The sequence below is a fragment of the Mycobacterium sp. DL99 genome, from assembly GCF_004762045.1.
Lineage (GTDB): Bacteria > Actinomycetota > Actinomycetes > Mycobacteriales > Mycobacteriaceae > Mycobacterium.
In genome coordinates this window covers 483489-598831 of the sequence record NZ_SJOM01000007.1, presented here as the reverse complement: position 1 = coordinate 598831, position 115343 = coordinate 483489, and the positions used below count along the sequence as shown (strand labels likewise).

Genomic DNA, 115343 nt, shown 5'->3' with positions numbered 1-115343 from the left:
GGCCGGAAGAAGTCGTCGAAATCGGCGACCTGATCCCGCAGTTCGGCCATGGTGGCTTCCATGTCGTGCGTGGCACCGACCGCGCTGTGGGTCGCGTCGGACAGTTGCACGCTCAGATCGTGCAGGTGCTCCATGATCGCGATCATCGAGCTGAGGTGGTCGGTCATCTTCAACGTGTCGTCCAGGCGGGCCCTGATGAACTGCAGGTTCTCCCGCATGGCCACGCCCTGGGCGCTGACCTGGAACGGAACCGAGCCGTGTTCCATCGGCGGTCCGAGCGGACGGGTGATGCTCTGCACCCGCGCGATGCCCGGCACCCGGAAGATGTTCTTGGCGATGCGGTCCAGCACCAGCATGTCGCGCGCGTTGCGCATGTCGTGGTCCACCTCGACCATGAGCATGTCGGGATTCATTCTGGCCGAAGAGAAATGCTTCTCGGCCGCGGCGTGCCCGATATTGGACGGCACATCGGCCGGAACGTAGTGACGGTTGTCGTAGTTGGTCCGATAGCCCGGCAGGGCCAGCACCCCGATGAGCGCGATGGACGTGGCGGCAACCAGGATCGGCAACGGCCAGCGCACGATAGCCGTGCCCAGCCGGCGCCAGCCGCGGGTCTTGGTCGCCCGCTTGGGGTCCAACCAGCCGAACCGGACACATACCGCCAGCACCGCTGGGGCGAAGGTCAGTGCCATCACCAGGATCACCAGCATGCCCAGCGCACACGGGATGGCCAGCGTGTTGAAGTAATTCAACCGGGTGAAGTGCAGGCACAGCATCGCGCCCGAGATGGTCAGCCCGGATCCGACGATGACGTGGGTGACGCCGGAAATCGTGGTGTAGTACGCGGTTTCACGCTCTTCGCCGGCGTTTCTGGCCTCGTGGTAGCGGCCGACCAGGAAGATCCAGTAGTCGGTGCCCGCCGCGATGGCCAGCGCGGTGAGAATGCTGACGACGAATGTCGACAAGCCGAAGGCATGCACGGACCCGAGCACCGCGATCAGCCCGCGCGCCATGCTCATCTCGGCGAGAACCACCGACAGCGCGATCAGCGTGGCACCGAACGAGCGGTAGACCACCAGCAGCATGATCGCGATGACGGCGAGCGTCACGGCGGTCATCTTCACCATGCTCGCGTCGCCGGCCTCGTTGGTGTCGGCGACCAGGGCGGCCTGCCCGGTGACGTAGGCCCGGATGCCCGGCGGCGCTTCGGTGTGCTCGACGATCTCGCGGACCGCGTCGACGGATTCGACGCCCTGGGTGGAGCCCTGGTTGCCCGCCAGGTTCACCTGGACGTAGGCGGCCCTGCCGTCCTCGCTCTGCGAACCGGCCGAGGTGATGCGATCACCCCAGAAATCCTGCACATGCTGGACGTGCTCGGTGTCGCGTTCCAGGTTGGCCACCAGCTCGCCGTAGAAGCGGCGAGCGTCGTCGCCGAGCGGTTCGTCGCCTTCCAGCACCACCATCAGGGCGCTGTCCGAGTTGAACTCGCCGAACTTCTCGCCGATGTGCTTCATCGCGATCACCGACGGTGCGTCCTGCGGGGACAGCGAGACGGCGTTGTTCTTGCCGACGATCTCCAACGGTGGCACCAGCACGCTCACCGCGATGGTGGCCGCCAGCCAGAACAGGATGATCGGCACCGACAGGGTGCGGACCAGCCGGGGATACAGGGGCGGCCGGGCGCCCTCGACGTTACGGTGGCCGCTCATGCCGCCTTCACCAAACAGCTTGTGGTGGCGGTGTGTCCGTCGGCGGACCGCTCGTCGCGGACTTCGCCGTTGACGGTGATGCGGCAGCCCAGCGCCCCGCTGTCGCCCTGCGCGATGACGTTGGCGAACACGCTGGGCACGGTGGTGGTCAGGGTCAGCGTCCAGGGCAGGGCGCTGAACTGAGCCTCCTGCGCTTGCGCGTGTTCGTCGATGTAACTGACCATCCCGGAGGTGCCGGCCGGTCCGTACACCTCGTAGGTCACGTACTTGGGCACGGTCGAGACAATGTTCTCGACCCGGGCGTCACCGCCAGCCAGTCGCTGCGTGCCGAACACCCCGTGAAACCGGTTGATGATGAACGCGCCGGCGCCGACCACCACGACGATCACCAGCACAATCCACATCCGCGCCAGTGCGCTCATCACTGTCTTCATCGCCTGTATCCAGACGCATTCCGCGTTACCGCACCCAACATGGGCCCTGACCTTACAGTCATAAGCAAACAGCTGTAAAGTTGAGGCAATCGGCCGGTAACCCAGGCGTTCGCCGAGACATTGGAATCGTGTAATCCGCTGAGCAGCAATAGTTTTGAGCGGCAATCAGACAAGGACCTCGCCGAAAACGCCCGAGGCACAAAGATGCGACGGGAGCAAGGCCGGTCCACATATAGTGGGCGCACGGGAAACCGACCCGGGCGTTAACCTAACACGTGTTAGCATAAGGGCATGGTTCCAGCCCCTCGTCGACGCAATATGCGTGGTCAGGGCGCCCTCCTTCGCGACGAGATCCTTTCCGCGGCCATCCGCGTCATCGATGCCGCCCAGAATGAGGCCGAGGTATCGCTGCGCAGCATCGCCCGCGAGGCCGGTATCGCGGCCCCCTCGGTCTACGCGCACTTCGAAGACCGTGACAGCGTGCTCGATGCGGTGGCCGAAGCGAGTTGGACGCAGGTGTCCGAGGAGATCGCGGAACACCGCACCGACAGCAAGCCCCCGCGCGAGCGGCTGTTTCTCGGCTGCCAGACCTACGTGTCCTTCGCCGAGCGCCACCCGCTGCGCTATGCGCTGATGAGCCAGATCACCGACACCTCGCCGGCCGCCCGGCAGGCATTGGCGATCGTCACCCGGGGCCTGCTGGCCTGCCGTGGCGACGACCCGCAGGCGCCCCCGACGCCCGAATCCGATCGGATCGCCGCGGCCCTCTCGGTCGCCGTGCACGGTGTGGCGATGCTGCACCGCACCGATACCCCACACCTGTGGCTGAGCTCGTTCAGCACCGACGAGATCCTCCGGAGCCTGATCGACTCGGCCATCCTGCAACTCGACCAGGCCGCCGCATCCCCCGGGCCGCGTCGTCCATCGACTTCAAGGCGCGGCTCACGTACTTCTTGACGGAGCCCTCGGCCAGGCACTGCGTCGCAGCGATCTGGGCGGGAATTTGTCCACTTTCGTGCACTGTCGGCGCCGTCGGCGCGAAGCTAGCTTTCTGACAAGCACACTTCGCGCCAAGGAGGCCCTGTGTCCCGACTCCGGTTCGGCTTCTTCATCGCCCCGTTTCATCGCGCGGGCATCAATCCGACATTGGCCCTCCATCGGGACCTGGAGTTCATCGAGCACCTCGACGCGCTCGGGTACGACGAGGTCTGGATCGGTGAGCATCACTCCGCCGGCAGCGAGATCATCAGCTCGCCGGAGGTGTTCATCGCCGCGGCGGCCGCCCGGGCCAAACGGATCAAGTTCGGCACCGGCGTGATCTCGCTGTCGTATCACAATCCACTGTGGGCGGCCGACCGGCTGATGCTGCTCGACCACCTCACCCACGGCCGCATCATCGGCGGCGTCGGGCCCGGTTCCCTGCCCACCGACTCGGCCATGATCGGGCTCAACCCGACCGACACGCGCGAATTGTTGGAGACCAACCTCGACATCCTGGTGCGTCTGCTCGCCGGGGAAACGGTCAGCGCCAAGACACCCACACACGAACTGTTCGACGCGAAGCTGCAACTGGCCCCGTGCTCAGAGGGCGGCATCCCGTTGTCGGTCGCCGCCGTGGCCTCCCCGACCGGTGCCCGATTGGCCGGCAAGCATGGCATCGGCCTGCTGTCGGTCGGCGCCACGCTGAGCGAGGCCGGTTTCGATGCGCTGAGCCATCACTGGAACATCGCCGCGGAGCGTGCCGCGGCGTTCGGCACCACGATCGATCGCCGCAATTGGTCACTGGTCGGCCCATTCCACGTCGCCGAGACTGACGCGCAGGCCCGCGCCGAGGTCCGCTACGGCATCGAGGCGTGGTTCAACTACTTCCAGAAGATTGCGGCATTCCCGCAGATGACCATGCCGGGCGGCCACATCGACGAGATGATCGACATGATCAACGATCGCGGCGCCGGCGTGATCGGAACTCCGGAGCGGGCGCGGGCCCAGGTGCAGCGACTGTGGGACCAGTCCGGCGGGTTCGGATCCATGCTGCAGATGGCCGCGGACTGGGCCAATCCTGCCGCCACCCGACGCTCGGCGGAGTTGTTCGCCGAGGAAGTCATGCCGCATTTCCAGGGGCAGGCCCAGCCGACCCTGGACGCCGCGGCGCGCGCCGGGCAAGTGCGCGACGAGCTGGCCCAGACACAGATCGACGCGATCACCCACATGGCGCAGAAGTACGAGGCCGAAAAGGCGGATACCTAAGCGGATTGGATGATCTGAGCCAATGTCGATGCCGCGCGAAAGAGCGAAAGGGTGCGTTCAGTGATCGACTTCAACCGCTTATCGAGCGCCTCGAGCGAGCGATTCACATCGTCGAGGTCCCGGATCGCCGCGACCGCCCGTCGAACATCGGGGATGCGGTAACCGGCAGCCCGAAGAGCTGCCGTGATGCGTGCCTCGCGGATGGCCTCAAGCTGATAGCGCCTGGTCGATCCGGTCCGGTTGGTGATCCGCTCTGGCTTCACCAGCCCCTCCTTCTCCCAGAACCGGAGAGTGGAGGCACGAACGCCGAGCGCCCGCGACAATTCGGTGATGGTCATCGCGTCGGCTTCCACCGGGGGAGCTTCGGTCTTGGCCTCGCCTTGGATGGCCTCCAGCGCTTGACGCGCGACGAGGGCCTGCTCGCGCTCCCTGTTGAGCCCGATGTGCAACGAGCACACCAGGATTGCCGCCTCCCCAGTCGGCAAGGCGCGGATTGCGTGCATGGTCCGGCGGGCCTCGACCGGCCCCACGGCGTAGGCCAGATCGCGATACGCACGTAGGTCACGAATCTCGGTTGTCGAGAACTGCCGGTACCCGTTGTCTGCGCGTACCGCCGATGAGATGACGCCGAGACGCTCCAGGTCACGAATCTGCTGGACCGAGTACCCGGTCGCCGCCGCTACCGCCGAGACGGTCAGCATGATGCACCAAACCCTCCATACGGACTTCAACCGCACACTTCAACCATGAGTATGGACGAGCTACTAGAGATGATCCGACGCTTCGACGGCGTCTTTGAACTGGCACCGACAGCGGGCAGCCCGTTCCCGCAGATTGCCTGGGGCGACCACTTCTTCTACTTCGCACCCAATGGTCAAGTGCCGCAGCGAGAACAGCCCTACGCCACCATCGTCACGAAGAACTATCCCGACGATACTTCGTGTGACCTCGACCAGCCTGGCCGATCGCGGCTGAACATCCACGTCGGACGGAGCGCCTTCATCGAAGTCGTCGGCGCAGATCCCCGGGTCGAGTCGACGGCCGTCGACTTCACCGCCGTCGACACCGTCCTCCCCCATCCTGTCTATCGCGCACAAGGCTGGATCTCGATCATCAACCCGGGAGCACACACTCAGGCGTTGGCGGTCAATCTGCTCGGCAGGGCGCACGACGCGGCGCGCCGGCGAGCAACCCGCCGGGCGTCCAGACCTTCCCAGCACGCCCCATGATTACTACATTCGGTAGTAGTCGACCCCTAGGGGGCAGGATGCGGTGGCGCGGAGTAAGCCATGTCGAGTTCGCGGTCTCGGACTACGACAAATCGATCGCGTTCTACGACGCGATGCTCGGACGGCTCGGGTACCACAGCTTCTCGTCGCTGAATATGGAGTACCAGTCGATCTATTACACGACGCGATTCATCAACCCGCACAGCTACATTGGCATCCAACCGGCCCGCACCGGGGAGAAACTCACCCACCCCGACCAGGCCGTCGGGATCAACCACATCGCACTGTGGGCCCGAAACCGCAAGGAAGTAGACCGCTTTCATCGCGGTTTCCTGCTCGCCAGGGATATCCCGGTCACCGATGAACCCAAGGACTACCCCCAGTACTGGCCCGGCTACTACGCGGTGTTCTTCGACGACCCGATCAACGGAATCCACTGGGAACTGGCCTGGGTGCCGAAAATTCCGACGCCACGGCAGATCTGGTCGTTCTATCGAACGATGCGGGCCTTCGGCAAGCAGCGCCCGGACCTGGCGAACTCGGTGCCCGGCATCACCCGGCAGGCGATGCGGCCCCTGCAGCGATGATCCAGTTGCCGAACTCGGCGGCCAGGTGCCAGCGGTGCGCGGCGACCATATGGGAGGGGAACAGCCCGGGAAACTCGACCGCCAGGAGCGCCTCCATCGCGCCGTCGCGGTCCCGGAACTGGTGGCGGACCCCTCCGATGACCAGCCCGTCGTCGAGGACCGCCAGACCGGCGATCTGCACCGGGTACTCAGGTTTCACCGGCACCGAAACCGAACCGGCCGCGGCATAGTCGACGAGGAACCAGGTCGGGGTCGGCGATCCCCCGGTGGTCTCGACGACTTCCTGCCGCCCGTCCGGCAGCCCCCGCAGCAGGTAGTGGTCCGGGCAGGCCCGGACCATGGCCTCCTCGTCGTTCGTCGCGGTGAGGCCGTCGAACCACGCACCGAACTGCACGGCGGACACCCCGTCGACGACGAGTCTGGTTGTGCTGTAGGCCTTTCTGCCGCGACTGCCGGCCACCGCGATCCGGGCTACCCGTTCGGACATCGCAAGCTCGTGGCGCAGCATCGCGTAGATACCCGCATGCCCGAGTCCTAACTTCAGCGCGCACAGCACTTCCCGCTGCGCATCCAGGCCCGCACCAGTTACCGTGTCGAGGTCGACGCCAGGAAGAATCTCGGCGACCGCCCGGCGACCCAGCCGTGAATCCAGCTTGGCCAGAACCGCCTTGGCACGCCGCGCTTCCCAGCGTTGAACATCGGAGCGGCTGACTTCACGCCCGTCGATGAAGGTCCGAATCACGACATCACCTGTCATCGGTTTCCACCCACTTCGCTGGCAATCGGTTCGCGCGGCAGAATGCCGGCGAGCACGAGATCGACGAGACGTGTGCACAGACTGTCGTCGATCGGCTCGCGCGTGACGAGGGTCCGAAAGCTCAATGGAGCGACAAGGGCCTCCAAGACCAATCGAGGGTCAGTGCCGGCCGGCAGTTCCCCCCGGTCGATCGCGCGATCGATGATCGTGCGGGCCAACTCCAGTCGCCCGGTCCAGAACTCCTGCCGCACTGCGGCCCAACGCGATTCCTCACCGCTGAAGGCCAACGCTTGCGCCAGCGCCCGTCCGACCGGGCTGGTGAGGTAAACGGCGATACCGCTCAGCAATCCATGCAGGTCAGTGCCTATCGACCCGGTATCGGGCACCGGGATGACCCGTTCGCTATAGCCCAGCAGAGTCTCGGCGATCAGACTCTCGCGACTGCCCCACCGCCGGAAGATCGAGGTTTCGTGAACCCCGGATCGTGCCGCGACATCGCTGACCGTGAAGTCGGCGATGCCCTTCTCGGCCATCACCTCCAACGTCGCCTCGGCCACAGCCTGGCGGACGCGCTCGGAACGGCCGCCTGGCCGCCGTCGAACTTCGTCAGCCATGATCCCACCCTAACGCTAGTTCAACATGCGTTAAGTATGGTCGCCACGGCGAGTTAACGCAAGCCCTACTAGCATTAGTACGGGTTCCGCCAAGACTAGGCCAGAGCCACCCCGAGCTCCTGGGCGAACACCTTGATCATGTGCTGAACCGCAATTTCGTTGCGGCCGATGATCATATGGTCGTGCTGACCGTGACGGACTCCTTCACCGCACTGCGGGAGCATCGCGAAGTCCTCGTCGCGCACCGCGGCGTGGACCCCTTCGTAGACGGCGTCATAGGTCGCCCGCATGTCGTCATTCGTCGCCGGGATACGACCCATCCAGCTGTGTCGCACCGTGCAGCGGGTCGGTTCGCCCTCCGGCAACATGTCGATGATCTCCACGCCGACGGGGCTGTTCGCGAGAATCAGGTTCGGGTAGACCCAGTAGATGACGCCCATGTTGGCCGACGGGTCGAATGAGGCACTCGGATCGTCGGCGAGATTCTTGATCCAGTTGAACGGGAACCCGATGCGGTGGTGCCTGCCGAACTCGTCGTAGATCGCGGTGTTCGGCAGGGCGTTCTGCCCAATCAAACTCTCGCCGTGGACGAACGGGAAGTGGTAGCCCTCCGCGAACGCCTCGAGCGCTCCCTTCCACGACACCTCCGAGGAGAACTCGCGGTCGGCATGGTAGCCGTACGCTTCGTAATTCCATTGCGCCAGTTCAGGTCCGAGCGCTCCCAGGTGGTCGTCGAGATCAATCGTGGCGTCCGCGGTCAGGACCGCCCAGACGAAGCCGTAACGCTCCTCCGACGGCAGTTCCACCAGGCCATAATCCGCCGGGTCCATCGTGTCGAAGCCAGCCTTGCCCGGGACCATGAACAGCTCACCGGTGTTGCGGTAGGTCCACGCGTGATACGGGCAGACGAAGCGTGACGCATTGCCGGACCCGCAGGCCGGCATCGCCCCGCGGTGACGGCAGTAGTTCAGGAACACGTGGCTGGCACCCGCGCGGTCGCGGGTGACCAACAGCGAGTCCCCGAGCACCGAGCGGACGACGAAATCGTTCTTCTGCGCGATCTGGGCCGACGGCACGATTGCCAGTGGAACCCTGCGCAAGATCTGGGATTCCTCGATCTCGGTGATCTTCGGATCCCGGTAGTAGTGCAACGGCACCTTCAGCACCCGGTCGGCCATATCCGTCGTCCCCTCGACGGCATGCCGCAGGGCGCGGCGGGTCAGTTCCTCATCGGTGCTGCTCACTGGGCTGACGGTCATAATCTGACCATACAATGACTATCGACTGTATTGTCAAGATCGGATCGGCGTTCATGCGACGATCAACGGATGCGCAGGCACGGCTGGTCAGGAGACATTCCCGCCGATGACGACGAAGCCGTCCGCCGCATCATCGGCGCGGCCCGGGAGGCGATCGACGCGCGCGGCACCGTGAGCGTGTCCGAGGTGGCGCAAGCCCTGGGAGTGACCCGCCAGACGGTTTACCGGTACTTCCCCACACTGGAGAGCCTCATGGTTGCCACCGCCGTCTCCTCGGTGGACGGCTTCCTCGATCGACTCGCCGCACAACTGGGTTCGATCACCGACCCCGGCGAAGCCGTCGTCGAGGGCATCGCCTACACCGCCGAACAAATTCCGCACGACCGCTACCTCAGCCTGGTCTTGCAGCCGGGCAAGGCCAGCGCCTTCACCGCCGGCGTGACGTCGGAGCTCGCCATCGAGTTCGGCAAATCGATCCTGCAGCGTTTCGATATCGACTGGGCTGCAGTCGGATTCGACGGCGAGGTATTTGATCAGCTGGTCGAGTTCATGCTGCGGACGCTGCAGTCGTTCATCGTCGACCCCGGCGGGCCATCACGCCACGACAGCGGCTTACGCGCCTACCTGCGGGACTGGGTGGCCCCGGCCGTTGCCGCTCACGCGCTTTAGAGCGTCGCGACGCCCTCGATGCAGGTGGTGGTGGCACCGCCGACCCAGACCGACCCATCGGAATCGGAGCGCACGCTGATCTCGCCGGCCCGGCCGAGCCGCGCCCCCTGAGCGACCCGGTATTCCGCCGGAGCCGCGCCGGTACTCGTAAGCCACTGCCCCACCGAGGCATTCATGCTGCCGCACACCGGATCTTCGGGAACGCCAACGCCCGGGGCGAACGTGCGCATTTCGTAGTCGTGCGCTGATCCCGCCGGATATGCGCCGATGACACCGACCATGGCGGCGGGAATCCGGGCCAAGTCAGGTTCCAGCTCGAGCACTCGTTGCGCACTGTCCAGCACGAGCACGGCCCAGCCGGGACCGTTGTCCGCCCACTGGTGTGCGAGGACGTCGGCACGTGCCAGCCCGAAGGCGTCGACGATCTGATCCAGATACTCGTCGTCGAGAGGGCCGGACCGCAGGGTCGGTGGCGCCTGGAAGTACAGCTCGGCGTCACGTTGCCGCACCTCGACGAGTCCGGCACCACATTCCTGCACGACACGTCCCGCACGCCGGGGTTGCCCGCCATGCCCCAGCCAGGCGTGTGCGGAACCGAGCGTGGGGTGCCCGGCGAACGGCAGTTCACTGCCCGGCGTGAAGATGCGCAGACGGTAGTCGGCCTCGGGGTTCGTCGGGGGCAGCACGAAGGTCGTCTCCGACAGATTGGTCCAGCGTGCAAGCCGCTGCATCGCAACGTCATCGAGGCCTTCGCTATCGAGCACGACCGCGACCGGGTTACCGAGGTACGGGATTCGCGAGAACACATCGACCTGGGCGAATGCACGATGACGCGGCATAGTCCTCCCACCTCTGAAGAGCGCAGCAACCTACGCCAGTATCCGCCGAGTTCCCGCGGGACGCTCGTAGCGCTGGCGTACGCTCACCCACGTGGTCGACCTCTCGTATGTCATCGCCGGATCCGAAGCCACCGGCGGCGCCGGTTTGCAAGCTGACCTGCGCACTTTTCAGGAGTTCGGTACCTACGGCGTAGGCACCGTGACGTGCATCGTGTCGTTCGACCCCAAAGCGAACTGGGGCCACCGGTTCGTGCCGGTCGACCCGCACGTCATCGCAGATCAGATCGAGGCGGCGACGTCGGCATACGACCTCGACGTCGTCAAGATCGGCATGCTCGGCACTCCCGCAACCATCGACGTCGTCGCAGAGGCCCTGGCCCGCCAATCCTGGCGGCACATCGTCGTCGACCCCGTCCTGATCTGCAAAGGCCAGGAGCCCGGCGCCGCGCTCGACACCGACACCGCACTGCGCCGTCAGATCCTGCCGCTGGCGACCGTCGTCACCCCGAACCTGTTCGAGGCCCGCACCCTCGCCGGGATGGACGCCATCTCCTCGATCGATGACCTCGTCGAGGCGGCCCGACGCATCGCCGACCTGGGCCCGACCAACGTTGTCGTGAAGGGCGGGGTCGAGTTCCCCGGTGACGACGCGGTCGACGTCCTCTTCGACGGCAACGACGCTGAGATCCTGCGCGCGCCGAAGGTCGGACAGGCCCGGGTCGCCGGCGCGGGATGCACTCTGGCCGCAGCGATCACCGCCGCACTGGCCAAGGGGGCGAGCGCCCCGGAGGCGGTGCGCCTGGCCAAGGACTTCACCACCGCCGGCATCATCGATCGGATTGGCGGAAATGCACCGTTCGACACCGTGTGGCAGGGCGCCGGACACTCCCTCGCGCGCAGCTGAGGTTTACCAGCCGGCCTCATCCAGCGATCCCAGCGGGCGTAGTCACGGAGATTGCCGTCTCCCGAAGGTCGCGATCGGCGACCGGAAGCTCAGCTCAGGCGGACGGAAACCGGAAGACGAGCGCGTCGAGGAGGCGCCTCACCTCGTTGAGTCGCATACGCACCGCAGTCTGATGACGCTGCGCTCCCGGGCGGCCGACCCTGACCCGGTCGTCGATCCGGGCCAATTGCGATTGAAGGTCGGCCATTTCAGCCTCGAGAAGCACGATGAATGCCTGTGCCTGACGAACATCGGCGCGGGCCCGCGGAGCTATGTTCACCGCCGGAGCAGGCACGGCCACCGGCCGGAGCCAGAGTGGATCAACAGGGTCTGCCGTCATCGTCCTACGGTGGCAGCGCCGCTCGGCGATCCAGTTTCCCGGCCGTATCCGTCCGGTAAGGAGCTGTTCACACCGGTGTCCACCGGTGTGTGAACTCGCGCCCTATTGGCTGCGTAGTGCAGGCCCAGGGCTTACCGGACAGGGCGCTGGCGACGTCCGCGATGACGCGTCAACAGGGGTCGCCGGGTGGGGTGTAGTAGGGCACGCCTTCGACCGTGTAGCAGGGGATTTCTCCGGGAACGTAGGGTACGTGCGCTGCTGCGATCGCCGCGCCGGTTGCGACGTCACCGGCGATGTTGGTGCAGCCACCTGCGGCGAAATGTCGTCCGCTGGCGCCGGCACAGACGTCAGCGCCGGCAGTGGGCGCCACGGCGATCGGCGCGAGACCGATCGCTGTGGTGGCGATGAGGGTGAGAGTGTGTTTCTTCATCGGATACTCCGTGTTCTGGTAGTCAAAGCCACCCGGCGCCAGCGGATCTCGTTATCTCACAGGCGTATACAAATGCGATTCGAAACGGTGATGACTGCGGACAGCGGTCCCGCCCGGCCGCATGCCGCGTGAACCGGTTCCTAGACCTTCTCCGGTTTGGGTGCTTGCCAGGTGCCGTTGAGGGCGGCTTCTTCGGGCCAGTACAGACGTTCGACGACCTGGAACGCACCTTCCGATGAGGGTAGCCAGTTGGATTCCTTGTCCGGGCCGGGCGATTGGTTCTGGATGTAGATGGTGTAGCCGCCGTCAGGGTCGGCTTTAAGGCTGGGCAGCATCGGCGAGTTGATGAGGTACCGATTGATCGGGTTGGCCACCAGCAGGCTTTGCGGCATCCGGTACATGGTCAGCGACCAGAACGCCTTGACGGGTGGCAGCTGTCCGGGCGCGAACCGGTAGGTGTAGTTGTTGGCACCGTCCAGCGGTGCACCGGTGGAGTCCGTGGCGAAGATCGGATACATCGCTTCGGCTTTGGTGTTGCCGTAGATTCCGATTACCGCGCCGGCCATCCGGTACAGGTAGTTGTCACCGAGTATCTCCCGGGTGCCGAACAGATCACCGGAGGTGACTTTGCCGTCGGCGACCTTGGCCTGCAGCCCGTCGAATTCCTTCCAGGCATCGGTGATAGCCCCCTGGAACGCGTCGCGCTGCTGCGGGCTCAGCTTCTCGGCGTTGAAATCACCGTCGGAGCCGATCCCGATGGAGGCGAACTTGGCGCGCAGGTCTTTTTCCGAATCCAGGACGGGCACGTACTTCAGGACAAAGTTGAGTTCTTCGAAGAACTTCGGGGAACCCTTCTGCTCGTCGATACTCAGCGGCGCGACGAAGTCGACTTTCGGCGCGGCGGCCGGGGGCTGCTGCTTGAGGAATCCCGACAGCGGCTGCACGGTGTAGCCGGCCTGGATGGCCTTGACATTGTTGATGTCGTCAGGGCCGAACAACTGCGTCCGGTACACCGCCAACACGAAATCACTGTCGGCGTGCAGCACCTCATCGACACCGGCGGGCTTCTCACCGGTCCATCCGGGACCCGCGAGCAGGAACTTGCCGCCACCGTTGCCGGTGGTCCGGCTGCCCGCATAGGCGAAGTTGTAGGTGTAGGCGTCGATGAACTGGATCGAGAAATAGCGGTCCTTCTCGATCGGCGGGACCGTCAACACCAACGGTTCGGCACGCAGGTCCGCGCCCAGCATCGAATACGGCGTATCGGAATTAGGGGTCTGCACCGTGGTGTCGGCCGGCGTGTATACCCGGCTATCGGAGTGGGTCTCATTCCAGCCACCGACATACTGCGGGCTGGTGTGATTGACGAAATACGAGTGCTGAATCCGGTAGTTGTCGACCATCGGATACCCGTAGATGTAGGCCTGCTTCGCGATCTCACGGATCTGCTCCAAACTCACCTCGCCACGGTCGTCGGATCCGTCATCGCCACTGCATCCCGCCATTGCCGCCGAAACCGCCACCACGGCAAGCACACTCGACCACCGCCGCCACGAACCAGAGAGCTTCAACTCGGACCCCTTCACCTGGACCGCTCGGCGCGCCGCGCCGGGGTCGCCGAATCACACCGGCCCGTCCCCATATCACCGTCGGCGGTGAACCGGGCCCCGATGATCTTTGCTGTAAAAGGTCACCGCCGTCTTGACATATCTGGACATCTTCTTGACCGTTATGGACATGCTGTTGATCCGGGGCTCGTGCCTGACCGGCTTTTCGCCGCTGGTGACCGCCCATGGCGGCGACCCTGAAGCCATACTCGAACTGGCCAACATCGATCCCGACGACGTTGGCCAGCGTGACCGGTTCATCCCGCTGCGCAACGCCATTGCTGCCATGGAGGATGCCGCCGTGGTCCTCAATGTGGCTGACATCGGTCGCCAGCTCGCGCTGCGCCAGAGCATCGACATCCTCGGCCCAGTCGGCGTCGCGGCCCGCACCGCGTCCACCGTCGCCGACGCCTTCGCCATCGTCGACACCTACATGGACACCTACAGTCCCGGCATCAAAACGCGCATCAGTGCCCATCCCGATCCTGCGCTGGGCCGGTTCGAATTCGACTTCCTGCTCAATCCGCCACCCCCGCAGGCGCAGGCCATCGAACTGGCCCTCGGTGTCACGCTACGGGTGCTGCATCTGTATCTGGGCACCACCTACCGGCCCGTGGCCGTACACCTGCCCCATCCCGCGCTGAGCACAACAAGTGACTATCGCCGCTACTTCGGCTGCCCACCACAGTTCAACCAGCCGATCGCCGGATTCAGCGTGCGCGCAACTGATCTGCAACGACCGCTCAGCCACGACGTCCTCGCCCACCAACTCGCCCTCAACTACCTGTCCACCACCAAGGGCCAGCACACGCGCGGCCTGGCCGACACCCTGCGCAGCGTCATCCGCCAATTGCTGCCCACCGGAAATCTCACCGCCGAGGTGGCCGCGCGCCAATTCGGCCTGCACCCCAAAACACTGCGCCGCCGGTTGGCCGACGAAGGCACCACCTTCGCCGAGCTGCTCGATCAGGCCCGCCGCGACATCGCCCACCGGCTACTGCTCAACACCGATCTGAGCCTGAACCAGATCTGTCGCCACCTCGGCTACGCCGAGCAAAGCGTGCTCACCCGATCCTGCAAACGCTGGTTCAACAGCACTCCCACCGCCTACCGCCACGCCCGCACAGGCCCCGCGACCGACACCTGACACTCGATGGCCATGACCAAGTGTCGCAGGCTGACATACGCTGGGCGGGGTGGATGTGTACGAAGCGGTGGCGTCACGGCGCTCAGTGCGGGCTTTTGCGGATCGCCCGGTGGATTGGGACGTCTTGTCACGGGTGCTGACGGCAGCCTCGCGGGCTCCGTCAGGAGGCAATCTTCAGCCATGGCACATCTACGTTCTCGGCGGTGAGCGCCTGGCTCACCTCAAGGAACGGATCGCGTTACGGGTAGCGGCAGGAGACCGCGGAGATCCGTTGGAGGTCGCGACGTATCCGACACCGCTGAACAATCCGTACCAGGAGCGCCTCAAGGAATTCGGACAACGGCGTTACGGCGCTCTGGGTATCAGCCACGACGACCACGCGGCGCGAGCCCGAGTCCGCGCCGGCAACTGGGACTGCTTCGGCGCCTCCACCGCGCTGTTCTGCTACCTGGACCGCGACATGCTGCCGCCGCAATGGGGCGATGCCGGCATGTACCTGCAGACGGTGATGCTCTTGCTGCGGTCGGAAGGGCTGCACAGCTGCCCGCAGATCGCCTGGGCGGAATACCACCGCACCGTTGACGAGGTCATTGCACCGTCGTCACAACGAATCTTGTACTGCGGTATGTCAATTGGATACCCAGACCCGACACCGCCGCAACCGTCCATACCGCGTGCACCGTTATCGGAGACGGTTACCTTTCTCCGGTGAGTTCTGCGCCGCGATGCATTTCATAGCTGCTGCGGGCGCCACCGGGAAACTCGACGAACTCGACGGCGGTGCCGTCGGGGTCGTTGACGAAGAACATCCGGACCCGGTCGATGGGGAACGGCTCTTGAACGGGCTGGAAGCCCGCGTCGATCACGGCGCGATACGTCGCGTCGAGGTCGGTGACCGACAACGCGATGTTCTGGTTGCCCACGATGCCTCGTTTCCCCGATCCAGGCGGGGTCGACGTCCCGAAGCTGACAAGTTCGAGCATGACTCCGCCCACCACTCCCCCGACAACTCGTCCCTCCTGCTGGCGGGACGCGTGCAGGACCGCGTCGAACGGCTCACCGGAAATCAACTGGTCGAACACCACATCCATGCCCAGCAGGCCACGGTAGAAGTCCAGGGCCCGATCCATGTCGGTCACGCCGACAACCAGATGGCAGAAACGTAGATCACTCAGCATAGGGTTCCTCGACTTCCTCGTCAGCGCTTGATCATATGAGTTAGCGTGCCAAATCTGGCCGACTTCGAAAGGCAACCCCATGTCCACCTACAGCCATCCGCTCTCGCTGGACGGCCACGTCACGATCGTCACCGGGGCCGCCCGTGGTGTCGGCAAAGGCATCGCCACTGCCCTGCTCTCCCGCGGGGCGCGGGTGCTCGTGACCGACATCCTCGATGACGTACTGGCAAACACCACAGCGGAATTCGTCGAAGCCGGATTCGACGTCGCATCCATGGTGGCCGACCTCCGAGACGGCGACAGCGCCCAGCGAATCGTCGACGCCGCGCTCGACGCATTCGGAACGGTGGACGGATTGGTCAACAACGCCGTGGCCAGCGCCGGACCGATACCGTTCGTCGACATCCCGGCAGAGGAGTACGAGCGGGTCCACGACACCGGGCCACGCGCAACGTTCCGGCTGATGCAGGCGATTCACCCGGTGATGGTCAAAGGCGGTGGCGGATCCATCGTCAACCTCGGCTCGGCCGCCGGAACAGTCGGCACGCACTCTTTCGGCGCCTACGCCGGCGCCAAGGAAGCGATTCGCGGCATGTCCAAGGTCGCCGCCCTGGAATGGGGAGTCGACCGGATTCGGGTCAACGTGGTCTGCCCACTCGCCGAAACCGACGGCCTGAAAGTGTTGCGCGACATGGCGCCCAAGCAGTACGAGGCGGTCGTCAGGAGCACCTCACTCAAGCGAATCGGCGATCCCACCAACGACATCGGTGCCGTCGTCGCCTTCCTGATCGGCGACGACTCCGCCTACCTCACCGGGCAGACGCTTCTCGTCGACGGCGGGGCTGGTTCGTTCCGCTAGCAGCAATCGCCGCCAAACCGTCGGTCACCCTTGTAGGTTCGATTTTGCCGATGAAAGCACGAGCCAATAAGGAGGAAGACCAATGACGAATCATCCAGGGAGCTCGTTCTCCCGCCGCACGTTCATCCGCGGTGCCGCCTTGACGGTGCCCGTCGTCGGCGCTGCCGTAGTTGCGCCAGTTGCCTTGGCGGCACCACAGGAATGCGGTGATCCGTCCGGCAAGGTCGGCAATTGCGCGGCTCAACTGCCGCAGGAGTTCACCTCGACAAGTTTCAGCACGACGGCTATAGCAGGCGGCACAAACTACTCAATCCTGTTCAGCACGAACATCAGACGGGGTCCACTCATCCCGTCCGGCACCACCGGTTATCGCATCAGCAGCGTCAGCGTGTCCGGCACGAAGTTCGACGGCGCCCCGTTCTATCTGACACCGGGGATCGGTGAGGTCGGCCCGCGGCTGCTCAACGCCTTGTCCGCGTCGTCGTTGGGGTTCGCCCTCGACGTGCCATGGGACGCCAACCAGCTGGTGCGTTCATTCCTCTACACCTATGACGTCGAGTTTCTCACCGGCCTGACGGTGAATCAGACCTGCCGGTACACGACGACGATGACGCTGCGCGACAACGGGATGACGCTTGGCGGCGTCGGATCGGTCAACTTCTCCACACCGATGCTCGCCGAGTGCGAAACGGCGCCCCCGCCTCCGCCGCCCCAGTAGGGCGCCGTTCCAGCCACATCGAGTGCCACCGGTCCTCTGCCTGTATCGGTCGTTATCGGCGGCTGCCTGGAAGTTCGGGCGCCCGGGGGGCCGGCGTGCGAATAGCCGATGCGGCGCCTGGGAACAGCATGCGCCGGCGGGTATCAACGAAACGGCTCAGCTCGGTGAGCGAGCGTCGCTGGAGGTCGGCCCGCAACCCGCTGTCGGCCACAGTCTCCGCGAGCTGCAACGACATCAACTGCCTGAGGGAAGTGACAATCGGGTCACCGCGGTTGATGACCAGGACGTGCCCGTCAACACCAATGAAGCCACCGCCGTCAACCCACGGAATACCCCGGCTTCCACCCACCGGGATCTCGCCCTCCAAGTCGCGTCCGGCATGGCCAGAAAACGACAACGTGGCCTTCCGTGCCGCAGGGTCGATTGCATCGACGCGGATCTGGACGTAGGGCAGGTCCCGAGTATCCGGCCACGGTGACCAAACGTCACCAGCGACCAGCCCATACGTCCCGCGATGTGATGGCTGTAGGACTGAGTGGTTGTCAACGAAGCTGTGCACGAGCACAACTGGTTCGGGTTCTGCCGAATCCCATCCGGTGCGGTCGCGGTACTCGATGATGAAGTCATCGACTTCCAACGCCAAGTAGCCGGGAAGTTCTCGTGCATGCAGCGGCCGCAGCTCGACATGCGTCGATGTGTAGGCGTCGGTACCAATCGACATGACACGCGATCGGTCCAGCCACCCGCGGCCCCGCATGTTCGCGGCATTCAAGCCGGGCCCCCACGCGCCATAGGGGCCGACCGTGTTGATGTGGCAAGAACCCCACGTGGACATGACATCCCAGTCGTCGAGATAGTCCGCGTCGGGCTGATCGGCTCGGCGTGAATGGTCGAGACCGTAGACATGTCCCATCTCCTGCCCCAACAGGGCCGGGTGAACGTTGGTCGAGTCGCACACGGCCGCCCAACCATTCTGTTGCCCGTAAAGGTCTGTCGCCGTGTTCATCACGATCACCGCGCCGGTGAAATCGGCCGTCGAGTAACCCGCATCGTCGGCAGCCTGGCGGGCCGCTTCCACGAGTCCCGTACGGTTTATCTTCCCCTGCGGGGCCGTGGGAACGTTGCCGACATAATCGGCCTGCTCGTACGGGAGCGAGATCCAGGCTGACACTTTGGAACCGGTGAGATCTAGGGTGCCGTGCGACATCCGATCGAAGAACTCCACCATGTTGTGCGTGCCTGCACCGGCCGCAGTGAACATGTTCTCGAAGTACGTGTCCGATAGTGGTTCGGCGTCAGCGCCCTTCCACTTGCATCTCAGAATCAGCCACGGTGTCGATACAGCCATCGCCAGCCTCCTTGGCGTCCATGTGTGGGACCGTCCCAAGCAGGAGCCTGCGCCCATCTGGGCCGGTGATCACGAGTAGCCCACTACCTGTAAACGCTCGTAGCGAGACAGCACCGATGGCACTTTCGAGCCACCGTGAAGGCATAATTCACACACGGCAGCGCCCGTGCGCCGGACAGGAGAGCATGGCCGGCGCCGGTTGGAGAACCGCAGCCCGTCGGCTACCCGTGCGCCTTGCGGACCAGGTCGATGGCGTACTGGTTGACGAAGGTGCCTGCGGAGGCCTCTCCCGTGCCGCAGGCACCGTCGGACTCGCCGGGCCGCTTGACCCACAGGAACGCGTCGACGTTTCCGTTTCCGGTTGCCGTGGTCGGCGCAGCGCCGAGGGCCCGGCCGCTGGGGTTGCACCAGTACATCTCGCCATCGGCCGGTCCGGCGCCGTTGCGTGACGTGTCGATGACGTAGGGCTTACCGCCCGTCTGGCCCGAAATGGCGTCGCCGTAACCGACTTCCTCTTCGGTGGTGAAGAAGTTGGCGGTGTTGAGGCTGAAACCGCGCGCCTTGGCCACACCGACCCGGTTCAGCCGGTTCGCCATTTCACCGGCGGCCGTCCACCGGGAGTGGCCCGCGTCGACGTACAGCGCGGTGCCCGGATTGCGGGTCAGCGTGTCGACGGCATAGCTCATCAGGTTGTAGCGCTCCTCGCGCTGATCACCTGACAGACAGTCGGCCATGGCGAGCGCATCGGGTTCGAGGATGACCGCGGCCGGCCCGCCGCCGATGGCGGCGGCGACACCGTCGATCCAGCCCTTGTAGGCAGCGGCCGACCCGAATCCACCCGCGGCATAGCTTCCGCAGTCGCGATGCGGGATGCCGTACAGCGCCAGGATCGGCATGGTGCCGGCGGCCTGGGCCGCGGCGATGTACTTCGCGTCCACTGCGGGGCTGGAGACGTTGTCCATCCAGTACGCCGTGGGCGTGTTGGCGATCGCCTGCAGCTCGGGGCTCGGGTCGCCCTGCGCGGCGCGCGCGGCCTTCGACGAGGGATTGACGTAGAAATTCTGCCCCTCTAGCGGGTTGGAATCACTGACCAGGCGCACCGTCGGCGCCGGGTCTGCGGCAAGACCCGCGCCGACCACGGAGGCAACTGTCAAAACGGGGGCGATCCAACGCGCGACTGCACCAGCAGCAGAGGACATCACCTCAGGGAAAGTAATGGCGCGACGCGATATGCGCCAGTCGCTGGCTGCCGAGGTGGCGTGTCAGGCCTGGGCCCGGCCGGCCTCGAATGTGTCGAGCGCCTGGGTATAGAAGCGCATACGCTCGCGCAACTCGTCGGGGTTGATGTCGAACTCCTCGGGCAGGTAGCGATGTTTGCCTTTCCCGTCGCGCGGTTGGGCGCGGTGATGTTCGTCGAGCATTCCGGCGATGTCCGGCGGCTCCATCTGTGCTGCGGCGTAGATCCGGCGCACCGTCGCCTCGGGGTCGGACACCAGGTCGCGGTACTTGATATCGAGCCAGGTGGCGGTCGGTTCTGCCGAGGCTCGGACGGCGACGGCGCGCCGCAGCCACAGCTCGGTCTGCTCGGTTTGAAACCGGCCCACGTCGGCCCCGTCGACGTGGTCACTGTAGGTGGATCGGTACGTCGCGAACAGGCTCGCGCCGGACGCGACAGTCTCCACGATGTCGCGGTGCAGTTGCACGACGCAGGCGCCCGGATACGTCGCGATCACATGGCGGAGCTCCGCGGTGTGTGCCGGCGCCTTGAGGACCCAGCGGCGTCCGTCGCCGGCGTCGAGGATCTGCAGAATCCGGCGGTGCTGGTCGTATTCGGGCCCGAAGTCCTGACCGGCGAGCCAGGTCGCGTAGTTGTCCAGGCGGGTGGTTGCGGTGAACCCCCAGTTGCGCAGGGAGGTGCCCATGCCGAGCACGCACTCCTCGGGCAGGTGCGGCCCCGAGTCGTGCACGGCCGCCATTGCCGGGTTGAGGACGTGCAACAGGTACTGGCCGGCGGCGGCCGCCTCGAGGCGACGGTCGCGTTCGTCCGGGTCGAGGTCACCGGGTAGCCGCCAGGGAGCGCCGAGTTCGGCGGGGAGCGGCGCGCGCAACCGCGGGTCACGGTCGAGCAGCCGGAACAGGAACGTCGTCCCCGTGCGCCAGCCCCCGGTGATGACGATCGGCGGCAGCAATGGCCGGTGCCCGGCCGCGGGGTGCTCCTGTAGATAGCGGGTGATCGCGACCCGGGCGGCCAGCCGGCCGGCTGCCGTTCGCTGCGCGGTGAGCGCGCCGAGCGCATTGAGCCGGCCGTCCCCCTCGGCGGACTCGAGGTACTGCTGCAGGCCCGGACGCCACTGGTCGGGATCGCCGAGCACGCCGGCGCCTGCACCACGGGTGCCGCGGTCGATGACGATGTCGACGGCGTCGGTACCGAGCCGGTACCGGTCAGGGTGGACAGCCCGATCCTCTTCGGCCGCGGCATACGCCTTGCGTGCTTCCTGCGTGCGGGTGGGTGCGATCCAGCCGGTCATGAGCGCCCTGCCAGGTCGGCGAGGCGCACGACGCGTGTCGAGGGCACGACCGGCTGCTGCTCGGGCTGCAGGAACCGCATGACGACGATCCCGAACGATCGGCCCTCACTGTCGATCCAATCGCCGGCCGCCGGGCCGGGATCGGTGGCCGAGACCACGAATCGGTAGCGCCCGCCGTCGAGGTTCGCCGTAGCGCCGGTGTAGGACACCCGCCGATGGCGGTAGTCCAGTGAGTTGAGAAATCTACTGTACGCCAATATGTTCCAGTACCGACACGGCACCAGCTCACCTTCGATGAGCAGCGCTTCACCGGGGTCCAGCTGCCAGCCGCCGCGCACATAGTGGATGGCCGGTTCGGTGAACACCGCGCCACCGGTCATCTCGGTCCAGTGCCGCAACTGGTTCGGTGCCGTGCGATCGGCTGCCGCAGCGGCGTTCCAGATGCGGGGCAGGTGCAGTATCGCCGCCGACGCCTTGGACAGGTGCTTTCCGAACCGAGCCGGGTCGGTGGGTGCCGGGATCGGGGGCGACTCGACCGGCTCGATTGCACACCACCCGGGCTGCTCGGTCTGCACGTCATCGTGAAAGTGCCGTACCCAGACCACGGTGGCACGCTCGGGCAGGGCCAGACAGTCGCCGGACGTCGGTCGATCTCCGCCGACCGTCACCTCGTAGGCCCCGTCGGCGTCGAAAGTGATTGCATCACTGTCGATACGGGCGGTTGCCTGGGCACCGCTCCCGCCGGCGCCGTAAACAGTGATCGATACGTACGCCGCGTCTCCTCGATTCCCGCGGATCCGGTATCGGCCGTCGGAGCGAATATCGGCGACCCAGTACCGGAAGTCGGGATTGTCCATCAGAAACTTCTGGCGCCACCCGTTGAACGCGACGAACTCGGGTTTGTCGCGATCGACTTCGAAGCGCCCCAACTGATTTGACAGCGCCCGCAGCAGCGCGCGGAATCCATCCGCGCGCTCGGACCCCGGGAGGTTCGCCGTGTCGATCGCGAGTTGCTCACCCGCGGTTCGCAATCCGTCGACGAATGCACTCCAGGCCGCCACTTCGGCCCGGGGTTCGTCTGCGAGACCTTCGTCGGGCGCGGTCACGATGCATCCCCCCTCCAATTCCGGAAGCACATGCTTCCGGAATTGGATGCTGCCCGCTATGCTCGCGACATGTCAAGGCCGTACCGCGGCCAGGCCGCCGATGCACGGTCGTCGGATCGCCGCGCCCGACTGCTGCAGGCAGGCGTCGATCTGGTCGGTACCCACGGGGTAGCGGCGATGACCATGCGGGCCGTGTGCCGTGAAGCCGAGCTCAGCCAGAGGTTCTTCTACGAAAGCTTCACCGACACCGACGATCTGCTGCGCGAGGTCTACCGCAGCACGTTCGAGCGAGCACGTCACGTCATTCGGTCCGCCGGCGACCCGGATGCCGATCTGCACGCGCGCACTCGCGCGGGGGTGAGGGCGGCAGCGCGACTCGTCAAGGACGATCCCCGCCTCTGCCGAATCCTGTTGGTGGAGCCCATCGCCGACCTGAGGCTGCGGCAGTTTGTGCGCGACACCATCGGCACGATGACGCTGGGCACACTGACCGCGCCCATTGCCGGGGCCGACGCCGCATCGGCACCGGTCAAGATGCAGTACGCCACCGTATTCGGCGCCATCATCTCGCTGTTCATCGAATGGACCGAGGGCAACCTCGGTGCCGACCAGGAGGCATTCGTCGATCATGTGACGACGATGCTGCTGTCGTCACCGCTGGTGACCGACCATCAGAGCTACCCGACTGCCGCTCAGACATGGTTGAGACCATGAAGCTGAGCCACATCGGAACCCGCACCGACGACCGAAGCGGCGGTACGACGGGGTGGCTCGGCGCATCCGGATGTCAGTCGACGCTGGCGTAAAATGGCTCGAGTCCCGTCAGCAGATCATCGATCAACGCAGCAACAGCGTCCATCTCCTTCAGGTGGATCACCTTCTGCGTGGTCGTCGGCTTGTCGAGCTTGTAGGTGAGTTCGGTGTATGGATGCTTCGACATCCCCATGTAGACGCAGTACGGCAGAGCTTGTTCCCGGGTGTAGGTGACGTCAACGAAGAGCTTCCCTCGCGTCGCCGAGAAGATCAGTTCCACGTCGCGGTGCTCAGCCTCTGCTTCGGTCAGATTGTTGACCACGACTGTCCAACTGGAGAGCCGGAGAGGGATCAGGTCCTTGCCGAGCGGATTGAGGAACCGGGGAAGCATGCCGAAGATCGCCTCGATGTCGTGGCCGGTTGCGATCGTTGTGTGGACGCTTCTTGTCTCGTCGTACGTCCATCTGCCTGACGCTCTCGACAGCAGAATCTGCTCGAGTGAATAGCCGATGGCCGCGTTCTCGTATGAGATGGAGACCGTCACGCCGGTGATGCCGTTCACCGCGGCGAACAGTACGGTGTCATCGAACGGCACGTCCTGTGCGTTGTAGCGCTCGTCGATGAACGCATTGGAGTCGACACTCCATCCGCCGTCGACCTGGATCCCTCTTGTCGTGCTGGTCTTCGTCACCGAGTTCCTTTGAGTCCGTCCTGCTGCCGCGAGCGTCGCGGCACGCGGTGATCCCCACGGCCTGCATTGACGAGCAAACGCCCGATGAGCAGACCACAGTGGCGGGGACACCCAGTTGCGCGGGGTGGTGCCCAAGGGCACACCCCTCAAGTCCTCACAGTGACGGCACGGGTTCCAGTTCGACGGCGTGTTCGGCGGCTCGGCGTCCCGAGAACACGCAGTCGGCTATCGACAATCCACTGACGTACGAGTTCGCACAGATTCCGATCGCCGTGCGCCCCGCCGCATAGAGACCCGGAATTGCCTGGCCTTCAGGCGTTTTCACCGCTCCGGTGACCTCGTCGACAATCAGGCCGCCGAGGGTGAACATGGGGCACGGGTTGATCAGACTGCGCTTGATGGATATCGCGATCAGAGAGAACGGTCCCTGCTCGACGGGCTGCACGAATTCGGCGGGCTTTCCCATCGGGTCCGGCAACCCGCCTTCGGCCGCGGCATTGTGTGCCTCGACGGTAGCCCGCAGGCCCGCCGGATCGACACCGGCCTTGGCTGCCACTTCCTCCAGCGTGTCCCCGACGACCCGGTCCATGCGCAGCATGGCTTCCATCTGCAGACGCTGAAACCAGATGGCCTGCTTGGGAAGTTGCGCGCGCGCCTCGTCGAGCAGACGCCGATCGGCCAGAATCCAGCCGCGGCCGCCGTGGTCTTGAATCATGGCGTGCCCGACGGCCGCGCCGTAGCGGGTCTCGTCGATGAATCGTTGTCCGGCTTGATCGACGACGAGGGCGCCCAGGAACGCGCTCGGTGGGGTGATGAATCGCCAGGCCGATACGTTGTCGAGGCGATCGACGGCGGCACCGACATCGGCGGCGAGAGTGATTCCGCTGCCGTCGTCGGCGCTGGTGCCGAGCTGAAGGCCGTCGCGGTACTCCGGTGCATGCTCGGCGATCCATTCGCGATTGGCGATGTAACCGCCCGCGCTGAGGATGACCGCCTGGCGCACATGAATATCGACGGTGCGGGCATACCTGCGCTCCAGACGGTTCAGGAGCTTTTCCATCGCGGCCCGCAGTGGCGGGTAGTAGATGCCCGGTTTGATCGCGAGCTCGGCGTATGCGCGATAGCGGCGCTGAACCCAGGCCGGCGCATCGGCGAGCGTGCTGGCCCGCACGCCGACCACCCGGCCGTCCGAGTTGGTCAACAGCGCGACTGCGCGGGTGTGGAACTGCGTGCGTACCCCGAGGGCCTCGGCTGATTCGGCCAGGGGTTGATAGATCTTCTTGCCCGAGGCTCCCGGTCCTTTGGCCCGGTGACCACGTTGCGCGGGCGGCGTGACCGCCCGGAATCGCCCGGAGTTCTCGCTGCCCGAGTAGTACAGGTAGTACTTGTTGTTCGGGTAGGACGTCTTGTACGGGCACACCGACGCTTCGAACGGCACGCCATGTTCGGTGAGCCAGTCGATCATCGCCGGGCTGGTGTCGACGAAACGGCGAAGTGTTTCGGGACGCACGGCATCGCCGATCTCGGCCTGCAGGTATGCGTACATCGCATCGGCGTTGTCGTCGACACCGGCCTGCCGCTGCACCCAGGTACCACCACCGGCGTAGATGATCCCGCCGGACACCTGAGTGGCGCCGCCGCCGTTGAAGCGGTCGATGGCCAGCACATCGGCGCCTCTCGACCGTGCTTCCAGGGCGGCACAGACCCCAGCCGCTCCATATCCGACCACGAGGACATCGACTGTGCGTGCGTCTGGCATGGCTCTCCCTGAAAGTGATCGACGACCGCTCTTAAACTCCTAGTTTGTACTCAAAGTACAAACTACGCGCAAGGACGCTCGTAGACTGCGCTCGTGGCCGAACAGACCGGGCGGACAGTGCCCCCCGCCGTGGCCGAGAAGCTGTACACCGCGACGGACCTCATTGCCGCCCGCGGGCTGGAGAAAACGAAGATCGAGGACATCGCCAAAGCATCAGGCGTCCCGAAGGCAACGCTGTACTACTACTTCAAAGGCAAGGACGACATCCTGGCCTTCCTCTTCCGGGATTCGCTCGATGCACTCGCCCGCGACGTCGCCTCGGCGGCCGACGCCCCCGGGCCGGGCCGAGACCGATTGGCCACCGTGATCCAGGTCCAGGTTGCGCACACCATGCACCGACCGGGCACCGCCCAGGCACTGGTCGGTGATCTGGGCCGCGCAATCCGACTGCCCGAACTCGCGTCGGCCGTTCAAGAGGCTTTCTACGAACCCATCGCCCGAGTGCTCGAGGCCGGGGCCGCCGATGGCTCACTGCGGAACGTCGCCGACCCGCAGGGCACCGCGATCAGCATCTTCGGCGCCATCATGATGACCGCGATGCTGCACAACGTCATCAACTCCGAGAAGACGCAGGACGAAGTCGCCGACGAGGTCATGCATCTCATCGAGAACGGGCTCGCGCCGTCACGCTGATCGGTTCAGACATGATGGAGCCCATGAGCCACACGCGAACCCAGTCTGCAAACCGGCCGGCAGCCACATCGATGGCCATCGCAATGGTGCTGGGTCTGCTGGCAGCGGCTCTGGTGTGGGGTCCGGGTGCCGGGCGGGCGTACGCGGCGGAAGCGTCACCGGCCGGGGACGCGCTGTCCATCGGCGACCCTGCCGCGCCGGGCCAGATCGACCTCTATCTGGATCCGCTGTGCCCCTACAGCGGGAAGATGGTGCGCGAGCAGGGCACAGAGATCGGCCGGCGCATCGAAGCCGGCAAGCTCCACATCAATCTGCGGCTCGTCAATTTTCTCGAAAAGTACTCGGCCAGCGGCACTTACGACAGCCGGGCGATCTACGCGGCCTTCATCGTCGCCGATCACTCGCAATCGAGCGACGTCACCTGGAAGTTCATCGAGCAGATCTTCGCCGCCGATCAGCAGCCGAAGGAGAAAGGCCAGACCGATCTGAGCAACGATCAGCTCGCCGGCCTGGCCGACCGCGCCGGCGCGCCGCCGTCGGCTCAGGACATGATCAAGCTGGGCCTTCCCATCCCCTTCGACGGACATGCCATCGCCGCCAACAACCTGCCGCTCCTACGGGAGCTCCCCGACTCCGGAGTGCCGATGGTGGTCATCGATGGCGAATCGGTCGACGGAAACTCTGATTGGCTCGACCGCCTGCCGCGCTGACTATCGAGGGGTTCCGATCGGCGGCAGCGAGCCGACGGCCTCGAGCTGATCGTGCTGGGCAGCGAGGGTATCGGCGAGGAACGTCCGGGCGATGAGCAGCAGTTCGGCGATCTTCGGATGCGCGAGGGTGTAGTACACCGCGTTGCCGACGCGATGCCCGCTGACCACATGATGGCGTTTGAGGACCGCGAGATGCTGGGACAGCAGAGTCGGTTCGATATCGGTGGCAGCCAGGATCGTGCTGACCGGGGTTGGCTCCTCGTTCATGGACAGGATCTCCAGCACCCGGATCCGCGCCGGGTGCGCCAACGCCTTGAACAGGTTGGCCTTGATCTCGTACAACGGCCGCTCGGGGCCATCCAGGACGCTGTCGACCACCACTGCCCCAATGATTGATGGATTGATGAAATTCGCAATCCATCATAGCGACCGTTACCCTTCAGCAATGCCCACCGGCCAAGCCCCACGCACCAAACCGGGCCCGCTGCAGTACATCGGGTACTGCTACGGCAAGCGGCTACCCGACTCGATGCGCGACTGGGTGGCCAACGACCTGGCAGGCCCCGGAGCCACGATCCGGATGATGGTTCGCGTCGCGATCCCCGCTGTCCTCGTCCTGGCGCCGATCTGGTTCATCCCCATGTCGCTCTACCTGCACGCCAGCATGACGGTGCCCATCTTCATCCCGTTCGTGTACTTCTCCCACGCACTGAACAAGGTGTGGCGACGTCACATGCTCGTCAAACACGGCCTGAACCCGGCCCTCATCGACCAGCTGTCACGCAAGAAGAATGCGCACATACATCAGGCCTATGCCGAACGCTACGGACCGCGCACGGGCCCGAGCAGCAGCGGCGATATCTGACCGCGCACCGCTGCAACCATCACGTCGCTGATCGGTCAGGGCTGGAGGGTGCACAACGTGAGGGCGAAGGCCGGCGCCGCGGCGGTCCCGATGACGATGAGCAACATCGTCAGCGACTGCGGGTGCCACCACATCGAACGCCGGGGCTGCATGAGACGGGCAAGACGGTCGGTCACCGCGGTACCGGCCGCGGCCAGCACGCCGTCGGGGAGGCGGAGCCGGGTGCTCAACGTGACGAGCCCGGCCACCAGCGGCCCACGCCCGTGCCTGCGGGTGGCCGCATCGTCGGCGCACATCTCCAGTAATGCCGGTACAGCCCGCGCCGCCGCCCGCATCAGCGGAAGCCGCGGCAGCGCCGCCGCGAGCGTGTTGAGCGTCGCGATGATGTGGTGATGGCGTCCACGGAGGTGTGCCCGCTCGTGGGCCAGAACCGCGGCCAAGGCCGGCGGATCCAGTAAGTCCAGGGCGGCGGTCGTGACGACAATGGCGCGCTGCCGGCCGCCGGATACGCAGTATGCCGTCGGTTGATCAGCTGTGATGGCGACGACGCCATCGTGGTCGGTAGGCGAGCCGATGATCCGGACCGCTTCCGCGTGTCGGCCATTGGCGCGCCGCACCCGGTACAACGCGACGATCACCCGACGCGTGGTGTTGGTCGCCACCGCGGCAGTGACCGCAAGCAGGGCGACGACCAATACCGTCGCCACGGTGGGCGGTAACGTCACCGCGCTGGCGATCCCCAATGTTTCGACGCAGAACGTCGGTGCGCTGCGAGTGATCAGGCTGTGGGCGGCACCCGCGATCAGGATCACCAACGCCGCCACCCAGGCGAATGACGCGGTTGCGACGACCACCAGCCAGCCCGCTACCGAGAGCCGGGGATGAATGTTGGTCGAGATCGGGCCGGTGAACAGCACCGGCGCCAGCCAGCTCAAAGCCATGGCGTAGCCGAGGAGAAAGGTGACAGCGTTCATCGTGGCTGCCCCTCGGTGAACCGCTTGAGCGCCTGCCGGAGCTTTGTCGAGTCGTCGTCGACGATCTGCTCGAGGAAGAAGTTGAGGATCAGCTCGCTGTCACCGCCGGATTCGAACACGGTGCGCATGAGCTGCGCGGAGTGTTCCTCGCGGCTCATCACCGGCCGATAGCTGTAGGCCAGACCGACCTTCTCCCGCTGCAGCCATCCCTTTCGAAACAGGTTGTCCATCGTCGACATGACCGTGGTGTAGGCGATCTGACGCTTGGCGACGAGCTCATCGTGCACGCTGCGCACTGTGGAGGCCTCCGCACGCGACCAGAGCACTTCCATCACCACAGCTTCGAGATCGCCAAATCCCTTTATTCCCATACCCATTACCGCCCGCCAAGATGCGCCGTCAGCATTTCCCGGCCTCGCACGCCAAACCTATGTAGCGCGATAGTAGCCGCTCGCCTCATTTCGCTACGCTCCCGATCTCGCCGCCACGGGAATCGGCGCCCGCAGCGGAAGATTCTGTGACAGGGGTTCCCGAACGGGCACGCCGCCGCCACAACCGAATTGACCGCCACAGGATGAGGACCACCACCACGCCCAGGATCAGCCAGGGATCGCTGACGCCCGATGACAGTCGACCCAGCCAAACCTGCAGGTCATACTGTGCGTCGACGGACATCAAGCCGCCGAGATTCGCGGTGCCGTCGGTGAACAGGAACACCCCACCGAGAACGATGAATACCGCCCCGGTGAGCAGCGAGGTGGTGTGGGTCTCCAGCGGGCCCAGACGTACCGGTCGCCCCCGCAGCCAGGTCCGCTTCGACAGGTTGAAGCGGTCCCACAACCAGGCGAGCAGGAACAGCGGCGCGGCCATCCCGAGGGCGTAAACGGCCATCAGCAGGGCCCCGTAGGCCGGGTCGGCGCCCATCGCCGACATGGTCAGGACCGCGCCGAGCAGTGGGCCCGCGCAGAAGCCGGCCAGTCCGTAGACAGCGCCCAACGCGAGCACCGAGGCGGTGCCGGAGATGTTGATCCGTGCCGTCATCCGTTGCATGGAGGACAGGCTGAATCCCTTGCCCAGCAACGTAATAAGACCGAACCCGATCAACACCAGCCCACCGGCCGTGGTCATTTCACTGCGATAACGCGTGACGACGCTGCCCAGCGCCCCAACGCCGGCGCCCAATGGCACCAGCACCACGCAGAGCCCCACCCAGAACGCGAAGGTGCGGCCGATCAACAGGTGCGCCCGATCGAAGGCGTAGGCGAAGAACGACGGTAGGAGCAGAGCCGAACAGGGACTGAGCAGGGAGGCCAACCCGCCCAGGAAGGCTCCGAGCAGTCCGACGCCACTCACCGGCCGGCCAACGCCCCGTCGATGGCGCGCACGAAGTCCTCGGTGGGCTGCGCACCGAGCATCGGCACGTCGTTGATCAGGAATGCCGGAGTGCTGGGGACGCCGATCCCGGTGCCCTGCGCCAGATCGGCATTGATGGCGGCGTCGAAGGTGTCTCCGCGCATCGCGGTGGCGAATCTGTCGATATCGGGGACACCGGCCTGCCTGGCGAAGCCGATCAATACCTCGTCGGTCAGGTCTGCCTTCGACCGCTCCGGCGCGGCCGCGTAGACGGCCCTGTTGAACTCCCAGAACTTGCCTTGCTCAGCCGCTGCGCGTCCGGCCCGTGCTGCTGACATCGACTGCGGGCCGAAGATCGCGAAGTCACGCCACTCGATGCGGAGCTTGCCCGCATCGACGTAGCGCTTGACGAGTTCCGGCTCGATGTTGCGGCTGAACTTGGCGCAGAACGGGCATCGATAGTCGGAGAACACCACCAATGCCACGGGCGCGTCGGGAGAACCCAACGCGAGCGGGTCCCCCGCCTGGCGACGCTCCACCGGAGGGCGGCCCCCGTCGGCGCCGCCGGACGATTCGGCACCGGTTGTCAGGGACGTCGCCGACGGCCCTGCGGCGGGCGCGGCGGAGACCGCGTCATTGTCGGGACGTATCAGCAGGTAGGCGATCAGGGCAGCCGCGATGACAACAAGCCCCCCGATGAAGATCAGGTCCTTGTTGACGCTTTCTCGCCGTCCGGTCACTGCGCACCTCCATGCTAACCTCGCCTACGTAGCTACGCCGTAGCTACGTATTCCGTTCTAGCACACCGCGTCGCCGGGACGCAGGGACAGATGGGAGACGCCGGGATGTCGGTGGGTTCACCCCAAAAGCGGCCAGTACCAATCCTGTCGGCATTCGCGCTGATCCTGGTCGCCACCATCGGCGTGGCTTTCTGGCGGGCCGATGCCCCATTCGGCTACGGCCCCGCCTACACAATGGCCACCTCCAGCGGCCCCGCCGGGGCGCTGTCCCAGCAGACGCCGATGTTCACAAAACTGACGCCCGGCGAGCCTCAGGTGAGCTTCACCACAACGTCGGGCGCCACGCTGGTCGACGGTGGGACATACGGTGTCGGCACGGTCGTCGTGGCCAACTTCGACGGACCGGTTGCCGACCGCGGGGCCGCAGAGAAGCAGCTCTCGGTCAAGACCGTTCCGCCTGTTGAAGGTTCCTGGTATTGGATGAACAACCAGCGTGCCCACTGGCGGCCGCAGAGCTACTACAGCCCGGGCACCGAGGTCGTCGCGATCGCGAACGGCCAGGGCATTGACGGCGCCCCCGGCCAAGGAGGCAGTCGAGTTTCGTTCCGCATCGGAGAATCTCACGTATCCATCGCCGACGACGCCACCAAGCAGATCCGCGTCTACCGCAATGATGAGCTGGTCCGCACGATCCCGACCTCGATGGGCATGGGCGGATCCGAGACCGTTGCCGGCAAGACAATTTCGTTCTGGACCCAGCCGGGCGTCTATACCGTGATGGACAAGGCCAACTCCGTCGTCATGGACTCCTCCACCTACGGGCTGCCCGTCGATTCACGGCTGGGCTACAAGGTGACCGTCAACAACGCGGTTCGACTCACCAACAACGGGATCTATGTCCACCAACTCGACGGCACGGTCTGGGCGCAGGGCAAGACCAACACGTCGCACGGATGCCTGAATGTCAACGCCGACAACGGGCGGTGGTTCTACGAATTCTCACAACCCGGAGATGTGTTCGAAGTGCGCAACACCGGCGGCGAGCCTCTGCCCGTTTGGCAGAACGGCGACTGGGGCGTGCCGTGGGACAAATGGCTCGGCGGCAGCGCTCTACGGTGACGGCCCGTCGGGTCCGCGACCCCTCCGGACCCGATATTCCGCCTGTGACCTGGGCCACTGCTGATCTCACCGCCCGACCATGGCGTTTTGTGAGATCGGCCAATCGCTACCATCGAAGCGCTACTCATCCGAGGGACCAGCCCACACGACCCACAGGACGATTGATTTGAACTCGCCAGAACTCGCCCACTGGAATGCCCAAGAAGCACTCGCGGAGGCGATGATCCCGATCATCGGCACCCTGCACCGGGCGAAGGGCGTGACGGTTCTGCTGCACAGCCGGTCGCTGGTGAACAAATCCGTCATCAGCATCCTGCGGACGCACCGCTTCGCACGACAGGTGGGCGGCGACGAGCTGTCGGTCGAAGAGACTTTCCCCTTCCTGCAGGCGCTGGCCGACCTGGACCTGGGCCCGTCGAAGATCGACCTCGGCCTGCTGGTCATGGCCTATCGCGCCAGCGATGCCGGACTGTCCGTGCCCGAGTTCACCGCGCAGGTGCTCAGCGACGTGACCGGTGAAAACAAGATCGAACCGCAAGGGCCGCGGGACGTGGTGCTCTACGGGTTCGGCCGTATCGGCCGGCTCGTCGCACGCCTGCTCATCGAGAAAGCCGGATCCGGCAACGGCCTGAACCTGCGGGCCGTCGTGATCCGCAGCAACGGGGAGGGCGACCTGGCCAAGCGGGCGTCATTGCTGCGCCGCGACTCGGTCCACGGCCAGTTCAACGGCTCGATCAAGGTCGACACCGAGAACAACTGCCTCATCGCCAACGGCAATGTCATCAAGTTCATCCACAGCGATGACCCGTCGAACGTCGATTACACCGAGTACGGCATCGACAACGCGATCCTGATCGACAACACCGGCAAATGGCGTGACCGCGACGGCCTGTCCAAGCACCTGCGCCCCGGGATCGCGAAGGTCTTGCTGACCGCCCCCGGCAAGGGCGACGTGCCGAACATCGTGCACGGGGTCAACCACCGAACGCTCGATCTTGAGCAGCAGATCTTCTCGTGTGCTTCCTGCACCACCAACGCGATCGTTCCGCCGCTCAAGGCGATGGACGACGAGTACGGCATCGCGCGCTGCCACGTGGAGACGGTGCACTCGTTCACCAACGACCAGAATCTGCTGGACAACTACCACAACGCCGACCGTCGCGGCCGGTCCGCGCCGTTCAACCTGGTGCTCACCGAAACCGGTGCCGCCTCCGCGGTCGCGAAGGCGATGCCGGACCTGAAGGCCAAGATCAGCGGGAGCTCGATCCGCGTTCCCACGCCGGATGTCTCGGTGGCGATCCTGAACTTGCAACTGCACCGTGCGACCACCAAGGAAGAGGCCCTGGAGTACCTGCGCCAGGCGTCGCTGTCGGGTCCGTTGAGCCGCAACCTCGACTACACCGCGGCGACCGACGCCGTGTCCAGCGACTTCATCGGCTCACGCGCGGCGTGCATCATCGATGCGAACGCCACGATCGTCGACGACGACAACGTGATCCTCTATGTCTGGTACGACAACGAATTCGGCTACTCGTCTCAGGTCGTGCGCACGGTGCAGTACCTGTCCGGTATCGAATACCAGACGTATCCGCAGATGCGGGCGGGCGCGGAGCAGACGGCCGTGGGCACTCCGTAACAGGCGACGATATCTCGGGATCTCGGTGAAAGCGGTGGTCCGGCAGTGGCATCGGGTGGGCATCCACCCGATGCGTGAAAGGTCTCGATAGGAATCGGACTTACCGCCCGCGCGGTCATTTCATCAACGTGCCGAGAAAACTGGAGCGTCTTCTACAAATGGGGACGCGACCAGTTACAGATCAGGCTCGCCTGCCGATCAACGCCAAGAGCTCAAGAGCTTGAGAGGGGCGGCAGCGATATAGACCGCGATGAGAGCCGAGAATGCCAGCCCTAAGAACGCTGCCGTCATCGCTATGTACATGGCAGTTGCCAGCCGCTCTAAAACACCACTCATGAAGCAACCTCTACAGACGTACTGACACTCTGGCGGTGCGGTCCCGTGATCGGTCATCGCGCACAACGCAGACCTTAGGCCGCTCGCCGGTCGGGTCTGGGTGACGCAATGTAACGGATCCGGTGAACTCGTTGACACTCTGCCAACAGGTCGGATCTGCAATGCCCGCTTCGGTTCATCAGTCTCGGCGTAATCGTCATGTCAGCTCAGCGGCATCGGCATGTCGGAGGTGATGCGATCTCGCTTAGCGTCCAATGCCATGTTCAACGACGGCAGCCAGGGACTCTCGGCACAGGTTTCGACCAGCGGTTTCAATCGCCGACGCTTCCTCGGCGGCGGTGCGGCCGCAGCCGCGGCAGCCGTAGTGGGTCCGGCGCTGCTGGCTGCGTGCGGGTCGGACGCGGGCCCAGGGTCCACACCGGCCACCGTTCCCGCAGATGACGGCACCACGGCTACCGGTGTTCTGCGGGTGTCCAATTGGCCGCTCTACATCGCCGAGGGCTTCGTCGCGGGATTCCAGAAGGCCTCCGGCCTGACCGTCGATTACCGCGAGGACTACAACGACGACGAGGAATGGTTCTCCAAATTCCGCGAACCGCTGTCGCGGCGCCAGTCCATCGGCTGCGATCTGGTGATCCCTTCGGAGACCATCGCCGCGCGCCTGCACCGACTCGGATGGCTCAACGACATCCGGGAGTCGCGCTGGTCCAACAAGAAGAATCTGCAGCCCGGTCTGCTCAACGCGAGTATCGACCCCGGCCGTAAGTTCACCGCGCCGTACATGTCCGGCATGGTCGGGATCGCCTACAACCGGGCCGCGACCGGCCGGGACATCACCAAGATCGACGACTTGTGGGATCCCACATTCAAGGGCAAGGTCAGCATGTTGTCCGATGTCCAGGACGGATTGGGAATGGTCATGCTGTCCCAGGGCAACTCCCCCGAGAATCCCAGTAGTGAATCCGTTCAGAAGGCCGCCGATGTCGTTCGTGAACAGACAGAAAAGGGACAAATCCGGCGGTTCACCGGGAACGACTACGCCAGCGATCTTGCCGCTGGCAACATCGCTGTCGCACAAGCCTATTCGGGCGATATCGTGCAGTTGCAGAAGGACAACCCCGACTTGAAGTTCGTCATCCCGGATTCGGGCGGGACGCTGACCCTGCAGAGCATGGTGATCCCGTATACCGCGGAGAACCAGAAGGCGGCCGAGGCGTGGATCGACTACGTGTACGACAGGCCCAACTACGCGAAACTCGTTGTCTTCACCCGCTATATCCCGGTTCTCACGGACATGACCGACGACCTCAACAAGCTTGACCCCAGCGCCGCCGCCAACCCGCTGATCAACCCGCCGCAATCGACGCTCGACCGCGTGAAGCAGTGGCCCGCGCTCAGCGACGAGCAGACCAAGGAGTTCGCGAGCGCTTACGCGGCGATCACCGGGGGCTGAGATTCAGGGGATGAAGATCGCCTGGATCTGCAGGCCGTGCACCGCGTCCGCATGGGCGACGACCTCGTCGACGCTGCCCCGGTCATGCATGGCGCTGTAGGTCAGCCAGATCGGGACCGGTCCTGTGTCAGGTAATCGCTGTGCCAATGCGTCGACGAGGGACAGCGTGGCGACCTTGGTCGAGAATCCCAACACCAGGCATGCGGTGGCATGGATCTGTTCGAAGGAGGGAAGACCGTTGACCAGACGGCCATCGTCCAGATCCGACATTTCGACTCTGATCGGCACCAGGTGAGGCCGACCGGTCGGCGGGTCAGCAGGCAGTGGACGGCTGGGAATCAGGTCTTGGCGGTGTGAACGGACGGCATCGAACAAATCCATCCGCGAGCCGATGTTCTTCAGCAGCAGCGGCGTGACGCTCAACCGCGGGCGTTCCGCCGGCGAGGCGACCTGCCGTCGGTGGTCGTGGACGAGCGCCGCCGCCGCTCCAGCGGGCACGTCACCGATATCGCTGTCCCGCAGGATCTCTGGCGTACAGCGCCTTCGGTATTCCATCGGAGACTGGTGGAACCAGTCCACAAATGTCCGGGTGAAGTACTTCACGTCGGAGAAGCCACAGGCCGCGGCGATCTCCAGCATGGTGTCGTCAGTGGTGAGCAGTAGCAACTCGGCTCGCGACACCCGCAGAAATCCGAGCAGATCACTGAAGCTGACCGCCGCGACGTCCTTGACCAGATGCGACACATAGGATTTCGAGTAGTGCAGTGCCGCGGCTGTCAGTTCCAGGACATCGCGCCGGTCCAGATGCTCACGTACGAAACCGAGAATGGTGAGGAACTTTTCACGCTGCCCCGCCCGGGGAGCAGCCTCACGGTTGTAGTAATTCTCCAATGAGTAACCGGTGCACAGCAGACGCACCAATTCTTCGCACACCGCGTCTGTCCGCCCCGCGCCGAGATCCGCGGATTCCATTCCGCCGCTGATGAGGTCGAGCAGCATGCCCCGCATCAACGCCTCTTGACGGCGGTAGCGCGGGAGGTCGAACGACTCGCAGGCGAAGATGATCTGTTGGACAAAGGGATCCACGGACTGGAACTGCTCGAGGTCGATGTGGACGAGTGCGGTGACATTGTCGGCGGATCCGCTGAGGAGATGCGGATCGCCTGCATTGATGACCGCAAAGTCGCCGGGTTCCAGTTCGAACGTCTCGCAGCTGACCTGGACGCGTAGCCCGCCCTGCAGCGCGTAGGCGATTTCGACCACACCGGGGTGCCGGTGCAGGCTGGTACGCCGGATCGAATGCACGCCGGTGCGCACCGCTGTGCCTGCAGCGAAGTTGACGACCGACTCGAACATCACCGTGCCGCCCACGCGGGGCGCCTCCATTGCCCCGGCCAGGTGCCGGGCTTCTCCGGTCAGGACGACCGGAGCGCCCAGCGTAACGCCCGGACAAACCGCTACCAAACGAACTGACCGTTTTCCACCGTCAGCTTGCCGTCACAGAAGGTCAGGTAGATGTTCGAGGCGTCGTAGATGACCATGGGGTCCTCAGTCGGGTCGCGCCGCAGCACCAGCAGATCCGCGAGCTTGCCCGGCTCGACGGTGCCGAGCACGTGCGACATTCCAACGGCCTCCGACCCGGTCTGCGTTGCCGCGGTGATGGCCTCGCTGGTCGTCAGCCCGTGTTGGACCAGGGCACGGAATTCGAGCGCGCTGTATTCGCCGTACTTGGTCAGAGGCTCGTAGACGGTGTCGGAACCCAGCGCGATCTTGACTCCGGCGGCCTTGGCGGTCTGGAAACTCTCGACCGCGCGCTTGCTGTACTCCTCGCCGAACTCCTCGTCGTGGTGGTGGTAGTGGTCGCGGTAGAGAAACGCGTCGGGGCGAACCTTGGGCTCGGCGGCCTCGCCGACCGGGATGAAGTCGCGATACCAGTTCACGATCAACTGCAGCGTGGGCACCAGAATCGTGCCCTGCCTGGCCATCTGGCGGGCGAGTTTTTCATCGATGTCCTCGCCGTGCTCGATGGTGTCGCAGCCGGCGTCGACCGCCATCTGGATCGCCTCGCGGTTCTCGGCGTGGCACAGCACGATCGTGCCCTTCTGGCGGTGTGCCTCCTCAACGGCTGCCCGCATCTCATCCAGGGAGTAGTGCACGTCGGCGTTGCGGTCGTGCGGCCAGTTGTCCCCACCGCTCGCCCAGATCTTGATCGCGTCGGCGCCTTCGCGGAGCAGGAAGCGCACGGCCTTGACTATCTCGTCGTGGCCGTCGGCGACCAGGCCCCACACACCGTTCTCCCGCACGTACTCGGGGGTGAACTGAAACAGGTCGGCGTGGCCGCCGGTGCGGGTCAGACCCGGCCCGCAGGCGATGACCTTGGGGCCCGGGATCTGCTGCTCGAAGAACAACCTCTTGAGGTACAGCCCGTTCCAGGAGATGTCGCGGACGGTGGTGAATCCGCGCTTGAGCAGCTGCTGCGCCTCGTAAACCGAGCGCACCGCCCGCATCAACTTCGGCTCGGCGATCACCCCGAGTTCTTGATCGTCGATCTGCGCGCGGCCCCCGGACAGGTGGACGTGGGCATCGATCAAGCCCGGCATGACGTAGTGGCCGTCGAGGTCCAGTTCGGTGATCTCGTCGCAGCGCCGATACTCCGTCATCGGGACGATCGAGTGGATACGTCTGTCCCGGACGACCACGGCCTGATCCGGAACGGGATCTCCGCCGCGTCCGTCGACGACGGTCACGGACAGCAGAGCAAAGTTGTTCTCGACATTCACGATGTAATGGCCTCCGGTAGTGATGTGCGGTTGTCTTCGGGGTCTTCACCGGTGGCGTCCTCCAGACGGAGCGTGACCGGAGGATTCCGAAACCCCTTGGTGGTGAAGGCGATATATACGATTCCCAGGGCCAGCCAGCTCAACCCGAGCAGCTTGGCCGAGGAGTCGACATTGAGCCAGAGCAGCAGGCTCACGACGACACCGATGCCCGGCAGGATCAGGAAGCGCAGCAGGTCCGCACCATGCCGCCGCCGATTGCGGACGAAGTAGTGATTGATCACCGAGTAGTTGACGAGGACGAATCCGGTAAGGGCACCGAAGCTCATCAAAGATGCTGCGCCAGTGAGATTGTCTGCGTAGAACACGGCACTCAGCGCGATCAGCGAGGTCAGCACGATGTTGTTGACGGGCGTGCGGAAGCGTGGGTTGAGCGAACCGAAGAAACGCCTCGGCAGCGCGCCGTCACGGCCCATCCCGTAGAGGATGCGCGACGCGGCAGCCAACCCGGCCATGGCGCAGATGAGGCTGGCGAGGTTGTCGGTCACCAGGAAGACGGTGGACAACGCGTTTCCGCCGACCCTGGTCAGGAGTTCGAAGATCCCGGCGTCCGGGTTCGAGATCTCGGTGTTGGCGCTCGGCCAGGCGATCTGGGTGAAGTACGAGATGATGGCGAACCCGATGCCCGCGGCGATCGGGACGATCATGATGGCTCTAGGCACCGTCTTGGCCGGCTCGACGGTCTCTTCCGCCATGGTGGACACGGCATCGAATCCGAGGAACGACACCGCGAGAATGGATGCCGCCAGCAGCACATTGCCCGAGTCGAAGGTCTGCGGGTTGAACAGCGCGGTGGACGAGAACAGCGTCCCGCTGCCGCCGCCGCGCGCCACATAGAAACCGATCAGGCCGATCAGCGCCACCGAGAACAGCACCTGGGCGGCGATGATCACGGTGTTGATCCGCCCGGTGGCCTTGACCCCGACGATGTTCGTCCACGCTCCGAGGGTGGCGGCTGCGACAACCCAGACCGCGACCGGCACGGCGGGCACGAACTCGTTCAGGTAGATGCCGACGAGCAGGTAGCAGATCATCGGCAGCAGCAGATAATCCACCAGCATCACCCAGCCGGTGAAGAACCCGAGCCACGGGTTGACTGCTTTCTGCACGTAGGTATACGCCGAACCGGCCACCGGGAACGCCTTGACCATGTTGGCGTAGCTGTAGGCGGTGAAACACATGACGACAGTGGTGATTACGTATGCCAGCGCCATCATTCCGCCGGTCAGGCTGGTGATGATGCCGTAGTAGTTGAAGACCACCGTGGGCGCCAGATAGGCCAGTCCGAAGACCACCAGATACCGCAGAGTGAGCACTCGCTTGAGCGTTACGTCGTGCCCCTGCTGGTCTTCGATCGCCATGTCACCTCCGCGTCGGCGTACCCGTTTCCCCGAGTTCAGGCTGGAAATCTATGGGACTTCCCTACCGTCGGGACATGGCTACGACGCTGGATCGACATGACGATTGCGCTCGCTGCCCGTCGCGGGCGCGTCGCCTTCGACATGCCAACGACGCCCCGGCGGTAGGCCCGCCAGGGCGTCGTCAACCAGTTACCCAGTCCGGTTTACGGCTCCCGATTCTCAGCTGCTTCGGCACCGACCCGTTCACCGACCGGCACGGTGATCCGGTCCCGGCACTTCGCATACACGGCGGCCCCCAGGATGCCGAGGCTCACCAGTGAGATGACCATGCTCCAGTTGACGAACCACGGCTGCCCGGGCTGCGTGCGCGGCCACAGCACGTTGACGACCTCGAAGGCCAGCCATGCCGCCGCCGCGTAGGTCACCGGGGCACCCCAGCGTCCCAGGGTGAAGACGCCGGGAACCCAGCGCCCGGCGAGCCGGGTCAGGGCGGCGGCGAAGACGGGCACGGCGAAGGCGATGTAGGGGCCCATCACGGAGAAGTTGACCAGGACGTTGTACAGATCCGAGCCGGCGAACAGCAGGAAGGTGCCGGCGACCACCGCCGTCAGGCCGATCGCAAAGATCGGCATCCGCTCGGGGCCGGCGAGCTTCGACAGCACCGCGGCCCCCGGGAGGGCGCGGTCGCGGGCCATCCCGTAGACGGCCCGGGAGACCGCCGACTGGACCGCCAGACAGGCGGACATGAAGCCGATGACGAACATCAGCAGCAGCGGCTTGGCGATCGAGGAACCGAGCTGCGCCGTCAGCGTCGCCGACACCGGGTCACCGCTCTGCTCGGTGAGCACCGCCGACATGTCCGGGATCGCGAGGATGACCGCGACCGCGGAGTACATCACGATGACGCCGACCAGCAGCAGCGCGAAGACAATCGCCTTCGGGACATTGCGCTCCGGATTCTCCACCTCCTCGGCGATCGAACCCGCGGACTCGAAGCCCAGGAACGCCCATCCCACGAAGGCGACCGCGACGAGCATCGTGCTCAGCATGCTGCCGTGATCTCCCGGGAGGCCCTCGAAGAGAACCGAGACCGGGTTGACGCGGTGGAAGAGCAACAGCACGGTGCCCAGCACGACAGAGCCGACGATCTCGCAGACGATGCTCGCGACGATCATGACCTTGAGGACCTGCCGGCCGATCATGTTGGCCGCCGTCGTGAAGCTGATGACGCCGATCGCCACCGCGCTGAGCACCCACCGGTCGGGCGAGCTGACACCGAACACCTCGAGAATGAACCCCGCTGCGGCGTAGGCCATTGTGGAGAGTGTCAGGGTCAGACCCCAGATGTAGGCCCACGCTGCCGTCCAGCCCCAGGTCGTACCTTTGGCGTGACGTGCCCACTGGTAGACACTGCCCGCGTAGGGGAACCGTGACGCCAACTCACCGAACACCAGCGCGACGAGCAACTGGCCGCACAGCACGATCGGGAAGGCCCAGAAGAATCGGGGGCCGGCGGCGAACAGGCCGAGCGCGAAGATCGCGTACAGGGCCACGATCGGCGAGATGTCGGCGAACGCCAGTGACAGCGCAGCCCGGAAGCTGAAGCCACGGTTGAGGACATCGTGACCGTTCGTGCCGGTCGGGGTGCCCGCACTGTCGGCAATACGCTCCGGGCTGCCAAGTACCACTATTTCCTCCTTGAGGCTGAAGTGGCCCAATCTTGACGAGCGCCAAGACTCCCCAAAAGCCGCATTGAGGCACATCCTGAATCCGCAATTTTGTGCGAATGTCTAACATCCCGCCGAGATGGTGGCCAGACGCCTTGGTAGGGCTGCCGCAGCCGGAGGCCACATTCAGGCGACCTAGATAGTTTGCGAAACGAACGGTTTAGGCGCTCGATCAGCCGCACGGAGCAGATTAGCGGAGACTACCTATACAACCTTTGCTGACAACTGGAGTGCATCCCTGATCCGAGAGTCATGATGGGGCCGAATGATGCGCATCGAACCCTTTAGCAAGGGCGAACGATCCCTTTAGCAACACAATAGAGGCACCCCGTAGCCGGCGCATGAGTGGCCAGGCCACCCTCAAATAATCATTAACGGAGTCGGCACAGCGACAGTGCCCGACCGCGACTGGCGAACCAGCCGCCCGAAACCAACCAGCCGACTCCGCACCCGCCCAGAACGGCGGCAACAAGCAGACCCGCAACCCGGCCAGGTGGCGGTCCCCGGTCCCGCAACCGACCTCGAAGCCGGGCCGACCGGAGCAACACGCGGTCCGACACGACGACGACACTCCGGTACCTCCCCGAAACACACGGCGATACCCGACCGACAAAATCAGCTCTACCTGCAGATTCAGTTAAGCCTCCACGCCCCAACCGGATGTTCGCACGCGGATTGCTGAATCGTCGACGTCGCACCCGACACGCTGACGGCAACGCCCGACAGAGAGGCGCCACGTGCAATTCATGCAAATTCTCACGCCTGCCGCCCTGGCACATATTTCGTCGCGCATCCGCACGAAGCCCCAGATTCAGCTATTCCGAGTTCCTGGCCGCGACACCGGCTCACGGAGCCAGTGCCAACCGCCGGCAAAGTTCCAACAATTGTTTGCCGAAAGATGGCGATACGCCCCGATTGCACATCTGCCGCTACAGATGGTGGGCAAATACGCAGCAAAGGCGAAGAAAGCCGAGAAAACCAAATTCAAAGAATTGGTCGGCTACTTATCTGGCTCTCAGGTACGGTTTGCTCGTCCAAGATCCACACCACCCAAGGGGAAGCCATGGAAGTTGCTGCACGGTCATATCTCACCGCCGGAATCGCGGCGGTCGGAGCGACAGCATTGATTGCTAGTCCGATCGCCCCCACGCCGCCGGACATCACAGTCCGGGCAGACGACCTGTCGGCGGTGTTTTCCGATTACACGCCGACGGCGCTGAGCTCGGCGCTGCTGGGGCTGCCGAGCGCGGCCGCCATCCGTGACGCGATCGGAAACCTCACCCTTGGTGGGCTCGGGGCATTCAACATCGGCTTGGCCGGCGCGGCTGACGTCGCCGGCATCGGCGCGACGGCGTTCTCGGACATTGCGTCATCGATGGCCCTGACGGGACAGACGATGAACACCGCGTTGGTGGCGGGATTCCTCGCCGCGATCGGTTTCGAGATCCCAGCCGGTCAGAATGCCTCGGCAGCGGCGACCACACTGGTCAGCACGGCGGACATCCGCGACGCCATCGGGAACCTGACACTCGGCTTCCTGACGGCGGTCAACGCCGGCCTCGGTGGGCTGGCCGATGTGGCCGACATCGGCGCGGTGGCGTTCTCGGACATCGCCGCCTCCCTGGCGCTGACCGGACAGACCGTCGCGACTGCGCTGACCGCAGGGTTCCTCGCCGCCATCGGTTTCGAGATGCCGGCCGAGGGAGGTGCGGCCACCGCAGCGGCGGCGAGAACCATGGTCAGCACCAACGATCTCCGCGACGCCGTGGGCAACCTGACCATGGGCTTCCTGACGGCGGTCAACGCCACCCTGGGCGGGCTGGCCGATGTGGCCGACATTGGCGCCGTGGCGTTCTCGGACGCCGTGACGTCCCTGGCCGTCACCGGGCAGACGGCCGCGACCGCGCTGACGAATGGGTTCCTGGCCGCCATCGGCTTCCAGCTCCCGCACTCGGCGACAACGGCCGCAGCGGCAATGGTCAGCCCCGGCGGTATCCGTGATGCCGTCGGCAACCTGACGCTGGGTTTCCTCGGCGCCTTCAACGCGGGCCTTGGCGGGCTGGCCGACGTGGCCGACATTGGCGCCGTGGCATTCTCGGACATCGCCGCCTCCCTGGCCCTGACCGGACAGACCGCCGCCACCGCGCTGACTGCCGGGTTCCTGGCCGCCATCGGCTTCCAGGTCCCGACCGAAGAGCAGACCAGCCGACTGGCGGCCGCAGCGATGGTCAGCCCGAGCGGCATCCGCGACGCCGTCGGCAACCTGACGCTGGGTGGTCTGGCGGCGTTCAACGCCGGCCTGGCCGGGCTGGCCGACGTGGCCGACATTGGCGCCGTGGCATTCTCGGACATCGCCGCCTCCCTGGCCCTGACCGGACAGACCGCCGCCACCGCACTGACTGCCGGGTTCCTGAACGCGATCGGCTTCCAACCGCCGGTGTCGCAAGCCACTGCGACAGCCGCAGCCTTGGTCGGCCCGGGCAGCATCCGCGACGCGGTGGGCAACCTCACGCTGGGTGGTCTGGCGGCGTTCAATGCCAGCCTGGCCGGGCTCGCCGACGTCGCCGACATTGGCGCCGTGGCATTCTCGGACATCGCCGCCTCCCTGGCCCTGACCGGACAAACCGCCGCCACCGCACTCACCGCCGGATTCCTGACCGCCATCGGCTTCCAGGTCCCCCAACCGAAAGCACCAGAATCGGTTGGGCCGGCATCACTTCCGCAGGCCAAGACGTTGGTGAATGTTTCGGTGCCGAAGGCTGAGGTCGCCAAGGACGATGTCGTCGATGTCAAGCAGGTAGCCACCGAAGTCGCGGTGGAGAGCACCGGAGCCGTCAAGGAGGTGACTGTCAAGGATGTGGATGGCGCCGTCAAGGTCGTGAACGAAGGGGCCGTCAAGGTCACCGATGGGGGCACCGAGACCACAACGGTCACGGTGAAAGATGACACCGTCAAGGAAGTCAAGGAAACCGAGAGCGGCGGTGCCGGCCAAGCCACCGGGTCGGACACCGGCAGTGGCAGTGGCAGTGGCAGTGGCAGTGGCAGTGGCAGTGGCAGTGGCAGTGGCAGTGGCAGTGGCAGTGGTTCGACCGATAGCGGCACCGAGGCCGGGGGTGCTACGGGCGGCGACAACGACACGCCTGCACCCACGAAGCGGGCTGAGCGCAAGCAACTCCGCAACCAGCAGAGCCAGGACCGCAAGACGACCCGCCAGGAACAGAAGGCCGACCGGGCGGATAACCAGCAATCCACCCGGGCCGAGCGCACCACCGAGCGCAAGGCCCAGGCTGCCGAGCGCAAACAGCAGCGGCAGGCCGACAAGCAGGAAAGGAAGACGCAACGCCAGCAGCACAACGGCTCCGGCAACGGCGGCTCCAATAGCGGTAGCTCCGAATAGGAGATAGACGTACCGGGTAACTCCCCCTAACGCACCCGGTACCGGCCCCGTTTCCAGTGGCGCCCCAACGCAGCCACAGGAGACGGGGCCATTCCGTGCTTCGGACGAAATCTGCACGGCACGAACGAATGTGGTCCGACCGTACACATCAACGGAGAGCCACACAGGCCTGCCCGCTAGGCCGCTTCGTGCCCGGTCTTGTCCGGCTTGCTGGTGTTAGTGCCGCCGCTCTTTTGGCTAGGACTGTCGGACTTGGTGGATTTGTCCTGTCCGACGCTGCTGCCAGGCTCGCTGGCGCCTCCCGATCTAGTACCGGTTGCGCTGTGGTCCTTCTGACCGGTTTGGTCGCGCTTGACGGTCGTGGCAGGTTTGGCGGTGACGTCCGATTTGGTTGTGTCGTCGGTCTTGGTGCTGGTTGTACTGCGGCCCTTCTCGTCAGTTTTGTCGTCCTTGACGGTGCTGCCGGGCTTGGCGCCGTCCGGCTTGGTTGCGCTGTCGGACTTGGCAATGCGGGGCTTGGTGGTGGCGTCCGGCTTGGCGCTGTCGTCCTTCTTGGCGTCCTCGGCGCCGTCCAGCTTGGCTGACGCCGGCTTGGTGGGCGCGGCATCGACGTTGCCTCCAGCGGTGCCCGCGTCGGTACGCACTGACGCTGCCGTGGATGGCTCATCCTTGGGGGCGGCGGATGCCGAGGGGGCCGTGACAGACACCGCCGTCGCCGTTGCGGTTGCTTCCAGTTCCGCGTCCGTGCCCGGCAGCACATCCGCCGGGACCGGCTGCAGGAGGGGCTTTTCCGGTTTCGGCGTCGTCTCGGCCTTGACCGAGGGGGCATCGGCCGTAGTGGTGCTCGGCTCGGCTACGGACTTGGGTTCCTTCGCGGCTTTGAACTCGGCGGTCTTCAGTTCGCTCGTCTTGGGCTCGCCGGTTTTCAGCTCGCTCGTGTTGGGTTCGCTCGTCTTGGGTTCGGCCGGTGCGGACTTCTCGGGCTCCTGCGGTCGCTTGATGCCCAAATCGTTGAGCGCGTCGTTGACGCCCTTCTGGATCGCGGTATCGAGGTCGGCCGCGAGTTTCTTGAGGTCGATGTGGCGAAACAGTTTGGCGCTGGTAGGCACGCCCATGTTCTCGGGCGTGCGGTCGTAACCGAGTTCGATCAAGGTGCGCAGCACCGGCTCGATCAGATGGATCAGTGCAGGGTGAACGCCAAGATCGCGCAGAGGCTGCAAGATCGGGAGGTTCTGGGTGCGCACCCGGTAGTAGGTCGTATTCCCTTGGGTGTACGACTCGTAGGTGCTCGGATCGTCGAGATTGACCTGGTCCGGCCCGTAGTAGGGATGCAGCTGGAAGTACCCCATGAAGGCGTTGATGTCGGCCAGCAGGTTCAGCGGGTATTCGGGGAAGTCAGCAATCAGGTCGTACTCTCGGGCCACGTCGATCGTCTTGTATTCGTCGTCGGGGGTCGCGCCGTCGAACATGACGTCGAGGATGGGGACGTACAGACCCGGGAACCGCGCCAGAATTCCGCCGTTGGGCCGGTTCGGATTGGCGAGCAACAGAAATGACAGATCGTCCGGCGACGGCAGACCGGTGGCGCCCTGTGAACGTAGATAGTCAAGATGCCGCTTCTCGCGGGTAGCAATGGTCCCGCTCTGGGAGTAGCCGACCACCACCTTCTTCCCCGGTGTGGTCCGGATGTCGTTGTCCAGGCTGAGCACGCCCAGAGCCACCGACTCACCAAACGTCATGTCGTTTGGACCCGTTGCCGGCCAAAAGTGCTCAGGTGTCTGCACCCACTTGAAGTCCGGGTCGGGCAGATGCAGATAGGCGTCATTCACGGCGTTGCTGAACGACTGGCTGGGAGTTTTCATCCCGGTACCACCCATGATCAGCGCGGTGGTCGCGGTCAGCTGGATCAGCGTCGTTGCGGCCGATGCCACTGTGAGGACAACAGTCCCCAGCACGGCGACAAGGGCAATGAGAAGCCCGCGGATTGTGCGCATGTTCGACCCTTCTAGTGCCGGTGTGAACCGTCCGGGGGCTCGATTCCCCGATTTCTGGCCGAAGTCTGCACAAATATAAACACTGCTGTCTATAGTTCGGGAAGAAGTGGTGCTTTCGCCCTGCGGGACGGGAGATATTCAGGGCCGCAACGTTGTTCGAACGAATCAAGTACCGCGATCCACTACTGAAAAACGAAGTGGGGCAGCAATGAAGCGCAGCCACGTGTTGGAGTCGGCGCCGTCAGCCCGTGCGCTGGAGGTGATCGGGTCGCGTTGGACGATCCTGATCGTGCGGGATTTGTTGGCCGGTCCCCGCAGATTCACCGATCTTCAGTCGGCACTGCCTGGCATCGCCCCGAGCATGCTCACCGACAGACTCCGAAACCTTCGGGAATGCGGGGTAATCCGGCAGGTCAGACTTCCGGCGCCGTCCGCCGCGTCGGTGTATGAACTGACGGATCTGGGCCAGGCCTTGCGGCCCGTCGTCGATGAACTCGATGGCTGGGGAATGCTCATGTTAGGGCTCAAACCCGGCAACCGGTTTCGTCTGGCCTGGTTGCTGCAATGCCTGGAAGCGTCCTTTAGGCCGGCGCTGGCGCGGCATCTGTGCGAGACGTACGAGTACCGCATTGGCGAGGATGTGTTCCATATCCGAATTGACGACGGGACCGCCCGCGCGGGCCACGGGCCGGCCCACGATCCTGCCTTCAGCATGGAATCCGATGTCGGCACTTTCCTGGCGCTGGGGGCGTCGGTGACCGTAGTGGAAGAGGCAGTGGCACGCGACCTGGCCCGGCTGACCGGTGACATGCGGGCCGCCGAGCGTGCGGTCGCGCTCCTTGGGCCCAACTTCGATGCAGTGGGCGGCGACTGCGGAATTCTGGGTGCCGTCAGGTCGACCTTCAATAGCGTTGCTGCGCAAGGTATTTACGAGACCTATGAGTTCCGCGTGGGCGAGCAGACGTTCCATGCGCGGGTGTCGGACGGCGCTATCGAGATGCATCTGGGCCTTGCCGAGGACGCTGCGGTGATCCTGGCGACTGACCTGTATTCGCTGCTGGCGCTGGGGGCTGGCCTGCAGCCGGCGCCGCGTGCCGCGGCCGAGGGCTCGGTAATTTTCAGCGGCGACCGCGATGCGCTGAGCCGGATGGCCGCCGTGTTCGGCCTTCCGACGTCGAACTAGCCGGCCAGTTCGGGCAGTACCGTCAAGATCGGTCCCGCGAGATCCATGATCGGGTCGTAGAGGGCGAGAATGGCTGACGGTCCATCCGTCATCAGGCGCGAGGAGACGAGCGCCACGATCGCTCCGACAAATCCCTCGCACACCGCCCGCTGCCGTTCTGTCGATGCGCCGAAGTTCGAGGCAATCAGCTCCGCGATCGCGCGATTGGTGGCGAACCGGCGCGCAGTCAGTACCGGCCCCACGGCATGCGATTCGATCAGAAAGAACCTTGACAACTCGGGGTCGCGCGCCAGCGCGTGCAGATAGGACTTGATCGCACGGCCCACGAGCTCCATGGGTTCCCCCGCTGCGCTGAACTCGTCACCGACCCCGCGGGATACTTCCGTGGCGACATGGTCGTAGGCAGCGATGAAGCACGCCTCCTTGTTGTCGAACATTTCATAGAAGGTGAGTCGGGAAACTTTGGCCCGCTTCAGGATGTCGGCAACTGATGTTGCAGCGTAACCCTTTTCGGCGGCAATCTCGGTGGCAGCCACGAGCAAGCGGCCGCGTTGCGATGTGACCACCTCGTCGCGGGAGAGTTTGTGGAGCCCGCGCGGCAGCGGTTCGTGCTCACGCTGTGGAGTTCGGCGCTTCACGCATTGATGGTATCGCCGGCAGCCATCCCAGCCGCACTCGCCACAGGATCCGAACTCCGAGATCCGGTACTCCTCGCCAAGGCTTCACAACCGCGGGATCATCGATCGGGTAGGCCCAAATACACCGACCGACGCCGTGTGGCAGGGTGCACCCGGCGGCGAGGAAGCGGAGGTCAATTACGGTGCAGGAAAGCGATGAAGGGTCAGACCGGTCGGTGACGATCGTGAGCGCGTGCCTGAGTGGAATCCCTTGCCGATATGACGGGCGAGCGCGGCCCGACAAAGACGTAATCGATGCCGTTTCCGCTGGCGAAGCGCTGCCGCTCTGCGCCGAAGTGCTCGGCGGACTTCCCACACCTCGGCCTGCAGCGGAGATCGTCGGCGGCGACGGCCATGACGTGCTCGACGGGCGTGCGCGAGTGGTCTCTGTGCACGGGGACGACCTCACCGACGCTTTCATCGCCGGGGCCAAGGCAGTTGCCGACACCGCCATCGAAAAGGGTGCGCGTCGCGCCATCCTGCAAGCACGCAGCCCGTCATGCGGTTGCGGATCGATCTACGACGGAACGCATTCCGGTGCCCTCCACCCTGGCGATGGCGTCGTTGCGGCCGAACTACGCCGCCGCGGCATACACGTTGAAGAACGGTCGGGTGACAGCACCGTCGAGACCCCGGTGGTTCCGCCGCCGCTCAACAGCTCCAACTGCGATTCCTGATCATCACCCGATGCATCACAGCCTCGCCAGGAAACGCTTCACATCAAGGCTCAGCGTTCTCACAGCCACCCACTGCCAGCCTGAGGTATACCGATTGCCGCTCCACATGAGCGGCCGAAACCTCCGTGAAAGGTATTGATGGACGTGACTGCCCGACGAGAAGCGGTAAACCTGATCATCGGTGCGTTGATGCTGGTAGCAGCGGCGGTGACGGTCGCAGAGGCCCAAGAACGGGCACCACACGCACCGGCGGCATCGGTCGGCGAGCACCAGAATCCCGCCGACACTGTCGAGGTAGTGCTGCCCGGCAACTGATGGGCGGCACGGTGACCTGTGACAGGCTGACCAGGTGAGAGTGCTGTTGATCGAAGACGAGCCAAGCCTGGCCGAAACGATCACCGCCGGCTTGCGCGCCGAAGGGTTCGTCGTGGTTGCCGTCGCCGACGGTGTCGAGGGCTTGTGGCAGGCCACCCACGAGCAGTTCGACGTGATTGTGCTCGACATCATGCTGCCCGGCCTCAACGGTTACGAGGTGCTGCGCAAGATGCGCGCGGAGCACACCTGGACCCCCGTGCTGATGCTGACCGCCAAGGACGGCGATTACGACCAGACCGATGCCTTCGACCTGGGCGCCGATGACTATCTGACCAAACCCTTCTCGTTCATCGTGCTCACCGCCCGCCTACGAGCCCTGATCCGCCGGGGCGCCCCGCAACGCCCGGTGGTGCTGACCGCCGGGGAGATCTCACTCGATCCAGCACGCCGTGTCGTGCACCGGGCCGGCGAGCCGGTGTCGCTGACCCCGCGAGAATTCGCTCTGCTGGCATATCTGTTGCGCCACAAGGACACTGTGCTCACCAAAACCGATATCCTGCACAACGTGTGGGACAGCCACTACGACGGCCCCGACAACGTGGTGGAGGTGTATATCGGCTATCTGCGGCGCAAGATCGGCGCGGACACGATCACCACCCTGCGTGGAGCCGGCTACCGGCTGGAATCCGGCGACTTCGCCAACGGCAACTGAACCGTCACTACCGTTCCCCCGACGGCCTCGCTGTCACTGATGATCACGCTGCCATCGTGCGCTGCCACAATCTCGGCGACGATCGCCAGTCCCAGACCGGTGCCGCCGCCGCGGCGGGACCGGTCGGAATCCAATCGGACGAATCGCTCAAAGACCTTGTCGCGCTGGTTGACCGGGATACCCGGACCATCATCGATCACCTGCACCACCGCGTTGTCCCCTTCGGCACGAACTACGACCGTCACTTCGGTGGCGGCGTGGCGTGCGGCATTGTCGGCCAGGTTGCGCAGCACCCGCACAAAGCCGTCGGGATCGACGCTGGCCTTCACCGCCGACAGCTGAGCCGTAATCCGCAGTGTGGTTTCGCGTTTGAGTCGCGCAACCTCGGCGGCGGCCAGATCGTCGAGGTCAACCTCGACGCGGCGTAGCGGTAGCCCATGCTCGTCGGCGCGGGCCAGCAGCAGCAGGTTCTCGACCAACGACTGCATCCGGCGCGCCTCGGGCAGCAGCGCTGTGGTGAGCAAGGTTCTGTCCAAGGCATCGGGATGGGTGACCCCGATCTCCAAGGCGGACACCACCGTGGCCAAGGGGCTGCGCAATTCGTGGGAGGCGTCCCCGACAAATCTGCGTTGTGCGGCATTGCCGGCCTCGATGCGGGACAGCATTTCATTCATCGTCACCGCCAACGCCGAAATCTCATCCGATCTGCCCGAGACCGGCACCCGCTCAGCGAGATCGGACGCACTGATCTCGGACACCCGCGACCGGATCGCCTCCACCGACCGCAGCGACCGGCGCACCAACAGGTAGGTGACGATCGCGGCGACCGCAGCGACGATCGGGGCGGTGATCGCAAGCATCCGCACGACGGTGGACATCATCAATTCGATCGGCTCGATGCCCCCGCCCACCAACACCGTGTACGGGCCACCTTCGCGGGAGGTGGCCGTGACAGTGCTGACTCGCACATCGTCATCATCAGTCGCCAAGATCCCGACGCGGGAATCATTGCTCTGCAAGGGAATCAACGGTGTCTTAGGCGCCGCATCCGACCGGCGCACCACAGTTCCGGTAGTGTCGACGATCTGCACGGCCACGATCCGGTGATCGGTGTCCATCAGCACCGACTCCACTTCATCAGGCGGTTCTTTTCGCAGCACATCGGCTACCGACTGCGCGCGTGCGACGGCGGCGTTATCGACATCGGCGCACATCAAGCGGTAGAGCAATACCGCCGAGACCGACCCCACGACCACCAGACCGGCCAACACCACGATCGCGGCCACCGCCCCCGACCGCACTGCGATTCCACCGAACCAACCGCGCCATCGGCTCAGCATCGCCAGCAGCGCCCGACGATCAGTCGCCTTCGACCCTGTATCCATAGCCTCACCAATTGCCAGAGTAGATTGCCCGCCGTCGTTGCCCGACTGGCAGCAACGGCCCAGGCCGGAGCGCTCAGCTCAAGGATGCCAGTAGGGCGTCAAGCGAATGCGTCTCAGTCGCGGGATCGGGTTGGGCCGCTCGCAGAGCGGTGAGAACACCGTCGATCTGGCCGTCCAGTGCCGTCCAGGTGTCAGCGTCCATCGGCTGCAGCGCGCCTTGACGTTCGTCCCAGGCGGTTTCGAGGTCCTTGATCCGTACGGTCGCGCCGGTCTGATCGCCACCCTGCAGCTTCGTCAGCGTGTCCTGAGCGATGGTGCGAAATGTTGCGATGTCCGCCGTCGGGAAATGCGCAGTGGCCTGTCCGGGCGACAGTACCGTGACCGACGTGGAGACGTTCGCTTCCTCTTCGTCGGCAGCGGCCGTTTGGTGCGGCTGCCCGGCCGCCCAGACGAGAAGCGCCCCGGTGACCGCAGCCACCACCCCGAAGTAGCCGAGCATCGCGTGCTCACGGGCCGGACGTGTGACGGTCGGGGGCTTCGATCCTGTCGGCGCAGTCGCCGCGATGACATCGACCCTGCTGCGCGTCAGATACAGGACGGTCGCGGCGATTGCTGCCAGAAAAACCACGCTGGTTACCGCAGTACCCAGACCGAGGCCGTGTTCGGTTGCCGGAGTGGCGAACCAGTCGCCCAAATTGGCGCCCAGTGGCCGGGTCAGAATGTAGGCGAGCCAGAAGGACAGCACGTTGTTTGCACCGCACCGCCAACCGACGACGACGGCACCGATCAAGGCGGCAGGCAACAGTACCGAGATGCCAGGTCCCCAGCCGGTCAGCTGCAGTACCCAATCGCCGACCGCCGTGCCCAGCGCGAAGGTAACGAGGACCGCGAGCCAATAGAACAATTCGCGAGGCGTGGTGACAATGCTGTGGATCGACAGGGTCCGTTCCCGCGCGAACCACACCGCGAAGACTATGGCGAGCGCGCCTGCGAAGACACTTGTACTCACCGCGAGTGGCACTGCGAAGGTGTCGGTGAGGATGTCGGTGTACAGCGTGCCAGTGACGCTGAGAACCACGACCGTCAACCAATAGACAAAGGGCACATACCGTTCGAGCCGCAGCTGCCACATCAGGACAGCGGCAAGCACCACCGTGAAGATCAGCGCAGTGGCGATCAATCCGACGCCCAGCGACATATTGATCCAGTCGGCGAAGCTCTCGCCAACGGTGGTGCAGAGAATCTTGATCACCCAGAACCACACGGTGATTTCGGGGACCTTACTCACCATTACACGGGTGACCCTGCCGGTCCCATTTCTCGTCGTCTCCGTCACGACCGGCAACGTACCGACCGCTAGCTGAACGCTCGCTGAGGAGCAAAATGTCAAGAGTTGAGGATCGAACTCGCGGGATGGTGTCGACTTCAGCGGGACGTGATGGGCGACCCGCCTGATCGGGCACGATCACGCGCTGACTACTCATGCTGTGGGGCGCCGCGTTGCTCAGCCATCGCCAACAACGTCAAATGGAGTGCAGACAAGGCTGTGTGCAACTCGTCCTTCACGACCGCGTCGCTGACATTCCGCTCGGCGGCTATGTGCCCGGTCATCCGACCCCTGTAGTACGCCTCTCGAATCACCGCACGATGCGACGGGGACATCTGCTTCATGGCTTCGCTGACGAGGGTGCGATCGAACGCCGTTCCCATCCGGTCGGCTCGGGACGCATCGTTGCGCCTCTGTTGGCCACTCTCACCGCCGGTGGTCATGACGGCCTACGGCCTTCACGGTGTTGCGCCAAGCGGTGTCGCCGGCTCGGGTCCGGTGTCCGAATGACGGCCGGCGTGCAGACCGATCAACACATCCTCGTCACCGGCCGTGGCCTGAATCTCCAGCAGATAGTTGAGGATGAAATGGTGCGATGTCGCCAGGTGCTCCTGGGTTAGCCGGGCGGCCAAGGCGGCGTCACCCTTCTCGACTGCGGCGAGAATTTCCAGGTGTTCGGATGTCAGGTGTTCGGTCTTACCCAGGACCTCAAGGTGGACGTACATATAGCGATCACCGAGACGTCTCAACTGCTCGACAAGCTCAATCATCCGCGGACGGCCCGCACGTCGATAGACCGCGGCGTGAAACTCGGTATTGGCAGCCAGCCACGTCCGCGTATCCGAGTGCTCTTCCATGATCTTCAGCTGCTTGCGCATCGTGAGTAACTCGGCGCGACCGACATTCGAGACGGCGAGGTGAGTGGCAAGCGGCTCGATCGCCTCCCGCAACTCGTAGATCTCCTGCAGTTCGGCGACCGACAGCCCGGTCACCACCGCACTCGCGTTTGACGACGGCTGCACGAGCCCCTCGCCAGCGAGGGTTTGGAGCGCATCACGCACCGGAATGCGGCTTACCCCGAACTGTTCGGCGATGCTCTGCTGGGAAAGTCTCGTGCCCGGGCAGATGTCACCCTGCAGAATCTCCGACCGCAGCCGTGCAGCCACCCGTCCGGCGGCGTTCTGGTATGCCATCTTCCCTCCTTGTATACAGATCAGATTCCACATATACACCGCCGCCCTGGGTACGGGCTGAACCGCGCCTGACCGGCGGCACGCGAGGAGCATTCATCCCCATCGAGAATGACAACCCACAGCGAGTCGCTCGTTTTCTAGAACTCCGCTGGCAATAGCACTTCCTGACCTGCCGGTTCAGCGGGCTCCATATGATCTGGCAGCGGATTTCTCCATTTGAAACCTGCAAAACTGAAACCGTACGGTTGCCCAACAGCTCACTCAGTCCAGTGATCTAACGCAGAGGATCCCGGTTGCGGGTATAGGTCGTTGTCGTCTTCCGGCGAGCACCCATGGCGGCCGTTGTGGTGCGATAGCTGCGCTACCCCGTCTGGCGATAGGGCCTCTCGGTGATCGAGCTGGTGCTGCGCGCGGGCGGCCTGGAGGCTGACTTCGTTGCTCCGTCGGCGGTGTGGGGAGTGGCCAAGCCGAATCCGGAGTTTTTCGTCCGTCTGATCTCGGAAGCGGGCGTTCCCGCCGAGAGCATCTTGTACGTGGGCGATCGCCTCGATAACGATGTGCTGCCCGCACGCGCGGCCGGGATGCGGACGGTGTTCGTTCGACGCGGTCCGTGGGGCTATCTCCATGCCCTCAAAGATGAAGCGTCACTTGCTGATCTGCGCGTGGACTCGTTGCAGGAGCTGACCGCGCTATTGAAACCCGGGGGCGGTACACATAAATGATCCGTCTGCCCCGTCAGGCACTACGGCGGTCGATCACAAACCGGCGGATACTGGCATTGACCTCGTCAGGAAGCTCCGCTGGTAGGGCATGCGAGGTGTCGGGCCACAGCTGATAGTGCCAGTCAGGCGCCACCGCGAGCATTCGTCGGAGCCCTTTTGTCGAATCGTGAACTGTGTTGCCTGCCAAGAGAACTTGCACCGGCAGACTGACTGAACGCAGGACACGGCCACTCACGAACAGCGGCGGTGGCGTGCCCAGGGGTGGCGCGAAGGCGGCGAATCCAGCGAGAAACAACCTGGCGAGCTGGTCGACAAAGCTGCCAGGCTCGGGATCACCCGTCACCCACGCCGCAGCGCGTTCCGCTCGCGCCGACCGCGGCCGTGAAATCGCGATCACGAGGCTCATCCAGAACCTTGCCGAGATACGGGCCACGGTGCTGGCCGGGTCAACCAATGTCATCGTCGCCAACCGATGGGGGAAGCGTGCAGCTGTATGGGTAGCGAGCCAGCCCCCGTATGAGTGCCCGACCAAATGCACATCCTGTAGACCTAGTCCACCAAGAACCGCGTCTATGCAGCGTGCGCAGTCAGCCGGGGTACGCATCGATCTCGACTGCGCACTCGCACCAGGCTGACCCGGCATGTCGATCGCGTAAACGGTGAAATCGCTTGTCAAATCAGCTACTTGGTTCGCCCACATAGCCGAAGTCAGAAAGAAGCCGTGCAATAGCACGATCGGCACCCCACCGGCCCGGCCATGTTGATAGACCCGGACGGCACCGAACTCCGTTGGAACATCGTGTATGACATCCGCCGACGGACTCAAAGTCCGCAGCTCCTCATACAACTCCAGATAGCGTAGTCGGGCATCTGCGCTCCTGAATCCACAGTCAGCCCGGCCCAACAACGCAGCCCCTCCCGCCAACTGCGGCGACGCCGCTACAGATATCCCCGGCCCGCATGTGGAAATCCAACCCCAAATCTCACGTAGGCAACAGTCCCACACGCGCCTCACCCGTCACGTACAGCTGTGATCGAGCTACGAAGAGTATCTGAGGACTGATGCGACGAAATCTGCTTTGGCGGCCGAGTAGGCCTCGCGATCATCGGAATATTCGGATGCGAGAGCCCGTTTCAGCGCGGCGTACTCCGCGACCAGGAAAGGGTTTGCGCGTAGCGCGTCGCGAAAGATGAGCTGCTGGTGCCAGCGCGGACAGTCGGGCGTCATGACGTGCAGGTGGGCACTGCGCCTCCCCTCGACGACTTTGACGAAGAAACCTCGCCAGGGGCGCCGGTCTACGTCGGGATCCACGTAATGCCAGCCATGCGGTTGCAGCACTGCGACCAGCGGATCCGGATCCGCGAGGTCAGCTACAAGCGCTTGCAAGTCAATGATTGGTTTGGCAGCGAGACCGGGTATCGACGTGGAACCGACATGCTCAACACGGCCGATCAGCCATGGCGCCAATAGCGCTACCAGTTGGTCGCGTTCCTGCTCTCCCCGCAGTGCCCAAGCAGGATCGGCATCGGCGAGACAGACCGGTTCGCTAGCCCAAGCCGGCGGACCGTTCGCAGTGGCCGACAAATCCTTCTCCTCTGATCGGGGGGGCACCGCTCGAAACAGGCACCGACTCCCATACGGCACCCCAATACTTGCTTACCCGTTCTCGCGGGTTCCCCGTGATTACTGGTGCCACGATGAACAACATGGACCGCGAACTACTCGCCACCGATGTGAACCACGCCTGCCGACTCCAAGGACAGTTTCAGCTTCGCTCGGGCCAACTCTCTCACGAGTACTTCGACAAATACTTGTTCGAGTCAGACCCGCAATTACTACGACGCGTGTGCGAAGCCATGGTTCCACTTATTCCCGCCGACACCGACCTGCTCGGTGGCCTGGAACTCGGCGGAGTCCCACTGGCCACCGTCATGAGCCAACTAACCGGAATACCAACACTATTCGTCCGAAAGACCGCCAAGACCTACGGCACCTGCAAGCGCGCCGAAGGTGCCGACATCACCGGAAAAACCATCACCCTCATAGAGGACGTCATCACCACCGGCGGCGCCGTCCGCGACGCAGCCCAGGCCCTACGCAGCGAACACGGCACCGTCTCGACCGTCATCTGCGCGATCAACCGAAGTGCCGATCCCACCACTGTCCTGCACGACGTCGCACTGACCGTTCGAGCTGTCTTGACGAAAGCCGACCTCGACACCGCCCGACCAACCGCAATCGAGTAACTCAAAAGTATTTGAAGAAATTATCCGTAGCACCCATCAAATTGGGCGTGCAATGCTGGAGTCGATACTCACTCCGTCGGTGGTCATTCTTGACCGTATTGGCCGCGTACTGCCTGCCGATACGCTAGAGGAACTCGCATTCCTCGAAAGAGCGCACACCCTGCCAAAGGCGGGGTGACAGCTTGCCTGCACCACCGCCACCCCAAATGTCGAATTCGACAAGGAGATTGGCAACCGACACCATTAGTTAGTTCATGTTGGTTGCCATCTCAATGGCGGAATTCAGTCGTACCGACCTACACGTATTCCGGAGTTGTCACGGTCTTGGCGGATGCCGTTTTGCCATCCTGATTCTGTCTATCTCGCCCGACACCGCATGTCGGTCTCGTTCGACACCAGTGGCGTAGCTGGCGATTGAGTGTTGGTCAGGGCCGACACCACCCATCCCCTGCCGGACTGTTTGGCGTTTGCGTGTGCGCGGCTGGGCGTTAAGCGTCTCGGCCTTATTGCGACTGGCGACCATGACCGCGTCAACGACGCGTTTACCGCGACGGTCGACGCGCTCCTGCCCTCGACTGAATGAGCCGAAACCGAAGTTTTCCCCAGGCGCTGAGGAACATTGAGCCGTCACAAGCGTGACCAACGCTGAATCCAACGGCGAGCCGACACCACCGTTAGAGCCCTCGCTGCATGAAGAGTTCGTAGGCATGCTTTTCCTCGACGGCCGTCTATCGTCTGCCCCTAAGAGCGGGTGTGGCCGCCGGTACGTCCGCGAGTACATGCGAACCCCGACATCACGGTGCCGCACCGCTATCGATGCGGCCGCCCCAACGGGGCTACCCGCGGCCACCTCGACCGGGCACGCTACTTCGCGCTTTCAGCGGGGACGAGTCCAGAAACGATCGTTGCCAGCGCTTTCACTGCCGATGCGGCGTTTCGTTCGCATTGGGCTCGTACGACAGCCCCATCTACGGCAATGCCGAGCGCGTGCGCTGTGCGCGTGCGGTTGCCGCCTGGCGGAAGTGTCGCCTTGATCGCAGCGACCATGTCAGCTTTATGGCGCGTGGCGATGGCGTGGATCTCGGGAAGTTCTGCGCCGAGTTCGTTCACACTGTTGATGAACGCGCAACCGCGGAAGGTATCGGCCGTTAGCCACTCCTGTACGGCGGAGACGACGGCTGAGTGCCCGCGCTTGCCCGACGTGGCGTGACGGTCGAGTGCGTCAACAAACCACGTCATCCAGCGTCGATGTCGAAGATCGAGGAACTCGATGATGAGCGCGTCTTTACTCGCGAAGTGACGGTAGAAGGTCACTTTCGTGACCCCCGCTTCCGCGATCACTTTGTCGATGCCGGTCGCCCGGATTCCGTCACGGTAAAACAACCGGTAGGCGGTTGCCAGTATCCGCTCGCGGGCAGGTAAGGATTGCACGTGAATCTGGGGATCGAGGGTATCCGAGATGCTCACACCTTCAGTGTAGACAGGTCGGTCCACTTGGCCAAGGTTCTATGTAGACAAACCTGTCTACATAGTCTACCGTGGCCCTATGTAGACCGAGTTGTCTACATAACGGCACAGCTCCCCAGAAAGCGAGACGACAATGACCACTACAGCCAGGCCGCCCGTTCCACCGTTCACCGACGAATCGGCCGCACTGAAAGTGCGTCTGGCCGAAGATGCATGGAACACCTGCGATCCGCACATAGTGTCACTGGGTTATTCGGTCGACAGCCGATGGCGTAATCGTTCGGAGTTTCTGACGGGCCGCGAGAGAATCGTGGAGTTCCTGACCCGCAAGTGGCAGCGCGAGGACGACTACCGTCTCATCAAGGAGTTGTGGGCGCACAGCGACAATCGCATCGCGGTGCGCTTCGCCTATGAGTACCACGACGAGGCCGGGCAGTGGTTTCGCGCCTACGGCAACGAGAACTGGCTGTTCAACGAGTCCGGTCTAATGACCCACCGTCACGCCAGCATCAACGATCTGCAAATCGAGGACGGCGACCGAAAGTTCTTCTGGGATCGCAGTGGGCCACGACCGGCCGATCACCCGAGCCTGTCAGACCTTGCACTGTGACTCCACACTACCCAAAGTCCTTGTGCCAGGCCAACGGACGGGCATCCTCCTCTGTTTCGATGACCGCATCGTCGGCCACATCAAGTTTTGGACTGAACTGCCGTGTGCCTCACCGCACTACTGCACATGTTCGGTCCGGGCGTTGTGAACGGGTAACGGTTAGTGAGGCGTTAGCCCAGAACCGCAACGACCACGGTTCGATCGAGGCTGTTCTCCGACCAGACCCCGACGGCGTTGCTGGCTGACATCCACTCGACATAGGTCGGGCTCTTTGCCCGCGCCGTGGGGCCCTCGGCGGTCAGATTGTCCTCCATTCGAGGATGACGTCGTGCTCATTCGGTGGACGCTGCGGATACCCCCAAAAAACATCCACGCAGGCCAGCCGTGTACGGGCTCCCGCTGTCGAGGTACAGCATCAATGCGTCGATACCGTTCAATCGTCTCATCACGATCGGACCCCTCAGCCGGTGAAATCCCCACTGAATCCTGATCAATCAGCTCTGGTGGACGATCACGCCGCGGATGTTCTTTCCGTCGCGCAGGTCTTGGTAGCCCTGGTTCACTTCCTCGAGCGTGTACGTGCGGGTCACCAACTCGTCCAGTTTCAACTGGCCCGCGTCATAGAGTCGCAGCAGGCGCACGATGTCGTACTGCGGGTTGCAGGAGCCGAAAAGCGACCCTCTGATGGTCTTCTCGTTCAACGTGAGGTCGAGTCCCGAGACGCGCACGGTGAGCTTCGTCGGGTCGGCCAGACCGGTGATGACGACCGTGCCGCCCTTGCCGATCACGGCCGTCGCCGCTGAGACGACTTCTTCGTCCACCGTGCTCACCAGGACCAGCGCCGCGTCGGCGCCCTGCCCCCAGGTGAGTTCACTGACCTTGGCCGCCGCGCCCGCGGCATCGGCAAAGGCGTGGGTGGCGCCGAATTTCAGAGCGGTCTCGCGCTTGAACGCCACTGGGTCCACGACGACGACGTACTTGCAGCCAGCGCTGAGCGCGCCCTGGATCGCGTTGATACCGAGACCGCCAGCGCCGTAGATCACGGCGGTGTCCCCCACCCGCAGGTTGCCTGCGTTGACTGCGGTGCCCCAGCCCGACGGTACCCCGCAGCCCACCAGCACGGCGGTCTCCAGTGGCAGCCAGTCGTCAATCTTGACGACCGAGTGCTGCGATATCGTGGCCCGCTCGGAGAACGTGCCAAGCATGCAGACGGCACCGAAATCGACTCCGTTGGAGTGGAGCCGGAAACTGCCATCTGGCATGCAGCCGTCAAGGATCGTCGCCCCCATATCGCACAGGCTCTGTCTGCCGGTTGAGCAGTATCGACAGGTACCGCAGCTCGGTATGAAACTGCACACCACGTGGTCGCCGGGTTTGACCTTGGTCACGCCGGGGCCCACGTCCTCGATCACACCAGATCCCTCGTGTCCGCCCACGATCGGATACCGCGGCGGCAGGTCGCCGTCGGTGAGATGCAGATCCGAGTGGCACAGACCGGCGGCGGTGTATTTGATCAGGACCTCGCCCGGTCCCGGGCCGTCAAGATCGAGTTCCATCAGCTCGAAGGGCCTGCCCGCCTCAATCAGAACAGCAGCAGTGGTTTTCATTGCGGTGCCCCTTTCACGGCGCGAATCTCAACGGGTTGCTTGGCCCACGGGAAGAAGGTCGACACACCGGCGGCGACCACCCGCTGATACGAGGAGCCCAGGATTCGGGCGAGTACGTCAAGGGCCTTCGCCTCCCACCCGATCACGACCCGGGCGTGCCCCTTGGCGACGCCGTCGACGATCGTCCTCGCGGCCATCTCCGGTGAGTGCCACGCCAGCCGAGTGTCGAAGAATTCGGCGAAGGTCTGTTGATCCTCGCCCTCGGCGACAGTTCCGTTGCGGCACACCGCGGTCTTGATCCCCCCGGGATGCACACAGGTCACCTTGACCGGATGTTTGGCGATGAGCATCTCCTGGCGAAGCGCCTCGGTGAATCCCCGCACCGCGAACTTGGCGGCGTTGTACGCACTCTGACCGGGAACCGCGATCAGGCCGAACAGGCTCGAAACGTTGACGATGTGCCCGTCGCCAGATGCGATCACGTGTGGCAGAAAGGCTTTGGTTCCGTTGACGACGCCCCAGAAGTCGACGTCGATGACCCGCTCCATGTCCTTGAACTCGGTCTTGTCCACACTGCCGTTGTGCACAATGCCGGCGTTGTTGTAGATCTGGTTGACTGCGCCGAAGTGTGCAACGACATCCTCGGCATAGGCGAGTACGGCCTCTCGTTCGGTGACATCGAGCCGGTCGGACTTCACCTGCGCGCCGCGCTGCCGCACCTGCCGCACCGTCTCGGCGAGCCCTTCGGCGTCAAGATCAGACAGTGCAAGTCGTGCGCCTCTGCCGGCCAGGTTGAGTGCCAATGCTCGGCCGATGCCGGAACCAGCACCGGTGATGACAGCGACTTTTCCATCAAATGAGTTCATCTCGGGTTCAGCCTTTCGGTGGTGGGTGATTCGACGAGAGCTCGGTGGCAACCGGCACGTGGCTGCGCAGTTTCGCCGCGAGTTGGGTGATCGCGTCCCGCGCCTCGGGAAGAACACTGACCTGGAGTTGGAAGTCATGCCAGAGATTGTCGAACCGTCGATGATCGAGACTCACTGATGCAGTTGCAGCACAGGCGGTTTCGATCTTGTCGGCGTCGACGTGGATCGGATCGTCACCCGCGGACTGCATGACGATCGGGGGCAGTCCGCCCATGTCCCCGTACGCCGGAGATATGCCCGGCAGTCGGGGGTCGAAGGCCCCCACGTAGTGCGGTGCCCACTCGGCGCACATCGACGGCAGGATCAGGGGGTCGCGCGCCATCGGCCGCCTGCACTCCATGTCGACGGCGAGATCGGCCCAGGGGCAGATCAGGCCGAGTGCGGCCGGACCCGGTATTCCACGGTCGCGCAGTTCCATCGCGAGCGCGAGGGCGAGGCCCCCGCCGGCCGAATCGCCTGCGATCACGGTGGTTCTCGGGTCGAGCCCGTCCGCGATCAGCTGGGAGTAGACCGCGACCATCTCGTTGAGTGCAACGGGATACTGCGCCCCCGGCACCCGCGTGTAGTCCGGAACCAGAGCGTTCAACCCGGCCGCCGCGGCGAGGTGCCCGGCTAGCGCTCTATAGCCCTTCGCGCTGCCGAGGGCATACCCACCGCCGTGCAGGTAGATCAACGTGCCATGGGTTGCGCGGTTCGCCGGTTGCACCAGCTCGACGGGAACGCCGGCGATTGTTGCTCGCTGGTAGCGGATGTCCTTGGGGTCTCGCACCGCAGCCGTGACTGTCGCCAGCATCAAGCGCCGTCCACCCACGCCGAGGAGGCGGCTGCCGAACAGCGGGCGCGCGCAGCGCAGGACGAAGCGAACCGCATTCTTACGCAGTGTCACGTGAGCCCTCAGACCACTGCCGGATCCGCGACAGGCCTGCGGAGTTGCAGCGCACGGTCCTCAACCGGGTCTTCGACCAACATTTTGGCGTCGTACTCGTATTGCATCAGGACACGCCACGGATGCTCGGCACCCTGACGCGGCAGGACGTCGCCCGCGCGCCTGACATAGCCGGATTGCATCTGATCCATGATTCCGCTGTCCAGCCCGCAATCCCGATCGTCAAGCGGAGTCGCGACCGCGTAGCCGTTCGCGTCCATGTGCTTGAGCAGACGACACAGGTAGGCAGACGCGATATCGGACTTCAAGGTCCATGATGCGTTGGTGTAGCCGAAGATCATCGCCAGATTGGGCATGTTCTCCACCAACACGCCCTTGTACATCATCTGGTCGTGTAGGTTGCGTTCCTCGCCGTCCACGGAGAGTGTCATCCCACCCAGCATCTGAATGTTCAGTCCAGTCGCCGTGACGATGACGTCGGCGGCAAGCTCGCGCCCCGACGCCAGCAGGATGCCGCGCTCGGTGAACGTGTCGATCTGGTCGGTCACCACCGATGCCTCGCCCGAGGACAGCGCTTTGAACAGGTCGCCGTTCGGCACGATACAAAGTCGCTCGTCCCACGGAAGATATCTCGGCGTGAAGTTGCTCATGCTGACCGACGGTCCGACGCGGCGTCGCACGTCCCACAGCAGAAGTCTGCGCATCAACTGAGGCCACCGCCGGCACGCCCGGTACACCCCGCGTTGCAGGGCGATGTTGCGCTTTCTCCCGAAGGCGTACACCCACCCGTCCGGGAGGAATCGGCCCAGAGTCTGGGAGATCTTGTCCACCGCGGGCAGCGAGATGACGTAGGACGGTGAACGCTGCAGCATTGTCACATGCCCGGCATCACCGGCCATGGCTGGAATGAGAGTGATAGCCGTTGCACCGCTGCCGATCACGACGACCCGCCGGCCGGAATAGTCCAGATCCTCGGGCCAGAACTGGGGGTGCACGCACCGACCCTCAAACCGGTCGATGCCCGGGAAGTCTGGCAGGTGACCCGCGTCGTAGCTGTAGTACCCGGTGCAGTTGATGAGGTAATTGCAGCTGTAGGTGCGTGTCTCACCAGTTGCCTCATGCACCGTCGTGACGGTCCAGAGACCTTGGGAGGTGGACCAATCCGCCTTGACGACCTTCAGCCCATAGTGGATCTTCTCATCGACACCGAACTCGGCCGCGGTGTCCACGAGGTACTGCCGGATCGATGCTCCGTCGGCGAGCACTTTCACGTCCCGCCACGGGCGGAACTTGTACCCGAAGGTGTACATATCGGAATCCGACCGAACTCCGGGATAGCGGAACAGGTCCCAGGTGCCGCCCATCCGGTCACGCCGCTCCAGCACCGCAATAGACCGGTTCGGAACCTCCTCCATCAGGTGACAGGCCGCACCGATACCGGACAGGCCGGCGCCGATGATCAAGACATCGAAGTGTTGTGAGTTCATGGAATCTCCACAGTTCGTGGCCGCAAACGACTTTGGCCGATGTGTTCAGGATGCTTGCCGGACCCATGGTCCGTATTGATTGCCTGCGACAGGTTTTTGACATTTCCCGACATGCCGCCACCGTGACGACGGCGTGAAAACCTACTGAGTCAGCCAGATTCGGTGGGTGCAGCGATGTACATCGATTTGAGTTCCAGGTAGCTGTCCAGGGCCTCGGGCCCGAACTCACGGCCGATGCCGCTGTCCTTGACACCACCGAACGGCGAACCGATGGCAAGCGGGTACCCGTTGATTCCGATGGTCCCCGTATGCACTCGGCGCGCGACGTCTTTCGCGCGCTCGGTGTCCGCACTGAAGACCGTGCCGCCCAGTCCGTAGGCGGTGTCGTTGGCGATTCGCACCGCGTCCGCTTCGTCGCGATAGGGGATTACCGCCAGCACGGGGCCGAAGATCTCCTCCTGCGCGATGGTGACGTCATTGCTCTCGCAGGCGAACAACGTCGGTTCGATGAACCAGCCCTTGCTCGGTCCGTCCGGACGACCGCCGCCCACCACCAATCGTGCCTCGCCCCTGCCCTTTTCGATGAAGCTCTCGACACGTTCGCGATGGGCGGCCGTGGCCATCGGACCGATGTCCGTGCTGCGATCCAGTGGGTCACCTACGTGCAACGCCGACACCCGAGCCGCCAGCGCGTCAACCACCTCGCCGTATCGCGATGCGGGCACAAGGATCCGGCTGCAGGTGACGCAGGTCTGCCCGTTGTTCATGAAGGCGATGAACTGGAGGTTGGGCATGATGTCGTCGAGTTCGACATCATCGAGCAGTATCGCCGCGGACTTACCGCCGAGTTCCAGGGTCACAGGGCGTAGGAGACCCGCACAAGCCGTTGCGATGGCGCGTCCCGCCGACGTGGACCCCGTGAAGGCGACCTTGTCCACATCTCGGTGGGCGACGAGATACGCGCCGATGTCGGGGCCACCCGGCACCCAGTTGATGACTCCAGGTGGAAGTGCTGCCGCCTCGACGGCTTCAGCCAAAATGTAACTGTCCAGCACGGTTGCCGGTGGTGATGGTTTGACCACGACGGCGCATCCTGCCGCGAGAGCCGGAGCAATCTTGCTCATCGCAAGTACAACCGGATAGTTCCACGGCACGATGGCCGCGACGACTCCCACGGGCGAGCGCCGCACCACCGTCTCCAGGCCCGCCTGTGACGGCCGCACCTCCTCGTCCGACATGTTCACGGCCAGATCGGCGTAGTACCGAAGTAGCCCGATCGCGAAGCTGCCCTCGAATGCCTCACTGAGACCGATTGGCATCCCGTTCTCCTGACTCACTGTGCGCGTCAACTCGCTTGTGCGCTTTTCCAGTTCGTCTGCGAAACGGTGCATCGCCGCAGCCCGGTCCGCCGGGGACATCGTCGACCACGCAGAGTCGCTCACAGCTCGACGGGCCGCCGCCACCGCGTGATCCACGTCGGTCACTCCGGCTTCTGGTGACGTGCCGAGGACGTCCTCCGTCGTCGCGTTGAGCGCCGTGGTGCGCGCCGAACTCGACGGCTGTACCCACCGGCCGTCGATGAAGAGTGCATCGTGCCTGACTGTCATACGGCACCACGATGGTTGCCGGAATAGCCGCGAGTCTTGACGATCTCCGACATACTTTTGGCATTTCCCGACACGGAGGGACTCGGCCGATGGGCCACATGATCCGGGCAACCACCCTGTGGGGCTACGGCGAGCTGGTGCAGCAGCTCGGCGGAGATCCGGAACTGTTCACGACGCGCTTCCACATTCCGCGAGGCATCGAGAACGAGGAGGACGCGTTCATCTCCGTCGACGCCTACGCGCGCATGTTGGAGGCCAGCGCCGAGGATCTACAGTGCCCGGACTTCGGATTGCGCCTCTCCCGCTGGCAGGGATTGGAGATATTCGGACCAGTCGCGGTGATCGCGCGCAACGCGCAGACGATGCTCAGCGGGTTGGAGATGATCGGACGCTACCTCTACGTCCACTCCCCCGCATTGAAGCTGACAATCGCATCGGAAGGCCCGCAATCCGATCTCAGCTTCACCTACGAGGTGTCCGAACCTGGCCTCGGGAATCCGATTCAGGGCTACGAGCTCAGCATGGCGATCGTCGCTCGGATCATTCGCATGCTGGGCGGCCCGGACGCGCAGGCCAGCGCCGTCTGCTTCATGCATCCTCAACAAGGCCCCGACACCGCCTATCAACAGGCCCTCAATTGTCCCGTCCACTTCCAGCAGACCTGGTGCGGGTTCGAGATGACGCGATCATTGGCCGACCGACAGATCGAGAGCGCGGATCCCGAGACCAGACGAATCGCGGCGAAATACCTTGATTCCACCTATCTTCCGCGCAGTACCGCGCTATCGGAGCGGGTGGTTGAGCTGGTCCGCCGGCTGCTGCCCACCGGCCAGTGCAGCGTCGACACCGTCGCAGGCCAACTAGCGATGCATCCCCGGTCGTTGCAGCGGCGCTTGGCCGACGAGGGGGTGCGGTGTCAGGACCTGATCGACATTCAACGTCGCACACTCGCCGCGGTGTACCTTGCCGAACCGGAGTTGCCCTTCAGCCAGGTCGCGGGTCTGCTCGGCTACGCCGAACAGAGCGTGCTGAATCGCTCGTGCCGGCGTTGGTTCGGTATGACACCCAGGCAGTACCGAGCAGACGTCACCACTCACTTCCGGTCCGCGCAGTCCGATTGACACGGGCTCGGTCAGATTGTCGGGGAGAGGCTTCTGTGAGCACACGTGCCTGTAGACGCTTCTTCGAGGGACTGGAGTGGTGGCCATGGCGGCTTCTTGCTGAAGGCCCCTGACGTGTGGGTGGAGCTCATCGGCCCTTGCTCATGCGCAGGATCAAGGCGACCGTGTCCTCGGAGTGGACTGCTGGAGTCAGAACTGCCTCCAAGAGAAGGCCACGAATCGCGGCAACGGCGACGGTGGCCATGCTCACCGCTTCCTCGGTGTCGTGTCCTTCGCGTTCCGCGAGCGAGGCCAGCATCGTGGTCAGGTCGTCGAGCGAGTCGATGAACTCACGAAAGTCCCCTGGGCTATACGCGGCGAGTCCAACGACGTGAAAGAAACCGCGGACACGCGACAACTGCTCCGGATGGGTGTAGGCGCGCCAGATCGCCACGACGAGGTCGTCAAAGGTGCCCAGCTGGGCCGTCTTGAAAAACACCTCGTTGTCACGAGATCGCTGCACCTTGAGCATCGCCGCCAAGACACCCGACAGTGACCCGAAGTGGTACCGCAGGAGGGCGTGACTGGTCTCGGCCCGGGCGGCGACCTCACGCAGCGACATCCCCGGTGAGGGAAGTGCCTCCTCGAAGGCGTCGAGAAGCCGAGCCAGGAGACGCTCGCGTGCGTCGCCTTTGCGTTCCGCGGTTGACAGGATCACTCACACAGTTTATCCATTGGATAACAATTATCCAATGGATAAGATCCGCCGAGGGCGTCGTGCTGCGAAGCCGGCCGAGTTGTGAAGGACCTTTGATGAGCGCCATGTGGCAAGGCTGTCTCGCCGACACCGACTATCTCGAGATTCGTTCCAGCGGTGGGCATGACTACGGCGTCTGGGTCACCACGCCACCCGGCTACGACCCCGCCACGACGCCGGCGCCTGTCGTGTATGTGCTCGACGGCAACTTTGCCGTGGGCCTGACGGCTCCGCTCATCGTGACCCAGATGGACCCCATGCAACGGATCCAGCCCTACATCCAAGTCAGCGTCGGGTATGCAGGCGAGGAAGCACAGGACTGGGATCGGCTGCGCAACAGAGACTTCGTGCCACCCGGCGAGCCCATCGCCAAGGAGCTCATCGATGCCGTGGAGATGGGATTGCAAGCGGGCATGAGGACACGAGAGGAAGCAGACGCCTACCTCGCCGAATTGCGCGACACCCACGCCGATGTGTTCCTGAATTTCCTTACCGCGGAACTGCACCCGCGGATCGAACGCGACTACGGCACAGCCGCGAGCGGTCACGGCCTTTTCGGCTACTCCTACGGCGGACTCTTCACTCTCTACGCCTGGCTCACCGGCAGCACGCTCTTTGAGAGCATCGGAGCGGGCAGCCCCGGCGTCATCGCGGAAGACAGTCAGGTCTTCGCCCAGCTCCAAGAGCTGGGCGACAGCCAGCGTGCCGCCAAGCTACACGTGACCTTCAACGACCGAGAGCTTCTCGGAGACCTGGCCGTCTACCAAAGCCTCGCGAAGAACACTGCCACTGTGCTTCACCGCCTCACTTCACGCAGCGAAGCGGTCACCAGCGAGATCCTGCACGAAACGCACGTTACTGGCCTGCAGGCATCGTTCCTCAGCTACCTCAGGACATGCCGCCCCATGTAACGCAACGCGCCTCGCCGGACGCAAAAACCGCTGCCACGGGCCGCAACTGAGCAACCACCGAAGCGAGGCAACGCGATCATTTCGCTTCCGCAACCAGCTTCTCCAGAAGCGGCGTCAGCCTGAAGTCAACGAGCTTGCGCATGACCAGCGAGGTATTGGTCTGCTCGACACCGTCGATATCGAGTATTCGGCCGGCCACCCGGTAGAGATCGTCCGCCTCACGGGCGACCACGTGAATCAACAGATCGGTAGCACCGCCGAGTCCCTGCACTTCGACGACTTCGGGAACCTGCTCCAGCGCTCGGGCGATGGCGGCGAGCTTGCGCTGTGTGACGCGCGTCAGGATGAACGCCGTCAACGGGTAACCGAGTGTGGCGGGATCGATGCGTCTCTCGAACGAGCGCAGGACGCCCAGTCGTTCCAACTTGTTGATGCGTGCCTGGACAGTGTTGCGCGAGAGCCGGGTCTTGTCGGCCAATGCGATCACGGTGGCCCGAGGGTCATCGTTGAGAGCCTTGAGGATCCGAGCATCCAAAGCGTCGACTCTGGTTTGCGTAGTCAAAATGACAACCTCCAACTGAATGCCCGAACATCGACAGCAGCAAAATGCTCAGTCGATCCACTTGAACTTGTCCAAAGTGTAGTTCGATGCTCGACTTGACAGCGAGTTCTGCACCCCTACGGAGCTCCGACGACCGTGTCACCGCGGTCGGTAGCGCCCGCGCTCTCACACGAGCAGGCGTGCTGCGACGCGTCGTCGCCGTGTTCACGACCTGAGCACGGCGAAGGCCGGTCGCCCCACAATCTGGAACTCGCATGCAAGGAAACCACTGATGGACCGCTCGCAATCAGTCGATGCACGGCCTCGTGTCGCCGACACGTCAGCAGACGCCACCCTCCGCGAAATCGAGGATCGCGTGTTGTGGCTATCGACGTCGATCATCCACCACGCCAACCGTGTTCGGCCCAACCTGACCGGCCTGAAGGTGGGAGGCCATCAGGCGTCGTGCGCCTCCATGACCTCGATCATGACGTCGCTGTGGTTCGAACAGCTTCAACCAGGCGACCGGGTGTCGGTGAAGCCGCACGCCTCGCCCGTGCTGCACAGCATCAATTATCTGCTGGGCGAACTCGATCAGAAGTACCTGACTACTCTGCGCGAGTTCGGTGGTCTCCAGTCCTACCCGAGCCGATCGAAAGACCCTGATCCCGTTGATTATTCGACAGGATCGGTGGGGATTGGGGCGACTGCGCCGATATGGGGCACGATCGCCCGCCGCTACGTCGACATGCAGATCGGCGCCGCGGGAAAAGGTCGCCAGTACTCGCTGGTGGGCGACGCCGAACTCGACGAGGGGGCGGTCTGGGAAGCCATCCTGGACAACTCCGTCGCCGAGCTCGGCGAGATCGTCTGGATCGTCGACCTCAACCGCCAATCACTCGACCGCGTCGTGCCGAACATCGCGGCCGGACGGCTGGAGGCAATGTTCTCGGCCGCCGGATGGCAAGTGATCAATGTGAAGTTCGGCGCCCAGCTTGAGTCATTGTTCGACCACAGCGGTGGGGCGGCGCTGCGTACCCGCATCCTCGAGATGCCCAACCCCGAGTACCAGCGTCTGCTGCGCTGCTCAGCCGAAGAGCTACGGGAGAGGCTGCCCGGCAACGGAATAGGTGCCGACCAGATCTCGACGCTGATCCGCGACCTGGATGAGAACACGTTGCTGGCCGCGATCCGCAATCTGGGCGGCCACGACCTCGGCGCACTGCGCGCCGCCTACGCCCAAATCGATGACACCCGTCCGACGGTGATCATCGCCTACACCATCAAGGGTCACCGACTGCCCACCCAGGGCCATCCCCAGAATCATTCGTCACTACTCACCGTCGAGCAGTACGAGCAGTTCGCCACGGAACTCGGTATGGACCCGACCAGTCCTTGGCAGCGCTTCGCCACCGATGGTGCGCCCGGAGCGCTCTGCGCCACGACTGCCGAGAGGCTGCAGCGCGAGCCGGTGACACTGTCGACTCCGCCCGCCGTGCCCGTTGACACTGGTCGCACCCCTTCGGGCACATCGTCTACCCAGGCGGCTCTGGGCCGGGTTCTACTCGACCTGAGCCGTCAAGCTCCGGACGCGGCCAAGCGTGTGGTGACCGTGAGCCCCGACGTCAGCTCAACGACCAACCTGGCCGGTTGGCTCAACAAGGTTGGCGTGTGGTCCCCCAACGAACGTCGGAACTGGTTCGACGACGACCCCGAGACGATCATGCACTGGCGGGAGAGACCGACCGGACAGCACATGGAACTCGGTATCGCCGAGACCAATCTTGTCGGCCTGATCGGTGAGCTCGGTGCGACGTGGAGCCGGTGGGGCGAACCTCTCTTTCCGATCGGTGTGGTCTACGACCCATTCGTGGAACGTGCCTTGGAACCGTGGTCCTACGGCATTTACGCAGGCGGACAGTCGATTCTGGTTGGGACCCCCTCGGGTGTGTCACTCGCGGCCGAGGGCGGCGCACATCAGTCCATCAAGACACCGTCGATCGGCCTTGAGCAACCTGGTTGCATCAGTTACGAGCCGGCATTTGCCATCGATGTCGAGTGGACGTTGCTGTCATGCATCGGTCTGTTGGGTCGGCCGGATGGCTCGTCGTCGTATGTGCGACTTTCCACGCGGCCCGTGGACCAGACTTTGGCATCGGTTCCCGACGACGCCGCCGCCCGAGAACGCCGGAGAAAACAAGTCGTCGCCGGTGCGTACATCCTGCGACGAGCCGATGGCATACCGCAGGTCACCGTGGTCGGAATGGGAGCGATGATCACCGAATCCCTGCGGGCGGCTGATCGGCTCACCGACCAGGGAATCGATACCGATGTCATCTGCGTGACCAGCCCCGGCCTGCTGTTCGACGCACTACAAGCTCGCCGCGGGCTTTCCGAGAGCCCCAGCTGGATCCTCGACCAGGTCTTCCCGGCCGATCGAGCCGCCCCTATGGTGACCGTGCTCGACGGACACCCACACACGTTGGCGTTTCTCACCGGCATCAACAATGTGGCGGGAGCCGCTCTAGGAGTGAGCCGATTCGGACAGGTCGGCTCGCTCGACGATGTCTACCGGTATCACGGCATCGACACCGACAGCATCGTCAGCGCAGCACTCGACCTGGCCGAACGGAGCATGAAATGACTTCCGCCACAAGCATTACCAACGTGGAACTACCCGCCCTTGGTGAGGCGGTCACCGAGGCCACCATCACCCGGTGGCTCAAAGCAGTAGGCGATGAAGTCCAGCATGACGAGCCCCTGCTCGAGGTCGCGACCGACAAGGTCGATACCGAAGTCTGCTCCCCCGCAGCCGGGATCCTGGCTCAGATCATCGAGCCGGAGGACGCCGTGGTCGAGATCGGCGCGGTCATCGCGGTGATCAGCGCGGCCGACACAGCGCCCACCGAGGAAACGGCCAATGAGCCAGAGAGCGTTCCAGAGGTCGCCGAGCCGGAACCGGAACCGGTTGAATCAGCAACGGAGCGAGTCGAGAAGCTCTCGCGGATCCGGCGCACAATTGCTCAGCGCATGCTGACATCACTGCAGACATCGGCGCAGTTGACGACGGTGGTCGAAGTCGACCTGACCAATGTCGCGCTGGTGCGCAACCGCAACAAAGCCGAATTCGAGGCCCGGACCGGCCAGAAGCTGTCCTACCTGCCGTTTGTCGTCGGCGCTGCTGTGGAAGGCCTTGCGGCACACCCGGTGATCAACTCTTCATTGAACGCCGACTGCACCGAGGTCACCTATCACAGTGCCGTCCATCTAGGTGTTGCGGTCGATAGTGACAAGGGTCTGATGGTGCCGGTGATCCGCGACGCCGAGTCAATGACGTTGGCCGGCTTGGCAGCAGCCATCGCGGCATCGGCCCTGGCGGTGCGGTCGGGGACGGTACGGCCTGACGATCTGTCGGGAGGAACTTTCACGATCACCAACACCGGAAGCCGCGGCGCACTGTTCGACACCCCGATCATCAATCAACCCCAATCGGCCATCCTGGGTGTCGGGACAGTGGTCGAACGACTGGTCCCTGGACGCGACGAGCTTGGCAACCTCGTGGTGAAGACCAGTTCGATGGCCTATCTGTCGCTGTCCTACGACCATCGGATCATCGACGGCGCCGACGCCGCACGCTATCTCGGCACCGTGCGCCATCGCTTGGAGCGCGGCTTCGACGATGCGGACCTTCGATGATCAAGGAACCCCCAAAGTCGAGGAGACCAGCGCGACGACCTACAAACGTCAACTCGCACACGCTTACTGAATGCGGTCGCATGCTCTCGTTCGTAGCCCGATGGGCACCGTTCGATCACGGCGACGAGTACATCTTGCCGGAGTTCGGCATCGCACCGTCGACCTTCTATCATCGAGTGCTGGTGCTCGTGCAGGAAGCACCACCCCAGGCGATGCGCGAATCCGATCGAGAACGTGTGATCGGAATCTGTTTGGCGAAACTAGCCGCTCTCGGCCCTTCCGATCAAACTCGTGCCACCAATCACCCGCAGAGCTCTTGACCACCGAGACCGAATTTCCACTCGTACGTAGGGCCGCATGGTGCTGAACACGATCGACCGCACCGGGAAGGTACTCGATCTCTTCACGGCCGAAACCCCAGAGTGGGGTGTGACGGCGGTGGCCGCGAGGCTGCAGCTGCCGAAGTCGACGACCTTCGACATCATGTCCAGCCTTGCAGCGATTGGTCTGTTGCAACAGACTTCAGGCGACCGCTATCGACTCGGCTGGCGTGTTCTGCTCTTCAGTCGCCGGCTCATGAGTTCCACCTGTTTCAATGCCCATACAAATCGTCGTGTGGCAGCGCTCTCCCACCAGCTCTCAGCTGTGGTGACCGTCGGCGCGTGGGATGGTCGAGGCGTTGTCTGCATCACCAATGCATCCGCAGATCGGACTGATCCGATAGTCACTCGCGGAGTTCATATTTCTGGTCACACTTCGGCGCTCGGGAAGTTGCTCATGGCGCAGCTACCGTGGTCCACGGTTGAAGGGCTCATCGACAGCAACGGCTTGCCAAGGCTCACGGAGAACTCGGTCGTTGACGTGAATATCCTTCATGCGCAGCTCATCTCCGCCCGACGCGACGACGTCGCGATAGAGCACGGTGAAACCATCCCGGGCCAGTCATGCATCGCCGTAGGCATCCATCAGCGTGACCACCGGGCGATTGCGGCATTATCGATCAGCGCACCAACGGAACGCCTGCTGAACCGACGAGAAGAGTACTTTCGCATCGCCCGGCGGACAGCGCGTAGCCTCGCTCAGAACGAGGTTCCGCCGCACTGAACCCTCAACGGCTGACCCATCCCGATGCACGAGTGAGCCGCAAGACCGCGTGTCAGCAAGGCATGGTGGCTCTCGCGGCACAAGGTTTAGCGGTGTGGGTCGGCCGGGCGAAGGAGGTTGCCAGCTCCTTCGGTGCTGTTGACCGAGTCACCGTGGCCGACGGCAGATCGTCGTTACGCGCCAAGCTGATTCCCGTGACGTCACTTCCATGGGTGAAGCACATCGCACCCATCGCTACCGCTGCCGCTACACCCATCACCGCTGACAGCGCCTTGGCTCTTCCGCTGACGCGTCCAATAATGCTGGCTCCCATAGTGTTCTCCCATCGAACGTGACGGCCCGCCGATATGTCGGAATGCCGATAACAGTGATGGGAGCCACACTGCCAACGAAACGTGATGTATGTCATTGGCCGTCCGACTATTTCGGATGAGCTTCTTCTCCGCTTATACAGGCAACGGCTAGCCGGATTCCTCTGCACCCCAATATGTCTGACCACCAGCGTCGACCCGGTCCGATGCCCGCGCAACAGCGAGATCCCCGTTTGGTCTGCTGGATTGACTGGTGTAGAGCCCTTCGCTGTCGCTAGCCGTCACTCGGGTTCGGCGACACCTTCGTCCTTCCTTAGGCGAGCAGACGCTGCGGTACCCGAACATGCCGTATTGCAGGTACCTCCGCGTCTGCTCGCCGGGAAATGATCTAGCGGGGCAGCACGGTGACGGGAATCTCGCCGGAGTGGTACTGCTGCCGCATCAGCTTCTTGTCGTACTTGCCGACGCCTGTCCGCGCGATAGAGCCGACCACGGCCCACCGCTCGGGCAGCCACCATCGCTGGACGCGCTCCCCAAGCCAGTCCTTCAGATCTTCGACCCGCGCGGCAGAGCCGGGCCGCAGGGTCACCAATGCGAGTGGTCGTTCATCCCAACGGGTGTCAGGTACGCCGATCACGGCAGCTTCGACCACATCGGGATGACCGACCAGAGTGGTTTCGAGGTGAACCGAGCTGATCCATTCGCCACCGGACTTGATGACGTCTTTGACTCGGTCGGTGAGCGTCAGGTATCCGTCAGCGCTGATGTGTCCGATGTCGCCCGTGTGGAGCCAGAGTTGCCCGTCCGGGTCGGTGGAAAAGCTCTCGGCATCGATGCCGCCGTGGTAGCCACCGGTGATCCACGGGCCACGCACCTGTACTTCGCCAACCGACTGGCCGTCGCGCGGCAGAACAGTGCCCGTCTCGTCGACGATGCGTCCTTTGGCACCGAACAGGAATCGGCCCGTGCTGTTGAGCTTTCGCTGCTGATCGGTCGTGGCCGCGTTGCCTGGGGCGTCGGCGATCGTCACGATGGGGCTGGTTTCGGTCATGCCCCACGCTTGGATCAGCGGAACCGCGAATTCATCGCGATACGCGGCGACAAGGGACGCCGGGACCGCTGCGCCGCCACACAGCACTCGACGCAACGAGTCGATTCGATGGCCAGGATTGTCGCGCAGCCACAGCAACATGTCGTTGAAAACCGTAGGGACGCCGCCAGACAACGTGGCGCCGTGTTTGGCGATCATGTCGACGAGCGTGTCGGGCTTGAGGTGGCGGTCCGGCAGTATCAGTGTTGCGCCGGCCATCAGCGACGCATACGGAATACCCCACGCGTTGACGTGAAACATCGGGACTATGGGAAGCACCCGGTCACGGGAGGAGATTCCCGCAACGTTGGCCGTGCAGACGGCAAGGGCGTGCAGATAGACCGACCGATGACTGTAGACCACGCCTTTGGGATCCCCGGTTGTTCCGCTGGTGTAGCACATCGCCGCTGCGCTGTGTTCGTCGAGCGCTGGCCACGCGAACGTGGTCGGTTGGCTGTTCACGAGTTGCTCGTAGGCGATCACGTTGGGCACCAGACGTGATACCTCGGCCAGCTGAGCGTCGGTCGGGTCACCGGCGATTACCAGCGCCGCCAGCTCCGGCATCAGCGGCAACGCTGGGAGCAACGTGTCGAGCAAACTGGCATCGACGATGATGATCTTGTCCCCGGCATGGGAGGCGATATAGCCGAGTTGCTCAGGCGTGAGCCGAATGTTGAGTGTGTGCAGGATCGCGCCAGAACAGGGCACGGCGAGGTATGCCTCGAGGTGCCGCTGGTTGTTCCACATGAAGGTCGCAACCCGGTCACCGGCTTCGATTCCGAAGCCGGCCAATCCGTTGGCCAGTTGAGCTGCGCGCGTGGCAATCTCAGAGAATGTGGCGGCTTGTACGACGGCGTTGGCACCTGCATAGGTGAGGACCTCTGAATCACCGAAGGTGCCGTCGATTCCGTCTAGGATCGCGGTGAGCGTCAGCGGTACGTTCTGCATGGTGGCATGGATGTCCATGGATTCGGTCTCTCCGATTGTCTATCGCGCTCAAGAAGCGTGAGGTGTCAGGGGGCAGCGGCGGAGAGCGTGCACGGCTCCGAGGTCGCGGCAGGCCCAGAGACGACCAGCTCGCACACGGACTTGAGCTGTGCATGTTGCACGTAGTCGGCCAAAGTCACTGTCGTGAAACCGAGCTCGATCAGCATCGCGGTGATGCAACCTGCGACCAACTCTGGCTGCGGCACCGAGAACCTCGGCGCTGAGGTGATAGGTGGCCGCACGTACACGATGACTCCGCCGTGTGCGGCGATGCGCTCGTGACACCTCTCAAACTCGACTCTGCATTCGCAGCCAGAGGCTAGAAGTGGGTCACCATGGACACATTCCGTGATGACATACACGGGTGGATCGATATCAGGTACGGAGGTGCCGATGAAAACCGTATGCCGAGCGCCCGTCAGCTGGTCTTCAAAGTCGACTGCTCTGAGCGCCCGGCCTGCCAGCTGGTCCAGTCGGTTCTGAACCAGCGTGACCCGCTTGCGACGTCCATCACCGTGGACAAGGCGGTGGTGCACGACGCTGTCGATGTGCACCATCGGCAAGCGATGGTTCTGAGCGAACAGACTGACTGCGGGTTCCCGCAGTAGTTCGCCGTCCTCCCCTAGGAGGGCAGCGGTCAGTCCTACCGGTGGAAGCCCCGCTATGTCGCAAAGATCCACCGTCGCCTCTGCGCTCCCCCGGCGCTTGAGCACCCCGCAGCCTGCAACCTTCACTGGGAGAACGTGACCGGGCCGCACCAGATCACTTGGCCGGGAGCTGTCGCTTGCCAGAACGCGCGCAGTGCGGGCGCGGTCGGTCGCGCTGATGCCGGTACCGATACCGGATGCGGCGTCTACCGCGACCGCAAACGTGGGAGCTTTCACATTTGAGTCATCGTCACGGGCCATGGTCGGCAGATCCAGTTCCTCTGCTCGACGTGCGGGCAGCGCCGCACAAATCAGCCCCGAGGTGAACCTCACCAGCCATGCCGTCCAATGCGGCGTGGCATGAGCGGCCGCGATCACTACGTCGGCGACGACCTGGTCATCGGTGCCGTTGACAACCAGAACCGGAGACCCGGCGCGCAGAGCCGTAACGGCGCGCTCGATCGCTAGCCGAGATTCACAGCTGCGCGCCGTCATGAGTCGTGTCCGACCGCGAACGTTCGAAATCGGCTGTCGTGAAAGAGAAGCGGAGATGCGTCGATATCCGTCGCAGCGGCCTTGACTTCGAGAATGACCACATCATGGTCACCGGCGGAAACGGTCGTGGAAATCTCGCAGTCGAGTTGGGCCACCGCGTCTGACAGCAGCACCGCGTCGGATTCGGTCGCGAACCATGGCACTCCGGCAAATCGATCCACATTCTTCGCCGCAATCTGCCGACACGTGGCTTCTTGCCGCGATTCCAGGACCGAGACGCCTAGATGGCGTCCGTCTGCCAGATGCGGCCAGGTAGTCGACGTGTGCTGCACGCAGATCGACACCAACGCCGGATCGATGGATACCGGGGTGAACGAGGTGGCAACAATCCCGACCGGTTGTCCATCACGCAGTGCGCACACCGCCGCGACGCCAGTTGGATAACGACCGTAAAGCCTGCGCAGTTGCGCCATATCCCGGTCGGAGTTCCCGGTAGAAACGGGATCGAGGGTAGTCATCGCTTGCACTCCGTTCTCGTGGATGTCACGCGCCCCGGGCGCGGGCGTAGTCGGCAATCAGGGACGTGACCGCGTCGAGGCACGCCTTCCCGATCCGCTCCGAGGCGCCTTCTGGGTCACCCAGAATGCCGTTGGCGGAGACTGCTCCGATTCCGTCTTGAAATGCCCGATCGAGTAGCTGCTGGTCCACCTTGCCGGTGTAGCCTCGGGCGAACCGGTCGATGCGGACCTTCTGTGGGTGAAGGGCCAGCATCACCGATGTCTCTGCGATGTCAGCGTGCCCTCCCACGTTGGCGCCCAAAGATGCCACGCTGTCCGCCGCCCGTTGCCACGCGTTCAAGATGGCCTCGGTATCGGAGAAGATGATGACGGTCAGCGGCGCGAGTGCCGCCGTGAGTCGCTCCTCGAAGTCACGCATCACGGGATGGTTCCCGATATGCCCGGAGAACATGACGATTCGTTCGAAGCCATCCTTGTCGAGGTGTCGACAGTAGTCTTCGCACAGCGATTCCAGCGTGGACGCGCGAAGCGACAGGGTGCCGGTGAATCCGAGGTGGTGCGGTGAGTACCCCACCCGTACGGTCGGCAGAACCAGCGCGCCCCCGAGATGGCGCGCGACCCGCACCGCGAGCTCGTCAGCATGATCGGCATCCGTCGACAGCGGCAAGTGCCCACCGTGCTGTTCGACGGCTCCCAGCGGGAGAACTGCTGTGCGTGCTCCTTCCGAGATCGCCGCGCTGATCTCGGCGCTTGTCATGAACTCGACCCGAACCTCGTTCATCCATTCACCTACTTCAGATCGCCGCCGGCGAACCGCGCCTGGCGGGCGATCTCCCCCTGCTCACCGGCGTCGTACATTTCATCGACAAGGTCGCGGAAAGACGCGAGGATTGCCGAGCGCCGTATGGTGCCCTTGAGAGTCAACTCGCCGTCCGCGGCCGAGAGCGGCCGTGGCAGGACGCGGAACTTCTTCAATTGCAGCGGCCTTGAGAGCTCAGAATTGACTTCGTCGATCCATGTGGCAAGCGCGGCATCTCGGTCAGTCGTGAGCAGCGTCCGCGTCTCCGCACTCACGCCGACCAGTACGGTCAGATACTTGCGTCCTTCACCGACGACAATCGCCTCATCAATGAGTGGACTGGCCTTGAGTCGGAGCTCGATCGGCTGAGGGCTGACGGTTTTTCCGCCGCTGGTCTTGAGGACATCTTTGATTCTGCCGATGATCCGCACTTCCCCATCGGAGTCCACCTCCACCAGATCGCCTGTGCGATACCAGCCGTGGTCCATCGCAGCGGCCGTCGCCTCAGAGTCGTCGAGGTAACCGCTGAAGAGGCAGGGGCTGCGCAGTTGCAGCTCCCCCTCTCCCGATACGCGCGCCTTCCACCGTGGGTCTGGCATGGTTTTCCCGATCGTTCCGGGCGGCGGGAATGCGCGATCCCACTGGGCAAGAACCGATCCGCAGGTTTCTGTCGTTCCGTAAAGCTCACGAAGGTCGAGTCCCCACATCTGCCACAGCGCTGTCACCTCGGGGGACATGCTGCCTGAGGCAGTCCAGGCGACCCTGATGCGGTCCATGCCAACTTTTGCGCGCAGGGGAAGGAACACCCGACGGAGGCACACGTTGTACAGATAGTTGAAATACCACGGGGCGTCCTGATCTCTCCAGCGCATCTCGCTTACTTTGCGAGCAATCCGCATCGCTATCGCGTACCGCAGTCGGAAGACAGCACCAGACTCCGAAAGCTGCTGTAACACCTCGCCGGCCAACTTCTCGTGCATTCGTGGTGGCCACAGGACCGCTGTCGGTCGCACGCCGACGAGCGCGTTCAGACGTTGATCCATGGTGCAATAGGTAATGACGAGTCGAGTCATGATCGGGGTGAACACCCCGATCAGCGCGGGCGCAACGTGTGAAAGGCCAAGGAACGCAACGAGGTCATGCCTGACCCAGCCGACGTCCGGGTACGACATGGCGAAGCCCAGCACCGAGTACTGCAGAGAGCGGTGCGTGTGAACCACGCCTTTCGGCGCACCGGTAGATCCCGACGTATAGAACAGGGCCGCCGGCTCGTCGATGTAGCCCGCCTCAACCAGCGTCGCAAACAACTCAGGTTCGGTCACACCGCGGGACCGACCGCGGTCACGCAGTTCTCCCCAGTGCACGGCCCGCACAGATTCCGCTAGGCCCTGCGGTTTTATGTCGAACCCGACCGTCGCACGCAGACGCGGCAGCTCATGCGCTACGGCAGCAACCTTCGCCACATCTGCCGCGTTCTCCGCGAAAACGACTGTGGCCTCGGAATTCTCCAACGCCTGTTTGACTTCGGCGACCGAGCTTGTGGGGTACACCCCCACGACGACACCTCCGAGACTGAGTATCGCCAGTGCGGCGACGACCCACTCGTGGCGAGTGGACGACACAATGGCCACCCGATCGCCTCGCACGGCCCCAAGTCCATGCAAGCCGAGCGCGACCTCCCGCACCTGCTGGAGATATCCGCTCCATGTGGTCGGGCGGGCGGCTCCGTTCACCCAGCTGCAATACGCGATTACGTCGGGTTCACGCTCGGCGCGGTCGCACAGCATCTGGGCGAAAGTTCGATTGACGGCTTCGAACTCCGTCAGCGTGTTCAACACCGGCACCCCCTTACGTCCTGTCGGCGCGGTCGCTGCACTTGGGTTTTGCATCGTCATAGTCAGCCCAGTTCCTCAGCCAAGTCGTCGAGTTCGGTCCCCGCGTAACGTTGGGTGACCTTCCGATGTTCAGGAAACCCTCTACGCGGCGTGGGAGTTCGAAGGCCACTGTCGCGAGCAGGAGAACGGCACCGCTGACCAATCCGGCGACAACGACGGTCAACACGATTGCACCTTGGCTGCGGGGGCCTTTCGGCCACTCCACCGTTGCCGCAACCCTCGTGCGGCCGGGTCGTCGAAATAATCGGCAGCGGCCTTCAGCGTGCGTTGCAGGGACGCCTCATCGCGCACGTCGTCCGCATCGTTGACGCTGCCCTTCAAGGCACCATAGAGCACCGGAGCCTTCGAGCCGGCGGCGCGCGCCGTTGCGACGGCCGCGGGGATCAGCTCCTTGGGATCGGTGACCAGCTCGTCGACGACACCCATGTCGAGAGCGTGCTGCGCGTCGAAGAGTTCACCCGACAGGATGATTCGCCGGGTGACGCGGACACCGAGCATCCGGTTGGCTCGTTGGATTCCCTTGTCCGCAGGCAGCAGTCCGTGATTGATCTCCGGAAACCCGAACCGCGCCGAGTTGACCGCCAACACACTGTCCGAGAAGAGCACGACCTCCATACCGCCGCCAACACAGTGCCCATTGATAGCGCTGATCACCGGCCGCGGGTAGCGGTCCATCGCCACGAGTAATGCGTGGAATTCGCGCATGCGGACCTCGATCTCGCCGGCGAGCGCACCCTCTAACTCCTTGATGTCTCCTCCGGCGCTGAAAAACCGCTCCCCCTTGCCGGTGAGCACGATCGATGGTGCTTCTGGCCTGGCGCCGAGCTGTCCGAACAGGCTGGCAAGATCGTGGATGAGTTGGCGGTTCATCGCATTTGCCGGAGGCCTATCCAACGCGACCACCAGAACGCCATCGTGGTCAGCAGTGTCGAGAGTGGCGGACTGGCCGGCCGCGAGTGCGCTCATAGGTCACCTGGCTGCGTTCGCCGGTTGCGGTCCCAGGACAGAGCGCCCTTCGCCGCGCGCGGACGGATACTCCGGCGGACGGCCTTCACGGAAGGCCTGCCGGGCCTCGAAGTAGTCTGCGCTCGCGAATCCGATGACCTCCAGCGCCGCGGAAAGCTCGTGCTGCGGAAGGGCATTGGTGAGCCATCCGGTGTTCAGGGACCGTTTTGTCCAGCGGATCGCCTGCTGCGAGCCTTGCGCAAGTTCGTCGGCGATCTCGAGGGCGCGATCCAGCACATTCTCCCGCGGTACAGCGAGACTCAACAAGCCGATTCGTTCAGCTTCGATGCCGGTCATACTCGCCGAAGTCAACTGGTAGTACTTTGTCTTGGCCATCCCCACGAGCAACGGCCAGATGAGCGAGGAATGGTCACCGGCGACCACACCGACACGGGTGTGCCCGTCTCGAAGCAGTGCGTCCTCGGCAGCGACACTGATGTCAGCCAGAAGCGCCATCGACAACCCCCAGCCAACCGCGGGACCGTTGATCGCCGAGATGAGCGGCTTGTCCATGTTGAGGATGGCCGTAATCCGTTTGCGCTCGCCCTCCATGAGCGCCACCGCTTCGTCCAGCGTGGGCTCTGGCTGGCGTACGTCCATGCCCGTGCAGAAGCCACGGCCTGCGCCGGTGATGACGGCAACCCGTGTTTCAGGGTCTCGGTCGACGTCCACCCAGATGTCCGAAAGATGATCGAACATCGGCATCGTCAAGGCATTGAGCCGGTCAGGTCTGTTGATCGTGATGAGCAGAACACCATTGGGCCTGCGTTCGATCAGGATCTCCTCGGGGTAGCGGCTGAAGATGTCATCAGCGGCCAATTTGCTCATCGTGTCTCTCCTACCTTGACAACATTCTTATGGGAATTCGACTGGGATTTAGACTCTTCGAACGCTTCGAGCTCCGCATAATGCGCGGGCCGGGCCGTGCGGATGTCGGCCAGAATCGCGTCAGCGGGGCGCACCACGGCCCGTGGGTTCTTGAACCTGGGGATGACGTACTTGCCGAAGAGCTCGATCGACTTCATCAGCTCTCTGTGTGGGAGTCCATCGATTCTCATGACGATGGCGTCTGCGCCAAGGTCGGCGAATCGCTGCACTTGTGCCGCACAGTCATCCGGATCGCCCACGATGAATCCGGACGATTCCTCGAACATGTATCGCTCATCGTTGAAGTCGACGTTCCGTACCGCGCCCATGTACTGATAGTCGGCCGACAACTTGGACAGGCGCTCATACGCGTCCGTCGAAAGAGACACCGTCTCTTTCAGATTCCGCGCCCACTTGAGGGCTTCCTCACGGGTCTCGGCACAGTGCATTCCGCCTCCGACCGCGACGAGCTTCTGCGCTTGGAGCGGATAGGCATGCGTAGCTCCGTCGAGGGCATCGTCGTAGATGCGCAACATGCTCTCGACAAACTCGAAGCCGAGGTAAAACCCACCGACGATAGCCCCGATGCCGAGCTCGGCGGCCTTGCGAACCGAATCAGGACTGCCGGCGGCCATCGAGATGGGGGGATATGGCTGTTGAATTGCCTTGGGCACCAGGCTTCGCGGCGGAATCTTGTAGTGCTCGCCAACATAGGAGAACACGTCATTGTGCAGAGCCCGGCGGATGACCTCCAGCCCTTCTATCAGCTGAGCCTTGTTCTCGCTTGGTTCAACTTCGAAGGCGCGCAGCGCAAGTGTCGTGTTCCCGCGCCCAACTCCGAGTTCCACGCGGCCGCTGGACAGGATGTCCTCGGTTGCCAACCGTTCGGCAACGCGAAGGGCATGGTTGATGCGCGTGGGCAAGAGAGTGACCAAGTGCATGAACCGGATGCGCTTGGTCAGCGCCATCAGGTACGGATAGATGACCTCAGGTGCGGAGGTTGTCGCCGTGCCGATCGCGACGTGCTGCTCGGACGTTCCGAACGCGTCGAACCCGACCTCTTCCGCAAGTAGGACTTCTTCCACGAGCTCCCGGTAGCGGTGCTCATGGGTATGCCCCGGGACCGTCTCGCCTTCGCTCATGAATATGAACCGCATATTCACACCACTTTCCACTAGGTGAACGATCCTTAACGTAAGACGCGGCGCCTTGGTTGTCAACGCGCAACTTCAATCCGGCCGCCCTCCCGCCTTCTGTGGCCGCACATACCGGCATTATGCTGCAGATATATCGGACGGAGCGGTACCCCCGCAGCCCCGTTAGCCCGCCGTACGCAGGCGGCCCACTCTTTCCATGGATTAATACCCATTAATATGAAGCGCACCGCTCGTCCGGCCACCGAAGGTTCAACGTGATCCGGACGTGGTGCGCACCCCCAACCACTTCCCAGACTCGGCGGTGCCTAGCACTGTGGTTATCGTTGTTTGCCATGACCACTGACGATGCCGCGCACGAGCCGTCCGCCGGCACCTCACGCCGGGATGTCTTGCTCAAGGTGGCCGCCGACCTGTTCTTGCGAAACTCCTACGACGGAGTGACCGTGGACATGATCTGCACAGCGGCCGGAATTTCCGGGCCGGGCCTCTACAACCACTTCGCGAACAAGCAGGCTCTCCTGATCGCCGTGGTGGAGAGTCCTTTGGCGGCTCTGCATCGGTTCGCCAGGGAAACCGCTGAGGCGGAGCCCGATCCGCGGGCCGCGCTGGAGATCTTGGTCGACTTCCATATCCGGAGCGTGGTGACCTCAGCTCCGACCACGCTCGTCTTCATGAAGAACGAACACGCGTTGCCGGAAAAGGACCGGCGTCGAATCCGACGCGAGATGAATCTCTATGCCGAGGAATGGATTTCCATCGTCGCAGCGTTGCGGCCTGACCTATCCGAACCAGAGGTTCGGTTACTCACGCACACGGTGTTCTCAATGCTCAATTCCGTGGCGACCCTCAACAAGGGCCTGGACCACGAGTCCATCATCAAGACGATGTCGACCGCAGCGATCAAGGCGCTCACCTCGCCTCGCGACGAATGACATGCCGCCCGGCCAGCGGGCGGAGCTTGCAGCTGCGCTCCAAGGAACGGAATATACGTTGCTGCCCTTTGGATTCCAACCACTCGACTCAAGATCGGCCGCACGTCGCACCAAGGCAGCGGGCACCGCGATGTGGAGATCACCGAGACCGTTGAGGTAGCGCAACCCCAAGTCAACGAAAATGGCAGCAACCTAACGGCAACCGGCAATTCTGCCTCTGGCCGGACCCGCTGAACCGACCGCACACTCGTCGTATGACATTGCCGGAAGTTTCGCCATCCGAGAAGGAACAACCTCCCGCCGACACCGATTTGGTCACATTGCCGAGCACACCACTCGCACTGGCAGCGCTCGAATTGGTGCAAGGCGCAGAGTCTCCAGCCATCGCCAATCACAGCGTGCGGAGCTATCTGTTCGCTCGGCTGCTCGCCCCGCACATCGGGCTCGTACCTGGCCGAGATTTCGATGACGAGCTTCTCTATCTTGCGTGCGTCCTGCATGACGTCGGACTGTCACCGCTCGCCAAGAGAAACACTCGCTTCGAGGTCGACGGCGCGGACCGCGCGGCTGAATTTCTGAGCGGCCATGGTCTGGAGGCTCCCAAGGTCGATGCCGTCTGGGAAGCCATCGCACTACACAACACCGCGGTCATCCCCGAGCGGATGGGCGCCCTGACTTCGCTGACCTACCAAGGTGTCGCCATCGACTTCGGCGGTGTTCTTGGTCTGCCGGAGACACATCTGAAAGCGGTAACCGCACAAATCGGAGCCGTAATCCATTCCGCTTACCCTCGTTTCAACATGGCCACGTCAGTCATCGACGCAGTCGCCGACCACGCCGCAAGTGATCCGAACAACGCCCCGCGCTATAGCCCTCCAGGCGAGGTCCTGCGCGAGCGACGCGAATTCGGCGCCACCTATGGCGAGCAGCTCATCGCGGACGGGGGTTCACGGTGGGGCAACTGAGACCGTGAGACGCCCATCGAACAGAGACTCCGTGACGGCTGGCTTGCCGAAATGGATACGAAATAACAACGAAAGGATGCACCCGCATGTCAAAGCCCGAGTTCTTCGACACCCCCGGATACGGAGAGATCTTTCGGACGCAATACAGCTACGGTCAGGCCGTTCGGATCGGCGATCGCGTGGAAATCTCCGGTCAGGGTGGATGGGACGACGACCTGACCTTCTCGGTCGATTCTCTGGAAGCAGAGATCCAGAAGGCCTTTGACAACGTCGAAAAGACTCTTGTAGCGGCAGGCGCCACGTGGCACGACGTCGTGAAGGTTTACACGTATCACAAGCCCATTGGCGAGGGTTCTATCGGCGAGGATCACCTGACAGCGGTTGTTGATCAGTTCCGCAAGCGGGCGGGAGAACACCTGCCACTGTGGACCGCGCTGGGCGTGAAAGCGCTGGGTCTGCCCGAGATGCATATCGAGGTCGAGGCTGTAGCTCAGATCGGATCTGGCAGCAAATAGCTCGCGCTACGCCAAGGCCGTCTCGACGCGAGGCGGCGTCGGGACTGCCTTGGCGCAATCTCCACGGCACATATCCCGCGACGCTCCGCATTCCACTTCGTCGACCGATGGCATCTTCGAACAATTCGTCTGCGTGTACCAAACGAAAGAGAAAGGCGCGCATGAAGATTCTCGTCACGGGAGGCTCCGGATTCGTCGGCGAACACCTTGTTAGGCGGTTGGCTGGTGACGGGCACGCCGTGCTCGCTCTCGCTCGGTCGGCCACATCAGCCGATAAAGCCCGCGACCTGGGAGCAGCACCGCTACGCGCCGAACTTTGTTACGTCGGCAGAACCTCACGTGCCGAGAGGCTCAAGCAAATGACATCCGCGCCCTAGCGCGGATGCAATGCACTGCAACAGATCCGGTCGCCCCCAGCAGGCACCCCTGCAGCCGGATCGCGACACGCTTATTGAAAGGACATCATGATTCGCAGGACCTCCCCGCAGGTGAATAACTTCATCACCCCCGAGGTTTTCAAGGGCTTCGGGTTCAATCAGATCGTGAGCGCCGGGGACACCGTCCACCTTGCTGGCGTTGTCGCGAATGTCGGCGGTCTGGACGATCTACAGATCGTTCATCCAGATGACACGGCTAAGCAGCTGGAATTCATCCTTCGGGTGATCGAAGACCTCCTGAAAACTGAAGGTCTGGACCGCACGAATCTTGTGTCGCTGACAATCTACGCCTCGGACCTGCCCGCACTGGTGGAGGCCATCCCCCAGGTTTACGTTCCGTGGGTCGGCGACCACGCTCCCAACATGTCCATTGTCAAAGTCCCGGGCTTCTTGCTGCCGGGTCAAGTCCTCGAGATACCCGCGATCGCGTATCGCAAGTCGCAACCCAGTGACGGGTAAGCCCACTACTGAACCCGACGACTGGAAGCAAAGGCGAATGAGTGAAGACTTGCCGCTGCAACAGATTCAGGTGGGCACGCAGGTAATCGCGTATCGCGAATCCGGGCCTTTGCATAGACAACCTGTGATGTTGGTACATGGTTGGCCGCAGACGTCATGGGCTTGGCGACACCAACTCGCGGAGCTGGGAGCACGTGGCTACCGTGTAATCGCAACACAAACCACTTATTCGAAAATCTGTCGTGCGCCGCGGTACCTATACGGGCACAGTCTCGACGACCAACTTGCCTGGTGCTCCCGAATCGAACGATCGGATGAAAGCATGCGGTAGCTCATGGAAACCGCGGACCACGGTGTCGATCTCCTTGAGAGTCCCCTCTCGCAGTAACCCTGAGAGTTCCCGCTGAGCCTCCGCCGCGCGGTCGAAGTAGTCAAGGACGATGAATCCCTGTACAAGGGTGCGCTTACTAAGCAGCAGTCCGAAGTTTCGGGGCCCCGCGGGCCTTTGATCCAAGTTGTATCCATCGATCAGGCCGCACAAGGCGATGCGGGCGTAGTTGTTGAGTCGATCGATAGTCGCTTCGAACATTGGGCCGCCGGAGTTCTCAAAGACTTGGTCGATCCCCTGCGGTGTGGCCTCAACTAGTTGTTCTGCCCAGTTCTTCGCCTTACGGTCGACGACGTCATCCGCGCCGAGATCTTCGACGAGCATGCGACACTTTTCCGGGCCGCCGGCGATGCCGACAACGCGGGCGCCTGCATGCTTGGCGAGCTGCACTGCGACGCTGCCGACAGCACCTGAGGCGCCTGAGACCAGGACTGTCTGCCCCGCTTGCGGCTTGAGTATGTCGCGCATACCGGCCCATGCAGTGAGGCCTGTCATTCCAAGGATTCCAAGCCAACGCTGCAGCGGCACATCCGAATTCTCAGGGATGCGTTCCCAATCAGATCCTGGAGCGGTAACCACGAATCGTTCTTGCCATCCGACGAACCCGCGCACCAGATCTCCTGGTAAGAATCCGCTGTGGCGCGTAGAGACCACACGGGCGATGCCCAGTGCTCGCACCGGAGCGCCGATCTGCACAGGTGGCAGGTAACTCGGGCGGTCATCGAGCCAGCCACGAATCGCTGGATCTATTGAAACAAAAAGGGTTTCGAACTCTACGCCGCCTTCTTCGAGAACCGGAAGCACGGTCTCCACGAGGCGAAAGTCACCCTCGGTGACCGGCCCTTTCGGGCGGCGGGCCAGCACATATTGCAGGGTCTTCGTCATGAGGATCTTCCTTTCAATGGCGGGCTTGTCACGACCGTCTGAGGCACGTTAGAACCCGGCGAACCGGCGCGGCTTGGCTAGATGCGCACCGAGTTCGATCTCAGCGCTGCATCAAACATCGCCGCGGATGACATCCCATTCACCTTGCGCGGGGTGAAAGTGGGTGTGCGCCTGAGGCCAAGACGTGCTCCCCATCACATTCGTAGTTTCAATGTCGCGTGGCGTTCAGTCGGAACGCCACATGTTCAGAAGAGGGAACTTTTGCCATGGCTGGCCAGTCTTCGCTCAGTAACGTCCAAGTGGCCATCACTGTCGATGATTTCGTGTTGTGGGACGGTACGCCGCTTCCATCGGGACATAGCTCACTCGACGTGACCCGCGCCCTCGCGGAGGCGCTTACCGGTGCGGGCCAGAACGGCATCTACGGGTTCGCACACACCTATAGCATCGCTACGAACCCGGCCAGCTTGGCCTGCTGGGATGCGTGGCTGGAGGCCGGCCATCACCTGGGCAACCACACTCATCAACACGCTCCACTGCGCTGGATGAGCGCTGATGACTTCTGCCGTGATGTTGACCAAGCCGAGAAGCTCATCGGACGGCTTGTCGACCTTGCCCCAGAACGCTATTTCCGCTACCCGATGGACATGTCCTCAGGATCGGAGAGCAAACGCGGACGAGTCGAGGACTTTCTGCGCGACAACGGATATCGAAACGCGCCCATCACCTGCTGGTTCGGCGACTTCGTCTACATCGTGCCTTATCAGCGGTCCCTCATTACCGGCGACGTCGAGGCACAAGCCAGGCTGGAAGACCTCCACGTCCAGGGCGCTATCGAAGGCCTGGAGAAGCATGCCGCATCGGCCCGCACCATGTTCGGCACCAACGTTCCACACATCTGGATGGTGCACGGCACACCCCTGGCCGCACGCACCATCGGGCGCATCGTCGAGGCGTATGAGCAGCGAGGTGTGCAATTCGTCAGTCTCGAGAAGGCTATGCAGCATCCGGTGAACTTCAGCATGCCGCCAGTGCAGGACACATTCAGCAATCATCTTCAGCGCTATGCGATGGCTGCGGGTATCGCGAAACCAGACCTCTCTGAAGAGCTTTTCGGCGAGATCCTGTTCAAGTGCCCGGTCAACGGGATGGACACCCTTCAGTACTACGACGAGAAAGTCCTCAAGCCAATCGCTGAGCGAGTGGGATCGGCTTATCTATGGGACTGGTCGTAGCGCCGAAGCTGCATCGAGGCCATCAGAACATAAGAAAGAGAAAGCAACTCGTGCTCAACCTCTCTGTCATGCTCACCGACACCGCCCGGGAGCAACCCTCGACGACAGCGGTGCTCGAAGGTGCCCGCCGGATGACTTACCGTGAGGTCAACACCGCGGCCAACCAGATCGCAACGTTGTTGATCCGCCGCGGCGTGAACGCTGGTGATCGAGTCGCCATGAGTGTCCCGAATGTTCTCGAATTCCCCATCATCTATTACGGGATCCTGAAGGCGGGTGCAGTGGTCGTTCCGATGAACACCATGCTGAAACGCGCCGAAGTCGCTTACCACCTTCGCGATTCGGGTGCGCGCGCCTACTTCTTTGCCGGTGACTACCTGCCTGAGGACGCCTGGCGCGGCTTCGACGACGTGGCCACGTGCGAGTTTTCCATCGACATCAGTGACCTGGCAGAACTCTTCGGCGAGCGCTCTCGCGAGGATGTGATGGTCCCGACCGAAGCGACCGATACTGCGGTCATCCTGTACACCAGCGGCACCACAGGTAAGCCCAAAGGTGCCGAGCTCACACACGCCAACCTCGTCATGAATGCGCTGACGTGCCACCGCCTTTTCGACATACTCGACGAGTCGCAGTTGGTGACACTGCCGCTATTTCACTCGTTCGCCCAAACCGTCCAGCTGAACGCCGGTTTCAGTCAAGGTGGAACGCTGGTGTTGTTGCCCCGATTCGATCCCGGCACCGCATTGGACCTGATCCGTGATCATCAGGTCACGGTGTTCGCCGGCGTACCCACCATGTATTGGGCGCTTCTGGGCGCAGCCGCCAACCGCGATGACATCACCGAACTCGGCAGGCAGCTCAAGGTGGCCATGTCCGGCGGCGCCGCGCTACCGGTAGAGCTTCTCAAACGATTCGAGGCGATATTCGGTGTAGGGATCCGCGAGGGATACGGCTTGTCCGAGACGAGCCCGGTGGTGGCCTTCAATCGACTCGACCGGCCGAGCCGCCCCGGCTCCATTGGAATGCCGGTCTGGGGAGTTGAACTCGCGCTGCTCGGCGCCGACGGCCAGCACTGTGGTCCTGGCGAACGCGGTGAACTCATCGTCCGCGGGCACAACGTCATGAAGGGATACATCGGCCGCCCTGACGCGACCGGTGAAGCCATCGATTCCGCCGGCTGGTTCCACACCGGTGATATCGCCACTCGTGACGAGGACAACTTCTTCTACATCGTCGATCGCGCGAAAGATCTCATCGTGCGCGGTGGGTTCAACGTCTACCCCCGCGAGGTCGAGGAGACCCTGATGACTCATTCCGATATCAGTCTTGCTGCGGTGGTGGGGATTCCGGACGAGCGCGTCGGTGAAGAGATCAAAGCGTTCGTTATCACGCGACCAGGCACGATGCTGACCGAATCGGAGGTTCTCGCATGGTGCCGTGATCGCTTGGCCGTATACAAATGCCCACGCGTAGTTCAGTTTTGCCGCGAGCTTCCACTCAACGCCACGGGGAAGGTCCTCAAGCAACAGCTCAAAGACGCGAGCAGCGCCGCCATCGCCTAGTCGGGCATCGGTTCAACAGCCCTGCACTACAGCGTTTTTGCCAAGCGCCGCATTACTCGATCATGCCTGCCATCGCAGCAGACGCTCTGGCCCCAGGTCGAGCGATGCGACTGCAGGCTGTTTCTTCTTCTCGAATTTCGTGACCCAGATCTCAATCGTCGGAGCAGCCAACATGACTCGTCTTACGCCTGAACGCAAGGCCGCACGGCTTTCCAGATCCCAGCCCTACGTGGTGTCAGATTCCGAGCACACTGGCGTGAAGCGTTATCTTGCAAGCATGCTCGGGTTGGCCGTCACGGTCATCGTGCTCGCCGTCGGCGGATCGGCAATGCCGCCGCTCGTGCGCGCCGACGAAACTGGTTATCTGCCGTTCTACACCCCACCTAGTCCGCTTCCCCCCGGCCAGCCGGGCGACCTCATCCGCACCGAGCCGTCACGGCTGGTGCTCGAACCGTCCGGGCAACTGGGAGCGTTTGTCGGCACCGGAACCCGGATCATGTACCGCAGCACCGACGCCCAAGGGCAGGCCGTCGCGGTGACTGGCACCTATATCGAACCCGACGTCCCCTGGCCGGGCAGCGGCCCTCGACCGCTTCTCGCGTATGCGGTTATGGGCTTTGGCATGGGTGAGCAGTGTGCACCGTCGCGCATGTTCAATCAGGGCATCCACGCCTCTTTGCAGACGGGTTTCGATGTCATGTTCAACTTGGAGGAAGGATGGGTCGCGACCCTGCTGGCGCGTGGCTTCGCCATCGTCATCACTGACGGTGTGGGGATGGGTATCCATGACTCCAGATCTCCGCAGTTCCTCAACCGCAACGCCGGCGGAGCTGCACTCATCGACGCCGCACGCGCTGCCATGAAGTTGCCCGGCACGTCCCTGGACCCGCACGGACCGGTCGCCTTTTGGGGGTGGCTCGCAGGTGCACACGCGGCGCTGTCAGCGGCGGAATTGGCCGCAAGCTACGGTCCGGAGTTGCACGTCGTCGGCACCTACGCTGCCGCGGCACCAACGGATATCGCGGCAGTCCTGCCCGCCATGGATGGCAACTTCCTGGCCGGCGTTCTCGGCTATGTCCTGCGAGGGATCATGGCGTCCTACCCTGCGACCGAGCAGCCCATCTGGGATGCGCTCACCCCGCGCGGAGTGGAAATGCTGACCAACACCGGGCGTCAATGCCTCCTGCAGACTGGTGTCGACTACATGTTTCGCCACATTCAGTTTTGGTTCAAACAAGACATCTTCGCCACCGCTGCCGCAGAACCCTTCAAATCCCTGCTGTGGGCTCAGCGGATCGGCAACGTCAAACCCACCGGCCCTGTCTATCTGACGCACAACCGGTGGGATCCCTTTGATCCGTACTCCGCCGTGGAACAAACCGCGGCCGACTGGTGCGCGATGGGCGCCGATGTGACGCTGTGGACCAATGAACAGCCACCGCTGTTCAACAAACTGGACATCAATTCCATGCTGCCCGTCTTTGTCGACGGTGAGCGAAGCATGAGCTGGATCGCCGACCGGTTCAATGGGGTGCCCAGCTCGCCCAACTGTGGGCAGAGCCCGGCTCCAGCCTGACGTGTTGACGTTTGCCGCCATCCTGGACTGGCCTGAGCGCGTCAGATAGCCGCACTGCAACCGCGCGAATACAGTTCGCTGCGGCGTTGGCCATGCGCACGGTGAAAGGTACGCTGCGCACATAGCCAAGACGTGCTCTAGGTCACATTTCTACAGTTGAGTGTGGTGCCGTCAACCTGCCCAGCGCAGCCCGCTTGATCACAAGCAATGGCCCCACAACGAGGAAGCGACGTTCGACATGAGCTACATCGTCCACACTCTCAGCACCCAGGATCTAGGCGTGAAGGAACGCAGCGACTGGTGGCGAGACCGGGTGTCAGAGATTCATTGTCCGATGTCGTTCGCGCTGGCCGATGACTACTGCGGGCGGATCGAATATCAGCAGTCAGGTCGCTATCGACTGGTCCGCTGGTGGGGTGACGCCGAAGCACTCTCCCGAGATTCCACCCAGATACGGCGATCCCCGCATGAATCTTACGAGTTGCTCATCCCAGTCCATGGCCACCTGCAGCTTGCACAAGGCGACAGCGACATCGTCGCCGTTCCACACACGATGACCATGACCTCGCTGGATGCTGCCATGGATATGCGACATGGCGACAACGTTTCGGCGGTGGCCCTTGTCATTCCACGGGATCACCTCGACTCTCGGTTGGCCCGCCCGACCAACGATCGCCCCGTCTCTCTTGATGCGAGGCGTGGGCTCGGCCGTATCGTCGTCGATCAACTACGTACGGTCCGTGGCGAGCGCGACCAGCTGAACGGTTTCCAGTTCGACGCCGTCATGGACCGAATCGTCGACCTCATCGCCATCGCCTACAACGACCTCAGTGCGTCGCTGGACAGTGTCCCCAGCGACGCACTAGTGGATTCAATCCGCCGCTATGTGCGCAGCAACGCTCACGATCCGGCGCTGACCGGCGCAGGCATCGCCGCGGGCCTGGGTTGGTCATTGCGCCACATTCAGAACCAGCTGCAACGCGTGGGCACGACACCTTCGGATCTGATCCGCGAGGAACGGCTCGCGCTGGCGCGACTGCGTCTCCAAGATCCCGGTTGGCGGGCACAGAGCATCACCCAGATCGCCTTCTCCTCAGGATTCGGCGACCTGAGCACCTTCAGCAACGCCTACCACCGCAGCTTCGGCGAACGACCATCAGACACCCGCACATCCCACTGACATCCACTGCCAGCACCCGTTAACTGCTGCGCGCACAACAACATACGTGCGTCAGGCTCCAAGCTTGTACGCCTGACCGTCTCTTAGCGTCGAAGCATGGAACTTGGCACCCACCGGCTCGCCGATAACGACACCCTGTTCTCAGTCAGCGGCCGCATAGCCGTAGTGACCGGAGGATCCCGAGGAATCGGCGCCATGATCGCCCGCGGGCTGGTCACCGCCGGCGCAGATGTGATCATCACCAGCCGAAAAGTCGAACAATGCCGCACCACAGCCAACCAGATCAACAGCGAGGCAGAGACTCTCGGTAGCTCAGGTCGCTGCAGCTACATCAGTGCCGATCTATCAACGCCGACCGGCGTCGAACATCTCGTCAACTCAGTCAACGATCGCCACGAGCACATCGACATCCTGGTCAACAATGCCGGCACCACGTGGGGGGCACCCCTAGAGGACTACCCAATCGCCGGTTGGAGCAAGGTCCTCAACACCAACCTTATCGCCCCATTCGGCATCATCGTCGGACTACTCCCGCTGCTTCGCACTGGCGCCAGCCCACACCATCCCGCCCGAATCATCAACATCGGCAGCGTCGACGGGCTGGTCGCACCACGTTGGGAGAACTATTCCTACAGCGCCAGCAAAGCGGGCCTGCACATGCTCACCCGCCATCTCGCCGGCCGCCTGGCACCCGACAGCATCACAGTCAACGCAATCGCCCCCGGGCCGTTCCTCACCGACATGCTCAGCCATGTTGCCGCCGACCCCGCACAGGAAGACGAACTGCTCAACACGGTTCCCCTGGGACGCTACGGCCAAGCCGACGACATCGTCGGCGCAGTCAGATTCCTCTCCTCAACAGCAGGCGCGTTCGTCACCGCAGCCGTGCTTCCGCTCGACGGAGGATTCAGCGGCGCCACGAACTGAATCCCTCACCCCGACAACGCATATCACCGACCACACAAACAACACCACAGGAGTAACCGCATGCCCGAAGCCGTCATCGTCTCCACCGCTCGAACCCCGATCGGCCGCGCAGTCAAAGGATCGCTCAAGGACCTTCGCGCCGACGACCTCGCGGCGCACGCGGTGCTCGCCGCACTAGCCAAAGTTCCCGAACTCGATCCGACCCAGATCGACGACCTGATGCTCGGCGTAGGCCAACCTGCGGGCGAATCCGGAAACAACCTGGGCCGAGCGGTAGCCGTCTTGGCCGGCCTCGATCACCTCCCCGGTGTCACCGTCAATCGCTACTGTTCCAGCAGCTTGCAGACGACTCGTATGGCACTGCACGCCATCCGATCTGGCGAAGGTGACGTCTTCATCTCTGCTGGCGTAGAGACTGTCAGTCGATACTTCAACGGTGCCTCGGACAACCCCGAAGGACAGAATCCCATCTTTGCCGAAGCCCAGTCCCGCACCGCCACCCGTGCTCAGGAGAACCGCGGCTGGACTGATCCCCGAGCCGAAGATCGGCTACCGGATCTCTACATCACGATGGGGCAGACCGCCGAGAACGTGGCCCACTTCAAGGGAGTCAGCCGTGCCGATCAGGACGCCTTCGCGGTGCGCAGCCAAAACCGCGCCGAAGCGGCCACCCAGTACGGCTTTTGGGGCCGCGACATCGCTCCCGTGCGTCTACCCGATGGAAGCTATGTAAGCACCGACGACTGTCCGCGCACCGATGTCACCCTGGAAGCCGTCTCCGCACTGCCACCAGTGTTCAGGACAGGTGGAACCGTAACCGCCGGCAACAGCTGCCCACTCAACGACGGTGCGGCCGCACTCGTGGTGATGTCTGACTCCAAGGCCGCCGAACTCGGCATCACTCCGCTCGCACGCATCGTCAGCACCGGCGTCACCGGATTGTCACCCGAAATCATGGGGCTCGGGCCTGTGGAGGCGAGCAAGCAGGCATTGCAACGGGCCAACCTCGACATTCGCGACATCGACCTGGTCGAGATCAACGAGGCCTTCGCTGCCCAAGTCATCCCTTCCATGCGAGAGCTAGGTGTGGACGAAGCCAAGGTCAACATCAACGGCGGCGCCATTGCACTCGGGCATCCGTTCGGCATGACGGGGGCCCGGATTACCAGCACACTGATCAACTCGATGACGTTCCATGACAAGCAATTCGGACTGGAGACCATGTGCGTCGGGGGTGGCCAAGGCATGGCGATGATCCTCGAACGCCTGTCATAACAGGCCCGACGGCGTTGGCGTCACTGAATCCGTTGAGGGAATGCAACTCCCCGCAGTCGTGACTCAGGCATGTCTAGCTTTCTTCGTGCCGCCAATACCGGCACCGCTGCCTACATCTTCGTCACCATTGGGCGGCGCGCTGGGGTCCGAAAGAGACTGCCGCAGCTTGTTCCCCGTCGTCAGGCATCTCGCAACACTGCCCGTGATTCAGGCAACAAGTTTCGGCATGTTCGCGGCGCATCGGACTCAGACTGCGACGAACCGACGCTGGCCACCCGTCTTGATCACCCGCCCGAACCGCATACCGGGGAAGTGCGCGGCGACAAGGACATCACCCGTGTCGGCCGCCTCGTCGGCGATCCGGTTCCGAGCTGCTGACGCCGCTGACGGGTCGATATCCCAGATCACCTGCCAGTCCCTCTCGCTGAACTGGACGACAGAGTGCGCGATGTCGCCGAGAAGCAGCGCCCGCTCGCCTCGTGACGACACTACGTACATCACCGAACCGGGTGTGTGTCCAGGAGTATGGATTGCGTCGATCCCGGGGGCCACGGTGAAATCGGTATCGAACAACTCCAGTTGCGATTCAATCGGGGTGAGCTTCTCGATAGCGGCGTCGGCTGCATCCGAGCCTGTGACGAAATACTCCCAGTCGGCACGATGGACTCTGAAAGTAGCTCTGGAGAAGACGACGTCACCCCGATGGCTCGCCCAGCCGACATGGTCAAAGTGAAGATGAGTGAAGACGACGTCGGTGACATCGTCCGGCGCTATCCCGCAATCACGCAGACTATCCAGCAGTCCGCCGCCCACGTACTTCCCGTCGTCGTACGCGCCCACCCCCGCGTCGACAAGGACCACCTGATCGCCGGTCGTGATACAGAACCCACCCAACGGAAGCTCCAGGGTTCCGTCTGACCGGACTTCATCAGGATGACACGCCCAGGCATCAGCGACGTCTGGGCGACTGAGGATCTCGTCCGCAACTTCGACCCCGACACCGTCGTCAACAGGCAGAATCCTGAGCTCACCGACCTTCACCTATGGCCCCGTTTGCTTGTCGCGCTCGGACGCTCAGATCTCGCCGTCGGCCGGATGCAGAGATTCGGTGAACGGTCCAACGTAGCCACTGTTGCGTTGCGCAAAGAGCTCACCGCCGTTGGGGTCGGATGGCTTTCGTGGATGACAGGCACGCCTCCACGAACCTGGTCAGTGCCGCCTTTATTCCTCCCGCCAGCGTCAGAGATGCCACTTCGTGATGTCACCCTCACACTCGCGAATTCAACGATCTACCTGTAAGCGGCTGGACACACCGTCACTACCGGGATGTGGTTGGAGCAACTCATCGCTTTCGGCGACAAATCTGGGGCAATCTACGACGGAAAGCGCGCGGCGGTCGACCACTGCTATCGACGAGGCGTAGAACACGCAGCCCAGTATCGTCATCAAGCTACCTACCGAAGACGCGCACTACCGCATCCAAGCGCGATTCGCCGCAGGGTCCCACTCAGCTCATCAGTCGGGTGATGCCGTCCCAGTAGGTTTGACACTCCTCCGCACGCACCGTGGGGGCGAAGGCGACTACTACGGTCATCACCTGGCGCATGCTGTGATCTGCTGCGTATATCTGAGCCGCACCACTTGTCCGGAATGAGAGCACCTGCATGCGCTCAGTGGTGATCGACTGAACGCATCCGGTCTTCGGGCAGTCCGCGGCGCTGGTGTCAACAGGTCTTCCCGGCTGTAACCCATTGCGCTCCAGTCCATCAACAACGTCACGTGCTATATGAGAGCGACCAACTGATGCAGGCCATGGTGTCGTAGATCGCCGATCTATAGGTGCCGCACAGGCGGTGCAAAGCACGGCGCAAACCACTCCCAAGCTCAAACAAGGAGCAATGTTCGACACTTGGGAACGCATCAACTCAATCAAACGCACATGGCGAGGTCGTCCGTGACTCATGCCGATCCGCCCATACCAACGCTCCCATTCTCGTTAGCGAAACTATCCGGCCTCGGACAACGGACAGCGTGATCAAAAGGCCTGCTGGCGGGGCACTCTGGTGCCGCCACGCGCCGTGATGCGGCGTAAGTTGAGTGTGCCAATCGATTCTGGTTCATGTCTCAGCGTGGCGTTAGCCGGGACTCAACGAGCTTGACGAGGGCGCCGAGCCGATAGCGACGAGGCACGATGACGGGAATATTCCAGGGCGAGAATGCGTCCGCAGCCACCGGGCCCACGCATGCAACGACAATGTCGCCGTGCAGCGCATTGACGACGGCAGATTCGCGACGGGTGTGCGCAGCGGCACCCATGAGCGAGGCAACGGCAGGCGCAGAGGTGAAGGTGAGCGCATCGAGGGCATGACCGACGATCAGATCGAGAAGCTCATCAAGCCGGGCCGGCGATTCAGGTCCATCGACGCGGTAGATCGAGGCGACAACCACCTCAGCACCCCGCCCGCGCAGGACCTGGGCTGCGTGATCCAGCGAGTGGCCATGCTCCTGCAAGACGATACGCTTACCTGACAGGTCTCTGCGGCCAAGGTAGGTCAAGACATCTGCAAAACACTCACTCTGCGGCGACCAGTCGACGTGCACTCCTCGCCCAACCAGTGCACCGGCCGACTTCGGTCCCCGAGCCAACACCTCTGCGCCGGAGGCGATTCGAACCAGTTCGTGACCCAGCCCCCATGAGTCGGCGGATTCGAACCAGGAGTTGATACCGGTACCGGTTGTCGCCAGAAACAGATCCACCGGTCTGGACACAACGGCCTGTGTAGTGCGCCGCAACTCCCGCTGGTCGATCATCGACGGGACAAGTGAAAGCGCAGGCGCCCACATGATATCGGCGCCGCGTCGCTGGAACATCTCGATCTGTTCTTGGGCCTTCCGGGCCGCAGTCACCCCGATCCGGCGACCTTCAAGGGGGAGGCCAGCGCGGGGCGAATCGCCTTGTCGCAACTGTGGCGCCGTCACGTTCTTGCCGTCCAGCGTGCGGCCGCGTTCACGAGAGTCGTCCGTTCGCGCTCGCTGAAAAGCGCTGACCACGTGGACATTCATGAATAAATTCTCCCGCGATTGAGCGATGGCGATCAGCAGCGTTTACCTTTCCTGTGCTTGTGCAGAAACGCGCCCTTTCATCGTCGTCGGGGCTTCCGTACGTTGCCAGCGGCGATCGTGCCAGTCTGCATCAGATTGCTGCCATCGTGTTATCTGCAGCGCGACAGCGCTTTTCAGCTCGCTAGGCATGGAACGTCACAGTGTTCAGGAGCTGGACCTTCAGTACTGTTGAACGTGATCGGTGAACAGCATCAGGCCATGTGCGGTCCCTCACCGAAGATCGGTGGCACTCATTGCTGAGTGACCGCCGCTAACAATTGATGACACAAGGAGATCCATGTCTGTAGTCAAGATCAATGCCCTGCACGTTCCGGCAGACCAGGGTGCTGAATTGGAAGGGCGCTTTGCTGCACGGGCGCGCATGGTCGATGGCGAACCTGGATTCGAAGGCTTTACCTTGTTGCGCCCGGTCAAAGGTGACGATCGGTACTTCGTGATGACAGTCTGGGAGAGTCAGGAGTCCTTTGATGCCTGGCGGGCGAAGACTGCTGACCACAGACCGGTCGCCGACGGACGCGAACCGGTGGCCACCGGGGCCGACCTGCTCGAGTTCGAAGTAGTCGACCTGCCCTGAAGGCTGTCAGCACGAAGAGCCTCCACGGACGTAGTGCATCGGTGGGGGCTCTTTGGCGCTATCGACCGGCCCCCGCGCCCTCGGTTGCGATCGAGGCGGTCGGTTGCGGATCGGCCACTTTCTAACGGATTTCGGCACCTTCTCCTCTCGCCAGCTATCGACGAACAGCGGAGGGTTGACGGGACGCGCGGCCTACAGCGTCGTCCAGCAGCAAAAGCAGTCAGAAAAGGACCATCACGACCGTGACCCCAAGTCTTTTCGAACCGTTGACGATCAGGGGCGTTTCCTTCCGTAACCGGGTTTGGGTCTCGCCGATGTGCCAGTACATGTGCCTCGAAGGCGACGGCATGCCCCATGACTGGCACCTCGTGAACGCCGGCACCTACGCGGCCGGGGGTGCCGGCCTCGTAATGGTGGAGGCGACGGGCATCAGCCCCGAGGCGCGCATCACCGCCGAATGCGCCGGCATTTGGAACGACGCACAACGCGACCGCTGGATTCGCGTCGTCGACTTCGTTCACAGCCAAGGTGCCCAAGCCGGCATACAGCTGGCACATACGGAATCAATTGCAGCGGTGACTGTTTGGATTCCCATCAGGCACCGGGGTGATCACGCACGCCCAATATGCGCGTCGAGACGGCAAGGCGCCATGGGTCACGGCTTCATGTGTAGCAGGTAGACCGCGCGTTCAGGCGTTCATGCCGCCATCAACGGTGATGCCAGTGCCGGTGATATTTCGGGCAGCCGGGCTCGCCAGAAATCCAACTGCCGATGCGATGTCGACCACATTTGAAAAACGTCCGAGCGCCATGAGTTCCTTCAACCCGTCGGCACCCGCACCGTCTGCAGGATTCATATCGGTATCCGTCGGTCCCGGATGAACCAGGTTGACGGTGATATCGCGCGGTCCGAGTTCGCGTGCCAGGCCGCGAGTGAAGGACAGCAACGCAGATTTCGACATCGAATAGACCGTTGCGTAGTCTATCGCGACTCGCTCAGCCAGACAGGAGCCCAATGAGACGATTCGGCCTCCATCGGGCAGATAGGTAATCGCAGCCTGTGAAGCTAGTACGACAGAGCGAATGTTCACTGCGATCATGTGATCGATCTGCTCAAGTGTGGTCTCGGCCAGCGGCGCCGAATGCAACACACCAGCGTTGTTGACCAAGATGTCCAATCCGCCAATTTGCGAGACACTTTCACCGATCGACCATGTGACCGCGGCTGCGTCTGCACTGTCAGCTTGAATCGCCGCGGCCCGTCTCCCGAGCGACCGGATCTTGTCAACGACAGTCGCCGCAGAATCAGCCGACCGCTGGTACGTGATGGCCACATCGGCGCCACGAGTGGCCAGCTCCACGGCGATGGCTGCCCCGATGCCTCGCGCAGCGCCGGTTACCAGAGCCCGCTTTCCCGTCAGATCCGACATCGTTTCCTCTCGAACGATTGATGTTTCTCTGACCAGAGTCCTCTCCCGCCAAACAACACACGAGTGGCGTAATTGACAGGTTTCAAAAGGATTTGGCCACCGTAATTCACGTGCAGCGGCAAGGCGGGCGATGACGAGCCACTGCAACGCAATCGTTCTCGTCGGCGCACGGCGAACGGCGCACGAAGGTCCGCACCGACATCCGGGCGTGCTGGGCCAGCTCTGCGACGGCGTTTGGACCGGAGACATGTTCGACGGGCGGAGATGCCCGGCCTATCCGCCCGATGGTCCTCGCGTGCGGGTCGCTGATGGAAACTCAACTCAGAAGCGAGACCGTAGATCACGTCTGCGTCCAGGTATAAGAAGCAGGTACGCTCAGGATCCGTCGGGATATGCTGCGGTAGCGCGGATTTCGACAAGCAGTCCGGGGCTAGCGAGCCCGCTGACGCCGATCAGTGACCAAGTCGGGTAAGGAGGCTTGATCAGGCGGGCCTTCGCCTTGGTAAAGCCGGACAGGTGCTGGTGGATGTCGACGTGGTAGCTGGTGACATCGACGAGCGCAGACAGATCGAGTCCTTCCAGACGGAGAATCTCCTGCAGCTTCCGAATGGCGATCTCGGTCTGTTCCTCGATGCCCTCAGGGATGGTGCTGTCGGGGCGCCGGCCGATAGTGCCGGCAATGAATAGGTGCCCGTGTGAGCGCACTGCCGCGGAATAGCCAAAACTCGCGAAAGCGCTGACGGTCTTGCCGAAGATCTCAGAGTCTTCGGGGACCTCAACAGTGTGGATGGTCATTGCGTTTCCTTTCCTTGTGACTGATGCGGGTCAGGTGTTCCAGCGGGACGAGCGGCCGACGTCCTCCATCGCGACGCTCCGTAATCCCCGGCGAGGTGTGCAACGCAATGCGTAGACGACAGCGACGCCACCTTCCGCGCCCCGGTTGGAGCGTCGAATGATCCGACAGCGGCGGGAACATGTTTGTCGTGTGGTGCTCCCCGTCGGATCAGCTTTTGGATCGCTGGGTTCGACCGTTCAGACGGCCGTCGCTGTGGCGTAGTCACACGAGAAGGCTTGGCGGTATGCAGTTGGAGTCGTGGCCAGGCTGCGACGAAAATGGAGGCGGAGATTGGCAGCCGACCCCAACCCGGAGTCCTGTGCGACGCGGTCGATCGAATAGTCGGTTATTTCAAGTAGTTCGCGGGCAGCGGTAATGCGTGCATTCACCAGCCACTGCAACGGAGTCGTTCCGGTTTCATCGGTGAAGCGGCGCATGAAGGTCCGCACCGACATCCGCGCGTGCTGGGCCATTTCTGCGACGGTGATTGTCTCGGCGAGTCGGCCCAATACCCAGGCCCGCGTGGCAGCCAACGAAGTGTCCCCGACAATCGCAACCGCCGCGGGGACATACTGCGCCTGTCCCCCATCGCGATGAGGTGGGGCGACCAAGGCACGAGCTACCCGATTCGCGGTCGCGGCACCAAGATCCCGCATCACCATGTACAAGCACATGTCGATCCCGCAGCACATTCCGGCAGAGGTAAGGACATTGCCGTTGTCGACATAGAGGACATCCCGATCGATTTGCACCGATGGAAACAGCTCCTCGAATTCCCCAAGATGCTGCCAATGCGTGGTGGCTCGTCGACCGTCTAGGACGCCAGCGGCAGCCAAAGCAAACGCCCCCGTGCAAATTGACGCCACCCTGGCACCTCGCGCCACACTCTCTACCAGCGCGTCAAGCACTGGGGAAGGAACGGGCCGATCCACCGGCTGATATCCCGGGACGATCACGGTATCGGCCTCACCCACTGCATCAAGACCGTGGTCGACCGCCAGGGCCAGGCCCGATGCAGTACTGACGCGATCCGACATCCCGCAGACTCTCAAGTCATACGGGACATCACGGTCAATCGTGAAGACATCGACCGGAATCGCAATGTCCAATGCCGTGACACCGTCCAGGGCCACAACTGCAATACGGTGCTGTTTCTCCATCACCGACTGACACTGACCCACCAGCACCCGCGTGAACAGTGGCCATCCTGCCCATTACCGTAAGGATCCGGCCATTCTGTCGGGGGAGGCTTTCCGCCCGACGAACTAGCCGGTGTGCCCGCGTGCGCGCCCTTCGGCCACCGTCAGCGCCGCACCGGCTAGTTCGGATGCAGTGTCCGTCCCGGTGTCCCCTGACGTGCGGCTGGAGCTCATCGGCCCTTGCTCATGCGCAGGATCAAGGCGACCGTGTCCTCGGAGTGGACTGCTGGAGTCAGAACTGCCTCCAAGAGAAGGCCACGAATCGCGGCAACGGCGACGGTGGCCATGCTCAGCGCTTCCTCGGTGTCGTGTCCTTCGCGTTCCGCGAGCGAGGCCAGCATCGTGGTCAGGTCGTCGAGCGAGTCGATGAACTCACGAAAGTCCCCTGGGCTGTAGGCGGCGAGTCCAACGACGTGAAAGAAACCGCGGACACGCGACAACTGCTCCGGATGGGTGTAGGCGCGCCAGATCGCCACGACGAGGTCGTCAAAGGTGCCCAGCTGGGCCGTCTTGAAAAACACCTCGTTGTCACGAGATCGCTGCACCTTGAGCATGGCCGCCAAGACGCCCGAGAGTGACCCGAAGTGGTACCGCAGGAGGGCGTGACTGGTCTCGGCCCGGGCAGCGACCTCACGTAGCGACATCCCCGGCGAGGGAAGTGCCTCCTCGAAGGCGTCGAGAAGCCGAGCCAAAAGACGCTCGCGTGCGTCGCCTTTGCGTTCCGCGGTTGACAGGATCACTCACACAGTTATCCATTGGATAACAACTATCCAATGGATAAAGAACCTGGCGGCGGCGCGCTGCGAAGCCGGCCGAGTTGTGAAGGACCTTTGATGAGCGCCACATACCGCCGCCTGCCGATGCCGCAGCAAGCGGGCGACCCAGTAGTGTACTTTTGTACATTACGCTGAATCGGCGGGGAGGACAAATGCCTGCACCGAAGGAGACGATGACTCGACGCGTGTCGCCGGATCCGGAGAAGCGCCGCCGCCAGATTGTCGTGGCCGCAGCTGAACTGATCGTTGAGCAGGGATCGACGGACTTCACGCATCGCAAGATAGCTGCTCGTGCGGAGATTCCGCTGGGTTCAACAACGCAGTATTTTGCGACCCTCGATGACATACGGTTGGCCGCCATGCAATATCTCGCCGACAAGATCGACGACGATATCGCCCAATTCCGGGAAACGCTGGAAAGTCATGGCCCGTCGCCCGCCGCCCTCGCCGACAAGTACCTTCCACAGTTGCACAACCGTCCGACTGCACGCGCAGAGACCGCGTTGATCTGCGCCGCCGCAACGAATCCCGTCTTGCGTAGACATGCGCTGCGGTGGTTCGAGGGCCTCGTAGAGGCGCTCGAACCACATATTGGGCGCGACCGCGCAATGGCGGTCGGGATATTCGCCGACGGTGCCACGATCCACGCGGCACTCAACGACACCCCAATCGATCGCGCTCTGCTGATCGACACGTTGACTGCCCTCATGCGCCGCTGACGCAGGTCATTTCCCGGAGGCGGCATCCATGAGGCGATGCAGCATCGTGACTCGTGGGTCGCCGTCCAGCGCGATCTCGGTGTTGCAGACCACTGCCGCGCCCACCCCACGCTCGGTATCCAGCATCACATAGGAGGCCGTACCAAACTCGCTGCCAGCGTGCTGCCAGACGCCGTCAGCATCGCCTTTCACCCGATGCCAGGCAAAGCCCTGCGAGATCATCGGCAGCGGAGCATCCGATGCGGCCAGGATCTGCGCCGAGACCTGATCTGACAGCGCGGCAACCGCCCAGCGCTTCTCCAAGACCTCCGTACCGTCAATGGTGCCCTGCCCAAGCCACACTCGTGCCCACCGGGCCAGGTCGAGCGCGTTCGACCGCAGTCCACCGTCGGCCTGCAGGCAGCTGGAGTACGGGGCATACTCGGCATGGCCGGTGAAATCATCAGGGATGTCATGCGGAATGAGATTCCGGTAGTCCGGCCACATCCCCCTCTTCACACCGTCGTCAAACCACGCGTGCGGGTGCGCGCGGTCCGACTCGCTCAGGCTGTCGCGATTGAAGTCCGAGCGAGTCATCCCTGCCGGACGAAGAACTGAATCCCGGCAATAGTCGGCGAAATACTGCCCCGTCACCGCATGGACAAGGTGACCTGCCAGGTCATAAGCGATGTCCGAGTACAGATGCGCTTGCCCTGGAACAGATTTCGTGAAGTTATCACGAGAATACGTCCAACCCCGAGGAGCCGGGGTCAAGAAGTCATGAAGCCACCGCCCCATCTCCGCAGGATCGGCGACTGGTCCAACGCGATACGAATAACCGTACGGCCCTGGCTCAACTGGGCTTTCAATCGGCGTCAAATGTGTGATGAGGTGCCGCACCGTGATCGGAACATCGGGGTGATATGGACTACGCACACTCGCAGGCCCATAGACATCACTTCGCCCGAGAACATCATTCACGTCCGCATCGAGATCAAGCCGGCCCGCAGCAATCAACTGAAGTACCGCAGTCGCAGTGACAGTCTTACTCACAGACCCGATGTTCAACGTGCTGACTGGCGTCATCGCCACCCCATCGCGAGCTACCCCCCACGCATCCGCAAATACGGTCCCCTCCCGAGCTACCGCAGCGACGCTGCATCCACGCACCTTCTGCGCATCGGTAAGTTGCTGGAACTCGGCTTTCATCGCTACAGGCAGCGGAGATGTGTCGCCCATGAGTCGATCGTCCTCCTTGTCGGTCCGCACACAAGCCGCTACACCCACCATCGCCACCCCGGCCAGTGCACCGAGCATGACCTGTCGTCGAGTCGCCGCACTCACGTCGTTCGTTCCCGTCTAGCCAGAGACCTCTACGCCCGAGTCAAACAGCATCGATCCGGCGGGGTCCTTCCAATTCGAATCGAATGTACATATGTACGTTCGACATCTCAAGTCTGCATGATGCAGCCACATGAAGGTCCCGCCCCGACTGTTACCGACCGACGACCGGCGACCCTCTGCCGGGCGTGCGCCGCTATCGCCCGCCGTCGTACTGCGACCGTGGCCAGTGACGCACTAGTTAGCCTACGAACGACTTGACCGCGGATGGCAAGCAACGGCCGGCAAGGTACGCGAGCGAAATCTGCTGCACGAGAGGCGGATCTGTACGGACCGCCGCAAGCGGCGGCCCCGAACAGTGCGAGCTCGTAAGTCTGCATGGCACAGACACTGGCCAATGCTCATCGCAGCGGGTGCCCCGATGCGGCATGCATCAGTAACCAATGACTGCATAAGCGCTACGTCATTTCACTGGCGGCAGATCTTTTATGGTCGGCTGAATGATATTGGCAATCCTCGATCTCCGAGACAACGTTGCAACTGCCCTGATCGACCTCCCATCCGGCGCTACCCCTACAGCCGGGGAGGGAGCAGTCCAGCTTCGCGAAGATGTCCCACGCGGCCACAAGGAGGCTCTGACCTCAATTCCAAGCAAGGCCGACGTGCTCCAGGCGGTGAAGAAGGCAATGCCCCACGCGGTCATGGATCCACTCGCCCGATGACGCCGCACACGACATGCAGGTGGAGGTGGCAACCGGGTGTACGTCGTGAGGCTGAACAACCACAAATGACCCGGGCTAGTCTCGTAGACATGCGGCGACGCGCGTTATTTTGGGCGGGGCCACAGGTGGGTTAAAGGTGTGCAATTTGAGGGTCTGAGCGTTCTGCGCCGGTCGATCGTCGTGCCAACGCTGACCGTTGGGCATGTCCTCACTCGTCGATGCCCCCAGCGCCCATTCGAACACGGCCGGGCGTCCGCGGTCGGCTTCATCCGCGTCCAGAGTTCGATATTCCCAAGAATAGGACGAGAAACTGCAACCACAGGCCACCGCCTGTCCCGGCGCCCTTTTCATCAATGGGACCGTGGGATCAGGTAAGACGACGACGGTAGAGGAGATCGGTGATGTGCTGCAAGACCGGGGGATCGCACATGCGCTACTCGACCTCGACTGGCTTCGCTACGCGTACCCGCCACCGCCGGACGATCCCTTCAACTCGGAATTAGAACTCAAAAACCTTGCGGCTGTGGTGGACAACTATCGCAGGGCGGGGGTGGATCGGTTGGTCATAGCCGGCGTCATCGAAAACCGCGCAATGCGCTCTAGGTATGAGTCGGTCCTCGGCATGCCGCTCACTGTGTGCCGACTACGCATCGTCCCAGCGCGACTGCGTGAGCGATTGATCCTGCGGCACCCTCCCGGAGAAGACAGAACCTGGCATTTGAATCGCAGCAGCGAGCTCGACCACGCCCTCGACACGTCAGGCGTCAACGACTTTACGATCCACGTTCAAGCTGACAAACCCGCTGACGTTGCTTCTCGAGTGCTGCACTCGGTCGGCTGGGTCCAATAATCCAGTTGACTCGCCTAGGGCGTGCCGTAAGGATGCAGCGGTGCCCCACAGAAATGATGATGTCGTCCTGCGGGCAGTGCGCAGACCTGACGACTATCCCCGTCTGACCGAAATCTGGCGCAGCGCGGTCCGCGCCACGCACGATTTCCTTGAAGGGGAGGACTTCCAACGCATCGAAAGCAATTTGGCCCAAGCGTATTTCCCCGCAGTCACCCTGACCGTGGCCGAACGCGACGGTGAAGCCGTCGGCTTCGCCGGCACCGCCGACGGCAACCTGGAGATGCTGTTCGTCTCGGACGAGGCTCGCGGCAGCGGAATCGGAAGTCTGCTTCTCGCGGAGACGATTGCGAAGGATGGTGTCACCAAAGTCGATGTGAACGAGCAGAACTCAGGCGCCCACGGCTTCTACCTAAGCCGCGGATTCACCCAAATCAGTCGCAGTGAACTAGACGGCGATGGCAGACCGTACCCGATCCTTCACCTCGCGCTGCAAGCCTGAGACAGCGGTTCATCTGCAAACTATCGCTGCGACGCTGAACGCCTCAAACCAGCAATCGGCTGCAGGCATACCGCTGCGAACAGGCGCGGCTTCGTCAGAATCGTGCGCCGCGGATGCTTCGCCACGCAACATGTCGAACTCGACATCGCTCGACATCTCAGATGGCAATTCGACACGCAGGATGGCCACCGACAAGCAAGCATATAGCGTTGTCGTTTCCAGAACTGCGCCGGCAATGACAATCCCCTGACCTGCGGGTAGCGCGGGTTCCATCTGATTCTGTCAGCGACTTTCTCCATTTGAAACCGGCAAGCCAGAAACCGCACGGTTGTCCAAGATGCCGATCGAACAGACACACGACCACTCACTGAATCCCCGTATCGCCTGATGGGGCACTCTTTGTGGGTTTGACCTAAGGAGCCGCCACAGATTGCCGCGTGCTACGGGTGCCATGAAGCGATCGATTTCGCCCCGATAGCCAGGCGTGGCAGTGACACTCGCGACAACATCGTTGCGGTACACCGCAAGTGCAACGGGGAGAGGGACGACAAGCTCGACTATCAACCCGGCGCACCTTCGTGGCTGACAGACGCTGGTGGGCAGAACAGCATCGACCCAGGAGCTGAGTCGTCAGCTAGGCCCCCTGCTGATATCCGCGTCGTGGCACTTGATCCCGGGACTTCTCGGCGCTCTCGTGGGCGCGGGCGCCGCCCTGACTGAATCGCCCCGGTGAGTCCGGAGACTTCATCTCTTGTGAAGGATGGAGTCATGGCAGGTTCGAGGAAGTATCCGGCTGAGCTGCGTGAACGGGCCGTCCGGATGGTCGCTGAGGTGCGCGATCAGCATTCGTCGGAGTGGGCAGCGATCGAGTCGGTGGCGACCAAGCTGGGCATCGGCACCCCGCAGACCTTGTTGACGTGGGTGCGCCGGGACCAGATCGACTCCGGCACTCGACCCGGGGCGACAAGCGACATGGCCGAAGAGCTGCGCAAGCTGCGAGCGGAGAACCGAGAACTCAAGCGGGCCAACGATATTCTGAAATCTGCATCGACTTTCTTCGCGGCGGAGCTCGACCGCCGCAATCGGTGATCCTCGACTACATCGATACCCATAAACAGGAGTACGGCGTCGAGCCGATCTGCCGTGTGCTGTCCGCGCATGGTTGCAAGATCGCGCCGTCCACCTACTACGACGGCTGCGCCCGCCGCAGCCAGCCGTCCAAGCGGCAGGTGCGCGACGAGGAGCTCAAGGTCGAGATCGCCCGGGTGCACCGGCAGAACTATGCGGTCTACGGGGCACGCAAGGTGTGGCTGCAATGCCGCCGTGAAGGAATCGAGGTGGCTCGCTGCACCGTCGAACGATTGATGGGCGAACTCGGCCTGCACGGCCCTCGCCGTGGGAAGGTCAAGCGCACCACGATTGCCGATCCACAAGCGGTCCGGCCCGATGACCTGGTGGGCCGCCACTTCTGTCCGAATGCACCAAATATGTTGTGGGTGGCTGACTTTACCTATGTGTCGACGTGGTCAGGATGGGTGTATGTGGCGTTCGTAATCGACGCCTACGCCCGGCGGATCGTCGGCTGGCGCACCGCGACCACCATGACCACCCAGTTGGTGCTCGATGCGATCGAGCACGCCATCTGGACCCGTCAACGCGAGGAGGTCGAGGATCTGTCCGGGCTGATCCACCACAACGACCGCGGCAGCCAATACACCTCCCTCACGTTCACCGATCGACTCCTCGAAGCCGGCATTGACGCCTCGATCGACGCCACCGGCAACTCCTACGACAACATCCTGGCCGAGACCATCAACGGGCTCTACAAGACCGAACTGATCAAGCCACTCGGGCCGTGGCGCACCGTTGACCAGGTCGAAGTCGCCACCCTGGAATGGGTCGACTGGTTCAACCACCACCGCCTCTACGAGTACTGCGGGGACATGCCACCGGCCGAGTGCGAAGCGTTGTACTACCGTCACCACCGAACTCAGCACACCGCCGAGTTCTCAACCCCGTAAGTCTCCGGACATGCCGGGGCGATTCAGCGAGCCAACTAGCTACCTTCTGCTCGCCGGTGGGCGGGCCGAAAAGGTCGTTCGCCAGCTTGCCCTGATCGCTCAACGACGACCATTGAGTGAGGGCTTCCATCCGACACAGCATCCCCACAGGGCCGCGCAAGGCCAACTGGTTTAGCGGATGCGCTCTTCGTCGATCGACGGTCCGTCCAGGCATCTTGTCTCGTTTCTAGAGAAGCGAGATAGATCGCACATGCCGTCTCGGCGCAATGCACGCACCTTGTCTTCGGCGCATGCAGGGTTGTCGTACTGGGGCTCAGGCGCCGGTAGCCGTCAGCCATTCGCCGTAGAAGAGCGCGATTCCGAGTCCGCAGGCGATGGCAGTGATCAGCCAGAACCGAATGGTCAGTGTGGTCTCTGGCCAACCCATCAACTCGAAGTGGTGGTGCAGCGGGGAATTTCGGAAGACCCTTCGACCGGTAGCGCGGAACGAAATTACCTGGATGACGACCGACGTCACCTCGGCAACGAACAGGGCGCCCAGGATGATGGCCAGGATCTCGGTGCGGCTGGTCACCGATAGCCCGGCGATGATGCCGCCCAGCGCCAGGGAACCCGTGTCACCCATGATGATTTTGGCGGGTGCGGCGTTCCACCATAGGAATCCGATGCAGGCGCCGGCGGTCGCGGCGGCGACGAGGGCTAAGTCGAGAGGGTCACGGACTTGGTAGCAGCCGGGTCCGGGGACGACGGCACATGTGTTTCGGAACTGCCAGAAGGTGATCAGGACGTAAGCGGCGGTCACCATTGCCATGGCACCTGCGGCGAGCCCGTCGAGGCCGTCTGTGAGGTTGACGGCATTCGACCACGCAGAGACGACGATGATGCAGAACAGCACGAACACCACGGGCGGCAGTATGAACGCGGCGATGTCGCGGACGTAGGACAGCTCAGCGCTGCCTGGGGTGAGACCGTCGGCGTTGCGGAAATGGAGTGCGAGCGTGCCAAAGAGGACTGCTGCGATGAGCTGTCCGGCGCTCTTGGCTCTCTTGTTCAAGCCGAGGTTGCGGGCGCGCCGCAGCTTGATGTAGTCGTCGGCGAAGCCGACCGCACCTAGTGCGGTGGCCAATCCGAGGACGAGTAGTCCTGATGCCGTCGGGCCCTCACCACCGAGTGCGAGCCCGACCAGGGTGGTACCCAGGTAGCTTGCCCAGATCGCGGTGAGGATCGCCAGACCGCCCATCGTCGGCGTGCCCCGTTTACGTTGGTGGCTTTTCGGGGCTTCGTCGCGGATCGGCTGGCCTAGCCCCAGCCGGGTGAACACCTGGATCAACACGGGAGTCAGCAGAAGGGCGACCACGAGGGCCATGCCCGCGGCGAGGAGTATCTGCGTCATAGACGGTTGCAGGTCTCTCGCGCCCAGTTCGAGCGAGAGCAGCTGCACCGCATCGAACTCCAAGCCCCCACCAGGCCAGTATGCCGGAGCCCCTTGGACATCACCGCAGCGACGACGCCGTTGGCGACGTAGCAGCACAGGCACCGCAGTGGCCGTCGACACCGCGCCCATGTTCAGCGGGGTCAAGCCGGGGCTTGACCATGCCGCAACGTCCGGGTGTGCCATGGATGTCGTGACGCATGAACCCACGACGCTGACAGATTCCGACTACGCCCGCGCCGAGCAGATGCTCGCTCCCTATCGTGCGCGCCGGGTGCCGGGCAGCTCACTGCAGCCACAGTGGCTCGCCGACGGCGCCAGGTTCTGGTACCGGATCGGCACGCGCTACCTCATGGTGAACCTCGCGGACAAAAGCCGCCAGGACGCCTTCGACCATGCCAGGCTGGCATCGGCGCTGTCGGCTGCCTCCGGCCACGCTGCGGAGGGGACCGACCTGCCGATCACCGCCGTCGACATCCGCGACGACGCCACCGTGCGGTTCACCGCGTTCGGCGAGCGGTGGCAGTGGTCCGACGATGCGGGCCTGAGCATCGGCGGTGCGGCGCCGCCCGTGCCCGGCGAGGCGCCGTCGCCCGACGAGTCCTTTGGTGGCTTTCCGGCGCGACGGCGACATCTGGGTACGGCGTCCCGGGGAGCAGGAATTCGCGCTTACCGATGACGCCGAACCGCAGGATCGGCGACGATGTCCGCCGCGTTCGGTCGTCCTCGACGGTGACGGAAACATACTCGTGGAACTCGAATCGCCGGACACCGCCGCGATCGAGCTCGCCAGAGTGTTGTTCGCGGACTTAGACCGGACGGTGCATCGTATCTGCGCACAGCCGTTCTTGCTGGCCAAGCGATCAAATGGTGTTGAGCGCAAACACATTCCAGCCTACCTGCTGATCACCGACCACGGACCGAAGCTCGTTGACGTGAAGCCAGCACGCCGACTGTCTAGACCGGAAGTCGTGGACACATTCGCATGGACACGCGCAGCGCTTAGGGCGAGTCCGGCCGCGACCGGCGAGCCCCATTCGGCCACCAGACCCGGGAGTCCGATTCCGTCCGGGATACGTTGGGCCTGCAGAACTCCCCACCGCCCCCAGTACCGAGGTGCCGGTGCCGAACAGCGCGGCGCCCGCGAACACCCAGCCAGGACCGACCAGCGTCGGCAGCAGCAGGAATCCCGCCGTGGTCCCGGTCAGCCACCGCCGCCGCGACATCCGCGCGCCCACGGTGGCGAACACCGTGGTGCCGACCAGCGTGCTGACCGCCAGCGCGGTCAGCACGAAACCCAGTAGATCGGGTCGGGACAACTCGCTGAAGTGCAGCGGTAACACCAGGCCCTGCAGTCAGTGCCACCGCCAGACCTACGGTGAGGGTGACGGTGCTGATCAGGAAACGGCTGCCGCGCAGGGCAGCCGCGCCGACACTGATCGGGCTCGCGGTGGTCTGCAGCACGATCAACGGCAACGCCACCGCCAGGATCCCGTTGCCAAGGAAGCTCAGGAAATGTGAACCCAGGTAGGCAACGGCGATGAACGGCATTCATCCACCAGACGCTGCGCCGCTGCGGCACGCAAGTCGCTGTTGACTGTGCCGTTACGTCCGGGTGTTGGATGCCTGGTGTGCCGACATTGCTGAGCGATTCCGATTACGCGCGTGCCGAACAGATGCTTTTCCCGCACCGTGCCCGGCGGGTGCCGGGCACGGTGCTGACACCGCAGTGGTTCGCTGACGGTGCCCGGTTCTGGTACCGCATCGGAACCCGCTACGTCGCGGTCGATCCCGGTGCCAAGACTCGTCGTGCCGCCTTCGACCACGACGCGCTGGCCGCCGCACTGTCGGTGGCAACCGGGCATGCGGTGACCGGTGCCGATCTACCGATGCTGGCCGTGGATATCCGCGCCGACGACACCGTACTGTTCAGCGCATTCGGCCGGAATTGGCAATGGGCGGACGGCGCCTGCACGCCATCCGACACCGCCGCACCCATCCCGGGCGGGATCCCGTCGCCCGATGAGCGGTGGGTTGCGTTCCGCCGCGACGGCAACATCTGGGTCCGCAACCGGGCCGATGGCACTGAACATGCCCTCACCGATGACGCCGAACCGTATTTCGACTACGGCGGCCTGCCGGACACCACCGGCGCGCGGGCGCTGACCCGTGCACTGGGCATACCGCCGCCGATGATCCTGCACTGGTCACCCGACTCGACCCGAATCCTCGTTGCGCGCATCGATCAACGTGAGGTGCCCGAACTGGTACTCGTCGAGTCCGCCCCGGCCGATGGTGGCCGGCCCGTCGAACACCGCACCCGGTACACCATGCCCGGCGAGGACACCGTCGCGACGATGACCTGGAATGTGCTCGACGTCGAGCAACGCACGATCGTGCGGCAGCAGACCGAACCGACGCCGATCATGCACAATGTCGCACTCGTCTACGCCTGGTGGTCGAGTCCGGACGCCGTTCATTACCTGCACCAATCGCGCGACGCCCGGACGTTGCGCCTGCGTCGCCTCGACCCGCCGACCGGCGCGGTCAGCACGCTTATCACCGAAACGGGCGAAACCCGGGTCGACCCGACCGTGCTGCTGGGTGACCCGCACATCGTTCGGGTGCTCGACACCGGCGAGATCGTGTGGTGGTCGCAGCGCGACGGTTGGGGCCATCTGTACCTGTATTCGGCCGACGGCGCGCAGGTCACCCAGATCACCGCGGGGCCCTGGCTGGTGAGCAGCCTGTTATGGGTCGACGAGGTGGCTCGACAAGTGTATTTCGCAGCCAACGGTCTGGTCGAGGCCGACCCGTATCTGCGGCAGCTCTGTCGAATCGGACTGGATGGCAACGGGTTCACCCGCCTCACCGATGACGACCTGGATCATGACGCGGTCAGCCCGCCGCAGGGCGGCTATCTGGTGGACCGAGCCTCGAGCCCGAGCCAGCCGCCACGCTCGGTGGTACTCGACGGGGACGGTCAGGTGGTGGTGGAGGTGGAGACGCCCGACACCGAAGACCTCAAGATTCTGGGCTGGCACCCCCCCGAGCGATTCCGGGCGACCGCAGCGGACGGTAAGACCCTCATCTACGGCCTGCTCTGGCGACCGCACGATCTGGACCCAGACCGCACATACCCGATCATCGAACACATCTATCCAGGGCCGCAACTCTACCGCGCCGGACCGATGTTCAACCCGCCGCACTATGGCGAGCCGGAGGCCTTCGCGGCACTCGGGTTCGCGGTGGTGGCAATCGACGGTCGCGGAAGCGCGGGCCGCAGCAAGGCATTTCACGACCACTCCTATGGGGATCTCGGCAACGCCGGCGCCCTGGATGACCATATCGCCGCAATCCGCGAACTGGGACAGCGGTATCCGTGGCTGGACACCGCCCGAGTCGGGATCACCGGACAGTCCGCGGGTGCATTCGCCGCGGCGCGTGCCGTGCTGCGCTATCCCGACTTCTACTCGGTGGCCGTCGCGGTCTCGGGCAATCATGACAACGCCCTCAACCTGGCGATGTGGGCTGAGCACTACCACGGCGATGTCAGCGCCGAAGGCAAGGCGGCGATCTCCAATGCCACGCTGGCTGCAAACCTGAAAGGCAAGTTGCTGCTTATCCACGGAGAACTCGACGACAACGCG

110 protein-coding genes, 1 pseudogene and 1 other annotated feature (2 of these 112 cut by a window edge) are annotated in these 115343 nt (G+C 63.4%); of the genes and pseudogenes, 51 read left to right on the top strand and 60 right to left on the bottom strand.

Annotated features, from left to right (window positions below):
- Together EYZ64_RS03010 and EYZ64_RS03005 are read right to left on the bottom strand one after the other, a co-directional pair.
- Nucleotides 1-1709, bottom strand: the 5' portion of a protein-coding gene (locus EYZ64_RS03010; RefSeq protein ID WP_135451797.1) for an MMPL/RND family transporter. The gene continues 1204 nt to the left of window position 1, outside the view; 1709 of the gene's 2913 nt are visible here — the first part of the coding sequence; it begins with the start codon at nt 1707-1709; its stop codon lies beyond the left edge, outside the window.
- Nucleotides 1706-2131, bottom strand: coding sequence for an MmpS family transport accessory protein (locus EYZ64_RS03005; RefSeq protein ID WP_286174586.1), 426 nt, complete (start codon nt 2129-2131; stop codon nt 1706-1708). Before EYZ64_RS03005 ends, EYZ64_RS03010 begins: the two co-directional genes overlap by 4 nt.
- Nucleotides 2132-2434: 303 nt before the next feature.
- Here EYZ64_RS03005 and EYZ64_RS03000 point away from each other — a divergent pair, with 303 nt between their 5' ends.
- The gene (locus tag EYZ64_RS03000) at nt 2435-3100 is read left to right on the top strand and encodes a TetR/AcrR family transcriptional regulator (protein WP_286174585.1); all 666 of its coding nucleotides are present in this window, start codon (nt 2435-2437) and stop codon (nt 3098-3100) included.
- Between the two features lie 126 nt (nt 3101-3226).
- Complete coding sequence (locus EYZ64_RS02995; RefSeq protein WP_135451795.1) at nt 3227-4390, top strand: LLM class flavin-dependent oxidoreductase; 1164 nt, start codon at nt 3227-3229, stop codon at nt 4388-4390.
- Here EYZ64_RS02995 and EYZ64_RS02990 read toward each other — a convergent pair.
- Nucleotides 4387-5091 carry a MerR family transcriptional regulator gene (locus EYZ64_RS02990; protein ID WP_135451794.1) on the bottom strand — a complete coding sequence of 235 codons (705 nt, stop codon included), beginning with the start codon at nt 5089-5091 and terminating at the stop codon, nt 4387-4389. The two genes, EYZ64_RS02995 and EYZ64_RS02990, sit on opposite strands and share 4 nt — an antisense overlap.
- 45 nt (nt 5092-5136) lie before the next feature.
- Between EYZ64_RS02990 and EYZ64_RS02985 the strand changes: the two genes are divergently transcribed.
- Nucleotides 5137-5619 carry a DUF6194 family protein gene (locus tag EYZ64_RS02985; protein WP_135451793.1) on the top strand — a complete coding sequence of 161 codons (483 nt, stop codon included), beginning with the start codon at nt 5137-5139 and terminating at the stop codon, nt 5617-5619.
- Nucleotides 5620-5657: 38 nt separating this feature from the next.
- Complete coding sequence (locus tag EYZ64_RS02980; protein ID WP_135451792.1) at nt 5658-6206, top strand: VOC family protein; 549 nt, start codon at nt 5658-5660, stop codon at nt 6204-6206.
- Here EYZ64_RS02980 and EYZ64_RS02975 read toward each other — a convergent pair.
- The 3 genes from EYZ64_RS02975 to EYZ64_RS02965 all read right to left on the bottom strand — a co-directional run bounded on the left by EYZ64_RS02975 (nt 6172) and on the right by EYZ64_RS02965 (nt 8836).
- The gene (locus EYZ64_RS02975) at nt 6172-6963 is read right to left on the bottom strand and encodes a hypothetical protein (protein WP_135451791.1); all 792 of its coding nucleotides are present in this window, start codon (nt 6961-6963) and stop codon (nt 6172-6174) included. The genes EYZ64_RS02980 and EYZ64_RS02975 overlap by 35 nt on opposite strands.
- Nucleotides 6960-7577, bottom strand: coding sequence for a TetR/AcrR family transcriptional regulator (locus EYZ64_RS02970; protein WP_135451790.1), 618 nt, complete (start codon nt 7575-7577; stop codon nt 6960-6962). The genes EYZ64_RS02975 and EYZ64_RS02970 overlap by 4 nt, the downstream gene beginning before the upstream one ends.
- Nucleotides 7578-7672: 95 nt before the next feature.
- The gene (locus EYZ64_RS02965) at nt 7673-8836 is read right to left on the bottom strand and encodes an aromatic ring-hydroxylating oxygenase subunit alpha (protein ID WP_135451789.1); all 1164 of its coding nucleotides are present in this window, start codon (nt 8834-8836) and stop codon (nt 7673-7675) included.
- 69 nt (nt 8837-8905) lie between these two features.
- Between EYZ64_RS02965 and EYZ64_RS02960 the strand changes: the two genes are divergently transcribed.
- The gene (locus tag EYZ64_RS02960; protein WP_135451788.1) at nt 8906-9505 is read left to right on the top strand and encodes a TetR/AcrR family transcriptional regulator; all 600 of its coding nucleotides are present in this window, start codon (nt 8906-8908) and stop codon (nt 9503-9505) included.
- Here EYZ64_RS02960 and EYZ64_RS02955 read toward each other — a convergent pair.
- A complete protein-coding gene (locus EYZ64_RS02955; protein WP_135451787.1) occupies nt 9502-10344 on the bottom strand; it encodes a PhzF family phenazine biosynthesis protein in 843 nt (280 codons plus the stop codon). The genes EYZ64_RS02960 and EYZ64_RS02955 overlap by 4 nt on opposite strands.
- A 91-nt stretch (nt 10345-10435) precedes the next feature.
- On the opposite strand from EYZ64_RS02955, the gene thiD reads away from it, so the two are divergent.
- The gene (gene thiD / locus EYZ64_RS02950) at nt 10436-11248 is read left to right on the top strand and encodes a bifunctional hydroxymethylpyrimidine kinase/phosphomethylpyrimidine kinase (RefSeq protein ID WP_135451786.1); all 813 of its coding nucleotides are present in this window, start codon (nt 10436-10438) and stop codon (nt 11246-11248) included.
- A gap of 94 nt (nt 11249-11342) precedes the next feature.
- On the opposite strand, the gene EYZ64_RS02945 is transcribed toward thiD, so the two are convergent.
- From EYZ64_RS02945 to EYZ64_RS02935, 3 genes are all read right to left on the bottom strand, one after another.
- The gene (locus tag EYZ64_RS02945) at nt 11343-11627 is read right to left on the bottom strand and encodes a hypothetical protein (RefSeq protein ID WP_135451785.1); all 285 of its coding nucleotides are present in this window, start codon (nt 11625-11627) and stop codon (nt 11343-11345) included.
- Nucleotides 11628-11796: 169 nt separating this feature from the next.
- The gene (locus tag EYZ64_RS02940) at nt 11797-12057 is read right to left on the bottom strand and encodes a hypothetical protein (RefSeq protein WP_135451784.1); all 261 of its coding nucleotides are present in this window, start codon (nt 12055-12057) and stop codon (nt 11797-11799) included.
- 140 nt (nt 12058-12197) lie between these two features.
- Nucleotides 12198-13562, bottom strand: coding sequence for a DUF1254 domain-containing protein (locus EYZ64_RS02935; protein WP_135459770.1), 1365 nt, complete (start codon nt 13560-13562; stop codon nt 12198-12200).
- Nucleotides 13563-13794: 232 nt separating this feature from the next.
- Between EYZ64_RS02935 and EYZ64_RS02930 the strand changes: the two genes are divergently transcribed.
- Nucleotides 13795-14811, top strand: coding sequence for an AraC family transcriptional regulator (locus EYZ64_RS02930; protein WP_135451783.1), 1017 nt, complete (start codon nt 13795-13797; stop codon nt 14809-14811).
- Between the two features lie 49 nt (nt 14812-14860).
- Nucleotides 14861-15523, top strand: a complete 663-nt coding sequence (locus tag EYZ64_RS02925; RefSeq protein WP_135451782.1) for a nitroreductase — start codon at nt 14861-14863, stop codon at nt 15521-15523.
- On the opposite strand, the gene EYZ64_RS02920 is transcribed toward EYZ64_RS02925, so the two are convergent.
- Entirely contained in the window at nt 15507-15989 is a 483-nt protein-coding gene (locus tag EYZ64_RS02920; protein WP_135451781.1) for a VOC family protein, read from the bottom strand. The two genes, EYZ64_RS02925 and EYZ64_RS02920, sit on opposite strands and share 17 nt — an antisense overlap.
- 79 nt (nt 15990-16068) lie before the next feature.
- Here EYZ64_RS02920 and EYZ64_RS02915 point away from each other — a divergent pair, with 79 nt between their 5' ends.
- A complete protein-coding gene (locus EYZ64_RS02915) occupies nt 16069-16848 on the top strand; it encodes an SDR family NAD(P)-dependent oxidoreductase (protein WP_135451780.1) in 780 nt (259 codons plus the stop codon).
- An 82-nt stretch (nt 16849-16930) separates the two neighbouring features.
- The gene (locus tag EYZ64_RS02910; RefSeq protein ID WP_135451779.1) at nt 16931-17566 is read left to right on the top strand and encodes a hypothetical protein; all 636 of its coding nucleotides are present in this window, start codon (nt 16931-16933) and stop codon (nt 17564-17566) included.
- A gap of 52 nt (nt 17567-17618) precedes the next feature.
- On the opposite strand, the gene EYZ64_RS02905 is transcribed toward EYZ64_RS02910, so the two are convergent.
- The 4 genes from EYZ64_RS02905 to EYZ64_RS02890 all read right to left on the bottom strand — a co-directional run bounded on the left by EYZ64_RS02905 (nt 17619) and on the right by EYZ64_RS02890 (nt 22548).
- The gene (locus tag EYZ64_RS02905) at nt 17619-18827 is read right to left on the bottom strand and encodes a metallopeptidase domain-containing protein (protein WP_135451778.1); all 1209 of its coding nucleotides are present in this window, start codon (nt 18825-18827) and stop codon (nt 17619-17621) included.
- 308 nt (nt 18828-19135) lie between these two features.
- On the bottom strand, nt 19136-20113 hold the full coding sequence (locus EYZ64_RS02900) for a glycoside hydrolase family 6 protein (RefSeq protein ID WP_135451777.1): 978 nt from the start codon (nt 20111-20113) through the stop codon (nt 19136-19138).
- Nucleotides 20114-20176: 63 nt separating this feature from the next.
- The gene (locus tag EYZ64_RS02895) at nt 20177-21442 is read right to left on the bottom strand and encodes a sulfotransferase family protein (RefSeq protein WP_135451776.1); all 1266 of its coding nucleotides are present in this window, start codon (nt 21440-21442) and stop codon (nt 20177-20179) included.
- The gene (locus EYZ64_RS02890; protein ID WP_286174584.1) at nt 21439-22548 is read right to left on the bottom strand and encodes a DUF1214 domain-containing protein; all 1110 of its coding nucleotides are present in this window, start codon (nt 22546-22548) and stop codon (nt 21439-21441) included. Before EYZ64_RS02890 ends, EYZ64_RS02895 begins: the two co-directional genes overlap by 4 nt.
- Before the next feature lie 69 nt (nt 22549-22617).
- On the opposite strand from EYZ64_RS02890, the gene EYZ64_RS02885 reads away from it, so the two are divergent.
- Nucleotides 22618-23262 carry a TetR/AcrR family transcriptional regulator gene (locus tag EYZ64_RS02885; RefSeq protein WP_167857686.1) on the top strand — a complete coding sequence of 215 codons (645 nt, stop codon included), beginning with the start codon at nt 22618-22620 and terminating at the stop codon, nt 23260-23262.
- A 73-nt stretch (nt 23263-23335) separates the two neighbouring features.
- Here EYZ64_RS02885 and EYZ64_RS02880 read toward each other — a convergent pair whose 3' ends face one another.
- Nucleotides 23336-23992, bottom strand: coding sequence for a hypothetical protein (locus tag EYZ64_RS02880; protein ID WP_135451774.1), 657 nt, complete (start codon nt 23990-23992; stop codon nt 23336-23338).
- A gap of 154 nt (nt 23993-24146) precedes the next feature.
- Entirely contained in the window at nt 24147-25751 is a 1605-nt protein-coding gene (locus tag EYZ64_RS02875) for an FAD-binding protein (protein ID WP_135451773.1), read from the bottom strand.
- Nucleotides 25752-25844: 93 nt separating this feature from the next.
- On the opposite strand from EYZ64_RS02875, the gene EYZ64_RS02870 reads away from it, so the two are divergent.
- Together EYZ64_RS02870 and EYZ64_RS02865 are read left to right on the top strand one after the other, a co-directional pair.
- Complete coding sequence (locus tag EYZ64_RS02870) at nt 25845-26444, top strand: TetR/AcrR family transcriptional regulator (RefSeq protein WP_286174583.1); 600 nt, start codon at nt 25845-25847, stop codon at nt 26442-26444.
- 71 nt (nt 26445-26515) lie between these two features.
- On the top strand, nt 26516-27154 hold the full coding sequence (locus tag EYZ64_RS02865; protein ID WP_167858069.1) for a DsbA family protein: 639 nt from the start codon (nt 26516-26518) through the stop codon (nt 27152-27154).
- On the opposite strand, the gene EYZ64_RS02860 is transcribed toward EYZ64_RS02865, so the two are convergent.
- Nucleotides 27155-27532, bottom strand: a complete 378-nt coding sequence (locus EYZ64_RS02860; RefSeq protein WP_135459766.1) for an ArsR/SmtB family transcription factor — start codon at nt 27530-27532, stop codon at nt 27155-27157.
- Nucleotides 27533-27599: 67 nt separating this feature from the next.
- Between EYZ64_RS02860 and EYZ64_RS02855 the strand changes: the two genes are divergently transcribed.
- The gene (locus EYZ64_RS02855) at nt 27600-28019 is read left to right on the top strand and encodes a DUF5313 domain-containing protein (RefSeq protein WP_135451772.1); all 420 of its coding nucleotides are present in this window, start codon (nt 27600-27602) and stop codon (nt 28017-28019) included.
- A gap of 35 nt (nt 28020-28054) precedes the next feature.
- Here the strand turns inward: EYZ64_RS02855 and EYZ64_RS02850 are convergent, their stop codons facing one another.
- The 4 genes from EYZ64_RS02850 to EYZ64_RS02835 form a co-directional block, all read right to left on the bottom strand.
- Entirely contained in the window at nt 28055-28993 is a 939-nt protein-coding gene (locus EYZ64_RS02850) for a M56 family metallopeptidase (protein WP_135451771.1), read from the bottom strand.
- On the bottom strand, nt 28990-29364 hold the full coding sequence (locus EYZ64_RS02845; RefSeq protein ID WP_135451770.1) for a BlaI/MecI/CopY family transcriptional regulator: 375 nt from the start codon (nt 29362-29364) through the stop codon (nt 28990-28992). The genes EYZ64_RS02850 and EYZ64_RS02845 overlap by 4 nt, the downstream gene beginning before the upstream one ends.
- An 85-nt stretch (nt 29365-29449) precedes the next feature.
- Nucleotides 29450-30346, bottom strand: a complete 897-nt coding sequence (locus EYZ64_RS02840; protein ID WP_135451769.1) for a cytochrome c biogenesis CcdA family protein — start codon at nt 30344-30346, stop codon at nt 29450-29452.
- The gene (locus tag EYZ64_RS02835; protein WP_135451768.1) at nt 30343-31086 is read right to left on the bottom strand and encodes a DsbA family protein; all 744 of its coding nucleotides are present in this window, start codon (nt 31084-31086) and stop codon (nt 30343-30345) included. The genes EYZ64_RS02840 and EYZ64_RS02835 overlap by 4 nt, the downstream gene beginning before the upstream one ends.
- A 90-nt stretch (nt 31087-31176) precedes the next feature.
- On the opposite strand from EYZ64_RS02835, the gene EYZ64_RS02830 reads away from it, so the two are divergent.
- The 3 genes from EYZ64_RS02830 to EYZ64_RS02820 all read left to right on the top strand — a co-directional run bounded on the left by EYZ64_RS02830 (nt 31177) and on the right by EYZ64_RS02820 (nt 35630).
- On the top strand, nt 31177-32205 hold the full coding sequence (locus EYZ64_RS02830; protein WP_286174582.1) for a L,D-transpeptidase: 1029 nt from the start codon (nt 31177-31179) through the stop codon (nt 32203-32205).
- 166 nt (nt 32206-32371) lie between these two features.
- Complete coding sequence (locus EYZ64_RS02825) at nt 32372-33841, top strand: glyceraldehyde-3-phosphate dehydrogenase (RefSeq protein WP_135451767.1); 1470 nt, start codon at nt 32372-32374, stop codon at nt 33839-33841.
- Between the two features lie 595 nt (nt 33842-34436).
- Nucleotides 34437-35630: a polyamine ABC transporter substrate-binding protein gene (locus EYZ64_RS02820; RefSeq protein WP_135451766.1), complete on the top strand. Its 1194-nt coding sequence runs from the start codon at nt 34437-34439 to the stop codon at nt 35628-35630.
- A 3-nt stretch (nt 35631-35633) separates the two neighbouring features.
- Here the strand turns inward: EYZ64_RS02820 and EYZ64_RS02815 are convergent, their stop codons facing one another.
- The 4 genes from EYZ64_RS02815 to EYZ64_RS02800 all read right to left on the bottom strand — a co-directional run bounded on the left by EYZ64_RS02815 (nt 35634) and on the right by EYZ64_RS02800 (nt 41516).
- Nucleotides 35634-37001, bottom strand: coding sequence for an AraC family transcriptional regulator (locus EYZ64_RS02815; RefSeq protein ID WP_167857685.1), 1368 nt, complete (start codon nt 36999-37001; stop codon nt 35634-35636).
- Between the two features lie 86 nt (nt 37002-37087).
- A complete protein-coding gene (locus EYZ64_RS02810) occupies nt 37088-38410 on the bottom strand; it encodes an amidohydrolase family protein (RefSeq protein WP_135451764.1) in 1323 nt (440 codons plus the stop codon).
- The gene (locus tag EYZ64_RS02805) at nt 38407-39828 is read right to left on the bottom strand and encodes an APC family permease (RefSeq protein WP_135451763.1); all 1422 of its coding nucleotides are present in this window, start codon (nt 39826-39828) and stop codon (nt 38407-38409) included. Before EYZ64_RS02805 ends, EYZ64_RS02810 begins: the two co-directional genes overlap by 4 nt.
- 203 nt (nt 39829-40031) lie before the next feature.
- Entirely contained in the window at nt 40032-41516 is a 1485-nt protein-coding gene (locus EYZ64_RS02800) for an amino acid permease (RefSeq protein ID WP_286174581.1), read from the bottom strand.
- A gap of 1102 nt (nt 41517-42618) precedes the next feature.
- Between EYZ64_RS02800 and EYZ64_RS32180 the strand changes: the two genes are divergently transcribed.
- A complete protein-coding gene (locus tag EYZ64_RS32180; RefSeq protein WP_135451762.1) occupies nt 42619-44952 on the top strand; it encodes a KIAA2012 family protein in 2334 nt (777 codons plus the stop codon).
- 176 nt (nt 44953-45128) lie between these two features.
- On the opposite strand, the gene EYZ64_RS02790 is transcribed toward EYZ64_RS32180, so the two are convergent.
- Nucleotides 45129-46946, bottom strand: a complete 1818-nt coding sequence (locus EYZ64_RS02790) for a PE-PPE domain-containing protein (protein ID WP_135451761.1) — start codon at nt 46944-46946, stop codon at nt 45129-45131.
- Nucleotides 46947-47172: 226 nt separating this feature from the next.
- Here EYZ64_RS02790 and EYZ64_RS02785 point away from each other — a divergent pair, with 226 nt between their 5' ends.
- Nucleotides 47173-48129, top strand: coding sequence for a winged helix-turn-helix transcriptional regulator (locus tag EYZ64_RS02785; protein WP_210115453.1), 957 nt, complete (start codon nt 47173-47175; stop codon nt 48127-48129).
- On the opposite strand, the gene EYZ64_RS02780 is transcribed toward EYZ64_RS02785, so the two are convergent.
- Nucleotides 48126-48665 carry a TetR/AcrR family transcriptional regulator gene (locus EYZ64_RS02780; RefSeq protein ID WP_167857683.1) on the bottom strand — a complete coding sequence of 180 codons (540 nt, stop codon included), beginning with the start codon at nt 48663-48665 and terminating at the stop codon, nt 48126-48128. The genes EYZ64_RS02785 and EYZ64_RS02780 overlap by 4 nt on opposite strands.
- Before the next feature lie 326 nt (nt 48666-48991).
- Between EYZ64_RS02780 and EYZ64_RS02775 the strand changes: the two genes are divergently transcribed.
- The 3 genes from EYZ64_RS02775 (at nt 48992) to EYZ64_RS02770 (ending at nt 50510) form a co-directional block, all read left to right on the top strand.
- Nucleotides 48992-49483, top strand: a complete 492-nt coding sequence (locus EYZ64_RS02775) for a 2-thiouracil desulfurase family protein (RefSeq protein ID WP_286174580.1) — start codon at nt 48992-48994, stop codon at nt 49481-49483.
- A gap of 144 nt (nt 49484-49627) precedes the next feature.
- Nucleotides 49628-49798: a hypothetical protein gene (locus EYZ64_RS31930; protein ID WP_167857644.1), complete on the top strand. Its 171-nt coding sequence runs from the start codon at nt 49628-49630 to the stop codon at nt 49796-49798.
- 34 nt (nt 49799-49832) lie between these two features.
- Entirely contained in the window at nt 49833-50510 is a 678-nt protein-coding gene (locus EYZ64_RS02770) for a response regulator transcription factor (protein WP_135451757.1), read from the top strand.
- Here EYZ64_RS02770 and EYZ64_RS02765 read toward each other — a convergent pair.
- The 3 genes from EYZ64_RS02765 to EYZ64_RS02755 form a co-directional block, all read right to left on the bottom strand.
- Entirely contained in the window at nt 50471-51895 is a 1425-nt protein-coding gene (locus EYZ64_RS02765; RefSeq protein WP_135451756.1) for an ATP-binding protein, read from the bottom strand. The two genes, EYZ64_RS02770 and EYZ64_RS02765, sit on opposite strands and share 40 nt — an antisense overlap.
- 73 nt (nt 51896-51968) lie before the next feature.
- On the bottom strand, nt 51969-53186 hold the full coding sequence (locus EYZ64_RS02760; RefSeq protein WP_210115451.1) for a COG4705 family protein: 1218 nt from the start codon (nt 53184-53186) through the stop codon (nt 51969-51971).
- 494 nt (nt 53187-53680) lie between these two features.
- Entirely contained in the window at nt 53681-54415 is a 735-nt protein-coding gene (locus EYZ64_RS02755; RefSeq protein WP_135451754.1) for a GntR family transcriptional regulator, read from the bottom strand.
- 389 nt (nt 54416-54804) lie between these two features.
- On the opposite strand from EYZ64_RS02755, the gene EYZ64_RS02750 reads away from it, so the two are divergent.
- A complete protein-coding gene (locus EYZ64_RS02750; RefSeq protein WP_135451753.1) occupies nt 54805-55137 on the top strand; it encodes an HAD family hydrolase in 333 nt (110 codons plus the stop codon).
- A gap of 13 nt (nt 55138-55150) precedes the next feature.
- On the opposite strand, the gene EYZ64_RS02745 is transcribed toward EYZ64_RS02750, so the two are convergent.
- The gene (locus EYZ64_RS02745; RefSeq protein ID WP_286175249.1) at nt 55151-55870 is read right to left on the bottom strand and encodes an alpha/beta fold hydrolase; all 720 of its coding nucleotides are present in this window, start codon (nt 55868-55870) and stop codon (nt 55151-55153) included.
- A gap of 306 nt (nt 55871-56176) precedes the next feature.
- Nucleotides 56177-56722 (bottom strand): GrpB family protein, encoded by a 546-nt coding sequence (locus EYZ64_RS02740; RefSeq protein WP_135451751.1) that lies wholly within the window; start codon nt 56720-56722, stop codon nt 56177-56179.
- A 113-nt stretch (nt 56723-56835) separates the two neighbouring features.
- Here EYZ64_RS02740 and pyrE point away from each other — a divergent pair, with 113 nt between their 5' ends.
- The gene (gene pyrE, locus EYZ64_RS02735; protein ID WP_286174579.1) at nt 56836-57384 is read left to right on the top strand and encodes an orotate phosphoribosyltransferase; all 549 of its coding nucleotides are present in this window, start codon (nt 56836-56838) and stop codon (nt 57382-57384) included.
- A gap of 864 nt (nt 57385-58248) precedes the next feature.
- Here the strand turns inward: pyrE and EYZ64_RS02730 are convergent.
- Nucleotides 58249-58851: a TetR/AcrR family transcriptional regulator gene (locus EYZ64_RS02730; RefSeq protein WP_135451750.1), complete on the bottom strand. Its 603-nt coding sequence runs from the start codon at nt 58849-58851 to the stop codon at nt 58249-58251.
- A gap of 133 nt (nt 58852-58984) precedes the next feature.
- On the opposite strand from EYZ64_RS02730, the gene EYZ64_RS02725 reads away from it, so the two are divergent.
- Nucleotides 58985-59461: a nuclear transport factor 2 family protein gene (locus tag EYZ64_RS02725; protein WP_135451749.1), complete on the top strand. Its 477-nt coding sequence runs from the start codon at nt 58985-58987 to the stop codon at nt 59459-59461.
- Nucleotides 59462-59631: 170 nt separating this feature from the next.
- Here EYZ64_RS02725 and EYZ64_RS02720 read toward each other — a convergent pair whose 3' ends face one another.
- The 6 genes from EYZ64_RS02720 to EYZ64_RS02695 all read right to left on the bottom strand — a co-directional run bounded on the left by EYZ64_RS02720 (nt 59632) and on the right by EYZ64_RS02695 (nt 65974).
- Entirely contained in the window at nt 59632-59775 is a 144-nt protein-coding gene (locus EYZ64_RS02720; RefSeq protein ID WP_286174578.1) for a hypothetical protein, read from the bottom strand.
- Nucleotides 59776-59955: 180 nt separating this feature from the next.
- A complete protein-coding gene (locus EYZ64_RS02715) occupies nt 59956-61068 on the bottom strand; it encodes an NDMA-dependent alcohol dehydrogenase (protein WP_135451748.1) in 1113 nt (370 codons plus the stop codon).
- A complete protein-coding gene (locus tag EYZ64_RS02710; protein ID WP_135451747.1) occupies nt 61065-61934 on the bottom strand; it encodes an SDR family NAD(P)-dependent oxidoreductase in 870 nt (289 codons plus the stop codon). Before EYZ64_RS02710 ends, EYZ64_RS02715 begins: the two co-directional genes overlap by 4 nt.
- A 7-nt stretch (nt 61935-61941) precedes the next feature.
- Nucleotides 61942-62880: an alpha/beta hydrolase fold domain-containing protein gene (locus EYZ64_RS02705; protein WP_135451746.1), complete on the bottom strand. Its 939-nt coding sequence runs from the start codon at nt 62878-62880 to the stop codon at nt 61942-61944.
- An 8-nt stretch (nt 62881-62888) separates the two neighbouring features.
- A complete protein-coding gene (locus EYZ64_RS02700) occupies nt 62889-64367 on the bottom strand; it encodes a flavin-containing monooxygenase (RefSeq protein WP_135451745.1) in 1479 nt (492 codons plus the stop codon).
- 149 nt (nt 64368-64516) lie between these two features.
- Nucleotides 64517-65974 (bottom strand): aldehyde dehydrogenase, encoded by a 1458-nt coding sequence (locus EYZ64_RS02695; RefSeq protein WP_135451744.1) that lies wholly within the window; start codon nt 65972-65974, stop codon nt 64517-64519.
- Between the two features lie 89 nt (nt 65975-66063).
- On the opposite strand from EYZ64_RS02695, the gene EYZ64_RS02690 reads away from it, so the two are divergent.
- Nucleotides 66064-67095 (top strand): AraC family transcriptional regulator, encoded by a 1032-nt coding sequence (locus EYZ64_RS02690; protein ID WP_135451743.1) that lies wholly within the window; start codon nt 66064-66066, stop codon nt 67093-67095.
- 127 nt (nt 67096-67222) lie between these two features.
- On the opposite strand, the gene EYZ64_RS02685 is transcribed toward EYZ64_RS02690, so the two are convergent.
- The gene (locus EYZ64_RS02685) at nt 67223-67792 is read right to left on the bottom strand and encodes a TetR/AcrR family transcriptional regulator (RefSeq protein WP_135451742.1); all 570 of its coding nucleotides are present in this window, start codon (nt 67790-67792) and stop codon (nt 67223-67225) included.
- 95 nt (nt 67793-67887) lie between these two features.
- Between EYZ64_RS02685 and EYZ64_RS02680 the strand changes: the two genes are divergently transcribed.
- Nucleotides 67888-68742, top strand: a complete 855-nt coding sequence (locus EYZ64_RS02680; protein ID WP_135451741.1) for an alpha/beta hydrolase — start codon at nt 67888-67890, stop codon at nt 68740-68742.
- 76 nt (nt 68743-68818) lie between these two features.
- On the opposite strand, the gene EYZ64_RS02675 is transcribed toward EYZ64_RS02680, so the two are convergent.
- A complete protein-coding gene (locus EYZ64_RS02675; RefSeq protein ID WP_167857682.1) occupies nt 68819-69304 on the bottom strand; it encodes an Lrp/AsnC family transcriptional regulator in 486 nt (161 codons plus the stop codon).
- Between the two features lie 271 nt (nt 69305-69575).
- On the opposite strand from EYZ64_RS02675, the gene EYZ64_RS02670 reads away from it, so the two are divergent.
- The 3 genes from EYZ64_RS02670 (at nt 69576) to EYZ64_RS02660 (ending at nt 74083) form a co-directional block, all read left to right on the top strand.
- Nucleotides 69576-71927 (top strand): thiamine pyrophosphate-binding protein, encoded by a 2352-nt coding sequence (locus EYZ64_RS02670; RefSeq protein ID WP_135451739.1) that lies wholly within the window; start codon nt 69576-69578, stop codon nt 71925-71927.
- On the top strand, nt 71924-72979 hold the full coding sequence (locus EYZ64_RS02665; RefSeq protein ID WP_135451738.1) for a 2-oxo acid dehydrogenase subunit E2: 1056 nt from the start codon (nt 71924-71926) through the stop codon (nt 72977-72979). The genes EYZ64_RS02670 and EYZ64_RS02665 overlap by 4 nt, the downstream gene beginning before the upstream one ends.
- 357 nt (nt 72980-73336) lie before the next feature.
- On the top strand, nt 73337-74083 hold the full coding sequence (locus EYZ64_RS02660) for an IclR family transcriptional regulator (RefSeq protein WP_135451737.1): 747 nt from the start codon (nt 73337-73339) through the stop codon (nt 74081-74083).
- Between the two features lie 699 nt (nt 74084-74782).
- On the opposite strand, the gene EYZ64_RS02655 is transcribed toward EYZ64_RS02660, so the two are convergent.
- From EYZ64_RS02655 to EYZ64_RS02620, 8 genes are all read right to left on the bottom strand, one after another.
- The gene (locus tag EYZ64_RS02655; protein WP_210115619.1) at nt 74783-76432 is read right to left on the bottom strand and encodes a long-chain fatty acid--CoA ligase; all 1650 of its coding nucleotides are present in this window, start codon (nt 76430-76432) and stop codon (nt 74783-74785) included.
- Nucleotides 76433-76497: 65 nt separating this feature from the next.
- Nucleotides 76498-77613 (bottom strand): 3,4-dihydroxy-2-butanone-4-phosphate synthase, encoded by a 1116-nt coding sequence (locus tag EYZ64_RS02650; protein WP_135451736.1) that lies wholly within the window; start codon nt 77611-77613, stop codon nt 76498-76500.
- Complete coding sequence (locus tag EYZ64_RS02645; RefSeq protein ID WP_135451735.1) at nt 77610-78131, bottom strand: flavin reductase family protein; 522 nt, start codon at nt 78129-78131, stop codon at nt 77610-77612. Before EYZ64_RS02645 ends, EYZ64_RS02650 begins: the two co-directional genes overlap by 4 nt.
- 25 nt (nt 78132-78156) lie before the next feature.
- The gene (locus EYZ64_RS02640) at nt 78157-78912 is read right to left on the bottom strand and encodes a creatininase family protein (RefSeq protein ID WP_135451734.1); all 756 of its coding nucleotides are present in this window, start codon (nt 78910-78912) and stop codon (nt 78157-78159) included.
- A gap of 8 nt (nt 78913-78920) precedes the next feature.
- Nucleotides 78921-80768, bottom strand: coding sequence for an AMP-dependent synthetase/ligase (locus tag EYZ64_RS02635; RefSeq protein ID WP_286174577.1), 1848 nt, complete (start codon nt 80766-80768; stop codon nt 78921-78923).
- A 216-nt stretch (nt 80769-80984) separates the two neighbouring features.
- On the bottom strand, nt 80985-81791 hold the full coding sequence (locus EYZ64_RS02630) for an enoyl-CoA hydratase/isomerase family protein (RefSeq protein ID WP_135451732.1): 807 nt from the start codon (nt 81789-81791) through the stop codon (nt 80985-80987).
- A 3-nt stretch (nt 81792-81794) separates the two neighbouring features.
- Nucleotides 81795-82658 (bottom strand): enoyl-CoA hydratase/isomerase family protein, encoded by an 864-nt coding sequence (locus EYZ64_RS02625; RefSeq protein WP_135451731.1) that lies wholly within the window; start codon nt 82656-82658, stop codon nt 81795-81797.
- Nucleotides 82655-83854: an LLM class flavin-dependent oxidoreductase gene (locus EYZ64_RS02620; protein ID WP_135451730.1), complete on the bottom strand. Its 1200-nt coding sequence runs from the start codon at nt 83852-83854 to the stop codon at nt 82655-82657. Before EYZ64_RS02620 ends, EYZ64_RS02625 begins: the two co-directional genes overlap by 4 nt.
- A gap of 332 nt (nt 83855-84186) precedes the next feature.
- Between EYZ64_RS02620 and EYZ64_RS02615 the strand changes: the two genes are divergently transcribed.
- The 5 genes from EYZ64_RS02615 (at nt 84187) to EYZ64_RS02595 (ending at nt 87162) form a co-directional block, all read left to right on the top strand.
- Nucleotides 84187-84786 (top strand): TetR/AcrR family transcriptional regulator, encoded by a 600-nt coding sequence (locus EYZ64_RS02615; protein WP_135451729.1) that lies wholly within the window; start codon nt 84187-84189, stop codon nt 84784-84786.
- A gap of 254 nt (nt 84787-85040) precedes the next feature.
- Entirely contained in the window at nt 85041-85751 is a 711-nt protein-coding gene (locus tag EYZ64_RS02610; protein ID WP_135451728.1) for an HD domain-containing protein, read from the top strand.
- A gap of 86 nt (nt 85752-85837) precedes the next feature.
- Complete coding sequence (locus EYZ64_RS02605; RefSeq protein ID WP_135451727.1) at nt 85838-86266, top strand: Rid family hydrolase; 429 nt, start codon at nt 85838-85840, stop codon at nt 86264-86266.
- 107 nt (nt 86267-86373) lie between these two features.
- On the top strand, nt 86374-86643 hold the full coding sequence (locus EYZ64_RS02600; RefSeq protein WP_353653659.1) for an NAD-dependent epimerase/dehydratase family protein: 270 nt from the start codon (nt 86374-86376) through the stop codon (nt 86641-86643).
- 111 nt (nt 86644-86754) lie between these two features.
- Nucleotides 86755-87162 carry a RidA family protein gene (locus EYZ64_RS02595; RefSeq protein WP_210115450.1) on the top strand — a complete coding sequence of 136 codons (408 nt, stop codon included), beginning with the start codon at nt 86755-86757 and terminating at the stop codon, nt 87160-87162.
- Nucleotides 87163-87418: 256 nt separating this feature from the next.
- Here the strand turns inward: EYZ64_RS02595 and EYZ64_RS02590 are convergent, their stop codons facing one another.
- Complete coding sequence (locus tag EYZ64_RS02590) at nt 87419-88435, bottom strand: NADP-dependent oxidoreductase (protein ID WP_135451724.1); 1017 nt, start codon at nt 88433-88435, stop codon at nt 87419-87421.
- Between the two features lie 299 nt (nt 88436-88734).
- Here EYZ64_RS02590 and EYZ64_RS02585 point away from each other — a divergent pair, with 299 nt between their 5' ends.
- The 6 genes from EYZ64_RS02585 to EYZ64_RS02560 all read left to right on the top strand — a co-directional run bounded on the left by EYZ64_RS02585 (nt 88735) and on the right by EYZ64_RS02560 (nt 96193).
- Complete coding sequence (locus EYZ64_RS02585) at nt 88735-89670, top strand: polysaccharide deacetylase family protein (protein WP_286174576.1); 936 nt, start codon at nt 88735-88737, stop codon at nt 89668-89670.
- A gap of 50 nt (nt 89671-89720) precedes the next feature.
- Entirely contained in the window at nt 89721-91235 is a 1515-nt protein-coding gene (locus EYZ64_RS02580; RefSeq protein WP_135451722.1) for a long-chain-fatty-acid--CoA ligase, read from the top strand.
- 277 nt (nt 91236-91512) lie between these two features.
- A complete protein-coding gene (locus EYZ64_RS02575; RefSeq protein ID WP_135459761.1) occupies nt 91513-92811 on the top strand; it encodes a lipase family protein in 1299 nt (432 codons plus the stop codon).
- Nucleotides 92812-93049: 238 nt separating this feature from the next.
- Nucleotides 93050-93991 carry an AraC family transcriptional regulator gene (locus tag EYZ64_RS02570; RefSeq protein ID WP_135451721.1) on the top strand — a complete coding sequence of 314 codons (942 nt, stop codon included), beginning with the start codon at nt 93050-93052 and terminating at the stop codon, nt 93989-93991.
- 96 nt (nt 93992-94087) lie between these two features.
- The gene (locus EYZ64_RS02565; protein WP_135451720.1) at nt 94088-94918 is read left to right on the top strand and encodes an SDR family oxidoreductase; all 831 of its coding nucleotides are present in this window, start codon (nt 94088-94090) and stop codon (nt 94916-94918) included.
- Nucleotides 94919-94978: 60 nt separating this feature from the next.
- Nucleotides 94979-96193, top strand: a complete 1215-nt coding sequence (locus EYZ64_RS02560; RefSeq protein WP_135451719.1) for an acetyl-CoA C-acetyltransferase — start codon at nt 94979-94981, stop codon at nt 96191-96193.
- A gap of 246 nt (nt 96194-96439) precedes the next feature.
- Here EYZ64_RS02560 and EYZ64_RS02555 read toward each other — a convergent pair whose 3' ends face one another.
- Together EYZ64_RS02555 and EYZ64_RS02550 are read right to left on the bottom strand one after the other, a co-directional pair.
- The gene (locus EYZ64_RS02555; protein WP_135451718.1) at nt 96440-97234 is read right to left on the bottom strand and encodes an MBL fold metallo-hydrolase; all 795 of its coding nucleotides are present in this window, start codon (nt 97232-97234) and stop codon (nt 96440-96442) included.
- 1083 nt (nt 97235-98317) lie between these two features.
- The gene (locus EYZ64_RS02550) at nt 98318-99256 is read right to left on the bottom strand and encodes a uroporphyrinogen-III synthase (RefSeq protein WP_135451717.1); all 939 of its coding nucleotides are present in this window, start codon (nt 99254-99256) and stop codon (nt 98318-98320) included.
- A gap of 337 nt (nt 99257-99593) precedes the next feature.
- On the opposite strand from EYZ64_RS02550, the gene EYZ64_RS02545 reads away from it, so the two are divergent.
- Complete coding sequence (locus EYZ64_RS02545; RefSeq protein ID WP_135451716.1) at nt 99594-99890, top strand: antibiotic biosynthesis monooxygenase family protein; 297 nt, start codon at nt 99594-99596, stop codon at nt 99888-99890.
- Between the two features lie 242 nt (nt 99891-100132).
- Nucleotides 100133-100570 carry an oxidoreductase gene (locus EYZ64_RS02540; protein ID WP_135451715.1) on the top strand — a complete coding sequence of 146 codons (438 nt, stop codon included), beginning with the start codon at nt 100133-100135 and terminating at the stop codon, nt 100568-100570.
- A gap of 9 nt (nt 100571-100579) precedes the next feature.
- On the opposite strand, the gene EYZ64_RS02535 is transcribed toward EYZ64_RS02540, so the two are convergent.
- The 4 genes from EYZ64_RS02535 to EYZ64_RS02520 all read right to left on the bottom strand — a co-directional run bounded on the left by EYZ64_RS02535 (nt 100580) and on the right by EYZ64_RS02520 (nt 104094).
- On the bottom strand, nt 100580-101320 hold the full coding sequence (locus EYZ64_RS02535) for an SDR family NAD(P)-dependent oxidoreductase (RefSeq protein WP_135451714.1): 741 nt from the start codon (nt 101318-101320) through the stop codon (nt 100580-100582).
- Nucleotides 101321-101695: 375 nt separating this feature from the next.
- A complete protein-coding gene (locus tag EYZ64_RS02530) occupies nt 101696-102115 on the bottom strand; it encodes a Rid family hydrolase (protein ID WP_135451713.1) in 420 nt (139 codons plus the stop codon).
- 237 nt (nt 102116-102352) lie between these two features.
- Nucleotides 102353-103315 carry a GlxA family transcriptional regulator gene (locus tag EYZ64_RS02525; RefSeq protein WP_135459760.1) on the bottom strand — a complete coding sequence of 321 codons (963 nt, stop codon included), beginning with the start codon at nt 103313-103315 and terminating at the stop codon, nt 102353-102355.
- A gap of 209 nt (nt 103316-103524) precedes the next feature.
- Nucleotides 103525-104094 (bottom strand): TetR/AcrR family transcriptional regulator, encoded by a 570-nt coding sequence (locus tag EYZ64_RS02520; protein WP_135451712.1) that lies wholly within the window; start codon nt 104092-104094, stop codon nt 103525-103527.
- 188 nt (nt 104095-104282) lie between these two features.
- On the opposite strand from EYZ64_RS02520, the gene EYZ64_RS02515 reads away from it, so the two are divergent.
- Nucleotides 104283-104849 (top strand): TetR/AcrR family transcriptional regulator, encoded by a 567-nt coding sequence (locus EYZ64_RS02515; protein ID WP_286174575.1) that lies wholly within the window; start codon nt 104283-104285, stop codon nt 104847-104849.
- A gap of 6 nt (nt 104850-104855) precedes the next feature.
- Here EYZ64_RS02515 and EYZ64_RS02510 read toward each other — a convergent pair whose 3' ends face one another.
- Nucleotides 104856-106145, bottom strand: coding sequence for a serine hydrolase domain-containing protein (locus tag EYZ64_RS02510; RefSeq protein ID WP_135451711.1), 1290 nt, complete (start codon nt 106143-106145; stop codon nt 104856-104858).
- Nucleotides 106146-106669: 524 nt separating this feature from the next.
- Between EYZ64_RS02510 and EYZ64_RS32720 the strand changes: the two genes are divergently transcribed.
- The 3 genes from EYZ64_RS32720 (at nt 106670) to EYZ64_RS02500 (ending at nt 108240) form a co-directional block, all read left to right on the top strand.
- Complete coding sequence (locus EYZ64_RS32720) at nt 106670-106891, top strand: hypothetical protein (RefSeq protein WP_502702925.1); 222 nt, start codon at nt 106670-106672, stop codon at nt 106889-106891.
- A gap of 361 nt (nt 106892-107252) precedes the next feature.
- Nucleotides 107253-107741 (top strand): hypothetical protein, encoded by a 489-nt coding sequence (locus tag EYZ64_RS02505; RefSeq protein WP_135451710.1) that lies wholly within the window; start codon nt 107253-107255, stop codon nt 107739-107741.
- 76 nt (nt 107742-107817) lie between these two features.
- Entirely contained in the window at nt 107818-108240 is a 423-nt protein-coding gene (locus tag EYZ64_RS02500; protein ID WP_286174574.1) for a GNAT family N-acetyltransferase, read from the top strand.
- Between the two features lie 9 nt (nt 108241-108249).
- Here EYZ64_RS02500 and EYZ64_RS02495 read toward each other — a convergent pair whose 3' ends face one another.
- A complete protein-coding gene (locus tag EYZ64_RS02495) occupies nt 108250-108429 on the bottom strand; it encodes a hypothetical protein (RefSeq protein WP_135451708.1) in 180 nt (59 codons plus the stop codon).
- Between the two features lie 579 nt (nt 108430-109008).
- Between EYZ64_RS02495 and EYZ64_RS02485 the strand changes: the two genes are divergently transcribed.
- Nucleotides 109009-110261, top strand: a protein-coding gene (locus EYZ64_RS02485) for an IS3 family transposase (protein WP_135451707.1) whose coding sequence is annotated in 2 segments (ribosomal slippage) — nt 109009-109291 and nt 109291-110261 — 1254 coding nt in all. Because the reading frame shifts where the segments join, the coding sequence is not laid out codon by codon here.
- Nucleotides 109290-109418 (top strand) — a sequence feature (AL1L pseudoknot). It overlaps the preceding gene by 129 nt.
- 313 nt (nt 110262-110574) lie before the next feature.
- Here EYZ64_RS02485 and mraY read toward each other — a convergent pair.
- On the bottom strand, nt 110575-111654 hold the full coding sequence (gene mraY / locus EYZ64_RS02480) for a phospho-N-acetylmuramoyl-pentapeptide-transferase (protein ID WP_135451706.1): 1080 nt from the start codon (nt 111652-111654) through the stop codon (nt 110575-110577).
- A 223-nt stretch (nt 111655-111877) separates the two neighbouring features.
- On the opposite strand from mraY, the pseudogene EYZ64_RS02475 reads away from it, so the two are divergent.
- The 3 genes and pseudogenes from EYZ64_RS02475 to EYZ64_RS02465 form a co-directional block, all read left to right on the top strand.
- Nucleotides 111878-112382, top strand: a pseudogene (locus EYZ64_RS02475) (S9 family peptidase); the annotation flags it as partial.
- Nucleotides 112383-112815: 433 nt separating this feature from the next.
- Nucleotides 112816-113214, top strand: a complete 399-nt coding sequence (locus EYZ64_RS02470; protein ID WP_135451704.1) for a hypothetical protein — start codon at nt 112816-112818, stop codon at nt 113212-113214.
- Between the two features lie 110 nt (nt 113215-113324).
- A protein-coding gene (locus EYZ64_RS02465) for a S9 family peptidase (protein WP_135451703.1) crosses the window boundary here: on the top strand, nt 113325-115343 show its 5' portion. It continues 210 nt past the right edge of the window; the window shows 2019 of its 2229 coding nt (coding positions 1-2019); its start codon is at nt 113325-113327; its stop codon lies off the right edge, out of view.

Excerpts from the sequence above, each read along its gene's own strand:
- EYZ64_RS03005 (WP_286174586.1), bottom strand. The coding sequence starts at position 2,131 with ATGAGCGCACTGGCGCGGATGTGGATTGTGCTGGTGATCGTCGTGGTG.
- EYZ64_RS03000 (WP_286174585.1), top strand. The coding sequence starts at position 2,435 with ATGGTTCCAGCCCCTCGTCGACGCAATATGCGTGGTCAGGGCGCCCTC.
- EYZ64_RS02990 (WP_135451794.1), bottom strand. The coding sequence starts at position 5,091 with ATGCTGACCGTCTCGGCGGTAGCGGCGGCGACCGGGTACTCGGTCCAG.
- EYZ64_RS02985 (WP_135451793.1), top strand. The coding sequence starts at position 5,137 with ATGAGTATGGACGAGCTACTAGAGATGATCCGACGCTTCGACGGCGTC.
- EYZ64_RS02980 (WP_135451792.1), top strand. The coding sequence starts at position 5,658 with ATGCGGTGGCGCGGAGTAAGCCATGTCGAGTTCGCGGTCTCGGACTAC.
- EYZ64_RS02975 (WP_135451791.1), bottom strand. The coding sequence starts at position 6,963 with ATGACAGGTGATGTCGTGATTCGGACCTTCATCGACGGGCGTGAAGTC.
- EYZ64_RS02970 (WP_135451790.1), bottom strand. The coding sequence starts at position 7,577 with ATGGCTGACGAAGTTCGACGGCGGCCAGGCGGCCGTTCCGAGCGCGTC.
- EYZ64_RS02965 (WP_135451789.1), bottom strand. The coding sequence starts at position 8,836 with ATGACCGTCAGCCCAGTGAGCAGCACCGATGAGGAACTGACCCGCCGC.
- EYZ64_RS02960 (WP_135451788.1), top strand. The coding sequence starts at position 8,906 with ATGCGCAGGCACGGCTGGTCAGGAGACATTCCCGCCGATGACGACGAA.
- EYZ64_RS02955 (WP_135451787.1), bottom strand. The coding sequence starts at position 10,344 with ATGCCGCGTCATCGTGCATTCGCCCAGGTCGATGTGTTCTCGCGAATC.
- EYZ64_RS02945 (WP_135451785.1), bottom strand. The coding sequence starts at position 11,627 with ATGACGGCAGACCCTGTTGATCCACTCTGGCTCCGGCCGGTGGCCGTG.
- EYZ64_RS02940 (WP_135451784.1), bottom strand. The coding sequence starts at position 12,057 with ATGAAGAAACACACTCTCACCCTCATCGCCACCACAGCGATCGGTCTC.
- EYZ64_RS02935 (WP_135459770.1), bottom strand. The coding sequence starts at position 13,562 with ATGGCGGGATGCAGTGGCGATGACGGATCCGACGACCGTGGCGAGGTG.
- EYZ64_RS02930 (WP_135451783.1), top strand. The coding sequence starts at position 13,795 with ATGCTGTTGATCCGGGGCTCGTGCCTGACCGGCTTTTCGCCGCTGGTG.
- EYZ64_RS02920 (WP_135451781.1), bottom strand. The coding sequence starts at position 15,989 with ATGCTGAGTGATCTACGTTTCTGCCATCTGGTTGTCGGCGTGACCGAC.
- EYZ64_RS02915 (WP_135451780.1), top strand. The coding sequence starts at position 16,069 with ATGTCCACCTACAGCCATCCGCTCTCGCTGGACGGCCACGTCACGATC.
- EYZ64_RS02910 (WP_135451779.1), top strand. The coding sequence starts at position 16,931 with ATGACGAATCATCCAGGGAGCTCGTTCTCCCGCCGCACGTTCATCCGC.
- EYZ64_RS02905 (WP_135451778.1), bottom strand. The coding sequence starts at position 18,827 with ATGTTCACTGCGGCCGGTGCAGGCACGCACAACATGGTGGAGTTCTTC.
- EYZ64_RS02900 (WP_135451777.1), bottom strand. The coding sequence starts at position 20,113 with ATGTCCTCTGCTGCTGGTGCAGTCGCGCGTTGGATCGCCCCCGTTTTG.
- EYZ64_RS02895 (WP_135451776.1), bottom strand. The coding sequence starts at position 21,442 with ATGACCGGCTGGATCGCACCCACCCGCACGCAGGAAGCACGCAAGGCG.
- EYZ64_RS02885 (WP_167857686.1), top strand. The coding sequence starts at position 22,618 with ATGTCAAGGCCGTACCGCGGCCAGGCCGCCGATGCACGGTCGTCGGAT.
- EYZ64_RS02875 (WP_135451773.1), bottom strand. The coding sequence starts at position 25,751 with ATGCCAGACGCACGCACAGTCGATGTCCTCGTGGTCGGATATGGAGCG.
- EYZ64_RS02865 (WP_167858069.1), top strand. The coding sequence starts at position 26,516 with ATGGCCATCGCAATGGTGCTGGGTCTGCTGGCAGCGGCTCTGGTGTGG.
- EYZ64_RS02855 (WP_135451772.1), top strand. The coding sequence starts at position 27,600 with ATGCCCACCGGCCAAGCCCCACGCACCAAACCGGGCCCGCTGCAGTAC.
- EYZ64_RS02850 (WP_135451771.1), bottom strand. The coding sequence starts at position 28,993 with ATGAACGCTGTCACCTTTCTCCTCGGCTACGCCATGGCTTTGAGCTGG.
- EYZ64_RS02845 (WP_135451770.1), bottom strand. The coding sequence starts at position 29,364 with ATGGGAATAAAGGGATTTGGCGATCTCGAAGCTGTGGTGATGGAAGTG.
- EYZ64_RS02830 (WP_286174582.1), top strand. The coding sequence starts at position 31,177 with ATGGGAGACGCCGGGATGTCGGTGGGTTCACCCCAAAAGCGGCCAGTA.
- EYZ64_RS02820 (WP_135451766.1), top strand. The coding sequence starts at position 34,437 with ATGTTCAACGACGGCAGCCAGGGACTCTCGGCACAGGTTTCGACCAGC.
- EYZ64_RS02805 (WP_135451763.1), bottom strand. The coding sequence starts at position 39,828 with ATGGCGATCGAAGACCAGCAGGGGCACGACGTAACGCTCAAGCGAGTG.
- EYZ64_RS32180 (WP_135451762.1), top strand. The coding sequence starts at position 42,619 with ATGGAAGTTGCTGCACGGTCATATCTCACCGCCGGAATCGCGGCGGTC.
- EYZ64_RS02790 (WP_135451761.1), bottom strand. The coding sequence starts at position 46,946 with ATGCGCACAATCCGCGGGCTTCTCATTGCCCTTGTCGCCGTGCTGGGG.
- EYZ64_RS02765 (WP_135451756.1), bottom strand. The coding sequence starts at position 51,895 with ATGGATACAGGGTCGAAGGCGACTGATCGTCGGGCGCTGCTGGCGATG.
- EYZ64_RS02760 (WP_210115451.1), bottom strand. The coding sequence starts at position 53,186 with ATGGTGAGTAAGGTCCCCGAAATCACCGTGTGGTTCTGGGTGATCAAG.
- EYZ64_RS02755 (WP_135451754.1), bottom strand. The coding sequence starts at position 54,415 with ATGGCATACCAGAACGCCGCCGGACGGGTGGCTGCACGGCTGCGGTCG.
- pyrE (WP_286174579.1), top strand. The coding sequence starts at position 56,836 with ATGAACAACATGGACCGCGAACTACTCGCCACCGATGTGAACCACGCC.
- EYZ64_RS02725 (WP_135451749.1), top strand. The coding sequence starts at position 58,985 with ATGACCACTACAGCCAGGCCGCCCGTTCCACCGTTCACCGACGAATCG.
- EYZ64_RS02720 (WP_286174578.1), bottom strand. The coding sequence starts at position 59,775 with ATGGAGGACAATCTGACCGCCGAGGGCCCCACGGCGCGGGCAAAGAGC.
- EYZ64_RS02715 (WP_135451748.1), bottom strand. The coding sequence starts at position 61,068 with ATGAAAACCACTGCTGCTGTTCTGATTGAGGCGGGCAGGCCCTTCGAG.
- EYZ64_RS02710 (WP_135451747.1), bottom strand. The coding sequence starts at position 61,934 with ATGAACTCATTTGATGGAAAAGTCGCTGTCATCACCGGTGCTGGTTCC.
- EYZ64_RS02700 (WP_135451745.1), bottom strand. The coding sequence starts at position 64,367 with ATGAACTCACAACACTTCGATGTCTTGATCATCGGCGCCGGCCTGTCC.
- EYZ64_RS02695 (WP_135451744.1), bottom strand. The coding sequence starts at position 65,974 with ATGACAGTCAGGCACGATGCACTCTTCATCGACGGCCGGTGGGTACAG.
- EYZ64_RS02690 (WP_135451743.1), top strand. The coding sequence starts at position 66,064 with ATGGGCCACATGATCCGGGCAACCACCCTGTGGGGCTACGGCGAGCTG.
- EYZ64_RS02680 (WP_135451741.1), top strand. The coding sequence starts at position 67,888 with ATGAGCGCCATGTGGCAAGGCTGTCTCGCCGACACCGACTATCTCGAG.
- EYZ64_RS02670 (WP_135451739.1), top strand. The coding sequence starts at position 69,576 with ATGGACCGCTCGCAATCAGTCGATGCACGGCCTCGTGTCGCCGACACG.
- EYZ64_RS02665 (WP_135451738.1), top strand. The coding sequence starts at position 71,924 with ATGACTTCCGCCACAAGCATTACCAACGTGGAACTACCCGCCCTTGGT.
- EYZ64_RS02660 (WP_135451737.1), top strand. The coding sequence starts at position 73,337 with ATGGTGCTGAACACGATCGACCGCACCGGGAAGGTACTCGATCTCTTC.
- EYZ64_RS02655 (WP_210115619.1), bottom strand. The coding sequence starts at position 76,432 with ATGCAGAACGTACCGCTGACGCTCACCGCGATCCTAGACGGAATCGAC.
- EYZ64_RS02650 (WP_135451736.1), bottom strand. The coding sequence starts at position 77,613 with ATGACGGCGCGCAGCTGTGAATCTCGGCTAGCGATCGAGCGCGCCGTT.
- EYZ64_RS02645 (WP_135451735.1), bottom strand. The coding sequence starts at position 78,131 with ATGACTACCCTCGATCCCGTTTCTACCGGGAACTCCGACCGGGATATG.
- EYZ64_RS02640 (WP_135451734.1), bottom strand. The coding sequence starts at position 78,912 with ATGAACGAGGTTCGGGTCGAGTTCATGACAAGCGCCGAGATCAGCGCG.
- EYZ64_RS02630 (WP_135451732.1), bottom strand. The coding sequence starts at position 81,791 with ATGAGCGCACTCGCGGCCGGCCAGTCCGCCACTCTCGACACTGCTGAC.
- EYZ64_RS02625 (WP_135451731.1), bottom strand. The coding sequence starts at position 82,658 with ATGAGCAAATTGGCCGCTGATGACATCTTCAGCCGCTACCCCGAGGAG.
- EYZ64_RS02620 (WP_135451730.1), bottom strand. The coding sequence starts at position 83,854 with ATGCGGTTCATATTCATGAGCGAAGGCGAGACGGTCCCGGGGCATACC.
- EYZ64_RS02615 (WP_135451729.1), top strand. The coding sequence starts at position 84,187 with ATGACCACTGACGATGCCGCGCACGAGCCGTCCGCCGGCACCTCACGC.
- EYZ64_RS02610 (WP_135451728.1), top strand. The coding sequence starts at position 85,041 with ATGACATTGCCGGAAGTTTCGCCATCCGAGAAGGAACAACCTCCCGCC.
- EYZ64_RS02605 (WP_135451727.1), top strand. The coding sequence starts at position 85,838 with ATGTCAAAGCCCGAGTTCTTCGACACCCCCGGATACGGAGAGATCTTT.
- EYZ64_RS02600 (WP_353653659.1), top strand. The coding sequence starts at position 86,374 with ATGGCATCTTCGAACAATTCGTCTGCGTGTACCAAACGAAAGAGAAAG.
- EYZ64_RS02590 (WP_135451724.1), bottom strand. The coding sequence starts at position 88,435 with ATGACGAAGACCCTGCAATATGTGCTGGCCCGCCGCCCGAAAGGGCCG.
- EYZ64_RS02575 (WP_135459761.1), top strand. The coding sequence starts at position 91,513 with ATGCTCGGGTTGGCCGTCACGGTCATCGTGCTCGCCGTCGGCGGATCG.
- EYZ64_RS02570 (WP_135451721.1), top strand. The coding sequence starts at position 93,050 with ATGAGCTACATCGTCCACACTCTCAGCACCCAGGATCTAGGCGTGAAG.
- EYZ64_RS02565 (WP_135451720.1), top strand. The coding sequence starts at position 94,088 with ATGGAACTTGGCACCCACCGGCTCGCCGATAACGACACCCTGTTCTCA.
- EYZ64_RS02560 (WP_135451719.1), top strand. The coding sequence starts at position 94,979 with ATGCCCGAAGCCGTCATCGTCTCCACCGCTCGAACCCCGATCGGCCGC.
- EYZ64_RS02550 (WP_135451717.1), bottom strand. The coding sequence starts at position 99,256 with ATGAATGTCCACGTGGTCAGCGCTTTTCAGCGAGCGCGAACGGACGAC.
- EYZ64_RS02545 (WP_135451716.1), top strand. The coding sequence starts at position 99,594 with ATGTCTGTAGTCAAGATCAATGCCCTGCACGTTCCGGCAGACCAGGGT.
- EYZ64_RS02535 (WP_135451714.1), bottom strand. The coding sequence starts at position 101,320 with ATGTCGGATCTGACGGGAAAGCGGGCTCTGGTAACCGGCGCTGCGCGA.
- EYZ64_RS02530 (WP_135451713.1), bottom strand. The coding sequence starts at position 102,115 with ATGACCATCCACACTGTTGAGGTCCCCGAAGACTCTGAGATCTTCGGC.
- EYZ64_RS02525 (WP_135459760.1), bottom strand. The coding sequence starts at position 103,315 with ATGGAGAAACAGCACCGTATTGCAGTTGTGGCCCTGGACGGTGTCACG.
- EYZ64_RS02515 (WP_286174575.1), top strand. The coding sequence starts at position 104,283 with ATGCCTGCACCGAAGGAGACGATGACTCGACGCGTGTCGCCGGATCCG.
- EYZ64_RS02510 (WP_135451711.1), bottom strand. The coding sequence starts at position 106,145 with ATGCTCGGTGCACTGGCCGGGGTGGCGATGGTGGGTGTAGCGGCTTGT.
- EYZ64_RS32720 (WP_502702925.1), top strand. The coding sequence starts at position 106,670 with ATGATATTGGCAATCCTCGATCTCCGAGACAACGTTGCAACTGCCCTG.
- mraY (WP_135451706.1), bottom strand. The coding sequence starts at position 111,654 with ATGACGCAGATACTCCTCGCCGCGGGCATGGCCCTCGTGGTCGCCCTT.